Source organism: Arthrobacter sp. SAFR-044, from assembly GCF_059414985.1.
In genome coordinates this window covers 196064-310257 of record NZ_JBPFDN010000005.1, presented here as the reverse complement: position 1 = coordinate 310257, position 114194 = coordinate 196064, and the positions used below count along the sequence as shown (strand labels likewise).

General features: G+C 66.6%; 99 protein-coding genes, 1 tRNA gene and 1 pseudogene (2 of these 101 running past the window's edge). 35 read left to right on the top strand and 66 right to left on the bottom strand.

From position 1 onward, the window contains the following. The 4 genes from ACR65J_RS10590 to ACR65J_RS10575 all read left to right on the top strand — a co-directional run. A protein-coding gene (locus tag ACR65J_RS10590) for a dihydrofolate reductase family protein (RefSeq protein ID WP_440168443.1) crosses the window boundary here: on the top strand, positions 1–253 show its end. It extends 311 nt beyond the left edge of the window; only the last 253 of its 564 coding nucleotides appear in the window; the start codon falls outside the window, past its left edge; it ends in the stop codon at positions 251–253. A gap of 432 nt (positions 254–685) precedes the next feature. Beyond that, complete coding sequence (locus ACR65J_RS10585; RefSeq protein WP_440168441.1) at positions 686–1327, top strand: biotin transporter BioY; 642 nt, start codon at positions 686–688, stop codon at positions 1325–1327. A gap of 6 nt (positions 1328–1333) precedes the next feature. Then, positions 1334–2065, top strand: a complete 732-nt coding sequence (locus ACR65J_RS10580) for an energy-coupling factor ABC transporter ATP-binding protein (RefSeq protein WP_440168439.1) — start codon at positions 1334–1336, stop codon at positions 2063–2065. After that, complete coding sequence (locus ACR65J_RS10575) at positions 2062–2685, top strand: energy-coupling factor transporter transmembrane component T family protein (RefSeq protein WP_440168437.1); 624 nt, start codon at positions 2062–2064, stop codon at positions 2683–2685. The genes ACR65J_RS10580 and ACR65J_RS10575 overlap by 4 nt, the downstream gene beginning before the upstream one ends. Positions 2686–2701: 16 nt before the next feature. Here ACR65J_RS10575 and ACR65J_RS10570 read toward each other — a convergent pair whose 3' ends face one another. Then, a complete protein-coding gene (locus tag ACR65J_RS10570) occupies positions 2702–3880 on the bottom strand; it encodes a thiolase family protein (RefSeq protein ID WP_440168435.1) in 1179 nt (392 codons plus the stop codon). Beyond that, complete coding sequence (locus ACR65J_RS10565; protein WP_440168433.1) at positions 3870–5276, bottom strand: class I adenylate-forming enzyme family protein; 1407 nt, start codon at positions 5274–5276, stop codon at positions 3870–3872. The genes ACR65J_RS10570 and ACR65J_RS10565 overlap by 11 nt, the downstream gene beginning before the upstream one ends. A 57-nt stretch (positions 5277–5333) precedes the next feature. On the opposite strand from ACR65J_RS10565, the gene ypfJ reads away from it, so the two are divergent. Next, positions 5334–6215, top strand: a complete 882-nt coding sequence (gene ypfJ, locus ACR65J_RS10560) for a KPN_02809 family neutral zinc metallopeptidase (protein WP_440168431.1) — start codon at positions 5334–5336, stop codon at positions 6213–6215. A gap of 125 nt (positions 6216–6340) precedes the next feature. Here ypfJ and ACR65J_RS10555 read toward each other — a convergent pair whose 3' ends face one another. The 6 genes from ACR65J_RS10555 to ACR65J_RS10530 form a co-directional block, all read right to left on the bottom strand. Beyond that, positions 6341–6673, bottom strand: a complete 333-nt coding sequence (locus ACR65J_RS10555) for a metal-sulfur cluster assembly factor (RefSeq protein WP_018761278.1) — start codon at positions 6671–6673, stop codon at positions 6341–6343. A 12-nt stretch (positions 6674–6685) separates the two neighbouring features. Beyond that, complete coding sequence (gene sufC, locus ACR65J_RS10550; RefSeq protein WP_440168429.1) at positions 6686–7480, bottom strand: Fe-S cluster assembly ATPase SufC; 795 nt, start codon at positions 7478–7480, stop codon at positions 6686–6688. A gap of 80 nt (positions 7481–7560) precedes the next feature. Further along, positions 7561–7920 (bottom strand): non-heme iron oxygenase ferredoxin subunit, encoded by a 360-nt coding sequence (locus ACR65J_RS10545; RefSeq protein WP_440168427.1) that lies wholly within the window; start codon positions 7918–7920, stop codon positions 7561–7563. 23 nt (positions 7921–7943) lie between these two features. Continuing rightward, positions 7944–9227: a Fe-S cluster assembly protein SufD gene (gene sufD, locus ACR65J_RS10540; RefSeq protein ID WP_440168425.1), complete on the bottom strand. Its 1284-nt coding sequence runs from the start codon at positions 9225–9227 to the stop codon at positions 7944–7946. 2 nt (positions 9228–9229) lie between these two features. Then, positions 9230–10693 (bottom strand): Fe-S cluster assembly protein SufB, encoded by a 1464-nt coding sequence (gene sufB / locus ACR65J_RS10535; RefSeq protein WP_440168423.1) that lies wholly within the window; start codon positions 10691–10693, stop codon positions 9230–9232. Next, positions 10693–11499, bottom strand: coding sequence for a helix-turn-helix transcriptional regulator (locus tag ACR65J_RS10530; protein WP_440168421.1), 807 nt, complete (start codon positions 11497–11499; stop codon positions 10693–10695). The genes sufB and ACR65J_RS10530 overlap by 1 nt, the downstream gene beginning before the upstream one ends. A 169-nt stretch (positions 11500–11668) precedes the next feature. Between ACR65J_RS10530 and ACR65J_RS10525 the strand changes: the two genes are divergently transcribed. From ACR65J_RS10525 to ACR65J_RS10515, 3 genes are read left to right on the top strand one after another with little or no spacing between them, the layout of a single operon-like run. Then, the gene (locus tag ACR65J_RS10525; protein ID WP_440168419.1) at positions 11669–12637 is read left to right on the top strand and encodes an ABC transporter ATP-binding protein; all 969 of its coding nucleotides are present in this window, start codon (positions 11669–11671) and stop codon (positions 12635–12637) included. Next, positions 12634–13401 (top strand): ABC transporter permease, encoded by a 768-nt coding sequence (locus tag ACR65J_RS10520; protein WP_440168417.1) that lies wholly within the window; start codon positions 12634–12636, stop codon positions 13399–13401. The genes ACR65J_RS10525 and ACR65J_RS10520 overlap by 4 nt, the downstream gene beginning before the upstream one ends. Positions 13402–13408: 7 nt before the next feature. Further along, complete coding sequence (locus ACR65J_RS10515) at positions 13409–14353, top strand: COX15/CtaA family protein (RefSeq protein WP_440168415.1); 945 nt, start codon at positions 13409–13411, stop codon at positions 14351–14353. Positions 14354–14447: 94 nt separating this feature from the next. On the opposite strand, the gene ACR65J_RS10510 is transcribed toward ACR65J_RS10515, so the two are convergent. Together ACR65J_RS10510 and ACR65J_RS10505 are read right to left on the bottom strand one after the other, a co-directional pair. Then, on the bottom strand, positions 14448–16685 hold the full coding sequence (locus ACR65J_RS10510; protein ID WP_440168413.1) for a SulP family inorganic anion transporter: 2238 nt from the start codon (positions 16683–16685) through the stop codon (positions 14448–14450). A 227-nt stretch (positions 16686–16912) separates the two neighbouring features. Continuing rightward, positions 16913–17869 carry a heme o synthase gene (locus ACR65J_RS10505; RefSeq protein ID WP_440168411.1) on the bottom strand — a complete coding sequence of 319 codons (957 nt, stop codon included), beginning with the start codon at positions 17867–17869 and terminating at the stop codon, positions 16913–16915. 524 nt (positions 17870–18393) lie between these two features. On the opposite strand from ACR65J_RS10505, the gene tkt reads away from it, so the two are divergent. Genes tkt through pgl form a run of 6 tightly spaced genes read left to right on the top strand, consistent with a single transcriptional unit; the run spans position 18394 to position 26611 of the window. Next, positions 18394–20511, top strand: coding sequence for a transketolase (gene tkt / locus ACR65J_RS10500; RefSeq protein ID WP_440168471.1), 2118 nt, complete (start codon positions 18394–18396; stop codon positions 20509–20511). A 26-nt stretch (positions 20512–20537) separates the two neighbouring features. Continuing rightward, on the top strand, positions 20538–21653 hold the full coding sequence (gene tal, locus ACR65J_RS10495) for a transaldolase (protein WP_440168409.1): 1116 nt from the start codon (positions 20538–20540) through the stop codon (positions 21651–21653). 5 nt (positions 21654–21658) lie between these two features. Further along, the gene (locus ACR65J_RS10490) at positions 21659–23290 is read left to right on the top strand and encodes a phosphoglucose isomerase-related protein (protein WP_440168407.1); all 1632 of its coding nucleotides are present in this window, start codon (positions 21659–21661) and stop codon (positions 23288–23290) included. 15 nt (positions 23291–23305) lie between these two features. Next, complete coding sequence (zwf, locus tag ACR65J_RS10485; RefSeq protein ID WP_440168405.1) at positions 23306–24865, top strand: glucose-6-phosphate dehydrogenase; 1560 nt, start codon at positions 23306–23308, stop codon at positions 24863–24865. Further along, positions 24862–25803: a glucose-6-phosphate dehydrogenase assembly protein OpcA gene (locus ACR65J_RS10480; RefSeq protein WP_440168403.1), complete on the top strand. Its 942-nt coding sequence runs from the start codon at positions 24862–24864 to the stop codon at positions 25801–25803. Before zwf ends, ACR65J_RS10480 begins: the two co-directional genes overlap by 4 nt. Next, the gene (pgl, locus tag ACR65J_RS10475) at positions 25793–26611 is read left to right on the top strand and encodes a 6-phosphogluconolactonase (protein ID WP_440168401.1); all 819 of its coding nucleotides are present in this window, start codon (positions 25793–25795) and stop codon (positions 26609–26611) included. Before ACR65J_RS10480 ends, pgl begins: the two co-directional genes overlap by 11 nt. Here pgl and ACR65J_RS10470 read toward each other — a convergent pair. The 17 genes from ACR65J_RS10470 to ACR65J_RS10390 form a co-directional block, all read right to left on the bottom strand. After that, positions 26564–26959: an RNA polymerase-binding protein RbpA gene (locus ACR65J_RS10470; RefSeq protein WP_440168399.1), complete on the bottom strand. Its 396-nt coding sequence runs from the start codon at positions 26957–26959 to the stop codon at positions 26564–26566. The genes pgl and ACR65J_RS10470 overlap by 48 nt on opposite strands. A 137-nt stretch (positions 26960–27096) precedes the next feature. Further along, positions 27097–27354, bottom strand: coding sequence for a preprotein translocase subunit SecG (secG, locus tag ACR65J_RS10465; RefSeq protein ID WP_440168397.1), 258 nt, complete (start codon positions 27352–27354; stop codon positions 27097–27099). A 47-nt stretch (positions 27355–27401) separates the two neighbouring features. Next, positions 27402–28217, bottom strand: a complete 816-nt coding sequence (gene tpiA / locus ACR65J_RS10460; protein WP_440168395.1) for a triose-phosphate isomerase — start codon at positions 28215–28217, stop codon at positions 27402–27404. 85 nt (positions 28218–28302) lie between these two features. Further along, positions 28303–29529 carry a phosphoglycerate kinase gene (locus tag ACR65J_RS10455; RefSeq protein ID WP_440168393.1) on the bottom strand — a complete coding sequence of 409 codons (1227 nt, stop codon included), beginning with the start codon at positions 29527–29529 and terminating at the stop codon, positions 28303–28305. Positions 29530–29539: 10 nt separating this feature from the next. Beyond that, positions 29540–30550, bottom strand: coding sequence for a type I glyceraldehyde-3-phosphate dehydrogenase (gap, locus tag ACR65J_RS10450; protein ID WP_159632061.1), 1011 nt, complete (start codon positions 30548–30550; stop codon positions 29540–29542). Between the two features lie 259 nt (positions 30551–30809). Then, positions 30810–31436 carry a superoxide dismutase gene (locus tag ACR65J_RS10445; RefSeq protein WP_440168390.1) on the bottom strand — a complete coding sequence of 209 codons (627 nt, stop codon included), beginning with the start codon at positions 31434–31436 and terminating at the stop codon, positions 30810–30812. A 102-nt stretch (positions 31437–31538) separates the two neighbouring features. Next, positions 31539–32519, bottom strand: coding sequence for a DNA-binding protein WhiA (whiA, locus tag ACR65J_RS10440; protein ID WP_015937022.1), 981 nt, complete (start codon positions 32517–32519; stop codon positions 31539–31541). A 9-nt stretch (positions 32520–32528) separates the two neighbouring features. Then, on the bottom strand, positions 32529–33548 hold the full coding sequence (locus ACR65J_RS10435) for a gluconeogenesis factor YvcK family protein (protein ID WP_440168388.1): 1020 nt from the start codon (positions 33546–33548) through the stop codon (positions 32529–32531). Beyond that, positions 33548–34471, bottom strand: a complete 924-nt coding sequence (rapZ, locus tag ACR65J_RS10430) for an RNase adapter RapZ (RefSeq protein ID WP_440168386.1) — start codon at positions 34469–34471, stop codon at positions 33548–33550. Before rapZ ends, ACR65J_RS10435 begins: the two co-directional genes overlap by 1 nt. A gap of 68 nt (positions 34472–34539) precedes the next feature. Then, a complete protein-coding gene (gene uvrC / locus ACR65J_RS10425) occupies positions 34540–36540 on the bottom strand; it encodes an excinuclease ABC subunit UvrC (protein WP_440168384.1) in 2001 nt (666 codons plus the stop codon). Positions 36541–36640: 100 nt separating this feature from the next. After that, positions 36641–37309, bottom strand: a complete 669-nt coding sequence (locus tag ACR65J_RS10420; RefSeq protein ID WP_440168382.1) for a lysophospholipid acyltransferase family protein — start codon at positions 37307–37309, stop codon at positions 36641–36643. Continuing rightward, positions 37296–38012 carry an HAD hydrolase-like protein gene (locus ACR65J_RS10415; RefSeq protein ID WP_440168380.1) on the bottom strand — a complete coding sequence of 239 codons (717 nt, stop codon included), beginning with the start codon at positions 38010–38012 and terminating at the stop codon, positions 37296–37298. Before ACR65J_RS10415 ends, ACR65J_RS10420 begins: the two co-directional genes overlap by 14 nt. A gap of 79 nt (positions 38013–38091) precedes the next feature. Continuing rightward, positions 38092–41016: an excinuclease ABC subunit UvrA gene (gene uvrA, locus ACR65J_RS10410; protein ID WP_440168378.1), complete on the bottom strand. Its 2925-nt coding sequence runs from the start codon at positions 41014–41016 to the stop codon at positions 38092–38094. 47 nt (positions 41017–41063) lie between these two features. Then, on the bottom strand, positions 41064–41441 hold the full coding sequence (locus ACR65J_RS10405) for a GntR family transcriptional regulator (protein ID WP_440168376.1): 378 nt from the start codon (positions 41439–41441) through the stop codon (positions 41064–41066). Continuing rightward, on the bottom strand, positions 41438–43249 hold the full coding sequence (locus tag ACR65J_RS10400; protein WP_440168374.1) for an ABC transporter ATP-binding protein: 1812 nt from the start codon (positions 43247–43249) through the stop codon (positions 41438–41440). The genes ACR65J_RS10405 and ACR65J_RS10400 overlap by 4 nt, the downstream gene beginning before the upstream one ends. Next, positions 43246–44988, bottom strand: coding sequence for an ABC transporter ATP-binding protein (locus ACR65J_RS10395; RefSeq protein WP_440168372.1), 1743 nt, complete (start codon positions 44986–44988; stop codon positions 43246–43248). The genes ACR65J_RS10400 and ACR65J_RS10395 overlap by 4 nt, the downstream gene beginning before the upstream one ends. A gap of 140 nt (positions 44989–45128) precedes the next feature. Continuing rightward, the gene (locus ACR65J_RS10390; RefSeq protein ID WP_440168370.1) at positions 45129–45908 is read right to left on the bottom strand and encodes a trans-aconitate 2-methyltransferase; all 780 of its coding nucleotides are present in this window, start codon (positions 45906–45908) and stop codon (positions 45129–45131) included. Positions 45909–46005: 97 nt separating this feature from the next. On the opposite strand from ACR65J_RS10390, the gene ACR65J_RS10385 reads away from it, so the two are divergent. The 3 genes from ACR65J_RS10385 (at position 46006) to ACR65J_RS10375 (ending at position 50467) form a co-directional block, all read left to right on the top strand. Continuing rightward, complete coding sequence (locus ACR65J_RS10385; protein WP_440168368.1) at positions 46006–48546, top strand: DEAD/DEAH box helicase; 2541 nt, start codon at positions 46006–46008, stop codon at positions 48544–48546. 63 nt (positions 48547–48609) lie between these two features. Next, positions 48610–49125, top strand: a complete 516-nt coding sequence (locus tag ACR65J_RS10380; RefSeq protein ID WP_440168366.1) for a GNAT family N-acetyltransferase — start codon at positions 48610–48612, stop codon at positions 49123–49125. Positions 49126–49189: 64 nt separating this feature from the next. After that, entirely contained in the window at positions 49190–50467 is a 1278-nt protein-coding gene (locus ACR65J_RS10375; protein ID WP_440168469.1) for an alpha/beta fold hydrolase, read from the top strand. Here ACR65J_RS10375 and ACR65J_RS10370 read toward each other — a convergent pair. Both ACR65J_RS10370 and ACR65J_RS10365 read right to left on the bottom strand, forming a co-directional pair. Further along, the gene (locus ACR65J_RS10370; protein ID WP_440168364.1) at positions 50453–51865 is read right to left on the bottom strand and encodes an MFS transporter; all 1413 of its coding nucleotides are present in this window, start codon (positions 51863–51865) and stop codon (positions 50453–50455) included. The two genes, ACR65J_RS10375 and ACR65J_RS10370, sit on opposite strands and share 15 nt — an antisense overlap. 130 nt (positions 51866–51995) lie before the next feature. Further along, complete coding sequence (locus ACR65J_RS10365; RefSeq protein WP_440168362.1) at positions 51996–53024, bottom strand: TerC family protein; 1029 nt, start codon at positions 53022–53024, stop codon at positions 51996–51998. Between the two features lie 310 nt (positions 53025–53334). Between ACR65J_RS10365 and ACR65J_RS10360 the strand changes: the two genes are divergently transcribed. After that, a complete protein-coding gene (locus tag ACR65J_RS10360) occupies positions 53335–54654 on the top strand; it encodes an ABC transporter substrate-binding protein (protein WP_440168360.1) in 1320 nt (439 codons plus the stop codon). Positions 54655–54765: 111 nt separating this feature from the next. Here the strand turns inward: ACR65J_RS10360 and uvrB are convergent, their stop codons facing one another. Together uvrB and coaE are read right to left on the bottom strand one after the other, a co-directional pair. Next, a complete protein-coding gene (gene uvrB, locus ACR65J_RS10355) occupies positions 54766–56880 on the bottom strand; it encodes an excinuclease ABC subunit UvrB (RefSeq protein WP_440168358.1) in 2115 nt (704 codons plus the stop codon). 80 nt (positions 56881–56960) lie between these two features. After that, the gene (coaE, locus tag ACR65J_RS10350; protein ID WP_440168356.1) at positions 56961–58175 is read right to left on the bottom strand and encodes a dephospho-CoA kinase; all 1215 of its coding nucleotides are present in this window, start codon (positions 58173–58175) and stop codon (positions 56961–56963) included. 76 nt (positions 58176–58251) lie between these two features. On the opposite strand from coaE, the gene ACR65J_RS10345 reads away from it, so the two are divergent. Continuing rightward, a complete protein-coding gene (locus tag ACR65J_RS10345) occupies positions 58252–58941 on the top strand; it encodes an IMPACT family protein (RefSeq protein WP_440168354.1) in 690 nt (229 codons plus the stop codon). Beyond that, positions 58925–59428 (top strand): GNAT family N-acetyltransferase, encoded by a 504-nt coding sequence (locus tag ACR65J_RS10340; RefSeq protein ID WP_440168352.1) that lies wholly within the window; start codon positions 58925–58927, stop codon positions 59426–59428. The genes ACR65J_RS10345 and ACR65J_RS10340 overlap by 17 nt, the downstream gene beginning before the upstream one ends. Positions 59429–59509: 81 nt before the next feature. Here the strand turns inward: ACR65J_RS10340 and rpsA are convergent, their stop codons facing one another. From rpsA to polA, 3 genes are all read right to left on the bottom strand, one after another. After that, positions 59510–60985: a 30S ribosomal protein S1 gene (gene rpsA, locus ACR65J_RS10335; RefSeq protein WP_142031173.1), complete on the bottom strand. Its 1476-nt coding sequence runs from the start codon at positions 60983–60985 to the stop codon at positions 59510–59512. Positions 60986–61221: 236 nt separating this feature from the next. Beyond that, complete coding sequence (locus ACR65J_RS10330) at positions 61222–62520, bottom strand: GNAT family N-acetyltransferase (RefSeq protein ID WP_440168349.1); 1299 nt, start codon at positions 62518–62520, stop codon at positions 61222–61224. A 79-nt stretch (positions 62521–62599) separates the two neighbouring features. Then, complete coding sequence (gene polA, locus ACR65J_RS10325; RefSeq protein ID WP_440168467.1) at positions 62600–65242, bottom strand: DNA polymerase I; 2643 nt, start codon at positions 65240–65242, stop codon at positions 62600–62602. A 217-nt stretch (positions 65243–65459) separates the two neighbouring features. On the opposite strand from polA, the gene ACR65J_RS10320 reads away from it, so the two are divergent. Beyond that, positions 65460–65924 carry a hotdog fold thioesterase gene (locus tag ACR65J_RS10320; protein WP_440168347.1) on the top strand — a complete coding sequence of 155 codons (465 nt, stop codon included), beginning with the start codon at positions 65460–65462 and terminating at the stop codon, positions 65922–65924. Between the two features lie 9 nt (positions 65925–65933). Here ACR65J_RS10320 and ACR65J_RS10315 read toward each other — a convergent pair whose 3' ends face one another. The 6 genes and pseudogenes from ACR65J_RS10315 to ACR65J_RS10290 form a co-directional block, all read right to left on the bottom strand. Further along, positions 65934–66494 (bottom strand): dihydrofolate reductase family protein, encoded by a 561-nt coding sequence (locus ACR65J_RS10315; protein WP_440168345.1) that lies wholly within the window; start codon positions 66492–66494, stop codon positions 65934–65936. Between the two features lie 426 nt (positions 66495–66920). Further along, positions 66921–68081 (bottom strand): annotated as a pseudogene (locus tag ACR65J_RS10310) (inorganic phosphate transporter); the annotation flags it as partial. A 152-nt stretch (positions 68082–68233) separates the two neighbouring features. Then, on the bottom strand, positions 68234–68740 hold the full coding sequence (locus ACR65J_RS10305; protein WP_440168343.1) for an HAD domain-containing protein: 507 nt from the start codon (positions 68738–68740) through the stop codon (positions 68234–68236). 18 nt (positions 68741–68758) lie between these two features. Then, complete coding sequence (locus tag ACR65J_RS10300; protein ID WP_440168465.1) at positions 68759–69433, bottom strand: hypothetical protein; 675 nt, start codon at positions 69431–69433, stop codon at positions 68759–68761. A 145-nt stretch (positions 69434–69578) separates the two neighbouring features. Continuing rightward, entirely contained in the window at positions 69579–70010 is a 432-nt protein-coding gene (locus ACR65J_RS10295) for a VOC family protein (protein ID WP_440168341.1), read from the bottom strand. 13 nt (positions 70011–70023) lie between these two features. After that, entirely contained in the window at positions 70024–70170 is a 147-nt protein-coding gene (locus ACR65J_RS10290; RefSeq protein ID WP_440168339.1) for a hypothetical protein, read from the bottom strand. Here ACR65J_RS10290 and ACR65J_RS10285 point away from each other — a divergent pair. Next, positions 70169–70789: an L-threonylcarbamoyladenylate synthase gene (locus ACR65J_RS10285; protein ID WP_141160539.1), complete on the top strand. Its 621-nt coding sequence runs from the start codon at positions 70169–70171 to the stop codon at positions 70787–70789. The two genes, ACR65J_RS10290 and ACR65J_RS10285, sit on opposite strands and share 2 nt — an antisense overlap. A gap of 45 nt (positions 70790–70834) precedes the next feature. Here ACR65J_RS10285 and ligD read toward each other — a convergent pair whose 3' ends face one another. Continuing rightward, positions 70835–71857, bottom strand: coding sequence for a non-homologous end-joining DNA ligase (gene ligD, locus ACR65J_RS10280; RefSeq protein ID WP_440168336.1), 1023 nt, complete (start codon positions 71855–71857; stop codon positions 70835–70837). Between the two features lie 67 nt (positions 71858–71924). Between ligD and ACR65J_RS10275 the strand changes: the two genes are divergently transcribed. Continuing rightward, positions 71925–72602, top strand: a complete 678-nt coding sequence (locus ACR65J_RS10275) for an alpha/beta hydrolase family protein (RefSeq protein WP_440168334.1) — start codon at positions 71925–71927, stop codon at positions 72600–72602. 8 nt (positions 72603–72610) lie between these two features. On the opposite strand, the gene ACR65J_RS10270 is transcribed toward ACR65J_RS10275, so the two are convergent. The 7 genes from ACR65J_RS10270 to ACR65J_RS10240 form a co-directional block, all read right to left on the bottom strand. Further along, complete coding sequence (locus tag ACR65J_RS10270; protein ID WP_440168332.1) at positions 72611–72793, bottom strand: hypothetical protein; 183 nt, start codon at positions 72791–72793, stop codon at positions 72611–72613. A 152-nt stretch (positions 72794–72945) separates the two neighbouring features. After that, the gene (gene hrpB, locus ACR65J_RS10265; RefSeq protein WP_440168330.1) at positions 72946–75555 is read right to left on the bottom strand and encodes an ATP-dependent helicase HrpB; all 2610 of its coding nucleotides are present in this window, start codon (positions 75553–75555) and stop codon (positions 72946–72948) included. A 30-nt stretch (positions 75556–75585) separates the two neighbouring features. Beyond that, positions 75586–76173 carry a hypothetical protein gene (locus ACR65J_RS10260; protein WP_440168328.1) on the bottom strand — a complete coding sequence of 196 codons (588 nt, stop codon included), beginning with the start codon at positions 76171–76173 and terminating at the stop codon, positions 75586–75588. Then, entirely contained in the window at positions 76163–76465 is a 303-nt protein-coding gene (locus tag ACR65J_RS10255; RefSeq protein ID WP_440168326.1) for a hypothetical protein, read from the bottom strand. The genes ACR65J_RS10260 and ACR65J_RS10255 overlap by 11 nt, the downstream gene beginning before the upstream one ends. A gap of 157 nt (positions 76466–76622) precedes the next feature. After that, positions 76623–77138: a flavin reductase family protein gene (locus tag ACR65J_RS10250; RefSeq protein WP_440168324.1), complete on the bottom strand. Its 516-nt coding sequence runs from the start codon at positions 77136–77138 to the stop codon at positions 76623–76625. A gap of 135 nt (positions 77139–77273) precedes the next feature. Continuing rightward, positions 77274–78221: a 5'-3' exonuclease gene (locus ACR65J_RS10245; RefSeq protein ID WP_440168322.1), complete on the bottom strand. Its 948-nt coding sequence runs from the start codon at positions 78219–78221 to the stop codon at positions 77274–77276. Between the two features lie 165 nt (positions 78222–78386). Then, the gene (locus ACR65J_RS10240; RefSeq protein WP_440168320.1) at positions 78387–79022 is read right to left on the bottom strand and encodes a dihydrofolate reductase family protein; all 636 of its coding nucleotides are present in this window, start codon (positions 79020–79022) and stop codon (positions 78387–78389) included. Positions 79023–79170: 148 nt separating this feature from the next. On the opposite strand from ACR65J_RS10240, the gene ACR65J_RS10235 reads away from it, so the two are divergent. Beyond that, positions 79171–81312, top strand: a complete 2142-nt coding sequence (locus ACR65J_RS10235; protein ID WP_440168318.1) for an amylo-alpha-1,6-glucosidase — start codon at positions 79171–79173, stop codon at positions 81310–81312. On the opposite strand, the gene ACR65J_RS10230 is transcribed toward ACR65J_RS10235, so the two are convergent. Next, entirely contained in the window at positions 81309–83312 is a 2004-nt protein-coding gene (locus ACR65J_RS10230; RefSeq protein WP_440168316.1) for a vWA domain-containing protein, read from the bottom strand. The two genes, ACR65J_RS10235 and ACR65J_RS10230, sit on opposite strands and share 4 nt — an antisense overlap. Positions 83313–83326: 14 nt before the next feature. Further along, on the bottom strand, positions 83327–84715 hold the full coding sequence (locus tag ACR65J_RS10225) for a sigma 54-interacting transcriptional regulator (RefSeq protein ID WP_440168314.1): 1389 nt from the start codon (positions 84713–84715) through the stop codon (positions 83327–83329). A gap of 177 nt (positions 84716–84892) precedes the next feature. Here ACR65J_RS10225 and ACR65J_RS10220 point away from each other — a divergent pair, with 177 nt between their 5' ends. Further along, entirely contained in the window at positions 84893–85522 is a 630-nt protein-coding gene (locus ACR65J_RS10220; protein WP_440168312.1) for an MSMEG_4193 family putative phosphomutase, read from the top strand. A gap of 58 nt (positions 85523–85580) precedes the next feature. Next, a complete protein-coding gene (locus tag ACR65J_RS10215; RefSeq protein WP_440168310.1) occupies positions 85581–86282 on the top strand; it encodes an SCO1664 family protein in 702 nt (233 codons plus the stop codon). A 2-nt stretch (positions 86283–86284) separates the two neighbouring features. Here the strand turns inward: ACR65J_RS10215 and ACR65J_RS10210 are convergent, their stop codons facing one another. Further along, on the bottom strand, positions 86285–87034 hold the full coding sequence (locus ACR65J_RS10210; RefSeq protein WP_440168309.1) for an SGNH/GDSL hydrolase family protein: 750 nt from the start codon (positions 87032–87034) through the stop codon (positions 86285–86287). 266 nt (positions 87035–87300) lie between these two features. Between ACR65J_RS10210 and ACR65J_RS10205 the strand changes: the two genes are divergently transcribed. Continuing rightward, entirely contained in the window at positions 87301–88071 is a 771-nt protein-coding gene (locus ACR65J_RS10205) for an MBL fold metallo-hydrolase (RefSeq protein WP_440168308.1), read from the top strand. Here ACR65J_RS10205 and ACR65J_RS10200 read toward each other — a convergent pair. Beyond that, entirely contained in the window at positions 88068–88892 is an 825-nt protein-coding gene (locus ACR65J_RS10200) for a DUF1206 domain-containing protein (protein WP_440168307.1), read from the bottom strand. The two genes, ACR65J_RS10205 and ACR65J_RS10200, sit on opposite strands and share 4 nt — an antisense overlap. A gap of 180 nt (positions 88893–89072) precedes the next feature. Here ACR65J_RS10200 and ACR65J_RS10195 point away from each other — a divergent pair, with 180 nt between their 5' ends. Beyond that, a complete protein-coding gene (locus tag ACR65J_RS10195; protein WP_440168463.1) occupies positions 89073–91649 on the top strand; it encodes an excinuclease ABC subunit UvrA in 2577 nt (858 codons plus the stop codon). A 130-nt stretch (positions 91650–91779) separates the two neighbouring features. Here the strand turns inward: ACR65J_RS10195 and ACR65J_RS10190 are convergent, their stop codons facing one another. The 3 genes from ACR65J_RS10190 to ACR65J_RS10180 are packed head-to-tail and all read right to left on the bottom strand — an operon-like array spanning position 91780 to position 94540. Then, positions 91780–92538: an enoyl-CoA hydratase/isomerase family protein gene (locus tag ACR65J_RS10190; RefSeq protein WP_440168306.1), complete on the bottom strand. Its 759-nt coding sequence runs from the start codon at positions 92536–92538 to the stop codon at positions 91780–91782. 46 nt (positions 92539–92584) lie between these two features. Beyond that, on the bottom strand, positions 92585–93211 hold the full coding sequence (locus ACR65J_RS10185; protein ID WP_440168305.1) for a flavin reductase family protein: 627 nt from the start codon (positions 93209–93211) through the stop codon (positions 92585–92587). Positions 93212–93217: 6 nt separating this feature from the next. Then, complete coding sequence (locus tag ACR65J_RS10180) at positions 93218–94540, bottom strand: MFS transporter (protein WP_440168304.1); 1323 nt, start codon at positions 94538–94540, stop codon at positions 93218–93220. A 378-nt stretch (positions 94541–94918) separates the two neighbouring features. Between ACR65J_RS10180 and ACR65J_RS10175 the strand changes: the two genes are divergently transcribed. Together ACR65J_RS10175 and ACR65J_RS10170 are read left to right on the top strand one after the other, a co-directional pair. After that, entirely contained in the window at positions 94919–96352 is a 1434-nt protein-coding gene (locus ACR65J_RS10175) for an SPFH domain-containing protein (protein WP_440168302.1), read from the top strand. A gap of 26 nt (positions 96353–96378) precedes the next feature. Then, positions 96379–96621, top strand: coding sequence for an NfeD C-terminal domain-containing protein (locus ACR65J_RS10170; protein WP_440168300.1), 243 nt, complete (start codon positions 96379–96381; stop codon positions 96619–96621). Between the two features lie 32 nt (positions 96622–96653). Here the strand turns inward: ACR65J_RS10170 and ACR65J_RS10165 are convergent, their stop codons facing one another. The 4 genes from ACR65J_RS10165 to ACR65J_RS10150 form a co-directional block, all read right to left on the bottom strand. Next, the gene (locus ACR65J_RS10165) at positions 96654–97685 is read right to left on the bottom strand and encodes an aldo/keto reductase (RefSeq protein ID WP_440168299.1); all 1032 of its coding nucleotides are present in this window, start codon (positions 97683–97685) and stop codon (positions 96654–96656) included. A gap of 15 nt (positions 97686–97700) precedes the next feature. Then, positions 97701–98594: an SMP-30/gluconolactonase/LRE family protein gene (locus ACR65J_RS10160; protein ID WP_440168297.1), complete on the bottom strand. Its 894-nt coding sequence runs from the start codon at positions 98592–98594 to the stop codon at positions 97701–97703. Positions 98595–98695: 101 nt separating this feature from the next. Further along, the gene (locus ACR65J_RS10155; protein ID WP_440168295.1) at positions 98696–100873 is read right to left on the bottom strand and encodes a bifunctional polysaccharide deacetylase/glycosyltransferase family 2 protein; all 2178 of its coding nucleotides are present in this window, start codon (positions 100871–100873) and stop codon (positions 98696–98698) included. 1 nt (position 100874) lies between these two features. Further along, a complete protein-coding gene (locus tag ACR65J_RS10150; protein WP_440168293.1) occupies positions 100875–101453 on the bottom strand; it encodes a hypothetical protein in 579 nt (192 codons plus the stop codon). Positions 101454–101627: 174 nt separating this feature from the next. On the opposite strand from ACR65J_RS10150, the gene ACR65J_RS10145 reads away from it, so the two are divergent. The 3 genes from ACR65J_RS10145 (at position 101628) to ACR65J_RS10135 (ending at position 103847) form a co-directional block, all read left to right on the top strand. Continuing rightward, positions 101628–101915: a hypothetical protein gene (locus ACR65J_RS10145; RefSeq protein WP_440168292.1), complete on the top strand. Its 288-nt coding sequence runs from the start codon at positions 101628–101630 to the stop codon at positions 101913–101915. Between the two features lie 81 nt (positions 101916–101996). Beyond that, positions 101997–102575 carry a CPBP family glutamic-type intramembrane protease gene (locus ACR65J_RS10140; protein WP_440168290.1) on the top strand — a complete coding sequence of 193 codons (579 nt, stop codon included), beginning with the start codon at positions 101997–101999 and terminating at the stop codon, positions 102573–102575. Positions 102576–102737: 162 nt separating this feature from the next. After that, the gene (locus ACR65J_RS10135) at positions 102738–103847 is read left to right on the top strand and encodes a cytochrome P450 (RefSeq protein ID WP_440168288.1); all 1110 of its coding nucleotides are present in this window, start codon (positions 102738–102740) and stop codon (positions 103845–103847) included. 43 nt (positions 103848–103890) lie between these two features. On the opposite strand, the gene ACR65J_RS10130 is transcribed toward ACR65J_RS10135, so the two are convergent. Continuing rightward, positions 103891–104643 carry a lytic murein transglycosylase gene (locus ACR65J_RS10130; protein ID WP_440168286.1) on the bottom strand — a complete coding sequence of 251 codons (753 nt, stop codon included), beginning with the start codon at positions 104641–104643 and terminating at the stop codon, positions 103891–103893. A 47-nt stretch (positions 104644–104690) separates the two neighbouring features. Here ACR65J_RS10130 and ACR65J_RS10125 point away from each other — a divergent pair, with 47 nt between their 5' ends. After that, positions 104691–105206, top strand: coding sequence for a DEAD/DEAH box helicase family protein (locus ACR65J_RS10125; protein WP_440168285.1), 516 nt, complete (start codon positions 104691–104693; stop codon positions 105204–105206). Between the two features lie 38 nt (positions 105207–105244). On the opposite strand, the gene selB is transcribed toward ACR65J_RS10125, so the two are convergent. The 3 genes from selB to ACR65J_RS10110 all read right to left on the bottom strand — a co-directional run bounded on the left by selB (position 105245) and on the right by ACR65J_RS10110 (position 108507). After that, positions 105245–107041 carry a selenocysteine-specific translation elongation factor gene (gene selB, locus ACR65J_RS10120; RefSeq protein WP_440168283.1) on the bottom strand — a complete coding sequence of 599 codons (1797 nt, stop codon included), beginning with the start codon at positions 107039–107041 and terminating at the stop codon, positions 105245–105247. Positions 107042–107044: 3 nt separating this feature from the next. Next, entirely contained in the window at positions 107045–108376 is a 1332-nt protein-coding gene (gene selA, locus ACR65J_RS10115) for an L-seryl-tRNA(Sec) selenium transferase (RefSeq protein WP_440168281.1), read from the bottom strand. Positions 108377–108412: 36 nt separating this feature from the next. Further along, positions 108413–108507 (bottom strand) — tRNA-Sec (locus ACR65J_RS10110). Between the two features lie 44 nt (positions 108508–108551). Between ACR65J_RS10110 and selD the strand changes: the two genes are divergently transcribed. Further along, on the top strand, positions 108552–109577 hold the full coding sequence (selD, locus tag ACR65J_RS10105) for a selenide, water dikinase SelD (protein ID WP_440168280.1): 1026 nt from the start codon (positions 108552–108554) through the stop codon (positions 109575–109577). A 14-nt stretch (positions 109578–109591) separates the two neighbouring features. On the opposite strand, the gene nrfD is transcribed toward selD, so the two are convergent. The 3 genes from nrfD to fdh form a co-directional block, all read right to left on the bottom strand. Then, a complete protein-coding gene (gene nrfD / locus ACR65J_RS10100; RefSeq protein ID WP_440168279.1) occupies positions 109592–110683 on the bottom strand; it encodes an NrfD/PsrC family molybdoenzyme membrane anchor subunit in 1092 nt (363 codons plus the stop codon). After that, entirely contained in the window at positions 110680–111690 is a 1011-nt protein-coding gene (locus ACR65J_RS10095) for a 4Fe-4S dicluster domain-containing protein (protein ID WP_440168277.1), read from the bottom strand. The genes nrfD and ACR65J_RS10095 overlap by 4 nt, the downstream gene beginning before the upstream one ends. 98 nt (positions 111691–111788) lie before the next feature. After that, positions 111789–114194, bottom strand: partial view of a formate dehydrogenase gene (gene fdh, locus ACR65J_RS10090; RefSeq protein ID WP_440168275.1) — the 3' portion only. The gene runs 927 nt beyond the window's last position; only the last 2406 of its 3333 coding nucleotides appear in the window; the start codon falls outside the window, past its right edge — the gene reads right to left on this strand; its stop codon occupies positions 111789–111791.

The window sequence follows — 114194 nt, the reverse complement described above, 5'->3', positions numbered from 1 at the left end:
CGACGCGGTTGCGGAGATCACCCGGCTCAAGGCCGACGACGGCGCCCCCATGGACATCGGCGGTGCCACACTGGCCGCGGCGGCCATGCGGGCCGGGCTGATCGACGAGTACCTGATCGTCACCCATCCGGTCCTGGTGGGAGGGGGCACGCCCTTCTTCACAACCCTGGACAACTGGGTGAACCTGAGCCTGGCGGGGACCCGGACGTTTCCCGACGGCGTGCTCCTCACCAGATACGAGACCAAGAGCTGAACGCGTCAGCAGTGAGAGTGCCCGGGCAAGAGCTACTGCGTAATATGCAACAGCGCTACCAAACTGCGCAGAGGCGGTTTAGAACGAAGGCCGCTGCCACAACCAGTCCTATAAGCGCGGAAGGCCAGATATACCGCAGCTAGTCACCGTCCACGCTGAAGAACCGGTCGTTGAAACCTAAGAAGCCATGGGCCTCCACCCGCTGTAACTGCACGGTGATGTACCCCGCCAGACGTATGACCAGCACGGACCCGGCAACGGCAATGACGACAGTGACCGCCGCTCAAAGGCGGGCACCGGATTGTTCCTTTGTGCCCAACCCAACGCACGCGCAACGGGCCTTAGTAGGACCCCTACAAAATGGCCCCTGTTCCGCCCCGGTAGCGTCGGCTGTACATTGGATTCCGCTTGTACAACCCCGACAGGACCATCATGAGCAACACCGAGACCACCACAGAAACCAGCAAACGGACGCAGCGCCGCCGCTGGAACGGAACCGACCTGGGACTGATCGCCGTCTTCGCCGCCCTCGTTGCCGGCGCAGCCCTGGTGCCGGGGCTGGCCCTGAACGGCTTCGGTGTCCCCATCACCTTCCAGACCCTGGCCGTGATGCTCACCGGCCTGGTGCTGGGCCCCGCCCGCGGATTCGCCGCCGTCGGACTTTACACCCTCCTGGGCCTGGCCGGCCTGCCCATCTTCAGCCAGGGCCGCAGCGGCCTGGCCATCCTTGCTGGGCCTTCGGCCGGCTACATCATCGCCTTCCCCATCGCCGCCGCGGTGGTGGGTTGGCTGGCCACTGTGGTCATCCGGCGGACCACGAAGGCCCGCGCCCTATGGTTCTTCCTGGCCGCAACGGCCACGAGCGTTGTCTTCGTGCATACGCTGGGCGTCCTGGGAATTGCCCTCAACTCCAAAGCCACCCTGGAGCAGGCCTTCCTCAGCGACCTGGTCTTCTATCCGGGGGACATCATCAAGAACGTCCTGGCCGCCGCCGTCGCCGTCGCCCTTCACCGGGCCTTCCCCGACGTCCTGGTGCGCCGCGTACGCCACCGCGCCCTGGGCGAAAGCGCTTAGGACGCCATGCCCGCAGTGGCCTTCGACCAGGTAACCGTCGCCGTCGAAACGGAGAATTCCCCGCAGCCCAAGGTCCTCCTTGACGCGGTCAACCTGAGGCTGGACGAAGCACGGGTAGGCGTCATCGGCGCCAACGGATCCGGCAAGTCAACGCTGCTGCGCCTGGTCAACGGGCTTATCCAGCCCACCACCGGCACCGTTACGGTCGACGGCGACGATACAGTGGGTGCCGCCCGGAAGGTCAGGCGCAACGTGGGGTTCGTCTTCACCGATCCCCTGTCCCAGCTGGTGATGCCAACGGGGCGGGAAGATGTGGAATTGTCGCTGCGCCGTTCGGTCCGCAACGGCACCGAGCGGCGGCGCCTGGCAGAAAAGGCCCTCGAACGCCTGGGCCTGCTGCACCTGGCAGACCAAAGCATCTACGAGCTGTCCGGCGGCGAACGGCAGCTGATGGCGCTCGCCGCCGTGCTGGCTGTGGACCCGGCGGTGCTGGTCCTGGACGAGCCCTCCACCCTCCTGGACCTGCGCAACCGCGAACTGCTTCGCAGGACCCTGACGGACCTGGACCAGCAGATCATCATGTCCACCCACGACCTTGACCTGGCCCTGGACATGGACCGGGTCCTGGTCATTGAACAGGGCCGCGTGGCCTTCGACGGCGCCCCGGCGGACGGCGTGGCGGCCTACCGCTCATGGTGCCTGCAGGGGCTCGACGCCACAAGGCGGGACGCGACGTGAGGGGCCACGGGTTCCTCCTGGCCAACTACGTGCCCGGTACCTCCCCGGTGCACCGGGCCCCGCTGGCTCTGAAGTTCCTCCTGGTCCTTGGTTTCGGCTTGCTTTCCTTCGTCATCGTGGACTGGCGTATCTCCGCGGCAGTCCTTGCCGTTCTGGCCGGACTGTGCCTGGTCAGCGGCGCCGGGGTAAAAAGGCTGTGGCGCGCCGTCCGCCCGCTGGCCCCCGTACTCGTTGTCATCGGACTGTTCCAGTGGTGGCAGCTGGGCGGACCCACCGCGGCACGGATCGTGCTGAACATCCTGGTCTGCGTCGTGGCAGCGTCCCTCCTCACGGCCACCACTCCCGTACAGCGGATCCTGGACGGTGTGGTCCACCTGGCACGCCCCTTCAGGAGGTTCGGAGCAGATCCTGAACGCTTCGCCCTGACCATCGGCATCATGCTCCGCAGCATCCCGTTCATCGCCGGCACCTTCGCCGACGTCCGCGACTCCGCCAAGGCCCGTGGCCTGGAGCGCAACCCCCGCGCCCTGGTCCTGCCGGTCTTTATCACGTCGGTGGCCTACGCCCGCCAAACAGGCGAGGCACTGGCCGCCCGCGGCCTGGGCGAAGCGGAAGACTGAGGGCCAGGACCGTCAGCTACAGCCGCCGGTACTCCAGGAGTGCCGCCGTCCCCATGCCACCGGCCATGCTGATCAGGGCCAGCCCCAGGGCGCCCTCGGTGTCCGCCCGCCGTGCCTGGGCCAGCAGCCGGGTCACCAGCACGGCACCCGACGCACCGTAGGCATGCCCCAGCGCCAGCGCCCCGCCGTCGAGGTTCGCCCGGCCGGGATCGATCCCCAGCTGGTCCAGGCACGCGAGTGTCTGCGAAGCGAACGCCTCGTTGAACTCCACCAGGTCCAGCTCGTCGGCTTTCACACCTGCCGCAGCCAGGACACCACTGGCAGCCGGGACAGCGCCCATCCCCAGCACCTGCGGAGCCACGCCGGCGGTACCGGTGCCGCGCACCAGCAGGCCATGGCGCACCCCCCGTTGACGGGCCCGTTCAAGGGACGTTACGACGACGGCGGAAGCGGCGTCCGCGTCGAAGCAGGAGTTTCCGGCGGTGACAGTTCCTCCGGGCACAAAGGCGGCCGGGAACCGCGCCATGACGGCCGGCGTCAGGTTGGCCCGCGGGCCGCCGTCCAAGGAGACGGTCCCCGCGGAGGTTTCCAGCGGCACGAGTTCGTTCGTGAAGCGTCCATCCTGGATGGCAGCGATGGCTTTCCTGTGGCTGGCCAGCGCGAAGGCGTCCTGCCGCTCGCGGGCAACGCCGTATTCTTCGGCCACCGTTTCCGCGGCCACGCCCATATCCGGGTCCCCGAAGCTGTCCGGCACAAACTGGGCGCGCCGGTAGAACTCCGGGCCGCCGTCGTCCTTTATGTGCGCCCGCAGGGGCGCGGTACTGGTGCTCTCCACTCCCCCGGCCAGGTACAGCGGGCTGCCGCCGGCGGCGACCAGTCGGGCGGCAAGGACGATGGCGTCCAGGCCTGAGCCGCACTGCCGGTCCACAGTGATGCCCGGCACCGTGACGGGAAGTCCGGCCTCCAGCAGGGCCAGCCTGGCCACGTTTCCGCCGCCGCCCACGGCGTTGCCGATAACGACGTCAGTGACGGCCGCGGGGTCCAGCGCTACTTCCGCCACAAGCGTCCGGAGGACCGGCGCCAGGAGTTCGTGGGCGCGCAGGCTCCGCAGGGCGCCGTTGACGGGGTACACCGGGGTCCGGCGTGCGGCGATGATGACCGGCTGGCGTTCGGGCGGCAGGAGGTCAGGCGCCAAGGGCACGCACCCTGGGGTCCCGGGTGTTGATCCACTCCAGCAGGAGGTTCCGGCTGACCTTTCCGCGGTCCGTGGTGGGAAGCTCCTGAAGCAGGTAGTACTGCAGGGGCCGCTTGTGCCGGGACAGGATGTCCTCCAGGCCGGCCCGCAGCTGGGTGGCAGTGATTCCGCCATGGGCCGGCACTACACCCGCGACGACGCGCTGGCCGCGCAAATCGTCCGGCATGCCGGCAGCGACGGCTGCCGCAACCCCGGGGACCGCTGCCAGGGCCAGTTCCACCTCGTGCGGGTAGACGTTCCGCCCGGCGGTGAGGATCATGTCGGCGCGCCGACCCAGGATGTGCAGCTCGCCGTCGGCCAAGTAGCCCTGGTCCCCTACCGTGTACCAGGCGCCGAAGGACCGCAGCGCTTCGCCGTCGTCGCCCCAGAGGTAGCCATTGCTCACCATGCCGCTGCGGACGCAGATGTTGCCGTACCCGCCGTCGGGGACAGGGGCGCCGTCGTCATCCAGGATCCGGACGTCGACGCCAGGAAACGGCCGGCCGATTCCGGTTCCACCGGCGGTGGCAGCCTGGCCGGGTGCCAGGCCAAGGCCGGACACGAAGCTCAGTTCGGAGGCGCCGTAGTACTCGTAGATGGTGGCGTTGGGCGCCCAGCGCCTGGCCGCTTCGAGGGTGCGGGCATCGAGCTTGGAACCGGCGCAGATGATAGTGCGGATACCGGACGCATCGACGCATCCGGTCATGCCGCGTTCGCTGAGCATCCGCAGCATGGTGGGCACCAGGACCAGCCGGGTGACGCGGTCGTGGGTGATGGCCGCATGGACGTCCCCGACGTCGAACGTCTCGAGGGTCTGGAACTCCGAACCGGCGTACAGGCACTCAGCCAGGGCGTAGAGGTTCAGGCTGGCGGCCAGCGGGCCCGGCGCAAGGGTCACGTCGTCCTGGCGCAGCCCGAAGAATTCGATCGACGCGTCGAAGGACTGCTGCCAGGACTGCCGGCAGCGGGTGAAGGCCTTGGGTATGGACGTGGTTCCGGAGGTGAGGCCGATCAGGAAGCTGGAGTCCGGCGGACCGTCTGCCAGCTGGTCATCCGGGGACACGGGGGCCGGATCAGCGCATGCTTCCACCCGCCGGGCAATGTCTTCCTGCAGCGGGGCGGCCCACGCCGGATCCAGGACGGCGCATTGCCGGCCGCCCGCCACGGCGGCTGCGAATTTCACGACAAAGTCCACGGAATTAGCCTCACACAGCGCCGTGACCGACTTGGTCCCGGCCATCAGTTCAGCCGCAGCGTCCCGCAGCTGTTCCCAATCGAGGCGGCGTCCGGCGATGACGACGGCGGTGTCGTGCGGCCGCTGCCCGGCCCAGCGCTGGAGCTTGTCGAGGAAAGGCACGGACCAACTTTACCGGCCGCGCGGATTGAGCGCCCGGCCCGCGGGTAATGTGACGTTATGAGTTTCAACGACAATGTGCAGCTTGATCCCTCCCAGGTCCAGGACCGCCGGGGCATGGGTACCGGCGTGAAAGTCGGCGGCGGCATCGGCGGCGGCCTGGTGCTGCTCGTTGCCCTCCTGCTGGGCATCAACCCCAACATGCTCGGCGGCCTGACTGACGGCGGCAATGCCGGTCAGTCCCAGGGCACCGCACCCGCCTGCAGCACCGGCGCGGACGCCGATGCCCGGCTGGACTGCCGGATCACGGGCACCGTGAACAGCCTCAACGCGTTCTGGCCTGGCTACCTTAAGCAGTACAACGTGCAGTACCCGCGGCCGGAGGCAGTGATCTTCAGCGGCGGCACCAACACCGCGTGCGGCGCCGCCACCTCGGAGGTGGGCCCGTTCTACTGCCCCACCGACACCACGGCGTACTTCGATCCCGGGTTCTTCCAGGAGCTCGTGGACCGCTTCGGTTCCTCCGGGGGTCCGCTGGCCCAGGAGTACGTGGTGGCGCACGAGTTTGGCCACCACGTCCAGAACCTGCTCGGCGACCTGAAGCGGGCGCAGCAGGATCCGCAGGGCCCGGAGTCCGGTTCCGTCCGCACCGAACTGCAGGCTGACTGCTACGCAGGGCTGTGGGCCAAGTACGCCTCCACCACGCCCGACCCCAAGACCGGGCAGCCCTACCTGGAGCCGCTCACCCCGCAGGATGTGAATGACGCCCTGTCCGCAGCCGCTTCCGTGGGTGACGACCGGATCCAGAAGGCAGCCACCGGACGGGTCTCCCCCGAAGGCTGGACCCACGGCTCAAGCGAGGAACGCCAGCGCTGGTTCTCCCGGGGTTACCAGACCGGCGACATCAACCAGTGCGACACCTTCAGCGCCGCGACCCTCTAACCCCATCGATTGCTCCGTAATTGTCGTTCTCAGCCCTGAGAACGACAACTACGGAGCAATCGATGTGGGACGACGACGGCGGGCCACCTTTCCTGCGAAAGGTGACCCGCCGTCGTCGTACTTTTTTAGATGTTGAAGCCGAGGGCCCGCATCTGGTCCTTGCCGTCATCGGTGATCCGCTCGGGACCCCATGGCGGCATCCATACCCAGTTCAGGCGCCAGTCGTCCACGACGCCGTCCAGGGCCTGGCCCACCTGCTCCTCGAGCACATCGGTGAGCGGGCAGGCGGCGGTGGTGAGGGTCATGTCGATCAGGAGCGCGCCGTCGTCGTCGGAGTACTTCAGGCCGTACAACAGCCCAAGGTCCACGACGTTCACGCCGAGCTCAGGATCGATGACGTCCTTGAGCGCCTCTTCGACGTCCTCCAGGGCCGTACGGCCCGGCTTGATTTCGGTCATGACAAGTCCTAACTAGGCCTGTACTACGGCTTCAGCGGCAATGGTGGCAGCGCCGGCGCCCTTGGCGTAGCGGTCGTAGCCTTCTTCCTCGAGGCGGTCGGCCAGCTCGGGGCCGCCCTCCTCGACAACCTGTCCGTCCACGAACACGTGGACGAAGTCAGGCTTGATGTAGCGCAGGATGCGGGTGTAGTGGGTGATGAGGAGCGTACCCATGTTGCCCTCGGAGTGCACACGGTTGACGCCCTCGGACACGATCTTCAGTGCGTCAACGTCGAGGCCGGAGTCGGTTTCGTCAAGGACGGCGAATTTGGGCTTGAAGAGCTCCAGCTGCAGGATTTCCACGCGCTTCTTCTCACCGCCGGAGAAGCCTTCGTTGACGTTGCGCTGGGCGAAGTCAGCGTCGATGCGCAGCTGCTCCATGGCAGCCTTGACGTCCTTGGTCCAGGTGCGCAGCTTGGGGGCTTCGCCGTCGATGGCGGTCTTCGCGGTACGCAGGAAGTTGGTCATGCTGACACCGGGGACCTCCACCGGGTACTGCATGGCCAGGAAGACGCCGGCGCGGGCACGCTCGTCCACGCTCATCTCCAGCACGTCCTCGCCGTCCAGGGTGATGGAGCCGCTGGTCACGTTGTAGCGGGGGTGTCCGGCGATGGTGGAGGCCAGAGTCGACTTGCCGGAGCCGTTGGGACCCATGATGGCGTGGTTTTCGCCGGTGCGGATGGTCAGGCTGACGCCCTTCAGGATTTCCTTGGTGCCCTGTTCCGTCTCAATGCTGACGTGCAGGTCCTTGATCTCAAGAGTAGACATATGTCTTGTTCTCCTCTGCGCCGCGCCTGCCGGCTGCGGTGCGCTCTGTGTCTGGAAGTGTGGTTCGTAATTCTGTGGTGCTAGCTGAAGTTAGGAGCTTCGGCGCCGTTAAGGACGTGGGTGACGTCCACGTAGACCTCATCCCCTGCGATCTCGACGGCGAATACCGGGACGGGATCGTAGGCGGGCAGCTGCAGCGGCTGGCCGCTGCGGAGGTCGAACTGCGAGCCATGGCCCCAGCATTCGATGGTGCAGCCCTCGACGTCACCTTCGGACAGTGAAATGTCCGCGTGCGAGCAGGTGTCGCCGATCGCGTGGATCTCCCCCATGGAATCCTTGACGATCGCCACAGGGTAGTCGTCGATCAGGATCCGCAGCGCCTGCTTCACCTGGATTTCGTCCACCTTGCAGACAAGCTCGCCCTTTGGCTGGTCAGTCATCTGAAAACCGTGCTCCGTAGCTTCTAGTTGTCCGTCAGTGCGAGTTCGTGCTCAACAGCCTCGGTCAGCCGCTCCTCGATGGAGGGGACCTTGATCTGCTGGATGATCTCGTTCAGGAAGCCCCGGACCACCAGTCGGCGGGCAACATCCTCGGGGATGCCGCGGGCCATCAGGTAGAACAGGTGCTCGTCATCCATCCGGCCGGTAGCGCTGGCGTGGCCTGCACCCTCGATCAACCCTGTCTCGATTTCGAGGTTGGGCACCGAGTCGGCGCGGGCACCGTCGGTGAGCAGCAGGTTGCGGTTGGCCTCGTAAGTGTCGGTGCCTTCTGCTTCCTTGCGGATCAGGACGTCACCAACCCAGACGGCGTGGGCGTTGCGGCCCTGCAGGGCACCCTTGTAGAGGACGTTGGACTTGCAGTTGGGTACCGCGTGGTCCACGAAGAGACGCTGCTCAAGGTGCTGGCCGGCGTCCGCGAAGTACAGGCCGAACAGTTCGGCCTCGCCACCGGGGGCGGTGAACCGGGCCGACGGCGTGACGCGGACCAAGTCGCCGCCCAGGCTCACCATGACGTGCTTGAGCTTGGCGTCGCGGCCGATCTTTGCCTGCTGGGAGGAGGCGTGGACGGCGTCGTCATTCCATTCCTGGAGCGAGACAACCGTGAGGTTGGCACCGTCTTCGACGATGATTTCCACGTTTTCCGAGACCACGGCGGAGCCCTTGTGGTTCAGGACCACAACAGCCTTGGAGAACTTTTCGGCGACGATCACCAGGTGCTGCGCGGCAGCGTCGAGGGATGTGCCTTCGATGTCGACGGTGATCTCCGTCAAGGCTTCGAACTCCGCTGGGATGGTCACCACCGTGGCCTGGGCGAAGTTCTCCCAGGCGTTGGCGGAGACACGGTCCTCGGGGATGCCGGCGGTACCGATCCGCTGGTCGTCGCGGCCGACGCCCTCGACAACGACGCCCTCCGGGCCCTTGACGATCACGGTGGGAGCCCCGCCGGACAGGACCTCCGAGTGAAGGCCGCGGAGGCGCTTGAGCGGGGTGAAGCGCCAGTCCTCCTCCATGCCGGTGAGCGGCTTGAAGTCAGCGAGCTTGTAGGACGTCAGCCGGCCGGCACGTGAGCTGTCCGGTACGCCGACCCCGCCGCCGTGGGAGTGGCTCTTGGCTGAAGCGCCCGCAAGCGGGGCCTTGCCGTTGGCGTTGATCGGCGAGAGGCTCTCGCCCTCTTCGGTGAAGCCGTCAATGAACGGCTGGGCTGAGGGCGCGCCGATGCGTGCCTTTTCAGTAGTGATTTCAGTCATCGTTATCCGACGGACCCTTCCATCTGCAGTTCAATGAGGCGGTTCAGCTCAAGTGCGTACTCCATGGGGAGCTCGCGGGCAATCGGCTCGATGAAGCCGCGCACGATCATCGCCATGGCTTCGTCTTCGCGCATGCCGCGGGACATCAGGTAGAAGAGCTGCTCTTCGCTGACCCGGGAAACAGTCGCCTCATGGCCCATCACAACGTCGTCCTCACGGATGTCGATGTACGGGTAGGTGTCCGAGCGGCTGATGGTGTCAACGAGCAGCGCGTCACAGCGGACGGTGTTGGCGGAGTGCTTGGCGCCTTCACGGACCTGGACCAGGCCGCGGTATGCTGCGCGTCCGCCGCCGCGGGCCACGGACTTGGAGATGATCGAGCTCTTGGTGTTCGGCGCAATGTGCACCATCTTGGAGCCGGTGTCCTGGTGCTGGCCTTCGCCGGCGAACGCGATGGACAGGGTCTCGCCCTTGGCGTGCTCGCCCACCAGGTACACGGCCGGGTACTTCATGGTGACCTTGGAGCCGATGTTGCCGTCGACCCATTCCATGGTGGCGCCTTCTTCGCAGATGGCACGCTTGGTCACCAGGTTGTACACGTTGTTGGACCAGTTCTGGATGGTGGTGTACCGGACGCGGGCGCCCTTTTTCACGATGATTTCCACCACGGCGGAGTGCAGCGAGTCCGACGTGTAGATCGGCGCGGTGCAGCCTTCGATGTAGTGGACGTAGGAGTCCTCGTCGGCGATGATCAGGGTCCGTTCGAACTGGCCCATGTTCTCGGTGTTGATGCGGAAGTATGCCTGCAGCGGGATGTCAACGTGGACGCCCTTGGGGACGTACACGAAGGAGCCGCCGGACCAGACGGAGGTGTTCAGGGACGCGAACTTGTTGTCGCCCACCGGGATGACGGTGCCGAAGTACTCCTGGAAGATCTCCGGGTGTTCCTTCAGTGCGGTGTCGGTATCCAGGAAGATGACACCCTGCCGCTCAAGGTCCTCGCGCAGCTGGTGGTAGACAACCTCGGACTCATACTGGGCAGCGACACCGGAAACAAGACGCTGCTTTTCGGCCTCGGGGATGCCCAGCTTGTCGTAAGTGTTCTTGATGTCCTCGGGCAGGTCGTCCCAAGTGGCGGCCTGCTTCTCGGTGGAGCGCACGAAGTACTTGATGTTGTCGAAGTCGATGCCGGAGAGGTCCGCGCCCCAGGTGGGCATGGGCTTGCGGTCGAAGTACTTCAGGCCCTTGAGGCGCAGGTCAAGCATCCATTCGGGTTCGCTCTTCTTGGCCGAAATGTCCCGGACTACCTCTTCGTTGAGCCCACGGCGGGCATTGGCGCCGGCGTCGTTCTTATCAGCCCAGCCATACTCGTAGGTGCCGATGCCGTGGAGCTCGGGATTCTTTTCCAGAATCTCCGAGATCACAGTGTTTTCGGCGACTGCTTTCTCTGATAGTTGGTCCGTCATCACGGCCTTTCTTGCTGATGGTTGTTTACTTCATTCAGGCTGGCGGGGGCTGCCTCCGGCGCGAGGGCCGGCCTGGCAGACAGCCTGCCTGTGGGAATGTGGGTGGTGCAGACATGGCCACCACGGGCCAGGGTGGAGAGCCTGCGTACGTCAACTCCCACCAGCCTTGAGAAGACTTCGGTTTCGACGTCGCAGAATACCGGGAAGCGCGTGGCGAGCTGCTGGATGGGGCAGTGGCCCTGGCAGAGCTGCACGCTGGAAAGCGCCGCCGGAAGGGGTGCCTTGGCCTCGATGGAGGCTGCGGACGCCACGAAGTTGTCGCGGCTCAGGGCGGCCGACAGTGCTGTGGCACGGTCCCGGATGTCCGGCCCGGCTTTTTCTATTTCGGGTGCATATCGCCGTTCCATGTCCGCGAACCGCTCCTCAGCGAAGGCACGCACCGCGTCCGGGCCCGCGGCTTTCTGCAACTGCTGCAGTGCAAGCGCGGCAATGTCCAGGTAGTCGTTGCCCAGGCTCGACTGGCCCTGTGAACTAAGGACGTAGCGGCGGGCGGGGCGGCCGGCACCAGCTCCGGGCTTGGCCACCCGCTTGACTTCGATGACGCCGGCACGCGACAGGTGGTCCAGGTGGCGGCGGACTGCGGCAGGGGTGAAACCGAGCATGTCCCCCAGCTCGGCCGCACTGATTGGTCCGTGTTCCAGGACGGCTGCGAGGACCCGGTCCCGGGTTCGCTCGTCGGCATCAGCCACAGGGCTGGATACCGCGGGCGCGGGGCCGGCCACGGGCACAGCAGTATCGTTGGTCATGGAATACACAACACAATCATGTCGTAATTTAGTCCCGGGCTCCAGTAAGGGCAGGCTGACCTTGGGTCCGGCACGAATATGACCGGCGCCCTTCCGGGCCTGCGGCGCCTGACGTCCGGGGCGCTGCCCTGCGGACGGCACTAAATACTACATCCCGTAGAATACTGTGGTGCGATCCCCCCAGTCCCCCGTCCTGTCCATCCATGGGCTCATCAAGGATGTTGGCCCGCTTTCCAGCCTGGACGGAAAGATGCTCAGGGTTGTCAGCGGCGTCTCCCTCGTCGCCGAGCGCGGCCAGGTCACCGCCCTGTTGGGCGCGAATGGCGCCGGAAAGACGACTACCCTCGAGTGTGCCCAAGGACTGCAGAAACGCAGCGGCGGCAGCATCTCCCTGCTGGGCCAGGACCCCGCCACGGCCGGCGCTGACCTTCGCTCCCGCGTGGGCGTGATGCTGCAGGACGGCGGGCTCCCGCCGTCGGCACGGCCCCTGCCGCTGTTGCGGCATATCGCCGGGCTGTATGCCCGCCCCTGGCCGCTGGAAGACCTGGTGGGCCGGCTCGGCATCGATACCTTCAGCCGGACCAGTGTCCGGCGTCTGTCCGGCGGCCAGAAGCAGCGCCTGGCACTCGCCGCCGCCCTGATCGGCAGGCCCGAAGTCCTCTTCCTGGATGAGCCCAGTGCCGGCTTGGATCCGCAGTCCCGGCAGCTGGTGTTCGACCTGATTGCCGAACTGCGTGACGGCGGCATGGGAATCATCCTGACCACGCACCTCATGGACGACGCCCAGCGCCTTGCCGACTATGTGTACATCATCGACGGCGGCCGCAACGTCGCCGAAGGAACCGTCCAGGAGCTGCTGCGGCGCAGCCCGGTGGCAGACCACGCCGGCGAGCACGTCCGGACCCTCGTGTTCGAGGCACCCGCCGGGCTGGACCTGGCTGCCGTGCTGCCGGACGACGTCGACGTCTCTGAAACCCGCGCCGGCAGCTACGCCGTCACCGGCGCCCTCACGCCGCACCACCTCTCCGCGCTTGCGCAGTGGTGGGCAGCGAAAGGCATCATGCCGGCGTCGATGAGCCTCCAGGCGCGTAGCCTTGAAGACGTCTTTTTGGACATATCGGGAAAGGACATCCGATGAGTACCGCAGCGATCCGGGAGGTGCAGCAGCCCGCGTCCCTGCTGCGCCGCGTCCTCCTGCAGGGCAAATACGAGGCACTGACCATGCTGCGGAACGGCGAACAGCTGATCCTTGCGGTGGTGTTGCCGCTGCTGGCCCTTGTGGGCCTGACCGTGACGCCCTTCCTGGACGGCATGGGTTCCAGCCGCATCAACGTGGCCGTTCCGGGGATCCTTGCCCTCTGCGCCATGTCCACCGCTTTCACCGGCCAGGGCATCGCCACCGGTTTCGACCGCCGCTACGGCGTGCTCCGGTTCCTGTCCACGACGCCCCTGGGCCGTGGCGGCCTGATCGCCGGCAAGGTCCTCTCGGTCCTGGCCGTCCTGTGCCTCCAGGTGGTGGTGGTGGGCCTTGTTGCCTTGGCACTGGGGTGGCAGCCGACGGCGGCGGGCTGGCTTCCGGGGCTGGCGCTGCTTGCGCTGGGTGCAGCGGCTTTCACCGCGCTGGGGCTGCTTGTGGCCGGAACCGTCCGGCCGGAAGCGACACTGGCGATCACCAACCTGCTGTGGATCCTCCTCGGGGCCATGGGCGGCATCGTCATCCCGGCCGAACGGCTGCCCGCCGCGGCGCAGGCCGTTGTCCATTTCCTGCCTTCCGGCGCCCTCGGTGAATCGATGCGCGCCGCTTTCCTGGGCGGGGCCGTGAACGGCGGTGCCGCCCTTATCCTGCTGCTCTGGACGGTCATTGCCGGTGCCGCAGCCATCCGTTGGTTCAAGTGGAATTGAGATAATCGTGACCACGGCTTCACGCCTTCCCCAGTTCGCCGGCCGCCTGGCGTCGCGGCTTCCCCGCACGGTGGACGTCCGCATCCGCCGCCTTGCCGTCGCCTCCCTGATCGGCCAGACGCTTTTGGTGGTCACGGGCGGGGCTGTCCGCCTCACCGCCTCGGGCCTCGGCTGCCCCACCTGGCCCCGCTGCACGTCAGACTCCCTGGTGAACACCCCTGCGATGGGTATCCACGGCTTCATCGAGTTCGGCAACCGGCTCCTGACCTTCGCCCTGGCCGCCGTGGCCGTGCTCATGCTGGTCTATTTGTGGAACCTGCGGAAGGAACGCAAGGACCTCTTCCTGTTGGCCCTCGGGCTGCTCGCCAGCATCCCCGCACAGGCTGTCATCGGCGGCGTCACCGTGCTTACCAACCTCAACCCGTGGGTGGTGGGCCTGCACTTCCTGGTGTCGATGGCCCTGGTGGTGTTCGCCACCCTGCTGGTGAACCGCGCCTTCGGCCGGACCGGCCGCTTCCCCGCCGGCCGCCCCGCGGAACTGCCCGCCGTGCTGCGCCCGGTGACGGCCGCCGTCGCCCTTTTCTCCGCAGTGGCAGTCATGCTCGGCGTGGTGGTCACGGGTGCGGGTCCGCACGCGGGTGACGCCGACGCTCCCCGCAATGACCTCGACTGGGACCTGTTCTCCCACATCCACGCGGTGCCGGCGTACCTGGTCACCGCCGGAACCGTGGTGGCGCTGGTGCTGGTCATCCGGCGCCATATCACCGGCCCCTTCCGGACAGCCGTCCTGATGCTCCTGGGCGTCACCATCCTCCAGGCCATCATCGGGTTCACGCAGTACTACAACGGCATCCCCGCGTTGCTGGTGGCAGCGCACATGCTCGGCGCGGCGCTGCTCATGGCAGCATCGACGAATGCCTGGGACATCGCGCGGTCCAGCAGGGTGAAATAGGCCGAGGCCCGCAGGCGCCCCCGTCCCTTCCCGGGACCGGGGCGCCTGGCGCGTTTAAGGCGGCTGGCTAGCGGCCTGCTGCGAGGGCGCTGCCCTAGCGCGCGGGGTCGAACGCAGGATCCAGGGTCTTGATGCCGTCGGCGGAGACCTGGACGACCCGGGCCGTCGCAATGTCGTAGAAGAGTCCAGTGGCCTGCACCCTTCCGCCGGCAAGGGCAGGGCCGGCCACCGGGTGGTCCTGCAGCTTGGCCAACTGCACCGCTACATTAACCAGTGAGAGCTGGTCAAGGGTGCCGTAGCCCGCTGCTGCGGCCTGCCTGCCCACCGGGTGCCCTGCCAGCAGTGCGGCATAGCTGGGCCGTGCATGGTCCAGCCACAGCTTAAATGCCGGGCCCAGGGAACTGTTGTCCCCGCCGTCGGCTTCCGCAAGCAGCGCCTTCATGGCACCGCAGTTGGAGTGTCCGCAAATGACCAGGGAATGCACGCCAAGGCCGGTGACGGCAAATGACAGGGCCGAATCGATCGAGGCGTCCCGCCCGTGGCTGCACACCACGTTGCCGATGTTCCGCAGCGTGAGCAGATCACCGGGACCACTGCTGGTGATCAGATTCGGGTTGACGCGGGAATCGACACAGGCGACGAACAGGCTGTCGGGATTCTGGCCTTCCGTCAAATCATTCCCCAGCGGGCGGACCTGGTGGGCAAACCGGCGGTGGTATTTGTTGATGCCCGCCAGCAGCGGTGCCTTCCGGGGCGGGAGCGGCAGTTCGGCGGCTTCCTCCCGCCTTGGCGCCTGGTGTCCGGCATCCTGGAAAACGGTGTTGCCGTGCTCCTCAATGCTCACGGCGCCGCCGGTGGCCTGGTGCTGGAGTTGCCAGGCGAGCAGGGCTTCGCGGAATGAGTGGTCAACGTAGTCAGCGTTCAGCTCCACCACCACATCCCTGCCGGCCGGTACAACCTGGAGGACGGGGTTGAGCTTTGGCAGCGCGAAGAAGCTGCAGGAACCGGCGACGGTCACACGCCATGGCGACGACGGCGCCGCCGGCGGATGCGCATGGATCTGTGCCCGCAGGACGCGCCAGAGCACGTTGGCGGCGGCGAGGGCGAGGCCGATCATGACGCCCTCGAGCAGGTTCAGGAACACCACGCAGGCCAGGGTTACGGCATAGACCGGCAGGTCCCCGGTCCGCAGGCTGGTGCGGATGTCCGCCACTTTTACCAGCCGGGCACCGATCACCACCAGCAGGCCCGCCAGGACGGCCAGCGGGATCAGCTGGATCAGGCCGCCGAAAAGGGCTGAGAACGCAAGGATCCAAACGCCATGCAGCACCGCGGACATGCGGGTGGCCGCGCCGGCTTCCACATTGGTGGCGCTGCGCACGATCACCCCCGTCACGGGCAGGCCGCCCAGCGAGCCGGAGATGATGTTTGCCGTGCCCTGGCCAATGAGCTCCCTGTTGAGGTCTGTCCGTGGACCGGTTTGCATCTTGTCCACGGCCACCGCGGATAGAAGGGATTCAATGCTGGCAATCAGGGCCATGGTCATGACGGCGAACGCGAAGGCGCGCCAGTTTCCGTCGGGGAGCTGCGGCAGGGCGATGGCGTCGAAGATCGAACCATCGAGGGAGATGCGTTCAACGCCGGGCGCAAAGGCCACGGCAAGGGCGGTTCCTGCCGCGACGGCGGCCAAGGGCCCGGGAATCCGCCGCACAAAGCCGGGCAGGAACTTCCAGCACAGCAGGATCGCCACGACGGCCAGCCCCAGCAGGGCAGCGTGCAGTTCGAGGTTGGTAATAGCCGCCGGCAGTGCGGCGAGGTTCTCGAGGGCGGATCCTGCCGGGCGGGATCCGAGGATCACCTGCAGTTGCTGCAGGATAATGGTGACGCCGATCCCGGCGAGCATGGCCTTGACCACTACCGGCGAAACGGCCAGGGCGGCCCGGCCCACGCGGCTGATGCCCAGCAGGAGCTGGACGACGCCGGCTGCCGCGGTGATGGCACACGTAACCTGCCAGCCAAACTCCTGGACCAGGCCGGCCACGACGACGGTCAGCCCGGCTGCCGGTCCACTCACCTGCAGGGGTGAGCCGCCGAGGCTTCCGGCCACGATGCCGCCAATGGCTGCGGCGATGAGTCCCGCCATGATCGGCGCGCCGGAGGCGGCTGCAATCCCGAGCGAGAGCGGGAGTGCCACCAGGAACACCACCAACGATGCCGGCACGTTGGCGGCCGGGCGGGCGAGGAACCGGGGCCTGCGGAACTTGAAGCGATCGCCGCTCCCACCTGGCGGGCTGTGGCTGGGGGCGGGGACGGCGGTGGGACGGGCTTCCATGGATCTTCCTTTGTTCGGGGGAAGGGTCCGCCCCACCCTAAGCAGGCATTCACGGCAAATGACATCGAAAGTGATAGATATGACAAATATGTCATATCGTTCGCAAGGGCAACAAAATCGAGGGTCGACGGCGCTTTCGGCCAACAAGCCGGGCCCCATTAGCGCCTTTTAACGAGCAATGGCGGCCCCCAGGTGACGTGGGGCCGCCATTGCTTACTCGGACCCGGCTATCCGGTAATGGCCTGTCCAACAAACGGGTCCACCGCGAGGGCGATAAACAGCAGCGTCAGGTAGCTGATGGAACCGTGGAACACCTTCATGGCGCGCTTGTCGGAAATATCCTCGCGGTGGGCGCGGGAGTACAGCGCGTGGGATTCATAGAGGAACCAGGCGCCCGCGACGACCGCCGTCACCGTATACACCCAGCCTGCCCCGCCGGCCGGGATCATGAGCAAGGAGGAGGCCACCATGGCCCAGGCGTACAGCACCACCTGGACAGAGACGACCTTGGCCCCGGCGATGGCCCCGAGCATTGGGACGTTGGCGTTGCGGTAGTCCTCGCCGTAGCGCATGGACAGGGGCCAATAGTGCGGCGGCGTCCAGAGGAAGATCACCATGAACAGGATGACGGCGGGCCACTCCACCGAGTTGGTCACGGCAGCCCACGCGATCAGCACGGGGAAGCAGCCTGCGGCGCCGCCCCACACGATGTTCTGTGCCGTGCGGCGCTTGAGGATCATGGTGTAGATGACCACGTAGAAGAAGATGGCGCCCAGGCCCAGCCAGGCAGAGAGCGGATTGGCTCCGAACCAGAGGATCACGATGGCAGCCGCGCCCAGCAGCCAGGAAAAGACCAGGGCTTCCCGCGGGGTGACTTCCCCGGTGACCAGCGGCCTGTTTTCCGTCCGGTGCATCAGTTTGTCGATGTCCCGGTCGATGTAGCAGTTGAAGGCTCCGGCACTGCCGGCAGCAAAGGCACCGCCCACCAGCGTGGCAAGGATCAGTCCAATGGAAGGAAAGCCCCGCTCGGCGTAGATCATGGTGGGCAACGTGCTTACCAGGAGCAGTTCGATCACGCGCGGCTTGGTGAGGGCGAGATACGCCTTGGCCTTACGGGCAAATCCGGCGCCGGAGGCCCGGGATGCGTTCAGCGGCGTATCTGTTGTGCTCACGGTGGCAGTCACCCGTTCTGTGTGGCAGTTGAGGCTGGCAGGGCAGCTCCGGTCGTGCGGCCCGGACCCGGGCACGGCACTCAAGGAAGAAGGAAACGCTTCAGGTGCGTGCAACAGCCGGGACACCCCGGGCGGCGATGGGGATGCGCACCCGGCGTTGGCCTCCAAATATCATACCGCGCCGCAGGCCCGCTCCCTGCCCTGCAATATGCGCAATTGATTGCTCGCGGGCCTATTCGAGCAGATTAACTCAACCTCTTGAGATGGTGATTCACAATAGGGGAAATTGCGTCCAAAACGTGAGATTTGCGCCGCCCGCAGTATGGATACGGGCTAAGCTGTCACCAGATCAGCACGCAGCAGGAAAGCGGTGGAAAACGCATTCCCGCTTGCTGTCCGTGACTGAATGCAAGGATCAACGTTTCGATGGTGAACGGCTGGTACACACCGCAGCGGGCGCCAAACAGCGCGCCCTTGGCCGGATCCGGTGTACCGCCGCCATCAGCACAGAGAGGGGCCCGGTTTTCGTGCCACATTTGGAAGAGCAAGAACTGTCATGGACCAGCTTGGACCAGAAGGCTGTAGACACCATCCGCATCCTGGCCGCGGACGCCGTGGAGAAGGTGGGCAACGGACACCCGGGAACCGCCATGAGCCTGGCCCCGGCCGCATACCTTCTCTTCCAGAAGCTGATGCGCCACGACCCGCGCGACCCGCAGTGGCTTGGCCGTGACCGGTTCATTTTGTCCCCCGGCCACACCTCCCTGACCCTTTACATCCAGCTGTTCCTGTCCGGTTACGGCCTGGAACTGAAGGACCTGGAGGCGCTGCGCACCTGGGGTTCGCTGACCCCGGGGCACCCTGAGTACAAGCACACCGCCGGCGTGGAAATCACCACCGGCCCGCTTGGGCAGGGCCTGGCGTCCTCAGTGGGCTTTGCCTACTCCCAGCGCCGCCAGCGCGGCCTGTTCGACGCCGATGCTCCCGCCGGCGAATCGCCGTTTGACCACACCATCTGGGTCATCGCCTCCGACGGCGACCTCCAGGAAGGTGTCACGGCCGAGGCTTCCTCCCTTGCCGGGCATCAGGAACTGGGCAACCTCGTGGTCATCTACGACGAGAACCACATCTCCATCGAGGACGACACTGACATCTCGTTCACCGAGGATGTCCTGAAGCGTTACGAGGCCTACGGCTGGCACACCCAGCGTGTGGACTGGACCCGGACCGGCGAATACAAGGAAGACGTCCAGGAGCTCTACAGCGCCCTGCTCGCCGCCAAGGCCGAAACCTCCAAGCCGTCCATCATTTCGCTGCGCACCATCATCGGCTACCCGGCCCCCAAGAAGCAGAACACCGGCAAGATCCACGGTTCCGCCCTCGGCGCCGACGAGGTCGCCGCACTGAAGGAGGTCCTGGGCTTCGACCCCGCCAAGTCCTTCGAGGTGGACCAGGAAGTCCTGGACCACGCACGCGCAGTGGTGGAACGCGGCGCTGCAGAGCACAAGGCATGGGAGGAGTCCTTCAACGCCTGGCGCGAAGCCAACCCCGAGGGCGCCGGGCTCCTCGAGCGCATCGAGGCGCAGGAGCTTCCCGAAGGCATTGACGCCGCCCTTCCCGTCTTCCCGGCCGGCAAGGATGTCTCCACCAGGGCAGCTTCCGGCAAGGTCCTCAACGCCCTGGGCCCGGTCCTGCCCGAGCTTTGGGGCGGCTCCGCCGACCTTGCGGAGTCCAACAACACCACCATCGAAGGTTCCCCGTCGTTCGTGCCTGCCTCCAAGCAGACCGGAGCCTGGTCGGGCAACCCGTACGGCCGGGTGCTGCACTTCGGCATCCGCGAGCACGCCGCAGCGTCGATCGTGAACGGCATCAGCCTGGCGGGCAACACCCGCGCGTTCTCCGGAACCTTCCTGATCTTCAGTGACTACCAGCGCCCTGCCATCCGCCTCGGCGCCCTGATGGGTGTGCCGTCGCTGTACGTCTGGACGCACGACTCCATCGGCCTGGGCGAGGACGGCCCCACCCACCAGCCCGTGGAGCAGCTGGCCTCGCTGCGTGCCATCGTGGGCCTGGACGTGGTTCGCCCCGGCGACGCCAACGAAGTGGCAGCGGCCTGGAAGGCCATGCTGGAGAACCACGCCAACCCTGCAGGCATCGTGCTGACCCGCCAGAACATCCCCACCTGGGAACGCGGTGCGGGTGACGCCGACGGTGACACCTTCGCGTCCACGGCAGGTGTGGCAAAGGGCGGCTACGTCCTGGCTGAGGCTTCGAAGGACGGCGCCACGGTCCCTGCTGACGTGATCCTCATTGCCACCGGCTCCGAGGTCCAGCTGGCCGTCCAGGCCCGCGAGGCCCTCCAGGCCGACGGCATCGCCGCCCGCGTGGTGTCCATGCCCTGCGTCGAGTGGTTCAAGAAACAGGACGCCGCCTACCGCGAGTCCGTCCTGCCCGCCGCCGTCAAGGCGCGTGTGTCGGTTGAAGCCGGACTGGCCCTGGGCTGGCGTGAATTCGTCGGCGACGCCGGCCGGTCCGTCAGCCTTGAGCACTACGGTGCTTCCGCAGACTACAAGCGCCTCTTCCAGGAGTTCGGCATCACGGCAGAAGCAGTTGCCGCCGCCGCCAAGGACTCCCTCTCCAGCCTGCAGGCCTGAAACCTAAACTTTTAGGAGATACAACAATGACTACTCCCACCCAGCAGCTCTCCGACGCCGGAGTCTCCATCTGGCTCGACGACCTCTCCCGCGGACGCCTCCAGACCGGCACCCTCCGCAAGCTCATCGAAGAGAAGAATGTGGTTGGTGTGACCACCAACCCGTCCATCTTCCACGCCGCCATCACATCCGGCACCGACTACGACCACATCATCGCCGGAAAGGCAGCCGAAGGCGCCAGCGTCGAGGACACGATCTTCGAGATCACCACCACCGACGTCGCCGACGCCTGCGACCTGTTCGCCCCGGTCGCTGCCGCTACCAGGGGCGTCGACGGCCGCGTCTCCATCGAGGTCGACCCGCGCCTGGCCTGGGACACCGCAGGAACCATCGCCGAGGCCAAGCACCTCCACCAGCGCGTCAACAAGGACAACGTCCACATCAAGATCCCGGCGACGCTCGAAGGCCTCGAAGCCATCACGGCTACCCTGGCCGAGGGCATCAGCGTCAACGTCACCCTGATCTTCTCCCTTGAGCGCTACCGCGCAGTCATCAACGCCTTCCAGTCCGGCCTGGAGCAGGCCAAGGAAAAGGGCCACGACCTCGCGAAGATCCACTCCGTTGCGTCCTTCTTCGTTTCCCGCGTGGACACCGAGATCGACAAGCGCCTTGACAAGATTGGCACCGACGAAGCCAAAGCCCTCAAGGGCAAGGCCGGCGTGGCCAACGCCCGCCTGGCCTACCAGGTCTACGAGGAACTCTTCGCCACCGAGCGCTGGGCCCTGCTGGCTGACGCCGGCGCACTCCCCCAGCGCCCCCTGTGGGCCTCCACCGGAGTGAAGGACCCGGCGTACCCGGACACCCTGTACGTCACCGAACTCGTGGCCCCCGGCGTCGTGAACACCATGCCGGAAAAGACGCTGGACGCCACCTTCGACCACGGCGTGGTCACCGGTGACACCGTCACCGGCACCTATGATGAGGCGAACGCAACGCTCGACGCCCTGGAAAACCTCGGTGTCTCCTACAACGAGGTCGTCGCGCTCCTTGAAACCGAAGGCCTGGACAAGTTCGTGGCCAGCTGGAAGGAACTGCTGGCCGACGTCGAAGGTGCCCTCGCCTCTGCACGGAAGGCTTCCTAACACCCATGAGCACTCTCAGCTACGACGCCACTGGCGCTGCCCAGCAGGCGCTTGAACAGCACCTTCCCGCCCTCGTCGAAGACCGGATTGCCACCCGGCTCTTCGCCAAGGACCACACCCTGTGGGGTCCGGACGCCGAATCCGAGTCCGCAGTCCGCTTGGGCTGGGTGGAGGCCGCAACGGTCTCGCAGCCCTTGGTCAAGGACATCCTTGAACTCCGTGACTCGCTGCGCGCCGAAGGCGTCAGCAGGATCGTGCTCTGCGGCATGGGCGGATCCTCGCTGGCTCCCGAAGTCATCGCGGGAACGGCCGGCGTCGAGCTGACAGTGCTGGACAGCACGGACCCGGACCAGGTCCGTGCTGCCCTCGCGGACCGCCTGGCCGCCACGGCCATTGTGGTCTCGTCCAAATCAGGCTCAACCCTGGAAACGGACTCCCAGCGGCGAATCTTCGAGCAGGCCTTCACCGAGGCCGGCGTGGATGCAAAGAGCCGGATCATCATCGTGACCGACCCGGGTTCACCGCTGGATAAGGCTTCCCGCGAAGCCGGCTACCGCGCAGTGTTCAACGCAGACCCCAACGTCGGCGGGCGCTACTCGGCCCTGACCGCGTTCGGCTTGGTTCCCTCCGGCCTGGCGGGTGTGGATATCCAGGCGTTCCTGGACGAAGCCGAGGAAGCTGCCGAGATCCTCAACGATGACGCCCCGGAAAACATCGGGCTCGCGCTGGGCGCGGCGCTGGGCGGGACCACCCCGCTGCGGAACAAGATCGTCATCGTCGAGGACGGCTCCGGCATCGTTGGCTTCGCCGACTGGGCTGAACAGCTCATCGCCGAATCCACCGGCAAGCTGGGCACGGGCGTCCTGCCGGTCGTCGCAGGTCCGCAGGCCCCGGAGGTAACATCCGGCGCCCCCGATGTGCTGGTGGTTCGGCTCGTGGCAGCGGATGCCGATGTTGAGCTAGGCGAAAACCAGGTGGCCATCGCAGGCGGCCTTGCCACCCAAATGATGGTGTGGGAGTTCGCCACCGCCGTTGCCGGCCGCCTGCTGGGGATCAACCCCTTCGACCAGCCCGACGTCGAAGCCGCCAAAGTGGCGGCACGCGGACTGCTGGACGCCCAGCCGGAGCCCACGCCGGCGGCATTCGTTGACGGTGCCATCGAGGTGCGCGGCGGCGACTGGCTTGGCGATGCTGCGACCGCTGAGGGCGCGGTCAAGGCGCTGCTGGGTACCTTGGCTTCCGACAGCTACCTGAGCGTCCAGGCATACTTCGACCGGTTGGCCTTTGCCGGCCTCGAGGGGATCCGCGACGAACTGGCCGCTGCCACCGGCCGTCCGGTCACATTCGGCTGGGGTCCCCGCTTCCTCCACTCCACCGGGCAGTTCCACAAGGGCGGCCCCGCCATCGGCGTGTTCCTCCAAGTAACTGCCGCTCCCGCGGAAGACCTCGGCATCCCGGACCGGCCGTTCACCTTTGGTGAGCTCATCGCTGCCCAGGCAGCAGGCGACGCCCAGGTCCTGGGTGAACATGGCCGTCCTGTGCTGCGCCTCCACCTCACCGACCGTGCCGCCGGCGTGGCCCAGCTGCAGGACGTTGTTGCTGCGCTGTCCACCCGCGCATCCGCAACCGAAAGCTAAGGCGCAGAAGCAACCATGCCAGAAACTGAATACGGCAGGAAGGGCGCGGGCCGCGGGCGTAATCCGTTGCGCGACCCGCGTGACCGCCGTTTGAACCGGATCGCCGGTCCGTCGTCGCTTGTGTTGTTCGGGGTCACGGGGGACCTTGCCCGGAAGAAGCTGATGCCGGCGGTGTACGACCTCGCCAACCGTGGCCTGTTGCCGCCCAGTTTCGCCTTGGTCGGGTTTGCCCGCCGGGAGTGGGACAAGGAGGACTTCGCCGCGGAGGTGAAGGCCTCGGTGCAGGCCCACGCCCGGACGCCGTTTGATGAGGCGGTCTGGAACCAGCTGTCCGAGGGCATCCGGTTTGTCCAGGGCGAGTTCGACGACGACGCGGCCTTTGAGCGGCTCGGCGAGACGATCAAGGAACTCGACGATGTCCGGGGCACCCGCGGGAACCACGCGTTCTACCTGTCCATCCCGCCGAAGGCGTTCGAGCAGGTCTGCCGGCAGCTCTCCAAGCATGGCCTGGCCCAGGCGGACGGAGATAAGTGGCGGCGGGTGGTGATCGAGAAGCCGTTCGGTCATGACCTGGAATCGGCCCGGCAGTTGAACAACATTGTCGAGTCGGTGTTCCCGCCGGACGCGGTGTTCAGGATCGACCATTACCTGGGCAAGGAAACGGTACAGAACATCCTGGCGCTGCGCTTCGCGAACCAGTTGTTCGAACCGTTGTGGAACGCGAACTACGTGGACCATGTCCAGATCACTATGGCCGAGGACATCGGCACCGGCGGCCGGGCTGGGTATTACGACGGCGTGGGCGCGGCCCGGGATGTGATCCAGAACCACCTTTTGCAGCTGCTGGCGCTCACGGCGATGGAGGAACCGATCTCGTTCAACGCCGATGACCTGCGGGCGGAGAAGGAAAAGGTCCTGGCCGCGGTCAAGCTCCCGGAGGACCTGTCCACGCATTCGGCGCGGGGGCAGTTCACCGGCGGCTGGCAGGGCGGGGAGCAGGTCCAGGGGTACCTGGAGGAAGAAGGCATCCCTGCCGATTCCACCACGGAAACCTATGCCGCGGTCCGGGTGGACATCCATACCCGCCGCTGGTCAGGGGTTCCGTTCTACCTGCGCGCGGGCAAGCGCCTGGGCCGGCGGGTGACGGAGATCGCGGTGGTATTCAAGCGCGCCCCGAACCTGCTCTTCCGCGACCATGCCGAGGACGACTTCGGGCAGAACGCGGTGGTCATCCGGGTCCAGCCGGACGAGGGAGTGACCATCCGTTTCGGGTCCAAGGTCCCCGGTACCCAGATGGAAGTCCGCGATGTAACGATGGACTTCGGCTACGGGCACTCGTTCACCGAGTCCTCCCCGGAAGCGTATGAGCGGCTGATCCTGGACGTGCTGCTCGGTGAGCCGCCGCTGTTCCCGCGGCACGAGGAAGTGGAACTGTCCTGGAAGATCCTTGATCCGTTCGAGGAATACTGGGCAACCCTGGACGAGCAGCCCGAGCCCTACGCCCCCGGCTCCTGGGGGCCGGCCTCTGCTGATGAGCTGCTGGCCCGTGACGGACGAACCTGGAGAAGGCCATGATCGTTAACCTGCCCGATACCACCACCTCGAAGGTGTCCAAGAAACTCATGTCCCTGCGCGAGCAGGGCGGCGTGATTGCCCTGGGCCGGGTCCTGACCCTTGTGGTGGTGACCAAGTCCGGCCTTGAGGAGGAAGCGATCGAGGCCGCGAACGACGCCTCGCGGGAACACCCCTGCCGGATCATCGTGCTTGCCGACGCGGGGAAGGACGCGCAGGACCGGCTGGACGCGCAGATCCGGGTGGGCGGGGACGCCGGTGCGTCCGAGGTGATTGTGCTGCGCGGCTACGGGCAGCTCGCGCACGAGTCCGAGTCCCTGGTGGCTGCGCTGCTGCTGCCGGACGCCCCGATCGTGGCCTGGTGGCCGCATGGCGCTCCCGAGAACGCGTGCGAAACCTCCATCGGTGCGATCGCGCACCGCCGCATCACGGATTCCGCGAACGAACCCGACCCCCAAGCCGCCCTGGAACGGATCCACCGGACCTATAAGGCCGGTGACACGGACCTCGCCTGGACCCGCCTCACCAACTGGCGGATCCAGCTCGCAGCAGCCCTGGACGAAGTGGACTCCTCGCCCGTGACCGCCGTCGCCGTCGAAGGGGCCTCGGACTCACCCTCGACCATCCTGCTCGCCGCCTGGCTCACCCTGACGCTGGACGCGCCCGTCACCATCGTCGCGGACCCCGCGGGAACCGGCATTCGCCGAGTCCGGCTGACCCGTCCCGGCGGCGACGTCCAGCTCTTCCGGCCGGGTCTCTCCATCGCTGAACTCACCCAACCAGGCCAACCCGCCCAACGGATCTCCCTTCCACGCCGCAGCCTCCGTGACTGCCTCGCCGAAGAACTGCGCCGCCTGGACCCCGACGAAGTATTTGGTGAAGTGATTACTATTGGACTGCCACGTACCAATCTAAGGAGTGTCCGGCCCAGTGAGCGTTGACCCACGAGTAAGCATCCATCCTGATTCGTCCGTCCTCATGGCCGCCATAGCGGCACGCCTGATCACCAAGCTCGTTGATGTCCAGGACAAGTACGGCGAAGCCACCGTGGTGCTCACCGGGGGAACGGTGGGGATCGGCACGCTGAAGGCTGTGGCAGACTCTCCGGCGGCGCCCGCCGTCGACTGGTCCAAGGTCAACTTCTGGTGGGGTGACGAACGCTTTGTTGGTTCCGCTGACCCGGAACGCAACACCAAGCAGGCGTTCGATGCGTTGCTTTCGCATATTGCGGTGGACCCGGAACGGGTCCACTCGCCCGGTTCTTCGGACGAGTTCGGCACGGCCGAAGAAGCGGCTGAGGACTACGCACGCCAGCTGCGGGACGCCGCGGCAGCCGAGCACGCGGCTGACATGTCCGACGACAGGCCGGACGAGCCGTCCTCGCTCCCGCGCCTGGATGTGGTGCTGCTCGGGGTGGGTCCTGACGCACACATTGCTTCCCTGTTCCCCGAGCAGGCCGGTATCCGGGAGAAGGAGCGGACTGTCGTTGGTGTCCGGAACTCCCCCAAGCCGCCCCCGCTTCGGATCTCCCTGACCCTGCCTGCCATCAACACGGCCGCCGAGGTCTGGATGGTTGTGGCAGGCGAAGACAAGGCCGGAGCAGTAGGACTCGCCCTGGCCGGGGCCAATCCGGTGCAGGTACCTGCGTCCGGCCCCCGGGGAACCTCCCGTACCCTGTGGCTGATCGACGAGAATGCAGCGTCACGTGTCCCCGAGCAGCTGGTCCGGAAGGACGCCGCGGGCGCGTAGCTTTTCTAGCGCTCCGGCCAGGACGTCTTCGGCGTCCTGGCCGGAGCGCCGTTCTTTAACGTATTCCAGATGGGTCTTGTAGCCGTCGTCGAACGGGTCATCCGGCGCCGCCGCCTGGCCGTCGCGGGAAGCGGGCGCACCGCACCGCCGGCAGTCCCATGTCTGGGGAATCTGGTCCTCAGGCATCTTCAGGAACACGGGCTGGGTCTCATGGCCCTTGGCACACCAGTAGGACACCCTGATCCGCGGCAGTGGCCGCGACGACGGGTCATTGTCCTGCAGGCTCGACCCTGAGCCCGCGACAACCCCGGCACGGGTGCCCCGAAAGCCTGATGCTGGATGGACCATGACAACTCCTGCCTCGAAGCGGACGCCGTAGCCCTGCAGCTTAAACAAAACTGTGGCTGCCGGGTGAACCGACAGCCACAGTTTAGATGCCCGGGCAGGGCGGCGGGAGTGCCACAGGACCCTATCCGGCGGATCCTTTAGGAGTCGCCGGCACCGCTGAACCGCATGATCAGGCCAAGTGCGATGATCACGACGCCCCAGGTGACGCCCAGGACGATGGTGAAGCGGTTCAGGTTGCGTTCTGCCACGCCTGAGGAGCTGAGCCCTGAGCTCATGCCGCCGCCAAACATGTCGGACAGACCGCCCCCGCGTCCCTTGTGGAGGAGGATCAGCAGCGTCAGCAGGAGGCTGGTGATGCCCAGGAGGATCTGCAGAATGACATGAAGAACGTCCACGACGGCCTTTCGAAGTTGGAAATGCGGGAGTTTGTACCGGTGACGGACTAGTCCGTGACCAGGTGGCTCTCGAACCTGACAATATTAGCAAACTCGGCCGGGTCAAGGCTGGCGCCGCCCACCAGGACGCCGTCCACATCCGGCTCCTGCAGGATGGCCGCGGCATTGTTGGCCTTGACCGAGCCGCCGTACAGCAGGCGGGTTTTGGCTGCCACGTCGGCGCCGAAAAGGTTCTGGAGCTCGGCGCGGATGGCAGCGCACATCTCCTGCGCGTCTTCGGGTCCGGCTACTTCGCCGGTGCCGATGGCCCAGACGGGTTCGTACGCAACAACCAGTTCGGCTGCCTGTTCGTTGGTCAGGCCCGCCACGCCGGCGCGGAGCTGCTGCAGCGTGTGCTCCACATGGGTCCCCGCCTGGCGGATCTCCAGTCCTTCGCCCACGCAGAGGACGGGGGTGACGCCGTGCTTGAAGGCGGCTTTGACCTTGGCGTTGAGGACGTCGTCGGACTCATTGTGGATGGTGCGGCGTTCGCTGTGGCCCACCAGGACGTAGGCGCATCCGAGCTTGTTCAGGAACTGCCCGGAAATGTCACCGGTATAGGCGCCTGAATCGAACTGCGAGAGGTCCTGGCCACCGTAGGCGATGTGCAGGTCATCACCCTGGACCAGGGTCTGCACGCCGCGGAGGTCCGTAAACGGCGGGAAGACGGCAACCTCTACGCGGTTGTAGTCATGCTTGGCGTCGGACAGCGTCCAGGCGAGTTTCTGCAGGAGGGTAATGCCCTGCACGTGGTCCATGTTCATTTTCCAGTTGCCCGCGATGAAGGGCTTGCGGTCGAAAGCGCCGTTCGTTGACGTAGTCACGTAATCTCCAAAAAGTTCTTGATATGTGTTCGGCCGGCAGGTTGCCGCGGGCAACCTGCCGGCCGGAGGACTGCGAGGCCGCGTACTACCGGTCCAGGACGCTAAGTCCGGGAAGTTCCTTGCCCTCGAGGTATTCCAGGCTGGCGCCGCCACCGGTTGAAATGTGGCCGAACTGGTCGTCACTGAAACCGAGCGTGCGCACAGCGGCAGCCGAATCGCCGCCACCCACCACGGTGAACCCATCAGTCTCAGTCAAGGCCTGGGCGATGGCACGGGTGCCTGCAGAGAATGCCTCGAATTCGAAGACTCCCATGGGGCCGTTCCAGAAGACGGTCCGGGCTCCCTTGATGCGCTCCGCAAAGGCAGCAGCGGTATCAGGCCCAATGTCCAGGCCGATGCCCTGGGCACCAAAACTGCTGCCCTCAATGGCGTCAGCCGCAACCGTTTCGTACCCAGCGTCGGCAGCAAACTTCTCTGCCACCACCACATCAGTGGGAACCACGAATTCCGTGCCGGCATCCGCGGCACGCTTCAGGTAGTCCTGGACGACCGGAATCTGGTCCTCTTCAAGGAGGCTCGAGGCAACCTTGTAGCCCTGGGCGGCCAGGAACGTGAAGAGCATGCCGCCGCCCACCAGGATGGTGTCAGCTTTGCCGATCAGGTTGTTGATGACCGCGAGCTTGTCCGAGACCTTGGAACCGCCGAGAACCACCACGTAGGGGCGCTGGGTGTCGGTGGTCAGCTTGCGCAGGACCTCCACCTCGGTGTGCACCAGGTCGCCCTGGTACGACGGCAGCCGGGTGGCGACGTCGTAGACGCTGGCGTGCTTGCGGTGGACGGCACCGAAGGCATCGTCCACGTAGGCGCCGTTGCTGCCAGTGAGCGCCACCAGCTCGTCAGCGAAGGCGCCGCGTTCGGCGTCGTCCTTGCTGGTCTCGCGGGCGTCGAAGCGGACGTTTTCCAGAACCAGGGCTTCACCGTCCTGAAGGGAGGCCGCGGCTGCCTTGGCAGCGTCACCGACGGTATCGGCAGCCAAGGTGACCTTGAAGCCTGCAAGTTCGGCGAGGCGGTCCACTGCGGGGCGAAGGGAGTATTTGTCCTCCGGGGCGCCCTTGGGGCGTCCGAGGTGGGCTGTTACCAGCACGCGGGCACCGGCGTCCGTGAGCTTTGCCAGCACTGGGAGCGAGGCCTTGATGCGGCCGTCGTCAGTGACTGTAGAGCCGTCGAGCGGCACATTCAGGTCACTTCGAACCAGAATGTACCGCCCGCGGACACCTTCAGCGATCAGTTCGTTGAGGGTGTGTGATGTCATGTGTCTAACCCTAGCCCAGCTTGGCTGCCACAAGCTCCGTGAGGTCGACGAGGCGGTTGGAGTAGCCCCATTCGTTGTCATACCAGGAAACAACCTTGACCTGGTTGCCGATCACCTTGGTCAGGCCGGCGTCGAAGATGGACGAAGCGGGGTCGCCGACGATGTCGGAGGACACGATGGGCTCTTCCGTGTAGGTCAGGAAGCCCTGCAGCTCGTCGGACTCAGAGGCACGCTTGAGTGCTGCGTTGACTTCCTCCACGGTGGTTTCGCGGGACACGGTGACGGTGAGGTCGGTGGCAGAGCCGGTGGGCACGGGTACACGGATGGCGTAGCCGTCCAGCTTGCCCTTGAGCTCCGGCAGGACCAGGCCGATGGCCTTGGCGGCACCCGTGGAGGTGGGAACCATGTTGATGGCGGCAGCGCGCGCACGGCGCAGATCCTTGTGCGGGCCGTCCTGGAGGTTCTGGTCGGCAGTGTAGGCGTGGACGGTGGTCATGAGCCCGCGCTCGATGCCGAATTCGTCGTTAACGACCTTTGCCAGCGGGCCCAGGCAGTTGGTGGTGCAGGACGCGTTGGAAATGATGTTGTGCTTGGCGTTGTCGTAGAGGTTGTGGTTGACACCCATCACAATGGTGATGTCCTCATCCGAAGCCGGAGCGGAGATCAGGACCTTCTTGGCGCCGGCATCGATGTGCTTCCTTGCGTCGGCTGCCTTGGTGAAGAAACCGGTGGACTCGATGACAATGTCAACACCCAGTTCGCCCCAGGGGAGGTTGGCGGGATCGCGTTCGGCCAGGACCTTGACCACATTGCCGTTGACGACGATGTTGCCGTCCTTGACCTCGATGGTTTCCTTGAGCCGGCCGCCGACAGAGTCGTACTTGAACAGGTGGGCCAGGGCTTCGGGGCTGGTGAGGTCGTTGACGGCAACGATCTCGAGGTCAGCGCCTTGGGCAAGCGCTGCGCGGAAGTAGTTGCGGCCGATGCGGCCAAAGCCGTTGATACCAATACGGGTCGTCACTTTTACAGTCTCCTTGGTGCTTTGAAAAGCACTACTAGTTGAGCGGGCGTTGAAGCCAACTAACAGATCCCGCACGCCATTGGGCAGAGATGATTTACACGGAGGGCGACCAGCCTCATTGCTGAAGGCTAACCGCCTTCCGTGACCTATCTTACGTTTAACTGGGTCCGCCCCCGCAAGTGCGGGGGCGGACGGTCCACATCCCGGCCGGTTTAAGTCGGAATGTGAAGTTTGTTACAGCGATGTATAACGCCGGTCACTACGGAAGGGTGATCAGTCCCGTGGCGTTGGCGCGGGCTGCTTCGAAGCGCTGGGCGACGTCCGCCCAGTTGACGATGTTCCAGAACGCCTTGACGTAGTCGGCCTTGACGTTGACGTAGTCCAGGTAGAAAGCGTGCTCCCACATGTCCAGCATGAGCAGCGGGGTGGTGCCGAGTGCGACGTTGCCCTGCTGGTCGTAGAGCTGCTCGATGACCAGGTTTCCACCGATGGGTTCGTAAGCCAGGAAACCCCAGCCCGAGCCCTGCAGGCCAAGGGCTGCTGCGGAGAACTGGGCGCGGAACGCATCGAACGAGCCGAAGGCGTCATCGATCGCTGCGGCCAGTTCGCCCTCGGGCTTGTCGCCGCCGTCCGGGGAGAGGTTCTTCCAGAACACGGAGTGGTTGATGTGGCCGCCGGTGTGGAACGCGAGGTCCTTGGAGAGCCGGTTGATGTTGGCGAAGTCGCCCTTTTCGCGGGCCTCCGCCAGCTGGGCCAGGGCGTTGTTGGCGCCAGCCACGTAGGCGGCGTGGTGCTTGCTGTGGTGCAACTCCATGATCCGCGCAGAGATGTGCGGTTCGAGGGCGGCGTAATCGTAGCTGAGTTCCGGCAATACGTACTCGGTCACAAAATCCTCCAATATCGTGGACCAGAAAGGCCCGGTTGGTAACTCTCGGATTGTGCATCCGGGCAGCTGGTGCCCGGAATTATTTCTGATTCTAGGGGGCGCCTACTCGTCCAGCATTTCAGGCGTCACATTGGCGTCCGTTCCGGGAATGCCCAGGTCAAGCGCGCGCTTGTCCGCCATGGCCAGCAGGCGGCGGATCCGGCCCGCGATCGCATCCTTGGTCATCACGGGGTCGGCAAGCCGGCCCAGCTCGTCAAGGCTTGCCTGTTTGTGCGCCACCCGCAGTTCACCTGCATACTTCAGGTGGTCCGGGACATCATCACCCAGGATTTCCAGGGCCCTGTCCACGCGCGCGCCCGCCGCGACGGCTGCCTGGGCGGAGCGGCGCAGGTTGGCATCATCGAAGTTGGCAAGCCGGTTGGCGGTGGCCCTGACCTCTTTGCGCATCCGGCGTTCCTCCCACACCATCAGCGCGTCGTGGGCGCCCATGCGCGTCAGGAGCGCGGCGATCGTGTCGCCGTCGCGGATGACGACCCGGTCCACTCCCCTGACCTCGCGGGCCTTGGCCTGGATATCCAGCCGGCGGGCGGCGCCGACCAGCGCCAGGGCAGATTCGGGTCCCGGGCAAGTGACTTCCAACGACGATGACCGGCCGGGTTCCGTGAGCGAACCGTGCGCCAGGAACGCCCCGCGCCACACGGCTTCGGCGTCTGCTGCCGAACCGTTGACGACGGCGGATGGCAGGCCGCGCACGGGGCGGCCGCGGCCATCCAGGAGGCCGGTTTGGCGGGCCAGCGCCTCGCCGTCGCGGACCACGCGGACCACGTAGCGGCTGGCGCGGCGCAGTCCCCCGGCGGAGACGACGATGATTTCGCTCTGGTGTCCGTACACCTCGGCGATGGCGGCGCGGAGCCTGCGGGCGGTGGAGGCCAGGTCAACCTCCGCCTCGATGACGATCCTGCCGGAAATGATGTGCAGTCCCCCGGCGAACCGGAGCATTGCGGAGACTTCAGCCTTGCGCACTGATGACTTCTTGATGTCCAGACGGGACAGTTCTTCCTTGACCGATGCTGTCAGTGCCATGGCACCTTCCTAACTGTTCCCAAAAATGTCCTGGTACGCCGTGGCCAGCCGGAGCGGCTCGTGGACGGGGCGGCGTCCCGACGCCCCTACTTTACCCAAGACCACCTCCGCGCCGATCATGCCGGCGGCCTTCTCGAACTCCTGCCGGTCCGGTACGGACGCGGGGTCGGCCAGGACCACGTCCACGCTGAACCCAGGCGCATAGCGCCGGAGGACGTGGAGGTGGTCTGCCGCCGTCATACCGCTGGTTTCCTTGGTGTCCGTGGCGAGGTTCATGGTGAGGCAGCGTTTGGCGGAGGTGCTGCACAGCGCCTGCCGCATCTCGGGCAGGAGCAGGTGCGGCAGGACGGACGTGTACCAGGAGCCCGGGCCCAGGACCACCCAGTCCGCCAGTTCAATGGCCGTCAGGGCGTCGGTGCAGGCAGGCGCTGCTTCCGGGAGGAGCCGGACTTCCTCCAGCGAGCCGGCCACGGCGCAGCGTGCCTGGCCGTGGATGGTCTGGAGGGCGGTTCCTCCGTCGGGTGCGGTGACGCGAACGTCGCCTTCGATGGTGAGCGGGACTGTTGACATGGGCAGGACCTGGCCACGGGCGCCAAGCAGCGCACCGGCCCACTTGAGCCCTGCGACGGCGTCGCCCAGCAGCTCCCACAGCGTGACGATCAGCAGGTTGCCCATGGCGTGCTCGTCCAGGGACCCTCCGGGGTGCTTTCCGGCGCGGAACCGGTGCTGCATCACATCGCGCCAGGTGCGTCCCCAGTCGGTGTCGTCGCAGAGTGCCGAAAGGGCCATGCGCAGGTCTCCGGGCGGAAGGACGCCGTACTCTTCGCGCAGGCGCCCGGAAGAGCCGCCGTCGTCCGCCACTGTGACGATGGCTGTCAGCTCTGAGGTGAGCAGGCGCAGCGCCGACAGCGAGGCCGCCAGGCCGTGGCCGCCGCCCAAGGCCACGACGTTGGGGCCCTTGTCCTGCTGGCTCGAGCCCTTACCAGCGGCCGGCGGCACCAGGGGCAGGGCTCCGGTGAACAACGACATTACTCGCGGCCCAGATCCCGGTGCGCGGTGGTCACCGTCACCCGCGGATACTGCGCGAGTTTCTTGGAAAGTTCCACCGCGACCGCTACGGAGCGGTGCTTGCCGCCGGTACAGCCGACAGCGATGGTGGCGTAGTGCTTGTTCTCCCGGCGGTACCCCTCGAGGACGGGTTCCAGGGCCAGGACGTAGCGGTCCACGAAGTTCTTGACGCCCTCAGCCTCCAGCACGTAGTCGCTGACGTCCTTGTCCAGGCCGGTCTGCGGGCGAAGTTGCGGCACCCAGTGGGGGTTTGGGATGAAGCGGACGTCGGCCACATAGTTGGCATCCACCGGCAGCCCGTATTTGAAGCCGAAGCTCATGACGTTGAGGCGCAGGGCCACCGGGCCGGTTTCACTGAACAGTTCCGTGATGGCGGTGGCCAGGCCGTGCACGTTGTAGTTGGAGGTATCAAGGACGACGTCGGAGCTGTCGCGCAGTTCCTGCAGCAGCTCACGTTCGGCAGCGATGCCGTCCAGGATGCGTCCGCCGCCCTGCAGGGGGTGCGGGCGCCGGCCCTGTTCGAACCGCCGGACCAGGACGTTGTCGCTGGCGTCGAGGAACAGGACGCGGAAGGTGACCCCGCTGGCCGCGAGTGCCCCCAGGGCTGCACGGATATCCGCAAAGAGGCCCTTGCTGCGGACGTCAACCACCACTGCCAGCCGGGGAATCGACTGCGGGGCGTGCGAGACCAGCTCCGCGAGCGTGCCCAGCATCTGCGGCGGCAGGTTCTCCACGACATACCAGCCGTGGTCTTCCAGCGCGTCCGCCGCGGTGCTCCGACCGGCACCCGACATTCCGGTGACCACCAGCAGCTCCGCCTCGAGCGGCTTAACGGGCTCCAGCCCATCGTGGCCCGCGCCGGATCCCGCCGTTGTGTCTGCCATGAAGCCTGCCCCGTTTCGTCGTCGTCTCAAGGGCCGCCGCGATGGCGTTGCCCCGTCCTTTACCCTAGCTAAGTTTCAATGATTTCGCCGGTGGTCATGTTGATGGCCGGCACCGCCAGAGGCTCGGATCCCTCTGCGGCGAAGTGGCTAATGATGGCTCCGGCCAAGGCAGGGCCAATGCCTTTCGCCTCTGAGAGCTCCTCCACCGTGGCGGCCTTCACGCCCTTGACCGATCCGAAGTGCGCCAGCAGGGCTTTGCGCTTGGAGGCGCCGAGGCCCGGGACGGCGTCCAGGGCCGACACGGTCATGGCCTTGCCGCGCTTCTGCCGGTGGAAGGTGATGGCGAAGCGGTGGGCCTCGTCGCGGATCCGTTGCAGCAGGTAGAGGCCCTGCGAGGTGCGGGGCAGGATCACCGGGAAGTCGCTGTCAGGAAGCCAGACTTCCTCCAGGCGCTTGGCCAGCCCCACCACGTAAACATCGTCGATCCCCAGGTCCCTGAGTGCACGGGCGGCGGCGTTCACCTGGGGCTGGCCGCCGTCCACCACCACGAGGTTGGGCGGGTACGCGAACTTGGCCTTGGGCGCCGGAGTGGTGGTGTCCAGCACGGCGGCATCCGATGCCCTGTCCTGGCTGTCCCCTTCCAGCACCGATTCGTCCACCTGCGCCGACTTGTCCTGGAGGTAGTGGCGGAACCTGCGGGTCAGGACGTCATGCATGGCGGCAGTATCATCAGCGGCCGCGGGGCCGGTGATGGAGAACTTGCGGTAGTCGGACTTCTTGGGCAGCCCGTCCTCCACCACCACCATGGAGGCCACCACGTTGGTGCCCTGGACGTGGGAAACGTCGAAGCACTCGATCCGGAGCAGGGGGACGGGCAGGTCCAGTGCTTCCTGTAGCTCCTGGAGGGCCTGCGACCGGACGGTGATGTCCCCCGCCCGCCTTGTTTTGTGGAGCTTCAGCGCGTGTTCGGCATTTACGCGGACGGTGGACATCAGGGCCGCCTTGTCCCCGCGCTGCGGCACCCGGATGTCGACTTTGGCGCCCCGGATCCCGCCCAGCCAATTGGCCAGGTCCTCCTGGTTGCTGGGCGCCACCGGTACCAGGACTTCGCGGGGCAGCCGGCCGTGCGTGTCGCCGTCCTCCCCGTAGACCTGCTGCAGCAGGTGCTCCACCAGGTCCGGGGTGGTGAAGTCCTCCACCTTTTCCACCACCCAGCCACGCTGGCCCCGGATCCGGCCGCCGCGGACGTGGAACACCTGGACGGCCGCTTCCAGCTCGTCTTCGTGCAGGGCGAAGACGTCGGCATCGGTGTCCTCGGCCAGCACGACGGCATTGCGCTCGAAAACCTTCCGCAGTGCCGTGATGTCGTCGCGGAGCCGGGCTGCGTGCTCGTAGTCGAGTTTCGCCACGGCGTCCGCCATCTGCTTTTCAAGCTTGTTGATGAAGCGCTTGGCTTCACCGCCCATGAAGGCGCAGAAATCTTCAGCGAGTGCCCGGTGGTCCTCCGGCGAGATCCGCCCGACGCACGGCGCCGAGCACTTGTCGATGTACCCCAGCAGGCAGGGCCGGCCGCTGGCCTCGGCCCGCTTGAAGACGCCGGCGCTGCAGCTCCGGACCGGGAAGACCCGGAGCAGGGTGTCCATGGTTTCCCGGATGGCGCCGGCGGTGTAGGGGCCGAAGTAGCGGGTTCCCTTCCGCTTGTCCCCCCGCATGACCTGCACCCGGGGGTACTTTTCGCTCATGGTCACGGCAAGGTAGGGATAGGTCTTGTCATCCCGGAACACCACGTTGAAGCGCGGCTTGAATTCCTTGATCCAGGTGTATTCCAGCTGCAGCGACTCCAGTTCGCTGCCCACCACGGTCCACTCGACGCTGCTGGCCGCGTGGACCATCGCATAGGTCTTCGGCAGCAGCCCCGCCGGGTTGGCGAAATAGGAGTTCAGCCTTGACCGGAGGCTCTTGGCTTTGCCTACGTAGATGACCCGGCCGTGCGGATCACGGAACCGGTAGACGCCCGGGTTGGTGGGGATTTCACCCGTCTTGGGCCGGTAACTTGCTGGATTTGCCACCCATCAAGTCTACTGAGTCGCGCCGGGTCTCCTCGCCAGCCGGCGAATTTGGACCGGCCCAGGCGCTGCCGGAGGAGGTGCTGCTGGACCGGGGGCTGGACTACTCCGCGGACTTGCTTTGGTTGTAACTGGTGGAACGCTCCTGGCCGCTGAGCACAGCGATTGCGTCCATAATGCGGTCCGTGACCTCGCGGCGGGCCGGCAGCGAGTGGTCCGGCCCGGTCTTGTCGAAGTACAGCGGCTCCCCCACCTTCATGGTGAAGTGCTGTGGCCTGACACCCTTTTCCCCGGCGCGTTGCAGCTTTTCGGTGCCGATCAGGCCTACGGGGATGACGGGCGCGCCGGTGGTGAGCGCCAGCCAGCCGACGCCGGTGCGGCCGCGGTACAGGATGCCGTCACGGGACCGGGTGCCCTCCGGGTAGATGCCGATGCCGCGGCCGGCCTCCAGGATGTCCAGCAGGGTTCTCAGTGCCTGGACGCTGGCGGCCTGCTCACCGCGCTCCACTGGAATGGAGCCCACGGATTCGAAAAAGGCCTTCATGACCTTGCCCTTGACACCGCCGGTGGTGAAGTACTCGGCCTTGGCGAAGAAGGCAACCGGCCGCGGCATCAGGGCCTGGACGATCACGCTGTCGAAGAAGGACAGGTGGTTGGGCGCCACGATAAAGGGACCGTCGGAAGGGACGTTTTCAAGTCCGACGACGGTGGGCCGGCAGGTGCCGCCGATCAGGTTGCGCGTGGTCCAGCGGACGGCATCAAACATTTCCATCGTTGCTCACCCCGCTCATGGCCGCGGTGTGGACCGCCTGGAGCCGTTCGATGACCGCTACCAGCTCCTCGCCGGTGCTGACGACGGCCACGGATCCGGCCTCCTCCAGCTCTCCGTCGGGAGCGAAGCCCCAGACAACGCCGATGCAGTCCAGCCCGTTGGCGATGGCACCGGACACGTCCTGGGCACGGTCGCCCACCATGATCGCGTGCCGGGTATCGAGGTCCCTCAGCGCGGCGGCGATGATCTGGGTCTTGCCGAGCGGAACGCCTTCCACAGCCGCTTCGTCGTCGCCCGAGCCGTGGATGCCATGGAAGAAACCATCGATGCCATGGTGTGCCAGGACCTTGTGGGCAAGCCGCTGGGGTTTCTGGGTTGCTACCGCGACGGGCCGGCCCGCCTCCGCGAAGGATTCCAGGATTCCGCGGATGCCCGGGTACAGCCGGCTTTGGGCGATTCCCTTGGCGACGTAGTGCTCGCGGTAGCGGCGGACCACCTCTTCCAGGCGGTCCGCCGGCACGTTGGCCACGTTGAGCAGGGAATCGCTGAGCTTGGGGCCGATCATCGAATCGAGCAGGTCCTGGCCGGGAACGGGGAGCCCCAGCCCGCGGAGGGCTGAGGCAATCCCCTCAGTTATTCCACCGGCCGGATCGACAAGAGTGCCGTCCAGGTCAAAGATCACGGGCACTGTTGTTGAAGTCACCGGGTTAGTTTCTCACGACAGCAGTAATGCCTGAAACTCGCATTCCAGCTGCGGAATATTTCGGTGCAGTTTCCTCCGGTCAGCCGAGTATTTCGGCGAGGAATTTCCCGGTGTGGCTGGTGCTGGACTTGGCAACCTGCTCCGGTGTTCCTGCCGCAACGATCTGGCCACCGCCTGAACCGCCGTCCGGCCCAAGGTCCACCAGCCAGTCGGCGCTCTTGATGACATCGAGGTTGTGCTCAATGGTGATCACCGTGTTGCCCTTGTCCACCAGGCCCTGCAGGACCATGAGCAGTTTCCGGATGTCTTCGAAGTGCAGGCCCGTGGTGGGTTCGTCCAGGACATAGATGCTGCGGCCGTTGGACCGCTTCTGCAGTTCCGCCGCGAGCTTGACGCGCTGCGCCTCGCCGCCGGAGAGGGTGGTGGCAGGCTGTCCAAGGCGGACGTAGCCCAGTCCCACGTCCACCAGGGTGTTCAGGTGGCGTGCGATGGGTGAGAACGCCGCGAAGAACTCGGCGCCCTCCTCGATGGGCATGTTCAGGACATCGGCGATGGTCTTGCCCTTGTAGTGCACTTCCAGGGTTTCCCGGTTGTAACGCGCCCCGTGGCACACCTCGCACGGGACATACACGTCCGGCAGGAAGTTCATCTCGATCTTCAGCGTGCCGTCACCCGAACACGCCTCGCAGCGGCCGCCCTTGACGTTAAAGGAGAACCGCCCCGGAAGGTAGCCGCGCACCTTGGCCTCGGTGGTCTCGGCAAAGAGCTTGCGGATGTTGTCGAAGACGCCCGTGTACGTGGCAGGGTTGGATCGCGGAGTACGGCCGATGGGGCTTTGGTCCACGTGGACCACCTTGTCCAGGTGCTCCAGGCCCTGGACCGTCTTATGCCGCCCGGCCACCTGCTTGGCGCCGTTGAGCTTATTGGCCAGCACCTTGTAGAGGATCTCGTTGACGAGCGTGGACTTGCCCGAGCCACTCACTCCGGTCACCGCGGTGAAGAGCCCCAGCGGGAAGGCGGCGTCGACGTTCAGGAGGTTGTTCTCCCGTGCGCCCAGCACCTTGATCTCGCGCTTCTTGTCGTACTTGCGGCGCTTCTTCGGTACCTCGATGGCCTTGCGGCCGGACAGGTAGTCGCCGGTCAGCGATTCCCGGTTGTCCAGCAGTTCCTTGTAGGTCCCCGAGTGGACCACCTGGCCGCCGTGTTCGCCGGCGCCGGGTCCGATGTCCACGATCCAGTCGGCCACGTGGATGGTGTCTTCGTCATGCTCAACCACGATGAGGGTGTTCCCCATGTCGCGGAGCCGGGTGAGCGTTTCGATCAGCCGGCGGTTGTCGCGCTGGTGCAGGCCGATGGAGGGTTCATCGAGAACGTAGAGGACCCCCACCAGGCCGGAGCCGATCTGGGTGGCGAGCCTGATGCGCTGTGCTTCGCCGCCGGAGAGGGTGGCGGACGGGCGCTCAAGGTTGAGGTACTCCAGGCCCACGTCCAGCAGGAAGGTCAGGCGGGCCTGGATCTCCTTGAGGACCTGGTGGGCGATCTGGGCTTCTCGTCCGGTCAGCACCAGGTTGTTCAGGAACTCTGCGCAGTCCCGCATGGGCAGCGCGGCCACCTCGGCGATGGACTTGCCGTTGATCAGGACCGACAGGGATGCGGGGTTGAGGCGTGCGCCGTTGCAGGCGGGGCAGGGGACCTGCCGCATGTACTCCTCGTAGCGGTCGCGGGCCCAGTCGGAATCGGTCTCGCCGTGCTTGCGGTGGACGTACTGGATGGCGCCTTCGAACCCGGTGCTGTACTTGCGTTCGCGGCCAAAGCGGTTGCGGTACTGCACCACCACCTTGTGGTCCTTGCCGTGCAGGACGGTCTGGCGCACATCCTTGCCCAGCTTCTCCCACGGCGTGGTCATGGAGAAGCCCACTTCCTTGGCCAGGCCTTCCAGGAGCCGGTTCCAGTACTCAGTGGTGGCCGTCCCCAGCGACCACGGTGCAATGGCGCCCTCCGACAGGGACAGCTCCGGGTTGGGAACGATGAGTTCCTCATCCACCTCCAGGCGGGTACCGATTCCACTGCAGGCCGCGCAGGCGCCGAACGGGTTGTTGAACGAGAAGGAGCGGGGCTCGATCTCGTCGATGGCGAGGGGGTGCTCGTTGGGGCATGCGAGGTTTTCGGAGAACGCCCGGATCCGCCCCGGCGCGTCGGCCTCGAGGTCCACGAATTCAGCAAGGACCCGGCCCTCGGACAGACCCAGGGCTGTTTCGATGGAGTCCGTGAGCCGCTGGCTGATGCCCTCCTTGACCACCAGGCGGTCCACCACCACTTCAATGGTGTGCTTGAACTGCTTGCCCAGCTTGGGGGGATCGCTCAGCTGGACCAGGTTGCCGTCCACCCGTGCCCGGGAGTAACCCTTGGCGGTCAGTTCCTTGAAGAGGTCCACGAACTCGCCCTTGCGTCCGCGCACCACCGGCGCCAGGACCTGGAAGCGGGTGCCCTCGTCGAGTTCAAGGAGCTGGTCGACGATTTGCTGCGGCGTCTGCTTGGACACCGGCTCACCGCACACCGGGCAGTGGGGCCTGCCCACGCGCGCCCACAACAGACGCATGTAGTCATAGATTTCGGTGATGGTTCCCACCGTGGACCGCGGGTTCTTGCTGGTGGATTTCTGGTCGATGGAGACCGCCGGGGAGAGGCCTTCAATGAAGTCGACATCGGGTTTGTCCACCTGGCCAAGGAACTGGCGTGCATAGGCGGACAGCGATTCAACGTAGCGCCGCTGGCCCTCCGCGAAGATGGTGTCGAATGCCAGCGACGACTTGCCGGATCCGGAGAGGCCGGTGAAGACGATCATGGCATCGCGGGGCAGGTCGAGGTCCACGTTGCGCAGGTTGTGCTCCCGCGCGCCCTTCACCACGAGGCGGGAGAGGTCCGGACGCTGCGGGACGGCAGCAGCGGGGACGGCTGGGGAAGCGGAGGGGGCAGGGGTTTCTTCAGCTAAGGCTTTAGGCACCCAATAATGCTAATCGAAAACTTTTTCGAACTTGGACGGTTCCGCCCTCAGGGAACATCGTAGGCGGCCGCCAGGAGCTTCACGGCTTCGGCGAAGCTGGCGCCTTGGGATTTGGCGACGGCGGCGTACGCGGCAGCGGCCTCCGACAGGCCTCCCAGCCTCTCATCCCGGGCCGAGACCACGGTCCCGTTGCGTCCCCGGGTGGCAACGATGCCCGCCGCCTCCAGTTCCTTGTACGCCCTGGCCACGGTGTGCGGGGCAACGTCGAGTTTCTCCGCTAGGGCGCGCACGGCGGGGAGCCTGGTGCCGGCCGCCAGTGCACCGTTGTCCGCGAGGTGGATGACCTGGAGCCGCAGTTGTTCGAACAGCGCCACACTGCTGGCAGGATTGGGCCGCCATGATCCCGGAAACTCTCCTGTGCTCACAGGCCGCCCTCCAGGACCCCGGCCCTGCCGTCCCGTTCAGCGAACTGGGCGTTATACAGGGTTGCGTAGTAGCTGTTGGCTTCAAGCAGGCTCGCGTGCGTACCCTGCTCGACGATGCGTCCATGGTCCATGACGAGAATTAGATCAGCGTTCCGGATAGTGGACAAACGGTGGGCGATCATGAAGCTGGTCCGTCCGTGGCGGAGCCGCTGCATCGCCTGGCGGATGAGCAGTTCCGTCCTGGAATCCACGGAACTGGTTGCTTCGTCCAGGACCAGGACGGTGCGTCCGGCTAGCTGTGCCCTGGCGATGGTGAGGAGCTGCCGCTGGCCCTGGCTGAGGGGTTCGCCGCCATTTTCCAGCACTGTGTCGTACCCGTGCGGCAGGGACCTGATGAAGCGGTCCGCGTGGGTGGCTTCCGCGGCCGCGACAATAGCTGCATCCGGCGCGCCGGGCCGGCCGTAGGCGATGTTTTCGCGAATGCTGCCGTCGAAGAGCCAGGAATCCTGGAGCACCACACCGAACTGCGCCCGCAGCTGGTCCCGGGGAATTGACGCGATGTCCCGGCCCCCCATGGTGATCCGGCCGGATGAGGGTTCCAGGAATCGCATGAGGAGGTTCACCACGGTGCTTTTGCCCGCGCCAGTGTGTCCCACGATGGCCACCGCCTGGCCAGGCTCCACGGTGAAGGTGAGGTCGCGGACAGCGGGCACGGAGCCGGGGTAGCCAAATGTGACGTGGTGGAAGCCTATGCGGCCGCCGGGCAGCGCGCCGGTGCCCTGCCTTTCGGGGTCGGGCGGGTCTTCCCCGGCGTCGAGGAGAACGAAGACCCTGGCGGCTGACGCTGCGCAGGATTGCATGACGTTCAGCAGCCCGCCGATCTGTCCCACCGGCTGCGTGAACAGCCGGCTGAACTGGATGAAGGCCTGGACGCCCCCGATGGTCATTGCGCCGGCGATGACCTGCAGGGCACCAACCACCGCAACCGCGATGTAGTTGAGGTTGGACATCAGCACCATCAGCGGCTGGACCACCCCGGCTGAATACTGTGCCTTCGCGGCCGCCCGGGCCAGGCGGCCATTGCTGCGGGTGAAGACGTCCGCCGCCTGTTCCTGCCGGCCGAACGCCTTGATGACTTCGTGGCCACTGATGAATTCCTCCACATGGCTGTTCAGCTCGCCGGTCTCCTTCCACTGCCGCGCGAAATGCTCTTGGGACCGCCTGGCCACCATGACGGTGATCAACGTGGAGACGGGGACGGTGGCGATGGCGATGGCGGCGAGCAGCGGTGAGATCCACAGCATCATGGCCAGCGAGCCGCAGAGCATCAGGACCGAGACGATGAGCTGGGTCAGGACCTGGTTCAGGGCCTGGGCGATGTTGTCGATGTCATTGGTGGCGCGGCTCAGTACGTCACCGCGGGACCGTGCCCGGAAGTAGGTGGAGGGCAGGTGGTGCAGCTTGTCCTCCACCGATGCGCGAAGGCCGTACATGAGCCCTTGCACGGCCCGGGCGGTCAACGCGCCCTGGACCCAGTTGAACAGGGAAGCGAAAACATACATCATGGCCACCGCAGCCAGCAGGATTCCGAGGCGCTGGTCCAGGCTGCCTTGGAAGACGCCCTCCACCACCTCGTCGGTGGCATCACCGAGGTATTTCGGGGCTGCCACGTTGAGGACGGCAAAGGCGCAGGTGGATCCCACTGCTCCGAGCATCTGCAGGCGGAAGGGACGCAGGAGGCCAAGGAGCCTCGCGGCTGTTGGCCAGAATTTGTAGGCCGTTTCCCCGGGTTCGTCCCCTGCCGTCACAGCGTGCCGCCCAGCGCGAGCTGCGATTCGGCAATTTCGCGGTAGGTGGTGGACGTTTCCAGCAACTCCCGGTGCGTGCCCTGACCGACGAGGTGGCCGTCGTCGAGTACCAGGATGAGGTCTGCGTCCTCCACGGCGGAAATGCGCTCGGCCACAATGATGACCGTTGCGGCGGCGAGTGCCTGCCCCAGTGCATTCCGCAGCCTGGTGTCCGTGTCGTAGTCGAGGGCGGAGAAGCTGTCGTCAAAAATGTAGAGGGGCGCCCTGCGCAACAGTGCGCGGGCGATGCACAGTCGTTGGCGCTGGCCGCCGGAAAGGCTGGCGCCCCCCTGGCCCACGGGGGTGGCAAGCCCAAGCGGGAGGTCATCCATGAACCGCATGGTCTGCGCCGTCTCGAGGGCGGCCCACAGGTCCCCGTCCGTGGCGTCGGGGGCAGCCATCCTCAGGTTGTCGGCGATTGTCCCGGTAAACAGGTGGGAATGCTGGGGCACGATGGCCATGGCAGCGCGGAGTTGGTCCAGGGGCAGGCCGCGGATGTCGTGGCCGGCAAGTGAGATGCGGCCTTCAGTGGGGTCGAGGAAACGTGGGATCAGGTTCAGCAGCGTCGTCTTGCCGCTGCCGGTTGAGCCGACGATTGCGGTGGTGGTACCGGGAGAGGCGGTAAAGCTGATGTCAGCAAGCACGGGCGCTTCGGCTCCGGGATAGGAGAAGCGAACGCCCTGGAAGGCCAGTGTTGCCGGCTGCGTCGGGTCCAGCCGGAACTGCGGCGGCCCTGCGGGACTGTGGACGGACGCTTCGGTGTCCAGCACCGCCTGGATGCGTTCGGCACAGACGGCGGCCCGCGGCGCCGTCATCAGGACGTACATGGACATCATGATTGCCAGCAGGATCTGCATGATGTAGGCGATGAACGCCGTGAGCGCGCCGAGGTTCATCAATCCCGCCTGGATGCGGTGGCCGCCGAACCACACCACGGCAACCGAGCTGGTGTTGACCACCAGCATGATCATTGGCAGCATCCCGGCCACCAGGAGCGCAGATTTGAGGTTATTGGCGGTCAGCCCGGCATTGGTCGCCGCGAACCGCCGTGCTTCGTGGCCCTGGCGGACAAAGGCACGGATCACGTCCACGCCGATGATCTGCTCGCGCAGGATGCTGCCTGACCGGTCCAGCATCTCCTGGCCCTCGCGGTAAAGCGGAATGAGCCGGCGCACGATCAAGTACATGATCAGCAGGAGCAGGGGCACAATGACAATCACCACGACGGACAGTGCCATGTCCTGCTGGACGGCCAGGACGATCCCGCCGATGCCCATGGCCGGGCCGGCGAAGAGCATGGTGAAAACCAGCAGGGCAAACGCCTGGACCTGTTGGACATCGTTCGTGGCGCGGGTGGTCAGGCTTTGCGTTCCGAACAGGGCCACATCCTGCGAGGACAGTGTCTGGATCCGGCCGAAAACTTCCGCGCGCAGGCAGTGCCCGATACTCATGGCCACGACGGCGCCGAGGTAGCCGGCGGCGATGGCGGACACTGCCTGGACCACGGCAATAGCGGCCATGAGCGCGCCAAGCCGGGAGATTACCTGGGGCTGGCCTGCCACGATTCCATCATCGATGATGGCTGCATTCACGGTGGGCAGCAGGAGGTTCGCCGCCGCCTGGACCAGCTGGAGCACAACGATCGCCCACAGTTGCGCGTGCTTGCCCGCAAGCTGCCGCTTTAAGAGTCCGACCAGCAAAATACCCCCTGCAAATGCCTACGGCCGAAGAGGGGGCCGGCGGCTTGACCCCTGAAGCATAGTGGCCATTGTAAGCCACATCACTTTCCGGTGCTGTCACATCCTGTGACTGGCTGGAAAACACGGGAACTGGGCCCCGTTTACTCCGCCTTCTGGCCCACGGCGAAGATCCGCCGGAAGGGGAAGACAGTGCCGTGCGCCCCCCGGGGGTAGGCCTTCCGCAGGGCCGCTGCGTACTCCGTTTCGAAACGCTGGGCGTCATCATCGCCAAGAACGGCCATGACCGGCCGCAGTGCCGTGCCGCGGACCCACTCCAGCACCGGGTCCGGCCCCTGGAGGACCTGCTGGTAGCTGGTTTCCCACGCATCGGCCGCGCAGCCGGCGTCGAACAGGATGCCCAGGTAGTCCTCGGGCTCCCCCACCGACTCCCCGCCCCGCAGCACCCCGCCCAGCTTGCCGGACCAGCGGTCCGACGCCGCGAGCTCCCGCATGAGGGAATGCGAGGGGGCGTTGAAGTTTCCCGGCACCTGCATGGCAAACCAGGCGCCCGGCCGGAGGGCTTCGAGCCATCTGCGCATCAGTTCCTGGTGGCCGGGTACCCACTGCAGGGCTGCGTTGCTTACCACGACGTCTGTCTCCGAACCGGGCATCCAGGCGGCGATGTCGGCCCGTTCAAATGCCAGGCCCGGAACTTCCTCCGCCAGGGGTGCCGCCTTGGCCAGCATCTCCTCGGAGGAATCCAGGCCAACCACCTGGGCGCCGGGCCAGCGCTCAGCCAGGGTGGCTGTCAGGTTCCCCGGCCCGCAGCCAAGGTCGACGACCCGCGCGGGACGGTCAGCATCGACCCGGCCCACCAGGTCGAAGAACGGCCGGCTCCGGTAGTCACCAAACCGGATGTACTTTGCGGGGTCCCATTTCATCAATTTCTCCAGGTCTTAACACGCACACGGGCAAGGCGAAGCCTAACCCGGCCGGGGCGCCGGGTCCGTCCGCAACGTGGCACTAAGGTTTAAGTCAATGAAACTCGTTGACCAGCTGAGCGACCTGTCCGTCCCCAACGCCGCCGCCGTCGACCCCGACGCCCTTTACAGCCGTTTTGTGGAGTGGACGGAAAGCCGGGGCCTTTCGCTGTACCCGGCCCAGGACGAGGCCATCATGGAACTGGCAACGGGCGCCAACGTCATCCTTGCCACGCCCACCGGGTCAGGGAAATCGCTGGTGGCAATCGCCGCGCACTTCCAGGCCATGGCGCAGGGGCGGCGGAGCTACTACACCGCCCCGATCAAAGCCCTGGTGTCGGAAAAGTTCTTCGCGCTGTGCGACATCTTCGGTGCCGGGAACGTGGGCATGATCACCGGCGATTCCGGGGTCAACCAGGATGCGCCCATCATCTGCTGCACCGCGGAGATCCTGGCCAACATCGCCTTGCGGGAGGGCCCGGCGGCCGAGCTCGGTGCGGTGATCATGGATGAATTCCACTTCTACTCCGACCCGCAGCGCGGCTGGGCCTGGCAGGTCCCGCTCCTGGAGCTTCCGCAGGCACAGTTCCTGCTGATGTCCGCCACCCTGGGTGACGTCACCCGGTTCGAGGAGGGGCTGACGGCGCTGACCGGCCGCGCCACCACCACGGTGAGTTCTGCGGAGCGGCCCATTCCGCTGCACTACTACTACCACCAGACCCCGGTCCACGAGACGCTGGAGGAACTGCTCTCCACCCGGCAGGTGCCGGTCTATGTGGTGCATTTCAGCCAGCTTGAGGCGATCGACCGCGCCCAGAACCTGATGAGCATCAACGTGTGCACCCGGGAGGAAAAGGACAAGATCGCGGAGCTGATCGCCAACTTCCGGTTCGCCGCCGGGTTCGGCAAGACGCTGAACCGGTTGGTGCGCCATGGGATCGGCGTGCACCACGCCGGCATGCTGCCCAAGTACCGCCGGCTGGTGGAACAGTTGGCCCAAGCGGGACTCCTGAAGGTGATCTGCGGGACGGACACGCTGGGCGTGGGCATCAATGTGCCCATCCGCACCGTGCTGCTGACCGCCCTCAGCAAGTACGACGGCGTCCGCACCCGCTTGCTCAACTCACGCGAGTTCCACCAGATTGCGGGCCGGGCCGGCAGGGCGGGCTACGACACCGCCGGGACGGTAGTGGTGCAGGCTCCCGAGCACGTGATCGAGAACGTCAAGGCCATGGCGAAGGCCACCGCCAAGTTCGGCGACGACCAAAAGAAGCTGCGTCAAGTGGTCAAGAAGAAACCGCCCGAAGGTTTCGTGTCCTGGGGCGAACCGACGTTCAACCGGCTGGTGGAATCAGTCCCCGATCCGCTGACGTCCAGCTTCACGGTCACGCACGCCATGCTGATGAACCTGATGGAACGGCCCGGTGACCCGTTCGCGGCGGCCCGGCGGCTGCTCACCGAGAACCACGAGTCCCGTTCCAGCCAGTTGCGGCTGATGAAGAAGGCGCTGGGCATCTACCGCGAACTCCTCGCCGCCGAAGTCATTGAGCGGATCCCGCCGGAGGAGCAGGGGCCGGATGGCCGATCGGTCCGGTTGACCGTGCACCTGCAGCCCAACTTCGCCCTGAACCAACCACTCTCCCCCTTCGCGCTTGCCGCGCTGGACCTACTTGACCCGGAGTCGCCGTCTTACGCCCTCGACGTGGTGTCCGTTATCGAGGCGACCCTGGAGAAACCGCGGCAGATCCTGTCCGCGCAGCAGAAGAAGGCCCGCGGCGAGGCGGTGGCCGCCATGAAGGCTGACGGCATCGACTATGACCAGCGGATGGCCATGCTGGACGATGTCACGTACCCCCAGCCGCTCGCCGAAATCCTGGGCGAAGCGTTCGAGGTATACCGGAAGGCCGCGCCGTGGGTGGGCGACTTCGAGCTTGCCCCCAAAGCCGTGGTCCGCGACATGTACGAGCGCGCCATGAACTTCGGCGAATTCGTCCAGTTCTACGGCCTGGCCAGGTCCGAAGGCATCGTGCTGCGTTATCTCGCGGATGCCTTCAAGGCGTTGCGCCAAACTGTTCCGCAGGACATGCTCCGGGAGGACCTCGAAGACCTTGTGGCCTGGCTGGGTGAGCTGGTCCGGCAGGTGGACTCCAGCCTCCTCGACGAATGGGAGGAACTCACCTCCGGTGCGGCACCTACGCCGCACGACGCGCCGCCGCCCCCGCCGCCGTCGCTCACCTCCAACATCCGCGCGTTCCGGGTGATGGTGCGCAACGAGATGTTCCGCCGCGTGGAACTGTTCGCCGACGAGGACGCCACCGCGCTGGGAGAGCTCGACGGCGGGTCCGGCTGGGGTGCCGAACGCTGGGAAGATACGCTGGACGACTACTTCGACGAACACGATGATATCGGGACGGGACCGGATGCGCGGGGGCCGGGCCTGCTCATCATCACCGAAGAACCGGGGACCTGGAAGGTGCGCCAGATCTTTGACGATCCGGCGGACAACCACGACTGGGGCATCTCGGCGGAGGTGGACCTGGCGGACTCGGACGCGACCGGAACAGCCGTGGTGAAGGTAACGGACGTCAACCGGCTCTAACCCGGGTCTGGCCCTTCCGTTGCCCTGCGGCTGCCACGCCCGAGCCGGCGGTAAGCTCGAACAATGAGTGTAATCCGCCCCGCAACCCGGCATGACGTTCCCGCAATCCTCCGGATGATCCACGAACTGGCGCACTACGAGAAGGAACCCGACGCCGTCCGGAACACACCGGAAATGCTGGAGCAGGCACTGTTCGGTGAGAACCCGCGGGTCTTCGCGGCCATCGCGGAAGACGCGGCGGGCACTATGCAGGGCTTTGCGCTGTGGTTCCTGAACTATTCCACATGGGAAGGCGTCCACGGGATCTACCTGGAGGACCTTTACGTCTCCCCGGACGCCCGGGGAGACGGGCACGGCAAGGCCCTGCTGCAGCACCTTGCCGCGATCGCCGTGGAGAACGGCTACGCACGCGTGGAATGGAGCGTGCTGGACTGGAACGAGCCCTCCATCAACTTCTACCGGCGCCTGGGCGCCCGCCCCATGGACGGATGGTCCACTTTCCGGCTCACCGGCGAGGCGCTGGACCAGTTTGGAAACGCGGGCTCCCGCGGCTCCCTTTCCGCTCCTGCCCGTGGCTGACGTGCGCCGGGGAGCGGCCCCGGTCGCCGGGCATGAGGTCAGGGCCAGGCACGAATTCCGTGGGATGCGCACCCTGGAGCACTACTTCGAGGTCCCCCTGGACCACTCCGCGCCGCCCGGCGGTTCCGCGGAGACCATCACGGTTTTCGCCCGCGAGTACGTGTCAGCGGCGCACAGCGAGGAGGCTGCCGCCCAGCTTCCCTGGCTCCTCTTCCTGCAGGGCGGCCCGGGCGGGCGCGGCAACAGATGGGGGTCCCTGGGCGGCTGGAGCAAGGCCGCAGCGCAGGACTTCCGCATCCTGATGCTGGACCAGCGCGGCACCGGGCTCTCAACGCCCCTGGACCGCAGAACCCTGCCCGGCCGCGGGTCCGCTGCGGACCAGGCAGCCTATTTGGAGCACTTCAGGGCCGATTCGATCGTGGCAGATGCGGAACTGATCCGCGGTGCCCTCGAATCACCCGCCTGGACCATCTATGGCCAGAGCTACGGCGGCTTCTGCGCATTGACGTACCTGTCCTTCGCCCCCGAAGGACTGCGCGAAGTCCTCATCACCGGCGGCCTGGCACCTCTGACCGGAAGCGCTGATGACGTGTACCGGGCCACCTATCAGCGCGTGGCGGCACGGAACGACGAATACTTCGGCTGGTATCCGGAGGACCGGGACGCAGTGGAGCGGATTGCCCGCCACCTGCGCTGCACAAGGGAGCTCCTGCCCGACGGCAGTCCCCTGACCGTGGAGCGGTTCCAGATGGCCGGCGCATTCCTGGGCGGCAACACGCGCGTGGACAGCCTGCATTACCTGCTGGAGGACGCGTTCGTGGACACCGCCGGCGGTCCCAGGCTTTCGGACGCCTTCCTGGAACAGTTCCTCCACAGCGTGGTGTCGCGCCGCTCTAATCCGCTGTATGCCCTGATGCATGAATCCATTTACGGCCAGGAGCAGGCAACCAACTGGTCAGCCTGGCGGATGCTCGGCGAAAACCCGTGGTTCAGGCCGGACGCGGAACCGCTGCTGCTGACCGGCGAAATGGTGTACCCGTGGTACTTCGAGCAGGACCCGGCCCTGCAGCCGCTGCGGGAGGTGGCTGACCTGCTGGCAGCCAAGCAGGACTGGAAACCGCTCTACGACCCGGAGGTCCTGGCCGCCAACACCGTCCCCGCGGCCGCTGCGGTCTATTCGGACGATATCTACGTGGACCGCGACCTTTCCCTCCGCACGGCAGCTTCGGTGCGCGGGCTGCAGGTTTGGGAGACTGCGGACTTCCATCATGACGGGATCGCCGACGACGGTGAGAGGATTTTCGCCCGCCTCCTGGGTATGGCGCGCTCAGGCGGCCGCTGAGCGCCGGCGTGACGTGCGGGTGACGACGGCGGCGGCCAGGACGGCCGCCCCGATGGCTCCACCGAGCAGGTTGAGGCCGAGGTAGCCGGCAAAGCCCAGGACCAGCCCGGACACGGCGCCTCCTACGGCGCCTGCGGCACCCATCAGCATGTCGGAGACGCCTTGCACAGCCACGCGGGCGTCCTGGCCCACGCTTTCGGCCAGCAGGGTGGATCCTGAAATCGTGGCCGCGGACCAGCCCATGCCAAGCAGCACCAGTCCTGCGGCCACCGCGCCGGTGGAGGACTGGCCGAACCCGGCAATGGCCACGGCAGCGATCAGCAGCGTGAAGCCGATGATGATCGTCTCTATCCTGCCTGCCCGGTCAGTCAGCCAGCCCATGACCGGGGAGAGTGCGAACATCCCGGCGATATGCAGCGAAATGGTAAAGCCGATGATGACCAGCACGTCCCCCTCCGCGATGTGGCCTGCATGGGGACCGGGTCCTTCCACCAGGTGCTGCAGGTGGAGCGGCGTCATGGACATGACGCCAACCATCACTGCGTGGGCCGCTACGACGCCGGTGACCGCCAGCAGTGCCGTCCGGGAGCCGCGGATGGCCCGCAGCCCACGGTCCAGCGATCCCCGGGAAGCCGCCCCGGTGGCCTGGGTCCTTGCCGGCGCGCCGTTCGGTGGGGCAGTTGCCGGGGTGCTGCCGGCGGGCGCGGTGGCGGTGGGCAGCGCTTCCCGGTCCCGTGGAATCGGCGAGACGTTGTTGGCCGCGGCAAGACTGCGTGCCAGCAGCAGCGGGTCCGGGCGAAGACCGGCGAACAGGAGCACGGCGGCGATGAGGAGCCCGGCCGCGGAGATCACAAACGGGCCCGCGATGGGCGGCAGGCCCAAGGCAGTTCCGACGGCCGTTCCGGGCTGGATCAGGTTGGGCCCGGCCACGGCGCCGACTGTGACCGCCCAGACCACGGTGGATAAGGCGCGCCCGCGGTGTTCGGCGGCAGCGAGGTCCACCGCGGCGAACCTGGCCTGCAGGCTGGCGGCGGTGCCCACGCCGATGCCTGCCGCTCCCAGGACCAGCAGGATGAAGGCACTGGACGTCACCGCCAGCACCATGAGCACGGCACCTGCCAAGGCGGCGGAGAGGCCTGCCACTTGGCCCGCCCGGCGCCCGCGCCGTTCGGCCAGCGATGCCAGCGGCAGTGCGGCGGCCGCTGCCCCGAGGGTCATTACTGTTGCCACGGAGCCAGCCCAGGCTCTGGAACCGGAGAGTTCCACGGCCAGGATGGAACCAATGGAGACGGTCGATCCGGTCCCGAGTCCACCAAACACCTGGGCCACGCTCAAGAGCAGTACGGTACGCCGCTGCACCTGGCGGGCACCCCGATCCATCACAAGCGTGCGGGCCATGATCCGAGCATAGTCCTGCGCGGGCACGACCCACAGGGGTGGGACCCCATGCGTCCCGTGGAGGCTTAAAGGGGTAATCCCGGCCGCCTGAGCGGCCGGGATTACTGGACTGGAACGCGCCGGAGCGCGCTTACTCGGCGTCGCTGTGGCTCTTCCGGGCGTCTTCCTCGAGGCGCGGATCCACCTTGGCAGCCTGGGCCTTGGAGCTGAGCAGGCTGGCGACGACGGCCACGATGATGGTGCCCACAATCACGGCGAGCGACACGAAGGTGGGGATTTCGGGGGCCCACTCGATGTGGTGTCCGCCGTTGATGAAGGGCAGTTCGTTGACGTGCATGGCGTGCAGGACAAGCTTGACGCCGATGAACGCCAGAATGAAGGACAGCGCGTGCTTCAGGTAGATCAGCCGGTTCATCAGGCCACCCAGCAGGAAGTACAGCTGGCGCAGGCCCATCAGCGCGAACAGGTTGGCGGTGAAGACAATGAAAGGACTCTGGGTCAGGCCGAAGATCGCGGGGATGGAGTCCACTGCAAACAACAGGTCCGTGAGCCCGATGGTAACGAAGACGATCACCATGGGGGTGAAGACCTTCTTGCCGTTGACCACGGTGCGCAACTTGCCGCCGTCGAACTTCTCAGACATCGGGATGACCTTGCGGATCTTCGCAATCAGCGGGTTCTCGCGGTCTTCTTCCTCTTCGCCCTCGTCCTGGGCCTGCTTCCAGGCCGTCCACAGCAGGAACGCGCCGAAGATGTAGAACACCCAGCTGAACTGTTCGATGACGATTGCGCCCAGCATGATGAAGATGCCCCGCAGGATGAGCGCGATGATGATGCCCACCATCAACACTTCCTGCTGGTATTTCCGGGGCACGGAGAACCTGGCCATGATGATGATGAAGACGAAGAGGTTGTCTATGCTGAGGCTGTACTCAGTCACCCAGCCCGCGACAAACTGGCTGCCGAATTCCGGCCCGGTGAAGGCAAACATAGCGCCGGCGAAGGCCAGGGCAAGGGTGACGTAGAAAGCCACCCACAGACCGGCTTCCTTCATGGACGGCTCGTGCGGGCGCCGCACCACCAGGAGGAGATCGATCAGGAGAATCAGGCCGAGGACGGCAAATGAGCCAACCTCGAACCATACGGGCAAATCGAGCACAGGGCGGCCTTTCGCAGGGTACACAAAAATGGTGTAAGTCTCTCCGGCCTGCCTGTGCACTTGGTGCTGATGTGGCGGCCCGCTACGCCCGGCGGGGCAACTGTGCCCTGCGTGTTGACGATCGTAGCGCTTGGGATACTCCCCTACGTGCCTATAACTCTACCCCAGGCAGCCGGGGGACCGCTTCCGCGCCCGCGGGATAACGTTTTCCGATTTCCATTGACGCTCGGCGTTGGCCCTTGCAATAATCGCTCGCAGCGAGAAAGCGGTTTCTCGTCCAACCTGGGTCACTTTCAGAAAGTCAGGGTCAATGAAGACTTCCCTTTGCTCCGGCATCGTGCTCAAAACGCTCGCCGCGGCCGCCACGGTCGCCATGCTCGCCGCTGGCTGTACTCCCGCATCGTCGACCGACAGCGGCGGAAACGTCACGGTCCGCTTCACCTGGTGGGGCAACGACCTGCGGAACAAACAGACGCAGCAAGTGATCGACGCCTTCCAAGCCTCGCATCCCAACATCAAGATCCAGGCTGAACCCGGCGTGTGGAGCAGTTACTGGGACAAACTGGCCACCACCACGGCCGCGAACGACTCTCCGGACGTGATCCAGATGGACCAGGCCTACATCGCTGAGTACGGCGGCCGGGGTGCACTCCTGGACCTGTCCAGGCAAAGCAACATCGACACGTCGAAGATCGACCAGGATGCTTTGAAGTCCGGGCAGGTGGGCGGCAAGCAGTACGGCCTGAGCACCGGGCAGAACGCCAAGGCCGTGATGATCAACACCAAAATGTTCCAGGATTACGGGGTGCCCGTCCCGGACGACAAGACCTGGACCTGGGATGACTACGCAAAGACTGCCTCCGCTGTGGCCGCTGCGGCAACCAAGGCGGGCCAGACCAACTACGGCAGTTCATACTCGCTGACGGACTCCGACCTGAACACCTGGGCCATGCAGCACGGCGAGTCGCTTTACTCGGCCGATGGCGGACTTGGCTTCAAGGAGGCCACGGCCACGTCCTTCTTCCAGAACGTGCTGAACCTGCGCAACAAGGGAGCTGCCCCTCCGGCCAACATCGCCACGGAGGACATCAGTGCGCCCGTGGAACAGACCCTGTTCGCCACCGGCAAGACGGCAATGTCCTGGTGGTGGACGAACCAGGTCAACGCCCTTCAGTCTGCACTGAAGACCGACGTGAAGATCCTCCGCGCCCCCAGCTCCGCCGGCAGCGCCAAAGAGAACGGCATGTCCTACAAGCCCTCAATGTTCTGGTCCGTTTCCTCGAGGAGCAAGCACCCTAAGGAGGCTTCAGAAGTTGTCAACTACATGCTCAACAACCTGGATTCGGCGAAAACGATCCTGACCGAGCGCGGCTTTCCCACGAACACGGATGTCCAGGCGGCCATCGATCCACAGCTGACGCCAGCGGATAAGGCCGCTGCGGCATTCCTGAAGGACATCAAGCCGGATCTCAGGAGCGGCCCTCCTGTCCCTCCCACCGGTTCTTCCGGGGTCCAGGCGTTGATCCAGCGCTACAGCACCGACGTCCTCTTCGACCGCAAGTCCCCCGCCGACGCTGCCAACGGCCTGATGCAGGAAGCAAAGGCCATGATCGACTCGGCCAGGAAGTAAGTCAGGAAGCACATCGCCAACAAGAACGGCGGACACCCCACCAGCAGGGTGTCCGCCGTTCCTGGCTCCCAGGCCAGCGCGCTGCCGGCACAGGGTGCCCGGACCTCCGTGCTAGGCGTGGCCTGCCGCCTGCATCTGGCGCAGCTCCTTCTTCAGTTCGCTGACCTCATCGCGGATCCTTGCCGCCACCTCGAACTGCAGTTCAGCCGCGGCTCCATGCATTTGTTCCGTAAGTTGCTGGATCAGGCCCACCAGGTCCTCGGCCGGCGCGGCCGCCAGGCCATCGGTACGGACCTTCGCCGCGCCCTTCTTAGCCCCGGCTTTGTTTGCCCCCGTGATGCCTCGCTTGCCCTTGCCGTAGTCGAAGCTGCCCAGCAGTGCATCCGTATCGGCGTCTTCCTTGGCCAGTTGGTCGGTGATGTCGGCGATCTTTTTCCGCAGCGGCTGCGGGTCAACGCCGTGCTCGGTGTTGTACGCCACCTGGATGGCCCGGCGCCGGTTGGTTTCGTCAATGGCGTGCGCCATGGAGTCGGTGATCCGGTCCGCATACATGTGCACCTGGCCGGAGACGTTGCGGGCGGCACGTCCGATGGTCTGGATCAATGAGGTGGAGGACCGCAGGAAGCCTTCCTTGTCTGCGTCAAGGATGCTGACAAGGGACACTTCGGGCAGGTCCAGGCCCTCACGGAGCAGGTTGATGCCAACCAGGACGTCGAACTTGCCCATCCGAAGTTCGCGGAGGAGCTCGACGCGCCGCAGGGTGTCAACATCCGAGTGCAGGTACTCCACCTTGATGCCGTGGCCCATCAGGTAGTCGGTGAGGTCCTCCGCCATCCTCTTGGTCAGGGTGGTGACCAGGACGCGCTCGTCCTTCGCTGTACGGGTCTTGATTTCCCCCAGCAGGTCATCGATCTGGCCCTTGGTGGGTTTGACCACCACCTCGGGATCGATGAGGCCGGTGGGACGGATGATCTGCTGCACGAATCCGTCGGCCTTGCCGAGTTCATACTTGCCCGGCGTGGCGGACAGGTAGACGGTCTGGCCGATGCGTTGGAGGAATTCGTCCCATTTCAGCGGCCTGTTGTCCATCGCCGAGGGGAGTCGGAAACCGAAGTCCACCAGGTTCCGCTTCCGGGACATGTCACCTTCATACATGGCGCCGATCTGCGGGATGGTCACGTGGGATTCATCCACCACCAGCAGGAAGTCGTCGGGGAAATAGTCCAGGAGGCAGTGCGGCGCTGTTCCGGGTGCACGGCCATCAATATGCGAAGAGTAGTTCTCGATGCCGTTGCAGAAGCCCATCTGCTGCATCATTTCGAGGTCATAGGTGGTCCGCATCCGCAGCCGCTGTGCTTCCACCAGTTTGTTCTGGCTTTCCAGCACCTTAAGCCGGTCGGCGAGCTCGTCCTCGATCCGCTTGATGGCCCTTGCCATACGTTCGGGGCCGGCCACGTAGTGTGAAGCCGGGAAAACATACATTTCCTCTTCATCCCGGATTACCTCACCGGTCAGTGGGTGAAGCGTGTGGATGTTCTCGATCTCATCGCCGAAGAATTCGATCCGGATGGCCAGTTCCTCGTACATCGGGATGATCTCCACGGTGTCGCCCCGGACCCGGAACGTTCCGCGGTGGAAGTCCATGTCATTGCGCGCATACTGCATGGAAACGAACTTGCGCAGGAGGTCGTCCCGGTTCATCTCCGCCCCCTTCCGCAGCGTGACCATCCCGGCGATGTATTCTTCGGGCGTACCCAGGCCGTAGATGCAGGACACGGTGGCCACCACGATCACATCGCGGCGCGTCAGCAGCGCGTTGGTGGCGGAGTGGCGGAGCCGTTCCACTTCCTCGTTGATGGAGGAATCCTTCTCGATGAAGGTGTCCGTCTGCGCCACGTATGCTTCGGGCTGGTAGTAGTCGTAGTAGGAAACGAAGTACTCCACCGCGTTGTTGGGCAGCAGTTCGCGGAACTCGTTGGCGAGCTGGGCGGCGAGGGTCTTGTTCTGCACCATCACCAGGGTGGGGCGCTGCACCTGTTCGATGAGCCATGCGGTGGTGGCGCTCTTACCGGTACCGGTGGCACCGAGGAGCACCACGTCCTTTTCACCGTTGTTGATGCGCTCGGTCAGCTCCGCAATGGCGGCGGGCTGGTCCCCCGCGGGCTTGAATTCGCTGATGACTTCGAAGGGCGCTACAACACGGTTGACTTCCTGCGCAAGGCTCATGGATCTAATTTACAGCCGGGCACCGACACTGGACGGCCCCTTCCGTTACCGGCGAACATCGGCCGGTGCCCGGGCCGGTGTCAGGAAGCGTACGACGGCGGTTCCCACCCGGTTGCCTCAGCCCACGCGGCCATCTGGGGCCATGCGACGTCCGTGAACCACGGTTCCTTCGCCTCCGCGTAGAAGCTGGTGGTGCCCGAATCGGCGTGCCGGGCGGCGAGGCCCGCCTTGTGCGCTGCGTACAGCCGGAGCGCGGAGGGATCGTTACGCAGCCAGTCGCGGAACATGAGCGCATACCGCCAACCCGCCGATCCAGCCGCCCGGACATGCACGTTCACGGCGCGGCACGGGTCCGCGTTGGCGTGGAAGCGCTTCAACCATGCGGCCGGGTCCGGAGCATTGGGCTTTGGAGTATCCGATTCGACGTCCCGTACCGCCGGAAAGCCTGCTGCGGCCAGGAGAGGTGCAATTGTGGCCGCAACCTCAAGGTCCGGCACCGTCACCTGCAGGTCAATGACGTCCTTCGCCGGCAGGCCGGGAACAGATGTGGAGCCAATGTGGTCCACGGCCAGGATGAGGTCGGGTGCGGCCGCCACCAGCCGGGCCGCAATCCTGGCCGCCTGCTGCGCCCACTCGTCGCGGTGTGGTTCCAGCACCGGTCCCCCGTTCCGTTTTGCGCGTTCCCCGGCCGCAATGTTGCCGGCGTATGGCACCAGGCGGGCGTCCCACAGCCTGTCCACCTGGTCCAGCAGGTTCTGTACGCTGCCCGAGTTGTCCAGGACGACGTCGGCCGCGGCCAGCCGGTCGCTCCGCGACGCCTGCGCAGCAATTCGCGCCCGCGCGGCGTCAGCGGTCATGCCGCGAAGTTCCACCATGCGCTGCAACCGCACGTCGTCCGGCGCATCCACCACCACCACCAAGTGGAAAGCGGACCCCTGGCCGGTCTCCACCAGGAGGGGAATGTCCTGGACCACCACGGCGTCACCGGGCGCCGCGGCCGTCATGGCTGCGGCGCGGGCGCGCACCAGCGGATGGACGATGCCGTTCAATGCGGCGAGGCGCTCTGGATTGCCGAAGACCGCCGCGCCGAGCCGGGCGCGGTCAAGCCGCCCGCCGTCGTCGAGCATTCCTGCCCCGAACTCCTCCGCGATGCGCTGCAGCCCTTCGGTCCCGGGTTCCACAACTTCCCGGGCCAGCGCGTCCGCGTCTACCAGCACGGCGCCGCGTTCCTTCAGGAGCGCGGCCACCACCGACTTCCCCGAGGCGATCCCGCCTGTCAACCCGATTTTCAGCACACCCCCACCCTACTGAACCGGCCGGGCCTTCTGAACGCGCCGGGCCACGCCCCATGGCGGCGTTAGACTGGGCCGGATGCAAGAGCAAGAGAGCCGGGCCACCTCCTACACCACGCTGGCAGCCGGGCCTGATTTCCGCCACGAGATCGAGATCAGGCGCTCGAGGTTCATTACCGTCCTGCGCCGCGTCGAAACCGAAGAAGCCGCCCGTGACCTGGTGGCCGGCCTGCGCCGCGAATTCCACGATGCACGGCACCACTGCTCCGCCTTCATCATCGGTCCGGACCGGGACATCCAGCGTTCCAATGACGACGGCGAACCGTCCGGAACAGCAGGCATCCCCATGCTCGAGGCGCTTGCCAAGAGGGAAACGGCACCCGGGGTGGCCGATCTCAGCGACGTCAGTGCCGTCGTCGTGCGGTATTTCGGCGGTGTCCTGCTGGGGGCCGGCGGATTGGTGCGCGCCTACTCGGAATCGGTCTCCACCGCCCTGTCCCTGGCGCCGATGGTGCGCCGGAGCAGGCTGCGCATCTGTGCCGCCGAAGTGCCGCATGCTGCTGCCGGCCGGCTGGAGAACGACCTGCGGTCCGCAGGATTCGTGATGGCAGAAACAAGCTACACCGCCCGGCACACCGTCCTGCGGGTGGCCGTACCGGATGAGGCTGCCTCCCTTGAGGCAGCCGCCGAACGCGTGCAGCTGCTCACAGCCGGGAGTGCCGCCCTGACCGCGGAGGGAACGGAGTGGGTGGATGTCCCGCTTGCCTGAGGTGTCCCTGGTGGACGTGGACGAAGAAGTGATGGACCAGCTCCTGGACCTCGCCAAGCGGGATGCGTCCCCGGATGAGGTTGCTCCCCCGCTCGGCGGGCCCGGCTGGAACCTTGAACGCACGGCCTGGTTTTACGGCTACCACCGCGCCGCCGCGGAAGGCCTTGAGGGGGCGGCCGGCGAGAAGTCCTGGGGAATCCTTGCCGATGGCGCCCTTGCCGGATCCATCCGGCTGAAGCGTGTCGGATCCGGCGACGGCCGGGAGTCGGCCGAGACCGGCATCTGGCTTGGCCGGAGCTTCCGTTCCCAGGGGATCGGCGGTGGCGCCCTGGACCTCGTCCTGGCGGAGGCCCGCCGGGCGGGCCTGACGCGCGTCACCGCGCGTACCCTGTCCGGGAACCTCAGCGCCCAGCGGCTGCTCGCCGCAGCCGGCGCGGCACTGACGCACGACGACGACGGGACGGTCCTCGCCGTCGTCGACCTTTAATCACAACGGGTTAAAGCACAACGGGCCCCCGCTTTCGCGGGGGCCCACTGTGTCAGCCCGGGAAGTCCAGGCCGGTGGCAATTAGTTGCCGGTCAGCTTCTCACGCAGGGCAGCAAGTGCCTCGTCCGAAGCCAGGGTGCCGGCACCGGTGTCGGTGGCAGCAGGCTCGGAAGAGTAGCTGGTGGTGCCGGAGTCGCTGTCACCGGACGTTGCAGCTGCAGCGTCGTCGGCAGCGTGCTGGGCAACCTGCTTCTTGTGTGCTTCCCAACGGGTCTGGGCGTCAGCGTACTGCTGCTCCCAGGCTGCGCGCTGGTTCTCGTAGCCCTCGAGCCATTCGTTGGACTCGGGGTCGAAGCCCTCGGGGTACTTGTAGTTGCCCTCTTCGTCGTACTCTGCGGCCATGCCGTACAGAGCGGGATCGAATTCGGTGCTGTCGGCGTCGACGCCCTCGTTGGCCTGCTTGAGGGACAGCGAGATGCGGCGGCGCTCGAGGTCGATGTCGATGACCTTGACGAACAGTTCGTCGCCAACGGAGACAACCTGCTCAGCCAGCTCAACGTGGCGCACGGCGAGCTCGGAGATGTGGACCAGGCCTTCGATGCCGTCTTCGACGCGGACGAACGCACCGAACGGAACCAGCTTGGTGACCTTACCCGGAACAACCTGGCCGAGGGCGTGGGTGCGGGCGAAGGTCTGCCACGGATCTTCCTGCGTAGCCTTGAGCGACAGGGAGACGCGCTCGCGGTCCAGGTCGACCTCGAGAACCTCGACGGTGACTTCCTGGCCAACTTCGACAACCTCGGACGGGTGGTCGATGTGCTTCCAGGACAGCTCGGAAACGTGAACCAGGCCGTCTACGCCGCCCAGGTCCACGAAGGCACCGAAGTTGACGATGGAGGAAACGACGCCGGGACGGACCTGGCCCTTTTCCAGCTTGTTGAGGAACGTGGAGCGGACCTCGGACTGGGTCTGCTCGAGCCATGCACGGCGGGACAGGACCACGTTGTTGCGGTTCTTGTCCAGCTCGATGATCTTGGCTTCGATCTGCTGGCCGATGTACGGAGCAAGGTCGCGCACACGGCGCATCTCGACGAGGGATGCGGGCAGGAAGCCGCGCAGGCCGATGTCGAGGATAAGACCACCCTTGACAACCTCGATGACGGTACCGGTGACGACACCGTCTTCTTCCTTGACCTTCTCGATGTCGCCCCAGGCACGCTCGTACTGAGCACGCTTCTTGGAGAGGATCAGACGGCCTTCTTTGTCTTCCTTGGTGAGCACCAGGGCTTCGACCTGATCGCCGACGGAGACAACGTCCCCGGGATCAACGTCGTGCTTGATGGACAGCTCGCGGGAGGGGATGACACCTTCGGTCTTGTAACCGATGTCGAGCAGGACTTCATCGCGGTCGACCTTGACGACGGTACCTTCGACGAGATCTCCGTCGTTGAAGTACTTGATGGTGGCGTCGACAGCTGCGAGGAAGTCCTCAGCGGTACCGATGTCGTTAATGGCGACTACGGGGGTACCGGGCTTCTCGGTGGAGGTGATGGTCATGTAGTAGGGGCTCCGTTGTGGATAGTTAGTCGGTCAGGCAAACCGGCGCGCCCGCGTCATGGAACGCAGGCGCGATTCGCGGAGAATCCGACGGATTCTCCGGGTCATCCTGATTTGTGGATTGCTTTCAATGCAGTCTTTAGGGGACCGCAAGCGCGTGCACGTGGTACACGCCCGTTTATTCTAGTCGTTGCCGGCAACAGGGGTCAAAGCGGCGGCGCAGGAGGCGTGCGGTTTCAGAAGTGGGTCAGGCAGTGCGTTGCCCGTTCAACAGCGAACATCTGTCCGGCCCTGAATGCGGCACCTTTGGTGTGTTCGGAAATCCTTCCCGCAGCCGCAAGGATTACCGGGCAGACGCCACCAAGGTACATGGAGGACAACGCCGAGACATCCATGGCCAGGTCCGGTTCCTCCCCCGGGCCGAGGCGTTCGACGGCGGCCTGGCCGCCTTTGACTTCCAGCGCAAAGGTTCCTGCGGTGAGGCCCAGCGGGTCCCCCACCTCCAGGACAAGCCTTCCGTCCGAGGGGAAGTGCCGGGCCTCCAGGGCCTTCCGGACGTCGAGGATCCGGAGCCAGAGCATGTCTCTGCTGTCTGACGCTTCGATGCAGCGCGGATCCGCAAGGGCCCACGCCAGGGGATCGTCCACCGGGGCCTCGTTCCAGGAGACGCGGTCCACGAGGTCGATGGCGGCCAGGTACTGCCAGAGTTCAAGGTAGGCGTGGTCGGTGGCGGCCACGAGATCCACCACCTCCACGGTGACCGGCTCGGCCTCCCAGCCGAGGAACTTGTAGGAGACGTAGCCGTCGATGGCGCCGTCCGGACCATAATGCAGCGCGGCTTTGATGGCCGGGTCCTCCTTGCCCTCCCGGCTGAGCGACCCCGACGCGAGCTGCCAGTACCAGTGCTGGCGCCCCAGGGAGCCAGGGGTGTGGCGGTGAACGCGGTCGAAGACCTTCGGGGCAACCTCGAGCAGGACTTTGGGATCCGCCACTTCCACGCTCCCCGCGGCCTGGTGGCGCAGTTCGAACCGGGCGGTGGTGTCCACCTTGACAGACCGCTCCATGCTGGCAACGCCATACCCGAAACGCCCGTAAATGCTTCCCTCGGAGGCGGTAAGGGCGGCAACGGCGATGCCGTCCTCCTTGGCTGCCTGCAGGTCCTCGCCCATCATGCGGCGGAGCAGGCCGCGCCGCCGGTGCGAGGTGCGGACGGTAACAGCGGTGACCATCTGGGTTTCGAGCATCCGGCCAAAGCCGACGTTGAGGGTTTTCCGGAACGTCCCGAAGGTGGCAACGGGCACCTCGGCCGGCAGCGAGGACTGCGCTACCGTGCCTGACTGGTAGGCGCCGGTGAAGATCCTGCCGTCCGCCTGGTACGTGGCCATGGAGCGCGCCACATGTTCCGGGGTGCGGGTGGAGTCATGGAAGCCGAAGGCAACCGCCCTGGCCCAGGCCTCTGCTTCCGCGTAGCCGGCACTGCCTTTAGTCACGGCAGGGAAGCGCCGGATCTCATAGTTTCCGCTCAGATCGCCCATTCACCCGAGCCTAGTTATGAATCCGGCGCCTGACCAGCGCAAACATTCCCCGTTGCGCCGCTTCAGTGCCCGCCCGGTCCTAGTGGCCGGCGTCGTACCAGCTGGGCCCGACGCCGATCTGGACTTCCAGCGGCACGCTGAGGTCGGCAGCGGCGGCCATTTGTTCGGTGACGAGCTTCTCGACGGCGGCGCGTTCGCCCGCGGCGACCTCGAGGACCAGTTCGTCATGGACCTGGAGCAGCATCCGGGATTTCAGGCCCTGCCCCTGCAACTCAGCGTGGACGCCCAGCATGGCGCGCTTGATGATGTCCGCGGCTGAGCCCTGGATGGGGCTGTTGAGCGCAATGCGCTCGGCGTTCTCGCGCAGCTGCCGGTCGGTGCTGGTGAGGTCCGGCAGGTAGCGGCGGCGGCCCTCGATGGTGGCGGTGTAGCCATCCACCCTGGCCTGGTCCACCACTCCGCGAAGGTAGTCGCGGACGGCGCCGAAGCGGTCGAAGTAGTCCTTCATGAGGGTGCGGGCTTCGTCGACGGAAATCTCGAGCTGCTTGGACAGGCCAAAGGAGGTCAGGCCGTAGGCGAGGCCGTAGGACATGGCCTTGACCTTTGACCGCATGGCGCTGGTGACCTGGTCCGTGGGGACGTGGAAGATGTTGGAGCCGACGAACCGGTGCAGGTCCTCGCCGTCCTTGTACGCCTGGATCAGGCCGGCGTCGCCGGAGAGGTGCGCCATGATGCGCATCTCGATCTGGGAGTAGTCCGCGGACAGCAGGCACTCGTACCCGTCGCTGACCACGAAGATGCCGCGGACGCGCCGGCCTTCCTCGCTGCGGATGGGGATGTTCTGCAGATTGGGGTTGTTCGACGAGATCCGGCCGGTGGCCGCGACGTTCTGGGCGTACGTGGTGTGGATGCGTCCGTCGTCGGCCACGGACTTCTTCAGCGACTCGATCATCTGGCGCAGCTTGGCGGCCTCCCGGTGCGCCATGAGCTGCACCAGGAACTCGTGCCCGGTCTTCTCCAGCAGGTTCTTCAGGGACGCGGCGTCCGTGGTGTAGCCCGACTTGATCTTCTTTGTTTTGGGGAGCTGCAGTTCGTCGAACAGGACGGCCTGCAGCTGCTTGGGCGAGCCAAGGTTGACCTCGTGGCCGATCGCGGCGAATGCCTGTTCCTGCGCCTGGTCGATGACCCGGGCAAGGTCGGCAAGCTGGTCATCCATCTTGTCCATATCGATTGCAATGCCCGCCAGTTCCATGTCCGCCAGGACGCGGCTGACCGGCAGCTCAAGGGTGGACAGCAGTTCTTCGGCCCGGCGGTCCTTGAGCTCGTCCTCGAAGTAGCGGCTCAGTGCCAGGACAACGGCGCCGGCCTGGACCAGGGCGTCGGCGGCTGCAGTGTCGTCGCCGTCGAAGGACAGCTCCAGCTGCCCCGCCTTGGCCGTGGCGGCCGGGATGCCCACGTTGAGGTGGTGCTGGGCGAGCTCGGCGAGTTCGTAGGTGCGGCGGTCCGGCTGGATGAGGTAGCCCGAGATGGAGGTGTCGTCCACCACGCCCTCCAGCTCCAGGCCGCGGGCCGTCAGCGCCTTGAGCGCGGCCTTGAAGCCGTGCATCACCTTGGGTGATTCAGGATCGCGCAGCCATGCGGCCAGCACGTTTTCGGTCTCCGCGTCCTGGCCACCAAGCTCGACGTAGACTGCGGCGTCGCCCCGGACGATGGCCAGCGCGGCGGCATCCTCGCCGATCCGGCCCGGGACGAGGTCGACGGCGAGGGCGGACCGCTGCCCGGCGCCGGCAGCCAGGAAGGCGGCCAGTTCGGCGGCGCCGGCGGGGCTGGTGTAGTCCGGGGTTTCGATGCTTTCCCGTTCAGCGGCCGGGGTGTCTGCGTCGCCGTAGAGTGCGAACAAGCGGCCCCGGATGGCCTTGAACTCGAGCTGGTCGAAGAGGTCCTCGATGGCTGCCTGGTCCGGGCGCGGCTGGTACAGGTCATCCAGGGTGACGGGTAGCGCGAGGTCGGTGTGGAGCTGGTTCAGCCGGCGGTTGCGCTTAACGGCGTCAACGTTCTCCCGGAGGGCATCGCCCACCTTGCCGCCGATGGAATCAAGGTGTTCCAGGACGCCTTCGAGGCCGCCGTACTGGTTGATCCACTTGGCCGCCGTCTTGGGTCCGACGCCGGGCACGCCAGGCAGGTTGTCAGCCGTCTCCCCCACCAGCGCGGCGAGGTCGGAGTAACGGGAGGGGCTGACGAAGTACTTCGCTTCGATGGCGGCGGCATCCATCCGCGGGATGTCGCTGACGCCCTTGCGCGGATACAGCACGAAGACGTTGTCGGTGATGAGCTGGAAGGCATCCCGGTCACCGGAGACGAGCAGGACCTCGAACCCTGCCTTTTCACCCATCGCGGCAAGGGTTGCCAGGATGTCGTCAGCCTCGTACCCGGGCATCTTGATGGTCTTGATGCCCCAGGCCTCCATGACCTGGCCAATGAGGTCGATCTGGCCACTCATCTCGCGGGGGGTTTCGTTCCTGCCGCCCTTGTACTCGCTGTACTCGGTCTTGCGGTGGGTGGATTCGTCAGAGACGTCGAACGCAACCGCGATGTGGGTGGGCTGCTGCTCCTTGATGAGGTTGATCAGCATGGAGGTGAAGCCGTGGATGGCGTTGGTGTGCTGGCCGTTGGAAGTGGAGAACTTGTCCGCCGGCAGGGCGAAGAAGGCGCGGAACGCCATGGAATGGCCATCCAGGACCAGCAGCCGGGGCTGGTCGGTGATGGGAATGACCGGCGCTTCAGTAGCTGAAACAGAGCCACCGGCGGCGGGGGCAGCGGACTTCGCAGCAGGCCTGCGGGCGGAAGACGAAGGCTGCACGGGAGCCCCCTCGTCGAGCGCCGGGGACGGGAAAGGGGCCGGTTTGGTTGTTTCACTCACAGGTGCCAGCCTAGTTGCCATGACAGACAATTTCACGCCGGGTGCTTTCGCCGAAGAGCTGGCAGCCGCCGGTATTCCCGACCATATGCATGACTGGCTGGGCGCATTCGGCGTTGGCGCCCTGGTGGTCAAGATGGGAATCCATTTCCTGGAAATGAGCCCCGAACGCACAGTCGCCACCATGCCGGTCAAGGGCAATACGCAGGTGGCAGGAATCCTGCATGGCGGTGCTCATGTGGTGTTGGCGGAGACCTTGGGGTCGTTTGCCGCCGGCATGCATGCAGGCCCGGGGCGCCACGCCGTCGGCATTGAGGTCAACGCCACGCACCACCGGTCCATCCGGAAAGGCCTGGTGACGGGTACCTGCACCGCGATCCACCTGGGCAGGACCCTGGCCACTCACGAGATTGTCATGACGGACGCCCAGGGGCGCCGCCTTTCAACCGCACGGATCACCAACATGCTGCGGGACAACGCCGGCTGAGGCAACGCGTCAGGACTGCGGATCCGTTCCGGCATGCAGCAGGTACCGCAACTCCACGATCCCCCGCCCCAAGGTGCGCGAGGCAGTCAACTCAAGCGGCGGCGTCGGCCCCTTCATCGGCAGCAGCCGTTTCCCCTCACCCAGCACCACGGGGATGACGGAGAGGATGATCTCGTCCAGCAGGCCGGCGTCGGCGAACTGGGCCGCCAGGTTGCCGCCGCCCACCACCCAGGTGTTCCGGTCCCGGGCGGCCTGCCGGAAGTCTGCGACGAATTCGCGCACGTCCCCGCGCACAAACGTGACGTCCGCGCCGTCCGGCGCCCGGTGTTCGTGGTGCGCGAAGACGAAGCAGGGCGTCCCGGAATACGGCCACGCGCCGGGCTCATGCTCCATCAGCCAGGCATAGGTCTCCCCGCCCATGACGATGCAGCCCACGCGTTCGATGAAGTCGTTGTAACTGTCCGCTCCGCCCTCGAAGCCGTCGAACTGCAGCAGCCAGCCGAGGTCGTCCGTGGACGTTGCGATGAAGCCGTCCAGGGACGCGGCGACAAAGTATTGGATGCTCGGCATTGCCCCAGCCTAGCCAGCAGCCCGGACCCAGCCAACCCCGCCCGGCCAAGGCACTCCGGCTGCCCGGAGGCCTCGGCAGAAAGGCGCCTACTTGGAGAAGTAAGGGATGATCAGGTACAGCCCCAGGAGGACCGCCAGGCCACAAAGGCCAAAGCACATGTAGGCAAGAGACCGCTTGACGCGGGGGGACGTCTGCTGGGCGTCGGCGGCAATGGCTGTAAACCGGACGCCGAGCGAATAGAGGGTGACCACGATTGCCGCGGATACGAGGGTGGTACCTGCAACGGTCAGGAGTTCCAACCACTTCATCGCTGATTCTCCTTGGAATTCCTGGCCTTGGCGTCGGCCTGCGCTTTGGCTTTTGCTTCGGCCCTGGCGCGGGCCATGGCCTTCTTCTTGGCGAACCGGACGGCCTGGCCGGCTTCCTCGCTTGGCGAACCGGACGGCCTGGCCGGCTTCCTCGACCTCGACGGCGTTCTGGTGGCTCACGGAGGACTTGCGTGAGTAGAAGAACATGAACAGGACCGCGGCGCTGCCGGCGATGGCGGCAATGAGGACACCCACGACGCCGGTCTTCACCAGCAGGGCGGTCAGGGCACCGACGATGCCGGCGGCCGGCAGGGTGAAGAGCCAGCCCAGCGCGATCTTGCCCACCATGTTCCAGCGGACGGTGGTGCCACGGCGTCCCATTCCGGAGCCAATGACGGAACCGGAGGCTACCTGTGTGGTGGAAAGGGCAAAGCCGAGGTGCGAGGAGGCCAGGATGGCTGATGCGGTGCTGGTCTCGGCCGCGAAGCCCTGGGCAGGCTTCACCTCGGTCAGCCCCGAACCCATGGTGCGGATGATGCGCCAGCCGCCGGCATAGGTGCCGATGGCGATGGCCAGGGCGCAGGCGGTAATCACCCAGAGTTGGGGACCGGAACCGGGCGCCTGGCTGCCCGCAGCAATCAGGACCAGCGTGATGATGCCCATGGTCTTCTGGGCGTCATTGGTTCCGTGCGCCAGGGCCACCAGGCTTGACGTGAAGATCTGGCCGGTGCGGAAGCCGCCGCGCTTCTGGGTGAGCTTGGTCCCTGTTTCGGGATCGTGGCGGGCCGTGAGGGCATAGGCCAGGCGGGTGCAGACGTAGGCGGCAAGGCCGGCTATCACAGGAGCGAAGACGGCCGGAAGGATGACCTTCTGGAGCAGGCTCTCGAAGTTGACAGAGCTGAATCCTGCCCCGACAACGGCGGCGCCGATCAGGCCGCCAAAGAGGGCGTGGGAGGAGCTGGACGGCAGGCCTTTCAGCCAGGTGACCATGTTCCACAGGACCGCACCCATCAAGCCGGCAAAGATGATCTCCGGCGTGATCTGTACTCCGCCGGAGCCTTCGCGGATGATGCCGCCGGACACTGTCTTGGCCACCTCGGTGGACAGGAAGGCGCCCACCAGGTTCAGGACGGCCGCCAGGGCCACCGCTGTCCGGGGCTTGATGGCACCCGTTGCGATAGGCGTTGCCATGGCGTTCGCGGTGTCGTGGAAGCCGTTCGTGAAGTCGAAAAATAGTGCCAGTCCGATGACCAGCGCCACCATGAAGGTGATATCCACCTGTTGCCCAATCTGCAGAGTCGACGTTCAGCAGTTTCTCCTACCAGGCTGCCTTGGACAGCATAGTTCACCAGCTGTTTGCGTGGAATGATTTGCGGTGTTGGCAGAACCGGCGGGAAACCTTATCGATCGTACGCGTCCCCCGCATGAGGTCAAAACACGGGTTGGGCCAGGAAGGCATAGATCCTGGCCAGTTCGGCGGGCGTGATTCCGCGCCGGGGATGGGGCGAGACGGTAAGGATCCGCCTGCCCAGGAACCGTGCCCACCGCTGCGCTTCCGCCTCGAACGCCAGTTGGTCGTCCACCCAGGCAACAGCGTCGGGCCCGGTGTTTTCGACGTCATCCTGGATGGCCCGGAGTTTCCACCAGCCGGTCCCGCCGGCCGCCCCGTCCGCGCTCAGGTACGGCCATCCGCTGCCCTTGAGCCCGACGGCGGGACACAGGTACAGGGGCGCCAGTTCCTCCCAGCTGGTGAGCCAGACACAACGCACCCCAGGCGTCAGGGCCAGGGAGTTCAGCCCCGCCACGAGTTCCGCGGCGAACGCGACGGGCAACAGTCCCGCGTCGGCTTGCTGCCAGGCGGAACCCCAGCCGGTGGTTCCTTCGGGGCCGAACGGGCAGACCACGCCGTCGACGTCCAGGTAAAGCGTGCAACCCATGCGGCAACCCGGGCAGCTTCAGCCCTGGTGGGACTGTGCCGGACGGGGACCCGTACCCAGTTCCGGGGCGATCTTTCCCTCAAGGGCCGCCAGGGTGACGTCCGGGAGGACGATAAGGCCGTCCAGCTCATGCCGGGCCCGCTTGTAGGCTGCCTGCCGTTCGGCCGGAGTTGCGGCCTGGTTCTCCGCGAGCATGAGCAGTTGGCGGGCCGTGGCCAGCCGTTCACGCTCGGGGCCGCTGAACTTGCTGTCCCTGATGCGCCGGGCTTCCCGCTCGGCCAGGTCGAGGGCCACCGCAAAGTTGTTGACCGCCTGCCGGTAGGCCGCCAGGCCGGACACGGACCGGAGGTCCCCGGCGGACACTGGGCGCTGGCCGTCGGCATCCCGCTTGGCGCGAAGAAAGGCCACAGTGAGGGGTTCACGGACGTCCGTCATGAGGGGGAAGTCGATGAGCTTGCCCACGTCGAGCTCATACTCGAGCCACCGGCGGTTGGTGGCGTCATGGGTGGCCATCAGGGCCAGCACCTCGGCCTCGGACGCCTTCTCAGGCTCCGCCGCCTGGTTATTGGGCCCGTCCAGTCCAGCCCGGTGCCGGTACCGTCGTTCTCCGGCGCGCCGCCAGCCGCTTGCCCAGCGGCCGGCGAACGCCATCAGTGGAAACACCATCCACCACTTATCGGACAGGAACTCCATGAAGGACCTCACCCGTTAATCCTCGCAGCCCGGGGCCCTGTCCTCAAGAAGTGGGTCCTGTCCTCAAGAAGTGGATCCGGCCTCAAGAAGTGGGGCAGGTCCGGCGGGGGCCAGGCGGTCCGGACGCCGGCCCCCGCCCGGTGGGTCAGGGAGCGGCCGTCGCCTGGGCTGCGTTGACGTTGACCAGCCAGGCGACACCAAACCGGTCCGTGCACATGCCAAAAACGTCACCCCAGGGTGCCTTCTCCATGGGAACAGTCACCGCTCCCCCGTCGCCGCTCAGCTTCTCGTAGTAGCCGCGGAGCTCCACCTCGTCGTCGCCGCTGAGCGAGATGGAAATGGAGGATCCAGGGTGGTACTCCATGCTGTTCGGAGTATCAGCGCCCATGAGCACCAGACCCTGCGTTGTGGTCAGCATGCCGTGCATGATCTTTTCCGCTTCCGAAGGGTCTTCGCTGGCCTGGAAGTCGGCGAACGTGCTGAGCGTCAGTTCGCCGCCGAACACGGACTGGTAAAAGTTCATGGCGTCGCGGGCATTGTCGCGGAAGCTGATGTAAGGGTTGAGAACTGTGGGCATGGCAGGATCTCCTTCACAAGGGGCCGGGAATTGCTTCGGCCAGCACTTTGGCACTCATCATCCTGCCCCATCCAGCGGCGGCCGGGTAGGGGAAGATTCCCCCGTCCACCCCTCGGTTCATGGTGCGGCGCGGCCCACGGGAACGTAGGCTCGGGGGCATGGCCAGATTCTTTGATGTTCATCCCCACGACCCCCAGCCCCGCGCCATTGCCCAGGCGGTGAAGATCATCCGCGACGGCGGCCTGATCGCCTACCCCACGGACTCCTGCTACGCGTTGGGGGCACAGATGGGAAACCGGGAGGCCCTGGACCGGATCAGGAGCATCCGGCACCTGGATGACAAGCATCACTTCACGCTGGTCTGCCGCGATTTCGCGCAGCTGGGACAGTTCGTGAACATCGGCAACGACGTTTTCCGCAGCATCAAGGCCGTCACCCCCGGAAGCTACACCTTTATCCTGCCGGCCACCAAGGAGGTTCCCAAGCGCCTGCTCCACCCAAAGAAGAAGACGGTCGGCGTGCGCATTCCGGATAACAGGGTGGTGCAGGCGCTGTTGGCCGAACTGGGCGAGCCGCTGCTGTCGAGCACGCTGCTGCTGCCGGACGAGGAGGAACCGCTGACGGTGGGCTGGGAGATTAAGGAACGGCTGGACCACCAGGTGGATGCCGTGATCGACGCCGGGGACTGCGGCGCCGAGCCCACCACCGTTGTTGATTTCTCAAGCGGGGTGGCCGAAGTTGTGCGCCGTGGCATGGGCGATCCGTCCCGGTTCGAGTAGCCCCCCACCGCCCCGTGGAACTGCCTGCCGCCCGGGGCGCTTTAGTCAGTCCTGCTTGCGTGCCCTGCTGGGCTGCACCCGCGGGGGTTCTCCCGGCATCTTGGGGTAGTCGGGCGGGAAGGGCAGCTCTCCCAGGCCGGCTTTGCAGTCGCGGTCCCACCACTCCAGCAGGGTGTCGATGGTTCCGGGGTTGGCCTTGAAATCCGCCCAGGGGTCTCCGACGGTCTTCAGCCGCCCGGGCACCGTGAGGATGGTGAAGTTCTTTGGATCCGCCTTTTCCAGTTCATCCCAGGTGATGGGGCAGGAAACCGGCGCGTGCGGGAGGGCCCGCGGACTGTAGGCGCCGGCGATGGTCCGGTCGCGGTTGGCCTGGTTGAAGTCCAGGAACACCCTCTGGCCCCGTTCTTCCTTCCACCAGGCCGTGGTTACCTTGTCCGGGATGCGCCGCTCCACTTCCCGGGCGGCAGCAATGACGGCGTGGCGGACGTCCAGGAACTCGCGGGTGGGCTCGATCGGGGCGTAAACGTGCAGGCCCCGGTTCCCGGAGGTCTTGATGAAGCAGGTGAGCCCAGCCTCGGCCAGCACTTCCTTCAGCACCAGGGCAGCGGGGACTGCATCGTCGAAATCGGTGCCTGGCTGCGGGTCGAGGTCGATCCGCAGCTGGTCCGGATTGTCGGTGTTTTCCGCGCGGGACGGCCAGGGGTGGAACACCACGGTGTTCATCTGCACGGCCCAGACGGCGGCTGCGGGCTCGTCGAACACCAACTGCGGGTGGGACCGCGCGCTCGGGTACACCACCTTGACGGACCGGATGAAGTCCGGCGTGCCTTTGGGCGGGTTCTTGGAGAAGAACATCTCGCCGTCAATGTTGCCCGAATACCGCTGGAGTGACACGGGGCGGTCCCCGTTGGCGGCCATGAACGCCTCCCCCACATCGCAGATGTAGTTCACCAAATCGAGTTTGGTGAGTCCCAGGTCCGGCCAGAGTACGCGGCTGGGACTGGAAATGCGCATGTCGCGCGGCCCGTTGGGTCCTTGCACAGTGATGGTGGTCTGTTCACTCGCCATGGGGACAACGTACACCCCGCCACCGGCAGGGATGGGTACATCCGCCGCCCTCCGGCATGATGGTCCCATGCCAGCATCCGATGACCAGCTCACCGTGGCCGTGGGCGACGCTTCTTTTTCCGCCGTCTACGCCCGCCCGGAAGACCCCACCGCCACTGTGGTGGTGGCGCACGGCGCAGGCGCCGGCATGGAACACCCGTTCCTTCGCGGCTTCACCGATGCCCTGAACAACCTGGGACTGGCCACCGTTCGCTTCAATTTCCCCTACCGGGAGGCGGGACGGAAGTTCCCTGACCGCCCTCCCATGGCCATCGCCGCCTGGCGGGCCGCCATGGCCGCCGCCCACGCGCAGGCCGGGGCCCACGGTGACCGCGGCCCGCTCTGGGCGGCGGGCAAGTCGTTCGGGGGAAGGATGGCGTCCATGGCCGTTGCCGATGGCATGGACGCGGCCGGGCTGGTCTACCTGGGCTATCCCCTGCACGCTCCCGGGAAGCCGGAGAAGCTGCGGGATGAGCACCTGTACGGGCTGGCCACACCGATGCTGTTCCTGCAGGGCACCCGGGACACGTTTGCCACCCCGAAAATCCTTGAGGGCGTCGTCTCCCGGATCGGGCCCACCGCGGTGCTCCAGTGGGTGGAGGGTGGCGACCACTCGTTCGCGGTGGCGGGAAAGAAGCGGCCCGCCGACGAAGTGGGTGCGTCCCTGGCAGCCCCCGTGGCCGTGTTTATCGCTGCGCACAGCTGAGGAGGCAGCTAGGCAGCGTCCTCGTGCCACCACCCTTCCCACGCGGCCGAGGTGAGCCGGCCGGCGGGAAACTCACCGTGCACCGCGCCACTGGAGGGCCCGCCGTCATTACGCCGTGCATCGTCGCCGCTGCCGCCATCGAGCAACAGGTTCCGGCCGTTCAAGAGGTTCAGGCTGTGCAAGAGAAACATGGTTCCGTCCTTCCTGGGGGTGTATGGACACCGCCGTCCACGTAGGAAGGAGCGTACCCAGTGCATGTTTCACCGGGGCGACGGGACGTTTCGGCCGTGTATCGGGTATCTCACCTACCCCTCTCCCTAGTGCCAGGGGCGCCGGGGCACGGCTACCTGCGCTGCTTGGTGCGTGCGGTGGCCGGGGCTGACCAGGGGTCCTCCGGCCACGGGTGCTTGGGGTAGCGGCCGCGCATTTCGCCACGGACCTGGGTGTACGGGCCGGACCAGAAAGACGTCAGGTCATCCGTCACCGCGAGGGGCCGCCGGGCCGGGGAGAGCAGATGGAACAGGACCGGGACACGGCCGTCCACCAGCCGCGGGGATTGGGCCAGCCCAAAACACTCCTGCAGTTTCACGGCGACGACGGGGGGTGCACCCTCGTCGCCGGGTTCCGGGTAATCGATCCGGACCCGGGAGCCGCTGGGGACCTCAAGGTTTTCGGGGGCGAGCTCACCCAGCCGGGCAGCTTCCGGCCAGGGCAGCAGGCGGCGCAAGGGGTCCGCCAGGTCAACGGAGCCGACCGGCTTCCCGGCGGCAAGGGCCTCGAGCTCGGGTCCCAGCCACTCGTCCAGCCGGTCCAGCAGCGCCCTGTCCGACACATCGGGCCAAGGCTCCCCCAGCTCGCGGTGCAGGAAGGCAAGCCTGCGCCGGAAGGAGGCCGCCGCCGTCGACCATGACAGGGCAGCCAGCCCGCCGGTCTGCAACGCGGCCGCCACAGCCTGCTTTCCCTGTCCGGCGGTGGGACGCACCGGTGTTTCGGAGAGCACTATGGAACCTAGCCGCCGTGTCCTGCGGGCGCTCAGCCGGCCCCCGGTGAATTCCGCTTCCACGGTGTCGGCCAACAGGTGCGACGCTGCTGTTTCGGCCATGGCGGGGGTCAAGGCTGCGGCGGAACGGATGACGGCGCCGGTCCCGGCCGCGTCCCGGCCGCCGGCGCGGGACACTTCGGCTACGGCCAGCCACTCGTGGCCGGACAAGGTGCTGCCTGCGGGCGGGCCTGCCCTGGTGCCGGAAGCCAGCAGGTACTGCCCGGCACCCCCGCTGCCCGGCACACGGTGGGCTACGCGGTCGGGAAAGGCCAGGGCGACGACTGCGCCGACAGCCTCGGAGCCGCCGGCGGAACTGGCCGGAACCGACGCGGCATCTGCGTCCTGCCGCCGCGCCAAGGCAGCGAGCCGCCTGGACTCGTCCGCCCAGCGCTTTCCCGCCGGGCTTTTGTCAGTACGGAGCTGGGCCAGCAGCCGGGGCAGGTCACCGCCGGGTGCCCGCTGGTCTCCGGAGACCGCGGCCACCACCTCGGCGGCGAGCTGCCGGCCGGCGGAGGCGCCGCCGTCGAGCAGCGCCCGGGCCAGCCGGGGATCGGCGGGGATGGCCGCAAGGGACCGGCCGGCGGGGGTTACCTGCCCGTCGTCCGATACCGCGCCGAGCTCCCGGAGCACCTCGACGGCTTCGTCCATGGCCAGGCGGGGCGGCTCATCCGGGAGCGCGAGGCCCTTGCCGCCCGGCGCTCCCCAGCACGCGAGGGTGAGGGCTGCGCCGGTCAGGTCCGCCACGTTGATTTCCGGGGTGACGTGGGCAGGAGCCGCGCCATAGGCCTGCTGCGAGTAGCAGCGGACCACCCGCCCGGGGCCTTGCCGTGCGGCGCGGCCGGCCCTCTGGTCTGAGGACGCCCGGGAGCAGGAGACAGTGACCAGCCCGCTCATGCCGCGCCCTGAGTCCCGTCGCGGTTCCCGGGTCAGCCCCGAGTCGACCACCAGCCGGACGCCGGGCACCGTCAGGGAGGATTCGGCGAGATCGGTGGAGACAATGATCCGCGGGGGATCCCCGGGACTCCGCCCCGACACGGCCCGGTCCTGATCCGCTGCGGGCACCTGGCCGTGAAGTTCCAGGACATCCACGCGGCGGCCCAACCGGCCACGGAGCGCCGCGGCCACGTGGGAGACTTCCCTGGCGCCGGGCAGGAACACGAGTGCATCGACCGCGTTGTCTCCAGCGAGGGCCCGGGCGTGGGCATCTGCCGCAACCGCGGCAACATGGTCCAGGAAGGCGGGCGCCACGCCCCTGGTGTCCAGCCGTGCCGCCGGAGCCGGGAGCCACTGTGCTTCAAGCGGGTAATTCACCGAAGGACAGCCGACGACGGGAGCCGGCCCCCCGCCGTCGCGATCCCCCAGCAGCGCTGCGAACCGTGGTGCGTCCAGCGTTGCGGACATGGCGACGACGGCGAGGTCGCCGCGCAGCGCGCGGACCTCCGCGATCATGCCGACCAGGAGGTCCGTTTCCAGGCCGCGCTCGTGCACTTCGTCCAGGACGACGGCGGCCGTCCCGTCCAGCCCCGGGTCTGCCAGCAGGCGGCGCAACAGGATCCCCGGCGTGACAAACTCAACCCGCGTATCCGGTCCTGCCTGGCGTTCCCCCCGGACGGTATAGCCCACGCGGCCGGCAACTCCGCTGCCGTCAAGGGCGGAAAGGCGGCGGGCGGCGGCACGGGCGGCAACACGCCGGGGCTGGGTGACGATGATGCGCCCGGAGCGGCCATAAAGATTGGCGAGCAGCGGCGGAACGAGTGTGGTTTTACCGGTTCCCGGTGGCGCCTGCACAACAGCCGCCCCGCATTCCAGTGCCTGCTGCAGTGCGGGCAGGGAGGCTTCGAAGGCGAGGCCGGCACCGATGGCCGCGAGGTTGAAGGCGTCGGCGGCAGGGTTGCCGTCAGGAGGAATCATGCGTCCATTTTGCCCTGACGGGGAAGCGGGTCAGGGTTTGCCTTGGCTCTTGCCCTTGCCCTTGGCTTCTTTTGCGGTGTCAGAACGCTGCGAGCCGGGCGCTTCCGGGGCGGGGGCAGGTGCCGGGGCGACGGCTGGAACAACGGGTTCCGCAGGGCTGGGGCCGTCCTGGGCGGTGTCTGCCAAAGCAGGGGCCGCGGCGCCGGCCTCCGGCGCGGCGGCAGGGGGCTCCGCCGCGGAGGCTGCGGCCACCTGTGTAGCGATATCTGCCCGGACGGCCGAGAGCGCATTTTCGATTCCGCGGTACCGGGCAGCTGACACGCGGCCTGCCGCGGCGGCTTCGCCCAGGTCCTTTTCGAGCGCCTGCAGGGCGGCCAGTGCCCCATCCATCCTGTTCTCCGATGCAGCCTGGCTGATGCTCAGGACGCGGATTTGGAAACCGCGCAGCACATTGGCGTCCGTGTCGGCCGGGTGGACGGCTGCCGCTCCCGCTACCAGGGCGGCTGCCAGCACGGCGCCGCACAGGACCATTAGGGCACGGACGCCCCGACGGCGGGTCACGGGGGCGGACGCGCCGGCCGCTTCCGGTCCGGCCGGCTTCTGCACCTCAGGCGGCATGCCTGCCCCGCAACGGGACGGTGGAGGCTGACCGGACGGGCAGGACCGTCACCGGAGTGGCCTCAACTACGGGTGCCCGCACGGCAGCCTTGTGCGCGGGAGAGGCGGCCCGCGCCAGCAGGATGCGGCCGCCCGTCCGCAGGGCCGTGGCGATCAACAAGCCGATGCCCACTCCGAGGAGCACGTGGCCGGCCAGGTAGTGCTGGGCCGTTCCCGGGCCACCCGCCGCAGCCACCGCCGCACCGCCTGCGGTCAGCATCAGTGACAGGGCCGTACCGAATATTGCGCCCATGGCTCCTGCTCCCATCCCATTTAATCAGCAAGCTTACTAGTAATGCTCAGCAAGCTTACTACTACGCGGGCCTGAAGCAAGAGTGCGGAAGGCTGCCACCGGGCAAAAATGGTCAGCAGCCCGCCTGGCTGGAGCCGGAGCTGGACCGGGAGCCGGGTCAGCCGGCGGCTTCGAGCAGGTGCCCGGCCGGCGCGAGGCCGGCGTACCTGCCCTTGAAGAACAGCAGGGGCTCGGCGTCGCCCCGCGCCTGGAGGTGCCGCACGGCGGCCACCACAATGGTGTGGTCGCCGCCGTCGTACTCTGCGCGGAGGTCGCAGTCGATCCAGGCGAGCGCACCGTCCAGCACGGGGTTGCCCAGCGGCGAGGACGTGTGGCCAACTCCCGCGAACTTGTCCGTCCCTGTGCGGGCAAACTGCCCGGCGAGGTGCTGGTGTTCCGCGGGGAGGATGTTGACGGTGAATGAACCGGCCTTCCGCAGCACGGGCCAGGTGGTTGAGGTCCGGGCCGGGCTGAAGGTCACGAGCGCCGGGTCCAGCGACAGTGAGGCAAAGGACTGGCAGGTGAAGCCGGCCGGGCCCTCAGGGGTGGAACCGGTGACAACGGTCAACCCGCTGGCAAACGTTCCGAAAATGTCCCGAAGGCGGCGGGGGGCAAGATCTGAAGTGACTGTCATTGAGTGGCCTCTCGTCTGGATCGTTACCTCACCAAACCACCAGCCAACCGGCCCGCTCAAGCCGCCCGAAACACGCGGACCCGCACCGCAACGAAAGGTCACGCCGGTACATCCGGCGTCATCGGTTCCCGGCCGTTATGCCGGCTGCGGCCGCTGGTCCAGCGCGGCGAGCAGCCGGCGGACCGAGCCGCCCAGGTTCCAGTCGATGGTCAGCTGCTCAAGTTCGGCCCGCCGGCCACCGGTGACCGGCTGCAGCAGGGCGCCCGCCTGCTCAAGGGTGGGCAGCTCGAGGTCGCGCACCAGGCGGACGACGGCGGGGGCTGCTTCGAGGTACGCGGCAGCGGCGGAGAGTTTGGCCCGGACGGGACCGGACACGCCGCCGTCGTCGTCTTCCGCCGCTGCCAGCAGCCGTTCCAAGGTGCCGTACTTGAGCAGGAGCGATGCGGCGGTCTTCTCGCCGATCCCGGCCACGCCGGGCAAGCCGTCGGAAGCGTCGCCGCGCAGCGTGGCGTAATCGGCGTACTGCTGCGGGAGGACCTTGTACTTGGCCACGACGGTTTCCTCGGTGATGACTTCCAGGTTCTTCATGCCGCGGGCTGTGTAGATCACCCGGACCTTCCGGTCGTCGTCGCAGACCTGGAAAAGATCCCGGTCGCCCGTGACGACGTCCACCGGGAGGACTGCCTGGCTGGCGTAGGTACCCACAACGTCGTCAGCCTCGTGTTCGGCTTTGCCGACGATGGCGATGCCGGCCAGCTCCAGCACGCGGCGGATCATGGGCAGCTGCGCCTCCAGGCCCTCAGGCACCACTTCCACGTCCGTGCCGCCGGGGACTGCCTGGGCCACCCGGTGGGCTTTGTAGGTGGGGATCAGGTCCACGCGCCACTGCGGCCGCCAGTCGTCATCCCAGCAGGCCACCAGGTGCGAAGCCTGGTAGTCAGTGCTGAGCCGGGCAATCATGTCCAGCAGTCCGCGGACGGCATTGACCGGCGTGCCGTCCGGGCGGCGGATGGTGTCCGGCAGGCCGTAGAAGGCGCGGAAGTACAAGGAGGCAGTGTCGAGCAGCATGAGGCGCTGGGGCATACCTCGATCCTCACACGGAATTGACCGGGAGGGCAGCAGCCGGGGTGTCCGCCGTGGCGCCTGGAAGGACTGCGACGTGAATCCCAGGCGCAGCAAGCCGCGCCCTGCCTGCTCGAACCGGAAATGGCCTAGGGTACAGCCGGACGTTGGGGTGCTAAAGGCCGGTCACGGCTGCCCGGTGCCGGGCGGGCCGGTGAGTACCGTGGGAACGTACTCCAGCAGCTGGAGCCTGCCGTCGAACGTCCTGCTCTGCACCATGTCCAGCCGGACGTCGGGATATCCGTCGAAGATCCGCTCCCTCCCGGTGGCGCCGGTGATGACGGGGAAGACCACCAGCCGGAACCGGTCCACGAGGCCCGCCACCAGCAACGACCGTGCCAGGCTGATACTGCCCAAGGTACTCAGGGGCCCCGTCCCTTTACGCTTCAGCTCGCGGACCGCGTCAACCGCGTCCCCGGTTACCAGGGTCGAGTTCGGCCAGTCCAGGGGAGACTGCAGCGAGGAAGAGAACACGATTTTCGGTACGGCGGAAAGCCCCGTGAGGCTGGCGCCCTCCTCCTCCGAAAAACCAGACCGGTTCGCCGCGGCCTGAGCAGACATGCCGTACATCAGCCGGTACGTATTCGCGCCCAGGAGGAAGGTGTAGTTCTTCGCCGATTCCTGGTCCAGCCAGGCAAGGTATTCGGGACCCTCCAGTCCCCACCACCCCGGCCAGCCCTCTGCGGAGGCGCAACCGTCCAGCGAAATGATCAGGTCCACCATCAGGGGTGCTTGGGACGGTTCGGCAGGTGTGGCGCCCATGGCCGGCTCCTTGGACTGATCGGCGTTGATCTGGCGGCAATGCTATGCCCGCCAGGGCGAAGGTACAAGGGTCCGGCCCTTTCATCAGCCCTGCCGCAGGCGTAGCGTCTATTCCGCTGGAACCGTCGTAGCCGTCTAAGGAGCGGACATGGCTGGATGGAATGCAGACACAGCGGCGGGGCCTGTGGGGGCAGGGACCGTAACCCTGGTCGAGGGCTCATGTTTTTGTATCTCCGCAGCCAATGGAGATATCCACCCGGAACTGCCCCACGGCGTCTTTCATGAGGACACCCGCATCCTTTCTGGGTGGAGCATGACGGTGAACGGCCAGGCCCTTGAGCCGTTGACGGCGGAGACGAAGGAACCCTACCGGGCACTGTTCATCGGCCGCGTTCCCCGGGCAGACGGATACGCGGACAGCCCCTTAATCGTGGAGCGGCTGCGGGAAGTGGCGGCCGGAGTGGTTGAGGAGATCACGATCCGCAACTATTCCGGCAACCCCGTTGAATGCAGCATCTCCGTGGGCGTCGATTCCGACTTCGCCGATCTGTTCGAGGTGAAGGAGGCGAGGGTCCAGCGGCGGTGGGACGTCACCCGCGGAGCCGACGGCGACTCCCTGATTATCAGCGCGGCCTGGCAGGACCTGCGGAAAGCTGTCCTGGTCAGGGGACGCGGCGCCGTCGCCTCCGCCGGCGCACTCTCATACCACGCCGTGGTTCCCGGATACGGCCAGTGGACCACGCGGTTGAGCGTGGCACCGGCAGGGCAGCACAACGTTACGCACCCCGCCGGGCACGGGGTGTCACCGAGTGACCGGCGGCACCAGGAATGGGTCGCCAAAATCCCCAGGCTGCAGATGGCGAACCGGTCCATTGAACGCACGCTGCGGCGCAGCTATGACGACCTCGGCGCGCTCCGGATCGAGGACCCTGAGCATCCGGAACGAATAGTGGTGGCGGCGGGCGCACCATGGTTCATGACCCTGTTCGGGCGTGACTCGCTGTGGGCTTCGGAGATGGCCCTGCCGGTGGATCCGTCCCTGGCCTTGGGCACCCTGCAGACGCTGGCGGACCGGCAGGGCAAGGTGGTGGACCCGATGAGCGAGGAGGAACCCGGGAAGATCCTGCACGAAGTCCGTTTGGGCGTGTCCTCCGGGCTGGCGCTTGGCGGCAAGTCCGTCTACTACGGCAGCGTGGACGCAACCCCGCAGTTTGTGATGACCCTGGCATCGGTCAGCCGCTGGGGGTTCGGAAAGGACGCCATAGCCGCCCTCCTGCCCAACGCCGACCGGGCCCTGGACTGGGTCCGGACCTACGGCGACAAGGACGGCGACGGGTTCGTTGAGTACCAGCGCCTCAACGACCAGGGCCTTATCAACCAGGGGTGGAAAGACTCCTGGGACGGGATCAATTTCGCGGACGGAACCATTGCCGAACCGCCCATCGCGCTTTGCGAGGTGCAGGCCCTGGTCTACTCAGCGTTGCTGTCCCGGGCATGGATGGCGTACGACGCCGGGGACGCGCCGTTGGCTGCCCGGCTCACCGCCGAGGCGGCGCAGTTGAAGAAAAGGTTCAACGAGGAATTCTGGCTGCCGGACCGCGGCTACTTCGCCGTTGCCCTGGACGGCCGCAAGCGGCCGGTTGATGCCTGCGCCTCGAATATGGGGCAGTGCCTGTGGCACGGCATCGTTGACGATGACAAGGTGCCGCTGGTGGCTGAACGGCTAATGTCGCCGGAGATGTTCAGTGGCTGGGGTGTCAGGACCCTGGCCTCAAATATGGGGGCCTACAACCCGGCCAGTTACCACAACGGTTCTGTATGGCCGCATGACAATGCCATTATTGCGGCCGGACTCATGCGGTACGGATTCGTCGAGGAGGCGCAGCGCATCGCCACCGCCCTGCTCGAAGCCGCGGATTTTTCCGGCGGCCGGCTGCCGGAGCTGTTCTGCGGCTTCAGCAGGGAGCAGGTGGCCGAGCCGGTGCCCTACCCCACGGCCTGCTCCCCGCAGGCCTGGGCGGCCACCGCGCCGATCATGCTGATCACCTGCCTGATGCGGTACGACGCCCATGTCTCCCGCGGAGGCTTCTGGATGGATCCGGCGCTGCCGCAGTCCTACGGGAACCTGCACATCACCAACGCTCCCCTGGCCGGTGGCCGGATCACCATCGACATCAGGGACGGCGAACCTGCGGTGCAGGGCTTGCCGGAGGGCTTGACGTTCCACCGCGAACACCGGCCATGGCTGACCGAGCTCATCTCGCAGGCCGGATTGGACGCCAAGGGCTAAACCTCCCAGTCGCCGTCAGCGTAGGCGCTGCGGACGTGGGCGCGCAGGTACTCCCCCACCACGGCAGCTCCAAGGCCGCCCACTTCGGGCGCCACAACGCGGCCGTCCACGCGCTGGGCCATCCGCTGGATGAACCGCTCCAGGCCGGGGTCGTTGCCCAGGCGGAAGAAGGTGGCCTGGACGCCGGCGCGCCCAAGGCGGTCCAGTTCGGCAACCGTGGCGCGGATGGTCTCTGCGTCCGGCGGCCAGTTGAACCAGGAGTCCCCGTCGGGCAGCAGGTGCGCCGTGGGTTCGCCATCTGTGACCACCAGCAGGACGGGCTGCATGGAGGGGTGCCGGCGGAAGAAGCGGCCGGCCAGCAGCAGGCCGTGGTGCAGGTTGGTTCCCTGTTCGCGGAAGGCAGGCAGGGCCGTGAGTTCTCCGATGTCCATGGACTGCGCGTACCGGCCAAAGGTGATGAGCTCGAGGCGGTCGCCGCGGAAGCGCGTGGACACCAGGTGGTGTAATGCGAGCGCTGTCCGCTTCATCGGAACCCACCGCCCTTCTGCGGCCATGGAAAAGGACACGTCCACCAGCAGGGCCACCGCGGCCTGGGTGCGGGCCTCCGTCTCCGACACTTCGATATCGCCGACGGCGAGGCGCAGGCCGCGGGCCGGGTCGCCGCCGTCGGCCATGGTCCGCCGGATGGCGTTGGTCATGGTCCGGGTGACGTCCCAGGGCTCGCCGTCCCCGAACTCCCATTGCCGGCTTGAGCCTGTCTGTTCTCCGGCGGCCCCGGCCATCCTGGTGTCCCGGCTTCCCTGCCGGCCGGACAGCTGCCTGGCAGCGTCGCGGAGGAGTGACTTCCCCAGCCGCCGCATGGCCTGCGGGGACAACCTTAGGTCGCCGTCCGTGCCGCGCCGCAGGTAGCCGCCGTCCTGCATGGCACGCTCGATCTCCGCGAGGGTGCGGGCGCTCACGGCGGCGCTTTCACCGAGCTGGCGGGCGATCGCGTCCAGGTCCAGGTCATCGAGCCTGGAGCCGTTGTAGGACTGGGAGAGCTGTTCGGACAGTTGGTCCAGTTCGGCGATGTCCTGCAGCACCCCCGTGCCGTCGCCCAGCCCCAGGCCCTCCTGCCCTTCGAAGCGTTCCGATCCCGTCCAGTCCTCTCCGGGGCGCAGTGCCCGGAGGGCGGCGTCAAGTTCGCTGAGCTGGGCCATCAGTTCGGGCGAGCCGAAGGCCTGGGCGGAGAGCCGCATCAGCTCATCGCGCTGCTCAGGTGACATCGACTGCAGGAGCCGTTGGGCGGCGGCGGCGCGCTGGGCCAGGGCGTCCACCAGTTCCTCCACCGACTGCGGATTCTCCGGGAAAAACTGGCCGTGTTTGGCCATGAACTCCTGGAAGTCGGCGTCGGTGTCCTCCCCGCGCCGGTGTTCGCCCAGCAGTTCGTTGAGGTCCCGGAGCATGGCGTTCACCGCCTGGCGGTCCTCATCGGTGGCACTCTCCAGCGCCTGCTTCATGCCGGCGAACCGCTGCTCGAGGACCTCGCGGCCCAGCAGGTCCTTGATGTGTTCGTAGGCCTCACGTGCTGCGCTGGATTGCCAGTCGTAGGACGCCAGCTCATTCACCGCCGCAGCCGTGGAGGGTGGGAGGTTCTGCAGCTGCATCTCCCGGAAGGCGCGCTCGGTGTTGTCCATCATGGCGTCCCGGGCCAGTTGCTTGCGCTCCTCCAGCACCGCGGTGTCCAGGAGCTTCTTTACTTCGTCCAGGGTGCCGTCCAGCCGGTGCCGGCTGAGCAGGTCGCGGCGCCGCTGCTGGACGCGCCGGGCAAGGTCATCCAGGCCGTCCCGGTTCCGGCCTCCGCGCCGCAGGAATTCCTGCAGGGCGTGGCGGGGCGAGTAGCCGGCCATCACGTCTTCGGCGACAGCGTCAAGTGCCTCGGCCAAGTCGACTGGCGGGGCGAGCGGGTCCGGGCCGCCAGTGTACCGGCCGTATCTGGCGGACCGCTTGTGGATGGCCATGCTGCCTCCCGGGCTTAGCCGTAGATGGTTTCCTCGTCGTCGGACTCCTTGGAGATCCGCCGGCCGAGGTATAGGCCCTCCAGTGCCAGTTCGACGGCGGCGGCCAGTTGTCCGTCATTCACCGCACCAAGGCGCCGCCCGATTTCGTCGTAGAGGCCCGAGCCGTTCAGCGACGGCAGGTTGCCCAGGAACTCCTGCGCCGTGACCTGCTCCCCGGTGGTGACGGTGCGGTGCCCGTCCAGGGCAGCCACGAGCGGGCCCATGTCCAGGCCCTGGAAGTGCGCCCTGACAGCTTCCGCGGTTGCGGTACGCAGGAGGTGGTCGAGGACGCCCTGTTCCCGCCCTTCCTCGCCGGATTCAAACTCGATCTTGCCCGTCAGGACCTCCACTGCAGGCTCCAGGTCGATGATCCGTGCCACCGCCTGGTCCTCCCCCCGCAGGCTGGCCCGGCGCAATGCCGCAGCAGCCACCGTCTCTGCCCCCGCAATGGCGAACCGGGCGGAAACGCCGGAGGTTTGGTTGATGGCAGGCGACTGCCGCAGTGCCCGGGTGTAGCGGGCCAGGATTTCCAGGATGAACGGCGGCACGTCCGCAACCAGCCGGCCCTCCTGGCGGATGACCGCCACTTCGTCTTCCAGCTCGACCGGGTAATGGGTCCTGATCTCCGCGCCGAAGCGGTCCTTCAGTGGCGTAATGATCCGGCCGCGGTTGGTGTAGTCCTCCGGGTTGGCGGACGCGACAACCAGGACGTCCAGCGGCAGCCGCAGCACGTAGCCGCGGATCTGGATGTCCCGTTCCTCCATGACGTTGAGCATGGACACCTGGATGCGTTCGGCGAGGTCCGGCAATTCGTTGATGGCGATGATGCCCCGGTTGGAGCGCGGGATGAGCCCATAGTGGATGGTTTCCGGGTCGCCCAGCCTGCGGCCCTCAGCTACGCGCATCGGGTCCACGTCGCCCACAAGGTCGGCCACGGAGGTATCCGGCGTCGCGAGCTTCTCCACGTACCGCTCTGAACGGTGCCGCCATGCGATCCGCAGCCGGTCTCCCTCGGTCAGCGCCCTGGCGCGGGATTGCTCGGTGATCGGCTCAAACGGGTGCTCGTTCAGCTCCGAGTCCTCAATTACCGGCGACCACTCGTCAAGCAACCCGGCCAGGGTACGGAGCACGCGGGTCTTGCCCTGCCCGCGCTCACCCAACAGGACAATGTCATGCCCGGCGAGCAGGGCCCGTTCGAGCTGCGGAATCACGGTCCTGCTGAAGCCGTACAGCCCCGGCCAGGGGTCACGTCCCGCGGCCAGGGCCGCGAGGAGGTTGTCGCGGATTTCGTGCCTCAGGTCCTTGTGGACGCAGCCTGCCGCACGCAGTTCACCAACGGTGTAGATATCGGGGCGATCAGTCACTCCTCTACGGTAATCCCCACCCTGCGGCTAATCGAGAGATTCCTCCACATTCCCGGCCCGCTTGCCGCTCCCCGCGCCTCGCAAGCTCGGCACGGGGCCCCCTCGCGGCTACCGCTTGCCGCTCCCCGCGCCTCGCAAGCTCGGCACGGGGCCCCCTCGCGGCTACGCTTAGTCCCAATGACACAGAGCACATTGATCCTCCTGGTGCGGCACGGCCAGACACCCACCACCGGTACCGTCCTGCCGGGCCGGGCCCCGGGCCTCCACCTTTCCGAGCGCGGCCGTGCACAGGCTGATGCTGTTGCCGACCGCCTTGACGGCCTGCCTGTCGAGGCGGTGTACTCGTCACCCCTGGAGCGGGCACGGGAGACTGCCGAGCCCACGGCCGCCCGCACCGGCCGGACGGTCAAAGAAGAAGCCGGGCTTTTGGAATGCGATTTCGGTGACTGGACCGGCGCGGCGCTCGCCGGGCTTGCGGGCCTGCCGGAGTGGCAGACCGTCCAGCACAACCCATCGGCGTTCCGCTTTCCCAATGGCGAGGGCTTTTCCGGAATGCAGGCGCGGATGGTTGGGACACTGGAGGATCTCCGGGCCGCCCATCGTGGCGGCGTCGTGGTCTGCTTCTCCCATGCCGATCCCATTAAGGCGGCCGTGGCCCATGCGCTGGGCACCCACCTTGACCTTTTCCAGCGCATCATGATCAGCCCGGCGTCGGTCTCGGTGATCTCCTACACGGACGGGCAGGCGCCGGCGGTGCTCACGGTGAATTCGATGTCGGAGCCCTTAAGCGGGCTGATGTCATCGTGATCCTTTCCGGACAGGAACGGAACGACTGGCCGCCGGTTGCGGCAGCACGGGGCATGCGGTGTCCGGGCGGGAGCTGACCCTCCTCACCGAGGGCCGCGTGGAGCTGCTGGGCCGCATCATGAGCGGCAGCAATGCCACGTTCCTCGCGGAGCTTTCCTGCGGTGACGATTCCGCCTGGGCCGTCTACAAGCCGGAGGCAGGAGAGCGGCCGCTGGTGGATTTCGACGCCGGCCTGTACCGCCGTGAGTGCGCCGCATTCCAGCTGAGCGAAGCACTGGGGTGGGGAATGGTGCCGCCTACAGTGGTCCGCACGGACGCGCCGCTTGGCGTCGGGTCGTTGCAGTGGTTCATCGAAGGCGACCACCAGGAACATTACTTCACCCTGTACGCAGACTCGCCGGAGACACACAGCGAGCTGGCGCGGATGGCGCTGTTCGACTACGTGGCAAACAATACTGACCGGAAAAGCGGGCACGTCCTGCGTGGTACTGACGGCCGGATCTGGGGCATCGACCACGGTCTGTGCTTTTCCGCTGCCTTCAAGCTCCGCACGGTCATCTGGGACTTCGCAGGCGACCCCATCCCGGACCAGCTGCTCGAGGACATCAGCCCCCTGGCGGCCACCGTCCCGGCAGATGTGGCGGAACTGCTCCACCCCGCCGAAGTGGCTGCCCTGCAGCGCCGCGTCCAGCGCATACTGCAGGAGAAGGTGCTTCCCGTTGACCGCACGGGGATGCGTTATCCGTGGCCCCTGGTCTAGGCCTATGACGTCCAGTCTGCGGGCCTGCGCGGGTCCGGGCGCTCTTCCAGCGCCGCTGCAGCCGCCGGGGCCGCCTGCTCAAGGTACGCGCCGATGTGCTCCAGCAGGTAATGCTGCCCCAGCACAGTGGGGTGGTCGCCGTCCGGGCCGATCAGGTCATCGAAGTCGTCGCTGATCCAGCCCTGGGCGATCGGATCAACAAACTCACCGCCCGCCCGCGCAGTGGCGGTCCTGAGTTGGTCGCTGATATCCACGAGCCCGGGGTCAGGGTCCGTGGTGTACGACGGCGGCCCCACCACAATGATCCTGGCCTCGGGGGCAAGTGCCTCTGCCTTGTCCATGGCGGCCAGGGCCGCGTCGCCGACGTCTGCGGAGGCGTAGCCAAGGTCGTTTTCCGAGCCGAAAAAGACCACGATCCCGGTGTCCGGGGTGACGAAGTCATCCACCTGCGTGCCGAAGGTCCCGTTGTAGTCGCCCAGGCTGAGGTAGCCGCTTCCGTCCTCGGCCGCGTTGACCACTTCCAGGCCCGTTACCGCCGGGTCCGTCCGCATCAGCGCGGGCCACGCCTCCTGCGGCGACGTGCCGTGACCGGTGCTCAGCGAGTCCCCCACTACCACCACGCGGACCGGCGGCGCCGAGGCCGGGGGCTGCGTCCGGGCAGCGCTTCCCGACGTCACGGCCAGGAGGAGGACCGCCACACCGGCGGTCACGAGCCGGCCGGGATGACCGTGCAGCGGGGCGCTGTCGTGCATGGTCCCTCCTCCTGCCTGCAATTACCGGCCGGCGGGCTGCTGCCCGCCGGCCGTTTATCTTCTAGTCCGTGTCCCATCGTAGGCAATTGTGGGAATACTTTAGGGCCAAGGTGACCAGGATCAACAGGATGCACAGCGACTGCACAGGAACCTTTAGGGCATTAGGTACCCTGGTGGCTGCCGTTCGGGGTCCAAGCCGTCCGGCGTCGAGCAGGCTGCGCTGTAATCGACGGGCTGCACTGTAGTCGGCGGGCTACGCTGGATCCGTGCAGCGGCAGGCAACCGGGTGGAATCCCGCAACCAAAGTTTCCGAGCAGGCGCCCGGCGTCTACTTCGCCGAAGGGCCAGCCTCCAACTGGATCGTGGCGCGGGACCCTTCCGGGTTCATCCTCATTGACAGCGGCTACCCCGGTGACCGCAGCAACGTCCTTGCCTCGATCCGCCACCTGGGCCTGGAACCGGCCAACGCCCTTGCACTGCTGGTCACGCACGGACACGTGGACCACACGGGCAGTGCCGCCTTCTTCTCCGAAACATTCGGAACCCCGGTCCTGTGCGCCCCCGGGGAGCTGGCCCACGTCCAGGGAAAGGAGAAGCACCAGGTCACCTTCGGCCAGGTCATCGGCCGGGCCTGGAAGCCGCGCATCTTCCGCTGGATGGTGCACGTCATCAGGGCGGGTGCCCTGGGTGCCAAGCCAGTGCCGGCGGCGGAAGCGTGGGACGCTGACAGGCTCCGGGCCCTGCCTGGCCGGCCCGTTGCCGTACCAGTGCCCGGCCATACGCCCGGCAATGCCGCCATCCACCTGTCCGGGGCGGGTGCCATTGCCGTGGGCGACTGCTTCGTCAGCGGCCACCCAATCAGCCGGACTTCCGGACCGCAGATGCTGCACCCGATGTACCACGCAGATCCGGCCGCCGCGCAGGCCGCCCTGCAGAACCTGGCCGGGTTGGAATCCCCGGTCGTCCTTCCCGGCCACGGACCCGCCCTGCGCGCCCCGCTGGCGGAAGCGCTGGCGGTTCTCGGGAACCGCGGTTAGAACTTGCCGTACCGTGCCCGCGCCATGGAATAGACGCCGTAGCAGATTAGCCCGGCCGCGATGGCGGCGAGGAGGAAGACGCCGTACGGTTGGGCGCCCAGGGTTTTCAGTCCGCCGTCGAGGCCGGAGGATTTGGATGGGTCGGCGGTTGCTGCCGCCACGATGATCAGGACACCGACGACGGCGAGCACCACACCCTTGGCTGCGTAACCGATGGTGCCGAGCCACTCCACGGCTGTCCGCGCGTTGCCCGGGTCCTGCAGGTCCTTCATGAACTTCCGGGAGACGCCCCGGTAGGCATAGAAGACGCCCGCTCCGATGATCGCCAGCCCCAGCACCACCAGAAGCACCACCCCGGCGGGCGCGCCCATCAGCTTTGCGGTGAAATCGGTGGCCGACTGGCTGGAGTTCTTGCTGCCCCCGGCGGCAAAAACGGCGAAGGTGAAGGCAAGGAAGCCGAAAACCACAGCTTTCCCCGCAGCGCCGGCAGCTTTCTTCAATTTCTTCTTGGAGTCGGACTCGGTTCGCGCCCCAAATACGGCTTCGCTTAGCATCCAGAGCGCAAGCGCGGCACAGGCGACAGCTCCGGCCCAGAGCAGGATCCCCCCGCCCGGCTTGGACGCCAGGGCTCCGATCGCCCCGGACTGGTCAGCTTCTCCACCCTGGCCCCTGGTCAACTGCAAGGCGATGGCGCCGACCAGGATATGGACCAGGCCGATGAAGACATATCCGGCCCGGGCCAGAACGCGGACTGCCGGGCTGCGGCTCGCCGACGCCGCCTCGGATACTGCCCTGTTAGCTCCCTGCGACGCGTTGCCCATGGCCGGCCCTTCCCAAATATGTAGTTGATCTTCCAATCCCGGGCCGGTTCCCCCCGCCTGCGTCGCGGAATGCTTCAGTGTAAATCCGTCCGCGCCGTCCCGACAGGCCCGGAAAGTTCCGGCCACGCACGGAGGGCTACTACAGTCGAATCGGTGCAAGCCAAACAGAACGTTGATGAACTGACCGAGCTGAACATCTCCGGGCCCGCGGCGGAGCACGCCGAAGACGGCTTCGTCCGCGTGCTCGGAGCCCGCGAAAACAACCTGCGGAACGTCAGCGTGGATGTGCCGCGGGATGCGATCGTGGCGTTCACCGGGGTCTCCGGCTCCGGCAAGTCGTCCCTGGCCTTCGGCACCATCTACGCGGAAGCGCAGCGCCGGTTCTTCGAATCCGTGGCGCCCTATGCCCGCCGCCTCATCCAGCAGGGCCACAACCCCAAGGTGGACCGGATCACCGGGCTGCCGCCCGCCGTCGCAGTCCAACAGCGCCGGGGGACGGCAACCTCCAGGTCCACGGTCGGGACCGTCACCACGCTGTCCAATTCACTGCGCATGCTGTTCTCCCGCGCCGGCAGCTACCCCGAGGGCGCAGCGCCGCTGGACTCGGACGCCTTCTCCCCCAACACCGCGGCGGGCGCCTGCCCGGAATGCCACGGCCTGGGCACCGCCCACACCGTCAGTGAGGCATCCCTGGTTCCGGACCCGTCCCTGAGCATCCGCGACGGGGCGATCGCCGCATGGCCCGGCGCCTGGCAGGGCAAAAACCTGCGCGACATCCTGACCCACCTCGGCTACGACGTCGATATCCCCTGGCGGCAGCTGCCCCGGAAACAGCGGGACTGGATCCTGTTTACCGAAGAACAGCCCGTGGTGGAAGTGACACCGCAACGGGACCGCGTCGCCAAGCCGTACAAGGGCCGGTTCTGGAGCGCCAAGAGCTACGTCATGCACACGCTGCTCGATTCCAAAAGCCCTGCCATGCGGGAAAAAGTCCTGCGCTTCATGGAAACCGGGCCCTGCCCGCGGTGCGGCGGAACAGGGCTCCGGCCCGAGGCCCTTGCCGTGACCTTCGCAGGACACACCATCGCCGGGCTCAATGCGGCGCCCATGACCGAACTGGCCGGCATCATCCGCCCCACCACCAAGCTGGCCAGTGCAGGGACCGCGTCCCGCAAGCAGTCTTCCGAGTCCAACGAAGTGGCTGTGGCCATCACCCGCGACCTGCTCCAGCGCATCAACGTGCTGCTGGAACTGGGCCTGGGGTACCTGGCCCTTGGGCGGGCCACCCCTACGCTCTCGCCGGGGGAAATGCAGCGGCTCCGGATCGCCACCCAGCTCCGCTCAGGGCTCTTCGGCGTGATCTACGTCCTTGACGAACCATCGGCGGGCCTGCACCCGGCGGACGCCGAACCCCTCCTCGCCGTCCTGGACCAGCTCAAGGCATCCGGCAACTCCGTATTCGTCGTGGAGCACAACATGGACATGGTCCGCCGGGCGGATTGGCTGGTGGACGTGGGGCCCCGGGCCGGCGAGGACGGCGGCGAGGTGCTGTACAGCGGACCCGTGCAGGGCCTGGATGCGGTGGCGGAGTCCGTGACGCGGCCGTTCCTGTTCCCCGACGGTACAGCGACGGCAGAGGACGACGGCGGTGCCGGGGCCGGCAAAGGTGCCCCGCACGAAGCCGCCGGGTGGCTGGAACTGCGGGGCGTCAGCCGCCACAACCTGCGGAACCTGGACGCCTCCTTCCCACTCGGTGTCCTGACAGCCGTCACCGGCGTCTCGGGTTCCGGAAAGTCCACGCTGGTCAGCCGGGTCCTCGCCGATATTGCCCGTGCCGCACTGCATGGTGGTGCAGAAACCGGGGCCGGGACATCACCCGACGAGCCGGACGAGGACCTCGAAGACCAGGGCGGACCGGCGACCGTGGGGCACGTATCCGGCCTGGACCGGATCGACCGCCTGGTGAAGGTGGACCAGAAACCGATCGGGCGCACACCCCGGTCCAACTTGGCCACCTACACGGGGCTCTTCGATGCCGTCCGCAAGGAATTCGCCGCCACCGATGCCGCCAGGAGCCGCGGATTTGGCCCTGGACGCTTTTCCTTCAACGTGGCCGGCGGCCGCTGCGAGACCTGCCAGGGCGAAGGTTTCGTGGCCGTGGAACTGCTGTTCCTGCCGGGCAGTTACGGCCCGTGCCCGGAATGCGGCGGCACACGCTACAACCCCGGGACCCTGGAGGTCACGTACAAGGGCAGGAACATTGCGGAAGTACTGGGCATGACGGTCAACGCCGCCGCCCACTTCCTGTCCGGGGTTCCCGCGGCCGCAAGGTCCCTGCAGACCCTCCAGGAAGTGGGCCTGGGCTACCTCAGGCTGGGCCAGCCCGCCACCGAACTTTCCGGCGGTGAGGCGCAGCGGATCAAGCTGGCCACCGAACTGCAGCGGGCCCGGCGCGGGCACACCCTGTACCTCCTGGATGAGCCCACCACGGGTCTGCACCCGGCCGACGTCCAGCTCCTGATGGCGCAGCTGAACCGCCTGGTGGACGCCGGAAACACAGTCGTCGTGGTGGAACACGCCATGGACGTGGTCGCCGCCGCCGACTGGGTGATGGATCTGGGACCTGCCGGCGGCGATGCCGGCGGCACGATCGTCGCCGCCGGTGACCCGGCCGCCGTCGCGCGTTCCCGCAGCAGCCGCACGGCCCCTTACCTTGCGGAAGCGCTGCGGGCAGCTTCCGGCGGCAAAGACGAGTAGGTCCTGCTCTCCTGCCCTCGTCCTTGCAGGAGCGTAGGACAGAGGGATGCGTACCGAAGGGGCGGCGTTGCCCATGACATCCTCCCGCTTGAGGCGGCACGGCCCATCGTGGACCTCGTAACCTCAGATGCTATGGCGTGCCCCGATGGCGGTGGAGAAACCGGGTGACGCGGCTCCGGAACTCGCCGGGATCCACCGCCGGGCCCTTTGGCGCGCGGCGGCCGGCTTCCGTCAGGAGGTGCAGGCCCTCGTCCACCGCTGCCTTCGATGCCCTCAAGGAAGCTGCCGAGACCCCGTTCCAGGGGGTGAGGAGGGCAGCGAGAGCCGCGTCAGCATCGTCGTCGGGAGCAAGGGTGGTGACCAGCCCCATGTCCCACGCCTCGCGGGCAGTCAGCATACGGCCCGTGTAGAGGAGGTCCTTTGCCCTTGACGGACCTATCCGCAGCGCCAGACGCGTGGCGAAGGTGGCCGGAACCAGCAAGCCGAGGCGTGCCACAGGCATCCCGATCCGCGCTGTCGGGGTCAGCAGTTGCAGGTCGCAGGCAAGGGCAAGCTGGCAGCCCCCGCCGGCCGCAACCCCCTCGACCACGGCCAGGGTGGGGACAGGCAAGTCCTCGAGCGCCTGCAGGGCGGCTTCAAGCACGTCAAAGGTGCGGCCAACTTCCGCATCCGACGTCCCGTCCCATTCGCGTATGTCCGAGCCGGCGCAAAACACTCCACCCCTGCCGCGAACCACGACGGCGCGCAGGGAAGGGAAGGATGCCAGGCCGTGCACTGCACGCTGCAAATCCTCCCAGCCGCCCAGCCCCAGGGCATTGAGCCGTTGGCCGCTGCCGAAGGACAGCACGGCAATGGACCCCGTTTCGTCAACACTGACCGTGGCCGTCACGTGCCTGCTTCCCCCGCATCCTGTTTGCTTCCGGCGCCGGACTTCGTCATGTGGCCTCCCGCGGTGTGAAGGAACCAGGCCATTGCGATGCGCGGATCCGCGCCAGATGGCGGACGGGGCCCAGCGTGCCCCACTCGTCCCCGCCCAGCCGTGACAGCGGATCAAGCCCTGTCACCTCCGGGTGCTCGCCGCTGAGCACCTGGGAAGAGACAGCTGCGTGCACAACCAGGCCGAACACCAGGACGCAGTCACCCATGCGGAGGGTCTGGTGAAGCGAACATTCCAGGACCGCCGGGGATTCCTTGACCCGGGGCGGCCGGACCGCGGCACTGGGCTCACGGGCCAGGTGGGCGGCGTCGAATTCGCTGATGTCGGCACTGAAATTCGTCCCGGTGGCGTTAACCTCCTGGATCAGCGCTGCCGGGGCGAGGTTGACCACGAACTCCCCCGTCGCTTCGATGTTCCGCAGCGAATCCTTCTCGCCCACGGAGGTGAACATGATGATCGGAGGGTCCACCGAAGCAACCGTGAAGAACGAGTGCGGCGCAAGGTTGTCCACCCCTGCCGGGGAAGTACTGGATACCCACGCGATGGGCCGCGGAACCACTACTGAGGTGAGGAATTTGTAGAAGGCCCGGGGACCCAGTTGTTCAGGTTCAAAGTCCGTCCGCATCCTGTCCTACAGGTTTCTTGGCGTCGCGGTGGCGGCAGCGTCCTTGGCCAGCGCCCCCTTGGCCCTGGGAAGGAGGATCAGGGCTGCCATGGCAATCACGCAACAGAGGATGATGTACAGCGAAATCGACGTCGAGTTGCCGTAGGTGGCCAGCAAGGCGGCTGCGATGAGCGGCGCCGGGCCACCCGCAATCACGCTGGCCAATTGGTAACCCAGCCCGGCGCCCGTGTAGCGGATGTCGGTGTCAAAGCTTTCGGCGATCAGGGCGGCCTGCGGACCGTATTGGATGTCGTGGAGGATCAGGCTGACCACCACGGCAACGCCAACCCAAAGGGAGTCGCGGGTGTTCAGCAGCCCAAAGTAGGGGAATGCGAACAGCGCGGTGAGCACGATGCCGGTTCCGTAAACACGCCGCCGCCCGAAACGGTCTGACAGGCGCCCAAACAGGGGAACGCTGATGAGCCCCAGCGCGGCCGCGATCAGCGTGTCATCCAGGATCGAGTTGCTGTCCAGCTTCAACTGCTTGGTGGCGTAGGTAATCACGAAAGTGATGAAGAGGTAGAAAGGCGCCTGCTCCGAGGTGCGCACCAGGGCGGAAAGGAGGATCTCCTTGGGCTGCCGCTTGATGACCTCGATAATGGGGGCACGCACCACCTTGTTGGACTTCCGGACTTCGTCGAACTCCGGGCTTTCGATGACGCGCAGCCGGACGAACAGGCCCACGCCGATCAGGATGATGCTCAGGATGAACGGGATCCGCCAGCCGTAGGCAGCAAATCCATCAGTGCCCGTTGCGGCAGTAGTGATCCTGACGACGCCGGTGGACAGGACCAGCCCCAGCGGCACCCCGATCTGGGGCCAGGAAGCGGACAGGCCGCGGCGGTTTTGGTCGCCCCATTCCATGCTCAGCAGGACCGAACCGCCCCACTCGCCTCCCACGCCGATTCCCTGGATTATCCGGAGCAGGACCAGCAGGACCGGCGCGGCGACGCCGATGCTTTGGTACGTGGGCAGGCAGCCGATCAGTACCGTGCCGAAGGCCATCAGGAACAGCGTGGCCATGAGTGTTGTCTTGCGGCCGATCCGGTCACCGAAATGGCCGAAGATGGCCGCGCCGATTGGCCTGGCCACAAAGCCGACAAACTGGGTACCGAAAGCCGCCAGCACGCCGGCGAAGGCAACCTGGCCCGGGAAGAACAACTGGGGAAACACCAGGGCGGCGGCAGTCCCGTACAGGAAGAAGTCGTACCACTCGATGGTGGTACCCACCACGCTCGCCACCGTAGCGCGCCGTACGGCCTGTTCCCGGGTCACTCCTTGAATACTCATCATCACTCCGTTGGTCAGATGCAGTAGAACGCCCGGCCTTATGGCAATAACAAGGGAAGAAAATGTCAATGCCTGGCGCTGGACCCGCATTGCGGTTCCATTTCCATCGTGCGAGCACTTGGTTGCCCGTGTCAACGGTTTCCCCCGCTGCCGGGCCCCTCCCGCGTACTGCGTGGCCCGCCGTCGTCCGTCTTTTATGGTTGCTGCAGGCAAATATCGGTGCGGCTATGGACTCTTGGGCGGGGCCCAACCAGACTGTCTACAACAGCTTGCCAAGTGAAACGGAATTGACCGCACTTTCATTCTTCGGATAAATGGACGGCTGCATTTATTGGGGCTTTACCGTGATGCCGTTCGCGGCATTGAAAGGATCTGGTTATGCCGGACTTCGCACCGTTCTTCCCGCTTATCGCCATTATTTTGGGGGTGCTTTTTGCCGTCGGCTTTATCTGGGTTGCCACGAAGCTGATGTGGAAAGTGGCTGAACCCAACGAGGCCCTGATCATTTCCGGCTTAACCCGTGGAACCCTTGAAACCCGGGAAGGAATGGATTTCAAAATTGTCACCGGAAAGGGCGCCTTGGTCCTTCCCGGCCTCCAGACGGTGCGGCCCCTGTCACTGACATTGAATGAAACCGAACTCAAAGTCTCCTGCGTTACCTCACAGGGCATCCAGGTGATAGTGGAGGGCGTCGTCATTTACAAGATTGGCGACGCACCGCCCTTTATCGCCAATGCCGCCCGCCGTTTCCTGGGCCAGCAGCCAAAGATGGAAAGCCAGGTGTACAACGTCTTTGAGGGCCACCTGCGCTCCATCATTGGCAGCATGACGATGGAGGAAATCATCCGCGAGCGGGACAAACTTGCCTCGCAGGTCCGCAGCGCCAGCGGTGTAGAGATGGAGAAGCTGGGCCTGGTGGTGGACTCGCTGCAGATCAAGGACCTGCAGGATCCCACCGGCTACATCCAGAACATCGCGAAGCCTCATATTGCCCAGGTGAAGATGGAGGCCCGGATCGCCGAGGCCACCCGAAACCGGGAGGCGGCGGAAAAGGAAGCGGAAGCGGCAGCCCTGATCGCGGATGCGCAGAGCGTGTCCGCGATCCGCCAGTCGGTGGCTCAGGCCAATGCCGAACGCGCCCGGGCCAATGCCGCCCAGGCCGGGCCGCTGGCTGAGGCCACGGCGCGGCAGCAGGTGGTGGTCCAGGAAACCGAGGTTGCCAAGCTTGAGGCGGACCGGGAAGAGCAGAAGCTGCAGACGAGTATCCGGAAACCTGCCGACGCGAAGGCCTACGCCAAGCGCACGGATGCAGAAGGCCAGAAAGCTGCGGACATCAGTGCCGCCGAGGCACTGGCCCGCCGCACCGAGCTTGAGGCCCAGGCCAACGCCCGCCGGACCGAAGTGACGGCCCAGGCCAACGCCACGGCAGCGGCGGCAGCGGCCGGAGCCACCAAAGTTACGGGCGAAGCCGAAGCGGCCGCCACCAAGGCGAAGGGGGACGCTGCCGCCTCCGCGATCAAAGCCAAGGCCCTGGCCGAGGCGGACGGCATCAAGGCGCGTGCCGAGGCGCTTGGTACCAACCAGGACGCGGTCATCTCCCAGCAGCTTGCCGAGAACATGCCGGCCATCATCGCCGCAGCGGCCGAGCCGTTCTCCCACGTGGGCCAGATGACCGTCCTCAACGGCGGTGAGGGTGTCAACAAGATGCTGGGCGGAATCCTAGCCCAGGCGGGCGACTACCTGCCGGCCCTCGCGTCGGCCCTCCGAAAGGGCGAGGACGCCAAGCGCCAGCCCAAGGCGCCGGGTGCCTAGGAATACCGGACGCGTGGGAATGCCTGATGCGCAGGAACGTTGACCGGAGCCTGACCGGCAAGATCGGCCGGGTGACCGGGCGGGTCGGCCCGGGCACCATCGGCGAAGTGATGCTGCCCTACCTGGGCGGCACTATGGCGTTCCACGCCCATCCCTTCGACAAGACCAGTAGTTTCCCGGTGGGGGCTGAGGTCCTGGTGATCTATTTCGACCCGCCTCAGACGGTGTACGTGGAGGAACTGCCGGACGTGTTGAAGCACGTCCAGTGAGGGCGCGGCGTCGTCCCCCTTCCCCGATGGGGCTACCGTCCGCCCTCCATTTTGCGGCTGCGCTGCTCCTGCGCCATTGGCCCGTACGGATAAATCCCTGCCCCGGGCTGGCTGGCCTGGGTGAGCCGGGTCACCTCGTCCGCACTGAGTTCCAGGCCGGCGGCCGCCAGGTTGTCGGCGAGCTGCTCTTTGGACCGGGTTCCCAGGATCACCGAGGTCACCCCAGGGCGGTCAGCCAGCCAGGCGAGGGCTACCTGGGAGGGGCTCACACCGTGGTCGGAGGCAATGCCTTCTACAGCATCAATCACCGTCCACGTGCGCGGATTGTCGTTGCGTGCCTTCCAGGCTTCCATGCCGCGTTCCGGGTTCTCCCCCAGGCGGGTTGCCCCTGAGGGGCGCTGGTCACGCCGGTACTTGCCGGACAGCCACCCGCCGCCCAAGGGAGACCACGGCAGCAGGCCGATTCCGGCATCAAGGGCGGCCGGCACGATCTCAAACTCGATGTCCCTGACCAGCAGGCTGTACTGGGGCTGCAGGCTGACGGGCGGGTTCCATCCCTGGCTGCGTGCAACGTGGACGGCCTTGGTGAGCTGCCAGCCCAGGAAATTCGAGAAGCCGTAGTAGGCGATCTTGCCGCGGCTTACGGCGTCTTCCAGGAACCGAAGGGTCTCCTCCAGGGGGGTAATGGGATCCCACGCGTGCATCTGGTACAGGTCGATCTGCTCCACGCCCAGGCGGCGGAGCGAATCATCCAGGGCGCGGGTCAAGTGCCGGCGGGATGTTCCGACGTCGTTCGGTGCCGTCCCCATGGGAAAACGCCCCTTGGTCGCGATCACCGCCTGGTCCCGCAGGCCCGGCCGCCCGGCGAGCCAGCGCCCGATGATCTCTTCGGAGACACCGGAGCTGTAGACGTCGGCGGTATCGATGAAGTTGCCGCCCGCTTCGAAGTAGCTGTCCAGGATGCCGTGGGAGGTTTCCTCGGTCGCTTCTGCACCGAATGTCATGGTGCCCAGCGCGAAGCTGGTAACGATGGCGCCGGTGTGGCCAAGTGTTCGGTGCTGCACGGTGTGTCCTCGCGTTCAGTTGTGGTTTGGGGGGAAATCGCGGGCCGCCGCGTCCGTGGTGGTGGTGCGGATCCGGTACAGGCTGGTGGTTGCGGTGAGGTAGAGGTCCTGCCCGTCGGGGCCACCAAAACACAGGTTGGAGACGGTTTCGGGCACGGGGATGGTGCCCAGGAGTTCGAAGGACGGTGAATAGATCCGGACGGACGGGCCGGCCGACGTCCAGATCCTTCCGTCGACGTCCACCCGCAGCCCGTCCGCCGCGTGGCCGTCTTCCAATTCGAGCGTGCTGGTCCTGGGGCCGCAGCGGCCGTCGCGCACGGGGTAGGTGGCGATCCGCAGGGGGACGCCGTAGCCTGGCCCGGCCGTGTCCGCGACATAAAGGACTGATTCGTCAGGCGAAAAGGCCAGCCCGTTGGGGTGCACCAGGTCGGTGACAACGGGGGCCAGAACCCCGGTGGCCGGTTCCAAGCGGAACACATGGCAGCCTCCGTATTCCTGATCGCCCTCATGCCCTTCCCGTGTTCCCGGAAGGATTCCGTAGGGCGGGTCCGTGAACCAGATGCTGGCGTCGCGGGCAACCACGACGTCGTTGGGCGAATTCAGCCGGCGGCCCTCGAAGGAATCGACCAGGCCGGTGACCGTCCCCGCACGGTCGCGTTCCACCCGCCGCCGGCCGTGGCTGCACTGCACCACGCTGCCGTCGGCGTCCAGGGTGCGGCCATTGGTGAATTCCACGCCGGTTGCGTATTCCTGTGTCACCCCCGTGGCCGGGTCGAACTCAAGAATGCGGTCATTGGGGATATCGCTCCACCGCACAGCCTGGGACGACGGCACCCATAGGGGCCCCTCCGCCCATACTGAGCCGGTGGCCAGGCACTCCAATGCGCCCGTCGTCAGTCCGTCACCCATGAGAAAGCTCCTTCGCGCTCCGGTACCGGGGCGCCATGACCCGGCGGGATGGGCGGCATCCCGGACCCGGGCGTCATGGAACCCATGGGCCTGAACTTACCCTAGGCCTGGCCCTGGGTCTGCGGGACGCGCAGGCTGCCGTACCTTTCCATCCGGTGCCAGCGAAGATGGACTCCGGCAACCGCCGTGACAACGGCCTGGATAACCACGAGGTACATGAGCTGCCGGTAGACGAACTGCTGCAAGGGAAGTGTCCAAAGCGGCCCGAGCCGTTCCTTGTCCAGCCGGAACGCGTAGGCGGCCATGAGGAATTGAACCGCCAGAAAGACCAGCCAGAGCGCCGCGATCCGCAGCGGGTCGAGGAAGATCAGGCCATAGAGGGCAAAGACATCGACGATGGGCGCGAAGAGGGGAAGCAGCACCTGGAGGACCAGCAGGTAGCCCAGTCCGCGCCGGCCGAGCTTGCCGGCCGCCCCTCCCTGCACCACGGCGCCCCGGTGCTTCCACATTGCCTGGAGGGTGCCGTAGCACCACCGGTACCGCTGCTTCCAGAGAGCGCCAAGGGTTGCGGGCGCTTCCGTCCAGGCCCTGGCGTCCTCCTGGTACACCACGCGCCAGCCGTCGCGGCACAAGGCCATGGTCAGGTCGGTGTCCTCGGCGAGGGTGTCATCGCTGACGCCGCCAACGTTGACGAGTGCGTTGAGGCGGAAGGCACCAATCGCCCCCGGAACGGTGGGCATGCATTCGGCGACGTCGAACAGCCTGCGGTCAAGGTTGAAGCCCACCACGTACTCGATGTGCTGCCACGCCCCCAGGATGCCTCCCCGGTTCGCCACTTTCGTGTTGCCGGAAATAGCTCCCACCAGGGGATCCGCAAACGGCTGGATGAGGGCACGGACAGTGTCGGGCTCGAAGACTGTGTCACCGTCCACCATGACAACGATGTCGTGGCTTGCCGCCTGGATCCCGGCGTTCAGGGCGGACGGTTTGCCGCCGTTCTCCTTCCGGATGACGGTGACTCCGGGCAGGGCGAGGGCCTCCACGATGTCCGCCGTCCCATCGGTGGAACCGTCATCCACCACGATGACCTCGACCGGATGGGTGGAGGCAAGGATGGACAGGACTGCAGCTTCAATTCCGGCGGACTCGTTATAGGCGGGGACAATCACCGTCGCTGGTTCAGTCACCACTGGCCCCACCATGACGTCGACGCGGCGCCGGCCCCGCCCGTCCCCGGGCAGACGGCGTGCGGCGCGGCTGTGGCGTGCTGCGAAGAACATCACCAGGACTGCACGGAGGAACGTCACGACCCCGGCGGCAACGAGCCCCAAGGAGATCGCCCAGACGACGAAATCGCTGAGGCGGAGGCCCCATACCAAGGCGGAGCCGCGCAGCTCTTCGACGCTGGAAGCAGGACGCATACTGTCCACGCCCACGGCATTCCCGACCGTTGTGACGCGGTACCCCTGCTCGGCGAAACGGGACAGGGCGGAGTCCAGCGCGGCGACGGTCTGCTCCCTGTCGCCGCCGCCGTCGTGCATGAGGACTATCTGCCCCTGCGGCCCGGACGGGGTCAGGTTGGCTTCGATTGCTTTGGTGCCCGGGGTTTGCCAGTCCTCGCTGTCCAGGCTGCTCAGCACGGTCAGGTATCCCTCGTCCGCCATTCCGTGCAACGCGGACCACATGCCGTTAGTGATTGCCCCGTTGCCGGCGGTATAGGGAGGCCGGAGCAGGGAGACTGCCTGGCCTGTGACCCCCACAATCGCATCCTGTCCGCCTTGCACCTCAAGTTCGCGGCGCCATTCAGGGGCCGTGCCGAGATCGGTATGGGTCAGCGTGTGGACGCCAACCTCGTGGCCTTCGGCCACGATGCGGCGGAGCAGCTCCGGGTTGTCCGCTGCCGCCGACCCGACGACGAAGAAGGTGGCGTGGACGTGGTGTTCCCGCAGCACGTCCAGGATGCGGGGCGTCCACACAGGGTCCGGCCCGTCGTCGAACGTCAGGGCGATGGTCCGGTCCGGTGGACTGACGGTGGTTACGGCCGCGCCACGCGAATCCACCACGGGTCCGCCGTGCGAGACCGTCGCAGGGACGGCGTCCGCAGCGGTGTTGGCCGGCGGTGAGTCCCGGGCGATACCACCCAGGTGATGGATGTACCCCTGCACCGCCAGGGCGAGGCCCAACGCGATCAGGGTGGCCAGGAGGACAAACCAATGCGCCCTGACATTGGCGGGAACATTCCTGGTGGCGGGCCGGGCACCCTTATTCAGGCGGGGCATGCTACTGGTGCGCGGGAGCGGTGGGCCGTGTGGCCTGGCCCGGGGCCGAGCCGCTCGCACCGGGGGCGATCGCGCTGGAGCCCGGCGCTGTTCCGCTGGAACCCGGGGCGGTGGCGCCGGAGCCGGTGACGGTTCCGGACGTTCCGGGGGCTGCTGGGGCGGCGGGCGGCGCCGGGGCAGGAGCAGCGGCGGGGGCGGCAGGCGCAGCGGGCACGACGGCGGTGGCCGCCGCCGGAGGTACGGCAGTCACAGCGGAAACGGGCACCGGGACGGCCGCCGGCGACTGCTCAACGACCGGAACGGCGGGCCCGGTCAAGCCGGCCCGGGGATCGACAGAGGGCCGGCTTGTAGGAGTTTCGTGGGGGCCTGCCGCGGCCGGCACAGGCAGGAATGGCGCCGAGACCCCCGAACCGCCGATGAACGCGGCCAGCACCAGGACGACGTAGCCGGCGACAAGTCCGAGCACGCCCAGGCCGATCAGCTGGACCCGCCGGAGCCGTCGGCCTGACGCATCAACAAATACGGGTCCGCGCGTGGAGATGGCGGGCAGCTGATCGGAAGTCTTCTCAGGGGCTTTCATCGAGCAACAACCCTAGAGGACCCGGAATCGCTACCACAAAAACCGGTCCTGGTGTCCTGTGGCGCGTCCGCCCGAACCTTGGAGGGTTCAGTCGGGCCATTGGCCCCTACGGTCCGCCATCGGCCGGGTGAAGACTTGAGCCATGAACCGGGCAGGTATGTGGAGTGGGGAGCCATGTCGGGAACGAACTTGAGTGGAACGGCCCAGCTCCTGCCAAGGTACGCGTGGCCGGTATTCCTCGTCGGCGCCATCCTGCTGCTCGCGGTGGGAAACCCCACGGTGTACGGCATCGGCGTCCCGCTCGCCGCCTTGGTTTTGGCCCTTGTCGTGCCCATGTCCCGTCCCCGCTGGACTGGGCATCCGGACTGGCGCGACGTGGGGGCCGTTGCAGCACTGTATGTGGGTGTCGTGGCACTCTTCTGGCTGGCTTTCAGGGTCTTTACCCAGGGGAACACCCTCTGACTGTTCCTTTGCTTCGCGGCCGGGATGCTCCTCGGGGTCCTGGGTCCGGTCGCTTACACCACCTGGATACGCCGCAGGGGCTTGGCGGAGTTAGGCATCGGCCGGGCCAACCTGGGCAGCGCGTTCACTTTGGGGCTGGCCCTCGCAGCCGTGCAGTTCGTCATCACCTTGTGGGGATACCCGCTTCCGCGTCCGGTCGACTGGGTGCCCCTGGCAGCCTTGGCGATCACCGTGGGATTCTTTGAGGCGGTATTCTTCAGGGGCTTCATCCAGTCACGCCTGGAAGCGAGCTTCGGCCCAATCGCCGGTGTTGCGGGGGCGGCGGCCCTGTATGCGGCCTACCATGTCGGCTATGGCATGGACGCGCAGGAGATGCTTTTCCTTTTCGGCCTCGGCGTGGTTTACGCGGTGGCCTTCAGCGTTACCCGGAACCTGATCGTCCTGTGGCCCCTGTTGCTTCCCCTCGGATCCTTTTACAGCAACCTGCGGGGCGGTTCGATCCAGATGCCGTGGGAGGCCATCCTGGGTTTCGTGGACGTGCTGGGAGTCATGGTGGCCGCCATCTGGTTCGCCGCGCGGCGCGAACGCCGGAGGCTGGCTGGCGCACTACGGGGCCGGGAGCCCACAAGGAAGCGCCGGAATTTACGACGCCGGGCGTGATGACGCGGGCGCACGCTTTGGCTAGGATCGAGGTTCTTCGGTCAGTCAATTAAGGGCTTGGCGCTTTTCGTGCCCGCAGGGCGCCAGGTGAGCAGAGAGGCCACCATGGATGACACCCAGCCAGCCCAATTCCCGCTGGACCCCTTTCCGCAATATGAACGCATGCGCGCATCGGCACCTGTTTTCCGGGATGACCAATCGGGAAGCTGGCACGTGTTCCGGTACGACGACGTTCAGCGGGTGTTGTCCGAGCACGCAACATTCTCGTCCCGCATGGGTGGCGATAATCCGTCCGGTACCGGCCAATTGTTCGCGTCCAGCCTGATCACCGCCGATCCCCCGAGGCACCGCCAGTTACGCTCGCTGGTCACACAGGCGTTCACGCCCAAGGCCGTTGACGCCCTGGCTCCCCGTATTGCCGGACTCACTGACGAGCTTCTGGAGGCGATCGCGGCCGGCGGAAGCGCAGACCTGATCAAGGACCTTGCCTACCCGTTGCCGGTCATCGTGATCTCCGAGCTGATGGGCATCCCCGCAGAGGACCGTGAGCGCTTCAAGCACTGGTCCGATGTCATTGTCAGCCAGACGCGGACCGGTCCGGCCACTGAAGCCCAGGATTCCACCACCTCGGAGATGGTCGAGTACTTCCTGGCCCTGATCGACCGGCGCAGGAACCATCCCGCTACGGACCTCATCAGCAGCCTGCTGTCCGCGGAGATCGACGGCCAAAAACTGACGGTTCCCGAACTGCTCGGGTTCTGTGCCCTGCTGCTGGTAGCCGGCAATGAGACCACCACCAATCTGATCGGCAACGCCGTTTTGTGCCTGGCGGAGTCGCCCGGCACCCTCGAACGGCTCCTCAGCGAGCCGGCCTTGGTTCCCCAGGCCCTCGAGGAAGTGCTCCGCTTTCGGTCGCCGGTCCAGTCCATGTACCGCGTGACAGTTGCGGAGGCCGTTGTGGGCGGCCAACTGATTCCCGCCGGCGCACCTATCGTGGCCTGGATCGGCTCCGCAAACCGCGATGAGCAGCAGTTCCAGCGCGCCGCTGACTTCGACATCGACCGCAGCCCCAACCGCCATCTGGCGTTCGGCCATGGGATCCACTTTTGCCTCGGAGCGCCGCTGGCGCGCCTCGAAGCCAGGATTGCGCTGGAAGCGTTGCTGTCCCGCCTGCCGGGACTCACCGTGGCTCCGGGGGCGCAACTGGAGCGAATGGACAGCAGCATCGTTTACGGGCTGAAGGAACTTCCCGTCACGTGGCAGCCTGGCTGACGCGCCCGGAGGCCGGGTTAGCGGGGAGGCCGCAGGATGCGGGTCAACCGGTGGTGCCTGTTTTCGCGGCGTACTCGGTGGCCTGGGAGCGCACCCGGCGGATGTAGGCATCGGACTGGTTGTAGGCGTAGATGGCATCTGCCCACCCCTGCGCGGTGGTGAGGTCGCGGCCGTGGCCGCACAGGTAGGTGGCCGCGCTGAGGGCGGCGTCGTCGATGTTGAACGGGTCTGCTGCCCCATCTCCGTTCCCGTCCGTGCCTGCGAGCCGCCACGTGGAGGGAATGAACTGCATGGGCCCCACCGCGTGGTCCCAGGTGGCGTCGCCGTCCAGGGCACCGCCGTCGGTGTCAGCGATGGCGGCAAAGCCGGCGCCATCGAGGCTGGGGCCCACAATCGGGCCGCTGGCCTGGCCAGCGGCGCTCAAGCTGCCGCCGCCGTAGGTGCCATGGGCTGATTCGACGAACCCTACGGCGGCCAGTGTGTTCCAGCCGATTCCACAATTCGGCGCGGACTCGTTCGCCGTGACCGCCGAAGTAACGTAAGCGCGCAGGGCCCGGGCGGGAATTCCGGTTTCGGCGGCAGCCCTGCCCAGCCACTCGGCGTCCGGGCTCGGCGTCACGTTCACGGCTGTGGTGAGCGCTGCCGGACCCGTTTGAAGCTTGACCCCAGCACGCGGCGGCGGAGAAGCGGCCGCACGCGCGCCGGCACCCGGCTGAGCCATCAGCCAGAACGAGAAGGCTGCGCTGGCGCAGAGCACGAACAGGCTGAAGACCACAAAGCGTTTTACACGGAGCACTGACCAATCAAACCACCGCGCCCTCTTCCGCGTGGGTACCATCAGGCATGGGCAGGAAGAATTACCTGGTCGAAGGCGGTTCAGGCACGGGCAAGACCGCCGTCTGCAACGAATTGCGGCGGCGCGGCTACCACGCCATCAACGGCGACCGGGAACTTGCCTACCAAGGTGATCCGGTAACCGGCAAACCCGTAGCGGGCGTCACAGGGGTCGCGGTGCACCGGTACCACCTCTGGAGGGTTGCCGACGTCCGGGCGATAGCGGCAGACCAGCGGGAAGCGGTGACGTTCTTCTGCGGCGGATCGAGAAACCTCGCCACGTTCATCGATCTCTTTGACGGCGTCTTCGTCCTCGAGGTGGACCTGGAGACCTTGAACCGGCGGCTTGACCGGCGCCCGCCGGACGAGTGGGGAGGACAGAAGGCGGAACGGCAACTGATCGAACACCTGCACAAAACACGGGAGGAAATCCCACCGGGCGGAATCGCGATCGACGCCACCGGACCGCTCCCCCGCGTCGTGGACGATATCCTGCACCATGTCCAGGCATCCGGACCTGCCTAGCCTTCCTTGGAGACACGCTTCTTTGCCCGACCGGCGGGTCAGCGCACCACCGTGCGGTGACCGGCATCCAGTCTCCTGGTCCAGCCCCGTGAATCGAGATGTTCCAGCAGCGGAACCGCGATCCGGCGCGTTGTGCCGAGTGCCTGGCGGGCCTGGCTCGTGGTGAAGGGCTGGTCCAAACCGGCGAGGGTGCGCATCGCAAGCGCCGGGGCCGTAGGCAGCAGCACCACCCCGTCGCGCAGCCGCAGCAAGCGCCCCGTGCGTTCTGCGGCAGCCAGCTCGCGGGCGCCGAGTCCCAGTGCAGCCAGCTCATCGGCTTCGGGGGCATGGAACGCGTCCGCGCTGAGCCTGCCCTCCAGCGTGGCGATGGCCGGTTCGATAGGACCAAGGTTGCGTTGGCTGCCGGGCAGCCGGACGTGTCCGCCGTCCTGTTCCAGGCCGGCCACGCGGATGATGTGGGACAGGAGCTTCTCGTCGGGCAGCGAGAGCAGGTCCCGCGCCGCACCCATGGAAAGGCCAGGGGCCAGGGCATCCCGTTCCTGCAGCGCCTTGACTGCGCTGCGGAGCTGATGCTGCCAGGCCTCAAGGACAGGAGCGTGTACCCACCAATCATCGATCACCTGCACGCCGGACGGCGCCTCCGCCTCCTGCCCGGAAACAAGCCCGAGCCGGCGCAAATGCTCCGCCTGTACAGCCCTGCGGGCGGCTACCTCTCCCAGCACGTCCCCGCTCGGGTCCATGCCTGCAAGCCGGTCCGCCCAGTGGGCGCCGTCGCCGCGGCGCCGCAAGGCCGGAGGGTCGGCGTCGAGGATCCGCGCGCCGCCGAGCACCGAGCGGCTTCCGGGGTCGCGCAGCACCAGCCGGTCTCCCAGGACGAGGGGCAGGTGCCTGTCCAGCACCAGCCGGCCATGGTCAGCCCCGAAGGGACGCAGCCGGGCCGGCACGGACGCCGTTCCCACATGGACCATGAGCTGCTCCGGTACCTCCGTATAGGCCACACCGGTGGTGCGCTGGATGCCTACGACTGCGGTGGTGGGCCATGCATCCGGAGTGACCAGCGCATCACCGCGCCGGATCTCCAAGGCCGTGACGTCGCGCAGGTTCAGCGCCACCCGGCTGACCGGCTCCACCGAGGCGTAGGAGGTGTCGCGGCTTTGCAGGCCCCGGACCACCACCGGTCGGGTATTGACGTGGCCGAGCAGTTCCAGCCGGTCACCCTGGGCGAGTGTTCCTGCTGCCAGGGTTCCGGTCACCACCGTTCCGGAACCGGTGATGGTGAACGAGCGGTCCACCCACAACCGGACCCGCCCGGTGGTGACCGGAGCAGGCACAGCGGCAAGGACGCCGTCGAGCGCTGCACGCAAGTCACCGAGCCCCGTCCCATCGATGGCGGATACCACTACCGCGGGAGCATCACGCAGGCCGGTGCCGGCCAGCTCCGTGCGGGCCCGCGAGAGCACCTCTGCAACCCGCTGTCCCGACGCCCGGTCCGCGCGGCTCAGCACTACGACGCCGTGTTCGATCCCCAGCGCAGCCACGGCGTCCCGGTGGTCGCTTGATTGCGCCTGCCAGCCTTCATCCGCGGCTACGACGAAGCAGACCACCGGGGCCGGTCCGATGCCGGCCAGCATGTTGCCCAGGAAACGCTCGTGGCCGGGGACGTCAACGAACGCAACATCCTGGCCCGAGGGCAGCGTGGTCCACGCGTAGCCCAGGTCGATTGTCAGCCCGCGGCGGCGTTCTTCCTCCCAACGGTCCGGCTCCATGCCGGTCAGGGCACGGACCAGGGTGCTTTTACCGGAATCGACGTGCCCGGCAGTGGCAATGACGTGCACTGCTCAGCCCGCCCTGCCTGCATCCGCATGCTCTAGATTGGCCAGTGCACGCCGTACCGCGTGGAGAATCCGGTCATCGTCCCCGGCGGGCACGCACCGCAGGTCGATCAGGCAAGAGCCGTCGTGGACGCGCGGCAGCACGGCCGGGTCGCCGGTCCGCAGGAGCTTCGCCAGTCGCTCGGGGAGCCGGAGCGCCCAGCCTGGCAGGGGAAAACCGGGGGCACCCCCGCCGCCTACCCGGCCGTCATGCGGCACCACAGGCACGCCGAGATCCCCGGCCAGCCGCTCCGTGCGGCGCCGCAATTGCCCGACGTCGGCATGCAGCGCCTGCACGACGGGCGGCACTCCGCCCGCAACGGTAGCCTCCAGGGCCGCGAGGGCAAGTTTGTCGGCCCGGACGGCGCGGGCCAGTGGGTGGCGGGCCAACCGTGTGATGACGTCCTTGCGGCCCAGCAGCAGGCCTGCCTGGGGTCCGCCCAGCAGTTTGTCGCCGCTGGCGATGACGACGTCGGCCCCGCCCGCCAAGGCAGAGGCAACATCAGGTTCATCAGGGAGGTGCGGGTCGGGTGCCAGCAGTCCACTGCCAAGGTCGGCCACGAGCGGAATCCCGTGGGCCGCGGTCAGACGGCCCAGTTCGTGCACGGGAACAGCGGATGTGAAGCCGTCAACCCGGAAGTTGCTTGGATGGACTTTGAGGACGCAACCCGTATCGGGTCCGAGTGCGCCGGCGTAATCGTGAAGATGCGTCCGGTTGGTGGTGCCCACCTCGCGGAGCCTGGCGCCCGTGGACTCCATCAGGTCGGTGAGCCTGAACCCGGCTCCGATTTCAACGAGTTCCCCGCGGCTCACCACCACCTCGCGGCCGGCGGCCAGGGCTGTTGTGGCCAGGACCAGCGCCGCTGCCCCGTTGTTGACCACCAGTGCGTCTTCGGCGGCGGGACAGGCGGCGAGCAGCGCCGCCCGTGCACCGGCGCCGCGGCGTGAGCGGTTTCCGTCAGCGAGGTCGAGTTCCACATCAACGTAACCGCTGGCTGCGATAACAGCTTCGAGCGCAGCCGCGGAAAGGGGTGCCCGCCCCAGGTTGGTGTGGACAATGACGCCGGTGGCGTTCAGCACCGGGCGCAGCGTTGTTGCCTTGCGGTCAGCGATGGCGGCCAGCAGGACCGGCTCCACCTGGCCGGGAGGGAGGTCACCGCGCCGGGCCTGTTCCTGGATGTCCCGGACGAGTTCGCGGATCACACGCTCATTCAGCCGTGTCCCGGCTTCGCGGACGGGGGGCAGTGCCAGCAGGTCGTTCGTGCGGGGAATCAGGCGCCGGGGATCGACGTGGTCCACAGCCCTCCTCATATCGCGGCATTCACTGCCGAAAGTTGGCGGTGGCGGACGGGAATCGAACCCGCCAGGCCGAGATGCTCAGCCTCACCGGTTTTGAAGACCGGGGGGCCCACCAGGACCCGGACGCCACCGCGCCTCAATATAGCAGGGTTGCCCCGGAGGGTACGCTAGGCGGGTGAATGAGGCCCAGACGTCAGTCCAGCAACTCGATGAAGCTGCCGCCGGCGCGCTCCGGCTCACCGACTACGCCCACGGCGGGGGGTGCGCCTGCAAGATTCCTCCCGGCGAGCTCGAGGACGCCGTCCGTGGCCTCATTGGCCAACCCGGCGCAGAGGTGCTGGTGGGCCTTGACAGCGGGGACGACGCCGCCGCCGTGCTGGTGCGCGACGACCTGGCAGTCCTTACCACCGCCGACTTCTTCACCCCGGTGGTCAACGACGCCTTTGACTGGGGCCGCATTGCCGCGGCCAACGCCCTGTCGGACATCTACGCCATGGGCGGCCGGCCGGTCACGGCCATCAACCTCGTCGGTTGGCCGCGCGGTGTCCTGCCGATGGAATTGATGACCGAAGTCCTCCGTGGTGGGCTGAGTGTGGCATCCCAGGCCGGGTGCCCGGTGCTTGGCGGGCACTCCATTGACGATCCGGAGCCCAAGTACGGCATGGCGGTCACCGGCGTCGCCCATCCCGACCGTTTGCTGCGCAACGACGCAGCCCGGCCCGGGCTGCCCATTACGCTCACCAAGCCGATCGGCGTCGGACTTCTCAACAACCGGCACAAGCAGACCGGTGAGGTGTTTGCTGAAGCTGTGGAGACGATGGCCGGGCTGAACCGCGATGCTGCCGACGCCGCTGTGGCCGCCGGAGTCCGGGCGGCAACGGACGTGACGGGATTCGGCCTGCTGGGACACCTTTACAAGATGGTCCGCGCGTCCGAAGTGGGCGCGGTGATCGATTTGAAGGCCGTACCGCTGCTCGACGGGGCCCGCGAGGCGCTCCGGGACGGCTTCGTTTCCGGCGGAACCAGGCGCAACCTGGACTGGGTACGGCCACACCTGGATTCCGCCGCCGGCGTCACTGAGGACGACCTGCTTCTGCTGGCCGACGCGCAGACCTCAGGCGGCATGCTGGTGGTGGGCGAGTTGCCGGGCTACCCCGTCATCGGCCACACCACGGCCGGCCGGGGCATCGGGATCCGCTGAGCCTTTCCGCCCGCTCAGCTGCCGGTGGTTATCGCGTCGCCGGTGACGCCGGCGGCGCGGCGGGCCGCGAGCCGGTTCTTCTGCGGTTCGATGGTGTACCGCGGATCCCTGGCAGAGGCGAGACCCGCCTCAAACACGCCAAACCGGGTCAGGGCCGAAGCGGAAAGCAGCGCAAGTCCCGAAGCCGCAGCGACCATCCGGTTTCGTCCGCCCAGCAGTGTGCCCAGGCCGCCGGCTATCGCCAGCCGCTCGCTCCATTTGAGCATGGCCCCTGCCTTGCCCTGGTGCAGCGGCTCTGCGACGACGGGGTCCATCCGGTGCTCCATCACCTTCATGGCCACCACGTCGCCCAGGACGCCGAGTACGGCGAGTTTCCGGGCCGGACCTGTCTCGCGCACCGGCGTGGTCACCATGGCGAGTCCGGCTGAGGCGAGGCAGGCCGAGCTCACGAAGACGAACGGCAGTTCCTCGTGGGCGGCGTTCCACGTGGGCGTGGCGGTGTCGCCAAGCAGCACGGCCGTGTAGGCCGCCAGTGGACCGGCGAACACGGCAGCTTCGACGCCGGCAGGCCCTTCGACAGCCTGCAGCACCTTGCGCAGGGGACCAAGCGGCAGCCGGTTTCCGCTCATCCGGTCGATTTCCGCCACGGCCGACACCCCGGCGCCGGCGCTGAACGCGCTGAGGATCCACGAGCCCACACTCATCGGGGAGGTGACCTTGAAGGTCCGCAGCATATGCAGGAAACGCTCCGGCCGGCCCAGGTCCTTCACCAGGGCAACGGCGCCGGCGCTCACTGCTGCCAGCGCACCCAGCCGGGCATTGCGACGCAGCACCGGCCGCCCGGTCAGTTGGCCGCCCACCCCGAGGAGGGCCGATCCTGCTGCCACACCGCCCAGGAAGAGATAGATCGCCACATCATCGCCCCATGGAGCCGGCTTGACTACCGGACGGCCGTAGTAGGAGGTGAATTCCGGCTCCGGAACCATCGGCATTTCCCGGGAGCCGTCGCCGTTGTCGCGGCGGCGGCCTATGCCGCGTTTGCCGCCCTCCCGGCGACGCCGGGCAGGCTCTGCCGGCCGGAAACTGTCGAACTCGGAAAGTGTCACGCGCGTCCTCCCAGGAAAGCCAGCGCAGCCGCCGCGGCCATTCCCGCTACGGCCATGCCGGCCCGCCGGTACATCTTTGGCAGATCAGCTGTGGGCACCCGCGGGTCCGGCGGGAGTCCGTAAACCTCCGGTTCGTCCAGCAGCAGGAAGACGGATCCGGTTCCGCCGACGCCGTCGTTTTCGTTCGCACCGTACAGCCTCGCCTCAGTGAGGCCCTGGGCGTGCAGGTCGGCGACCCGTTCCCGGGCCGTCTCCACCATGTCGTCGTGGTCGCCGAACTTGATGGACGTCGTCGGGCATGCCTTGGCGCAGGCGGGCGTCTCGTCCGCCACCAGCCGGTCGTAGCAGAGCGTGCACTTTTGGGCGATGCCTGCGTTGGGGACGTCGGGATGCCCGGCGTGCTGGTCTTCCCTGCTGGTGGCAACCTTGACCGTGCCGTTGCTGCGGCGCTCGATCACGCCGAAGGGGCAGCCGGCCACGCAGGTTCCGCAGCCGTTGCAGACGTCGTCCTGGACCACCACGGTTCCGAACTCGGTACGGAACAGCGCTCCGGTGGGGCAGACGTCAAGGCAGCCGGCGTGCGTGCAGTGCTTGCAGACGTCAGAGGACATCAGCCACCGGAAATCCGCCGTGTCCGGCGGCGCGGTGTCCGCCTCCGCGAGGTCCGTTGAGGCGGGTGCCGGCGGGGTGGGAGGACCGATGCGCGGCATGCCCAGGCTGACCAGGGCCCGTCCTGATTCCCTCGCCTCGACAATGCGGTCCTGGGCCTGCTCGATGAAGGCTACGTGCCGCCAGGTGCTCGCGCCCAGGGATCCGGTGTTGTCATAGGAGGATCCGAGCAGTTCGAGGTTTCCGTCCTGCGGGTTGTGGTTCCATTCCTTGCAGGCGACTTCGCAGGCCTTGCAGCCGATACAGATCGAGGTGTCGGTGAAGAACCCTTTGCGCGGATGGTTGTGATCCCAGTGGGCATCGGCGGTGGGGTCGGTCGGTCCGGACAGCTGGCCCATTTAGTTCTCCAACGTCGGGTCGATACCCGGAATGCTGCCTGTGGACAGCCTTCCGGGCGGGGCGGTGTGTGCTTTGGCCGGGCCGGCGGTGACGTCCATCATCGCTGCCCACCATCGGCGTCGTCATTTTCACCCGGGGGCTCCATGCCTTCCGCCGCGGGGTCGGTGACGGCCTGGTTGCCGGTTTCGATGGTCACTCCGGCCCTCGCCTGGTATTCGGCAACCAAGGCCAGCAGTTCCTGACCGCGCGGCCGGCGCCCCGGACGGATGTCGCAGGAGGCCACCTTGGATTCCTGGATCTGGACGTTGGGATCCAGCGTTACACCCAACAGATCGTTGGCCGCATCGCCGCTGACCACGGCGTTGCTGCCGACTCCCCAGTGGTAGGGCAGCCCGATCTGGTGCACGGTGTGGCCGCCGACGGCCAGCGGCCTCATGCGGTCGGTGACAAGCACCTTTGCCTCGATGGCGGAACGCGGCGAAATGATGGTAGCCCATCCATAGGGTTCAAGGCCCCGCTCTGCTGCCAGTTCAGGCGACACCTCACAGAACATCTCCGGCTGCAGCTCCGACAGGTACGGGAGCCACCGGCTCATCCCGCCGGCCGTGTGGTGCTCCGTGAGCCGGTAGGTGGTGAAGACGAACGGGTACACGTCCGCGCCACGTGTACCGGCGCTTGGCGCGCTGAGGTTGTCGGCGCGGGGGAACACCAGCCTTGCCGGGTTCTGCTGTTGCGGGTACAGCGCGTTGGCAACCGGCGATTCCTGCGCCTCGTAGTGGGTGGGAAGAGGCCCGTCCATCAGGCCCTTCGGCGCAAACAACCAGCCCTTGCCGTCGGCCTGCATGATGAAGGGGTCGTCACCGCTAAGTGCGGCCGGACCGCCGACGGACGGATCGGGTTTGCTGTCCGGCGCCAGGTCAACCGGGAAGTCGGGCACGTCGTCGCCCACCCATTTACCCTGCTCCTGGTCCCACCAGATGTACTTCTTCCGCTCGCTCCAGGGTTTACCTGCAGGGTCGGCCGAGGCCCGGTTGTACAGGATGCGCCGGTTCGCGGGCCATGCCCAACCCCATTCGGAAGCCGCTGGCCCCTGCTCCCGGCCCGGCTTGCGGTTGGCGGCATGGTTGAAACCGTCGGCATAGACGCCGGTGTAAATCCAGCAGCCGGCAGCCGTGGAACCATCGGCACGCAGTTCCGTGTACGCAGACAGCGGCTTGCCGGCGTCCGGACCAGCCATGTGCCGACCGTTGATCTCGGCCAGCACCGCCTCAGCGTCCGGGTCGCCGTGCTCGTCCGTGGGATAGTCCCACGTCAAGTCCAGCAGCGGGCGGTCGCGTTCGTCCGTGGAATCGGCCAGCTTCTCCCGGATCCGCTTGCCCAGTTCGAAGAAGAACTGCAGTTCGCTCTGGCACTCCCCTGGCGGAGCCACCGCCTGGTGCCGCCACTGAAGCAGCCGCTGGGTCTGGGTAAACGAACCTGCCTTCTCCACGTGCGTTGCTGCCGGCAGGAAGAACACCTCGGTCTCGATGTCTTCGGTGCGCAGCTCGCCGGACTCGATCTCCGGGCCGTCCTTCCACCAGGTGGCGGATTCGATGAGGTTCAGGTCCCGCACCACCAGCCACTTCAGGTGCGACATGCCCAGCCGCTGCATCCGGCCGTGCGCCGAGCCCACGGCGGGATTTTGTCCCAGCAGGAAGTAGCCCTCCACCTGGTCCTCGAGCATGCCCATCACGGTCTCATAGGTCCCGTGGGCGCCGGTGAGCCTTGGAAGGTAGTCGTAGGCCCAGTCGTTCTCTGCCGTTGCTGCCTCGCCCCACCAGGCCTTCAGCAGGCTGATGGTGTAGGCGTCCGCGTCAGCCCAGAAGCCTTTTTGCTGCTTGGATCCCACAACGGACAGATACTCTTCCAGGCTGTCGTGGCGGCCCGCGCTGGGCATCGGCAGGTATCCCGGCAGCAGGTTGAACAGGGTTGGGATGTCCGTGGAGCCCTGGATGCTGGCGTGGCCGCGCAAGGCCATGATTCCACTGCCCGGCCGTCCCACGTTCCCGAGCAGGAGCTGCAGGATGGCTGCCGCGCGGATGAACTGTGTTCCCAGGGAATGCTGGGTCCATCCCACGGCGTAGGCGAAGCAGGTGGTCCGGTCGCGTCCTGAGTTTTCAGTGATGGTGCGCGCCAGGTACTCGAAGTCCGCAACGCTGATGCCGCACATGTCCTGCACCATTTCCGCCGTGTAACGGGCGTAGTGCCGCTTCACGATCTGGAAGACGGTCCGGGGGTCCTCGAGGGTGTCGTCACGCTGAACTTCGGCGTGCTCCAGGGGCGGACCACCGCTGCCGAACGTATCGCCGTGGGCGCGGGCCGTGGCGTCGGCGCCGTGTTCCGATCCGGAACCGGGGTCCTCGATTGCACCGTCCTCTTTTTCCGCATAGGCCCAGGACGACGTGTCGTAGGCACCCTTCTCCGGGTCGAAGCCGGAGAACAGCCCGCCCAGGTCCTCGGCGTC

What these genes read in the sequence shown, in the direction of transcription:
- rapZ (WP_440168386.1), bottom strand. Translation starts at nt 34,471, where the DNA reads ATGGCAGACACAACGGCGGGATCCGGCGCGGGCCACGATGGGCTGGAG.
- ACR65J_RS10300 (WP_440168465.1), bottom strand. Translation starts at nt 69,433, where the DNA reads ATGGAGTTCCTGTCCGATAAGTGGTGGATGGTGTTTCCACTGATGGCG.
- tal (WP_440168409.1), top strand. Translation starts at nt 20,538, where the DNA reads ATGACTACTCCCACCCAGCAGCTCTCCGACGCCGGAGTCTCCATCTGG.
- ACR65J_RS10320 (WP_440168347.1), top strand. Translation starts at nt 65,460, where the DNA reads ATGACAGACAATTTCACGCCGGGTGCTTTCGCCGAAGAGCTGGCAGCC.
- ACR65J_RS10170 (WP_440168300.1), top strand. Translation starts at nt 96,379, where the DNA reads ATGCGCAGGAACGTTGACCGGAGCCTGACCGGCAAGATCGGCCGGGTG.
- uvrB (WP_440168358.1), bottom strand. Translation starts at nt 56,880, where the DNA reads ATGAGCCTTGCGCAGGAAGTCAACCGTGTTGTAGCGCCCTTCGAAGTC.
- ACR65J_RS10580 (WP_440168439.1), top strand. Translation starts at nt 1,334, where the DNA reads ATGCCCGCAGTGGCCTTCGACCAGGTAACCGTCGCCGTCGAAACGGAG.
- ACR65J_RS10295 (WP_440168341.1), bottom strand. Translation starts at nt 70,010, where the DNA reads ATGCCCACAGTTCTCAACCCTTACATCAGCTTCCGCGACAATGCCCGC.
- ACR65J_RS10150 (WP_440168293.1), bottom strand. Translation starts at nt 101,453, where the DNA reads ATGAAAGCCCCTGAGAAGACTTCCGATCAGCTGCCCGCCATCTCCACG.
- ACR65J_RS10250 (WP_440168324.1), bottom strand. Translation starts at nt 77,138, where the DNA reads ATGACAGTCACTTCAGATCTTGCCCCCCGCCGCCTTCGGGACATTTTC.
- zwf (WP_440168405.1), top strand. Translation starts at nt 23,306, where the DNA reads ATGCCAGAAACTGAATACGGCAGGAAGGGCGCGGGCCGCGGGCGTAAT.
- ACR65J_RS10275 (WP_440168334.1), top strand. Translation starts at nt 71,925, where the DNA reads ATGCCAGCATCCGATGACCAGCTCACCGTGGCCGTGGGCGACGCTTCT.
- ACR65J_RS10255 (WP_440168326.1), bottom strand. Translation starts at nt 76,465, where the DNA reads ATGGGCGCAATATTCGGTACGGCCCTGTCACTGATGCTGACCGCAGGC.
- ACR65J_RS10555 (WP_018761278.1), bottom strand. Translation starts at nt 6,673, where the DNA reads ATGACCGAAATCAAGCCGGGCCGTACGGCCCTGGAGGACGTCGAAGAG.
- ACR65J_RS10290 (WP_440168339.1), bottom strand. Translation starts at nt 70,170, where the DNA reads ATGCCCCCGAGCCTACGTTCCCGTGGGCCGCGCCGCACCATGAACCGA.
- ACR65J_RS10305 (WP_440168343.1), bottom strand. Translation starts at nt 68,740, where the DNA reads ATGGGTTGCACGCTTTACCTGGACGTCGACGGCGTGGTCTGCCCGTTC.
- ACR65J_RS10245 (WP_440168322.1), bottom strand. Translation starts at nt 78,221, where the DNA reads ATGCCCCAGCGCCTCATGCTGCTCGACACTGCCTCCTTGTACTTCCGC.
- ACR65J_RS10135 (WP_440168288.1), top strand. Translation starts at nt 102,738, where the DNA reads ATGCGCGCATCGGCACCTGTTTTCCGGGATGACCAATCGGGAAGCTGG.
- ACR65J_RS10315 (WP_440168345.1), bottom strand. Translation starts at nt 66,494, where the DNA reads ATGCCGAGCATCCAATACTTTGTCGCCGCGTCCCTGGACGGCTTCATC.
- ACR65J_RS10125 (WP_440168285.1), top strand. Translation starts at nt 104,691, where the DNA reads ATGGGCAGGAAGAATTACCTGGTCGAAGGCGGTTCAGGCACGGGCAAG.
- ACR65J_RS10510 (WP_440168413.1), bottom strand. Translation starts at nt 16,685, where the DNA reads ATGGAAGCCCGTCCCACCGCCGTCCCCGCCCCCAGCCACAGCCCGCCA.
- rpsA (WP_142031173.1), bottom strand. Translation starts at nt 60,985, where the DNA reads ATGACCATCACCTCCACCGAGAAGCCCGGTACCCCCGTAGTCGCCATT.
- ACR65J_RS10455 (WP_440168393.1), bottom strand. Translation starts at nt 29,529, where the DNA reads ATGACATCACACACCCTCAACGAACTGATCGCTGAAGGTGTCCGCGGG.
- ACR65J_RS10530 (WP_440168421.1), bottom strand. Translation starts at nt 11,499, where the DNA reads ATGACCAACGATACTGCTGTGCCCGTGGCCGGCCCCGCGCCCGCGGTA.
- ACR65J_RS10385 (WP_440168368.1), top strand. Translation starts at nt 46,006, where the DNA reads ATGAAACTCGTTGACCAGCTGAGCGACCTGTCCGTCCCCAACGCCGCC.
- ACR65J_RS10210 (WP_440168309.1), bottom strand. Translation starts at nt 87,034, where the DNA reads ATGCACGACAGCGCCCCGCTGCACGGTCATCCCGGCCGGCTCGTGACC.
- ACR65J_RS10200 (WP_440168307.1), bottom strand. Translation starts at nt 88,892, where the DNA reads ATGGGCAACGCGTCGCAGGGAGCTAACAGGGCAGTATCCGAGGCGGCG.
- ACR65J_RS10470 (WP_440168399.1), bottom strand. Translation starts at nt 26,959, where the DNA reads ATGGTCCATCCAGCATCAGGCTTTCGGGGCACCCGTGCCGGGGTTGTC.
- ACR65J_RS10370 (WP_440168364.1), bottom strand. Translation starts at nt 51,865, where the DNA reads ATGGCCCGCACGCTTGTGATGGATCGGGGTGCCCGCCAGGTGCAGCGG.
- ACR65J_RS10230 (WP_440168316.1), bottom strand. Translation starts at nt 83,312, where the DNA reads ATGGCCATCCACAAGCGGTCCGCCAGATACGGCCGGTACACTGGCGGC.
- ACR65J_RS10375 (WP_440168469.1), top strand. Translation starts at nt 49,190, where the DNA reads ATGCGCACCCTGGAGCACTACTTCGAGGTCCCCCTGGACCACTCCGCG.
- polA (WP_440168467.1), bottom strand. Translation starts at nt 65,242, where the DNA reads ATGGCGTTCCGCGCCTTCTTCGCCCTGCCGGCGGACAAGTTCTCCACT.
- ACR65J_RS10155 (WP_440168295.1), bottom strand. Translation starts at nt 100,873, where the DNA reads ATGCCCCGCCTGAATAAGGGTGCCCGGCCCGCCACCAGGAATGTTCCC.
- ligD (WP_440168336.1), bottom strand. Translation starts at nt 71,857, where the DNA reads ATGGCGAGTGAACAGACCACCATCACTGTGCAAGGACCCAACGGGCCG.
- ACR65J_RS10160 (WP_440168297.1), bottom strand. Translation starts at nt 98,594, where the DNA reads ATGGGTGACGGACTGACGACGGGCGCATTGGAGTGCCTGGCCACCGGC.
- ACR65J_RS10390 (WP_440168370.1), bottom strand. Translation starts at nt 45,908, where the DNA reads ATGAAATGGGACCCCGCAAAGTACATCCGGTTTGGTGACTACCGGAGC.
- ACR65J_RS10330 (WP_440168349.1), bottom strand. Translation starts at nt 62,520, where the DNA reads ATGGGCGATCTGAGCGGAAACTATGAGATCCGGCGCTTCCCTGCCGTG.
- whiA (WP_015937022.1), bottom strand. Translation starts at nt 32,519, where the DNA reads ATGGCACTGACAGCATCGGTCAAGGAAGAACTGTCCCGTCTGGACATC.
- ACR65J_RS10285 (WP_141160539.1), top strand. Translation starts at nt 70,169, where the DNA reads ATGGCCAGATTCTTTGATGTTCATCCCCACGACCCCCAGCCCCGCGCC.
- ACR65J_RS10095 (WP_440168277.1), bottom strand. Translation starts at nt 111,690, where the DNA reads ATGGGCCAGCTGTCCGGACCGACCGACCCCACCGCCGATGCCCACTGG.
- ACR65J_RS10380 (WP_440168366.1), top strand. Translation starts at nt 48,610, where the DNA reads ATGAGTGTAATCCGCCCCGCAACCCGGCATGACGTTCCCGCAATCCTC.
- hrpB (WP_440168330.1), bottom strand. Translation starts at nt 75,555, where the DNA reads ATGATTCCTCCTGACGGCAACCCTGCCGCCGACGCCTTCAACCTCGCG.
- ACR65J_RS10340 (WP_440168352.1), top strand. Translation starts at nt 58,925, where the DNA reads ATGTCCCGCTTGCCTGAGGTGTCCCTGGTGGACGTGGACGAAGAAGTG.
- ACR65J_RS10420 (WP_440168382.1), bottom strand. Translation starts at nt 37,309, where the DNA reads ATGGAAATGTTTGATGCCGTCCGCTGGACCACGCGCAACCTGATCGGC.
- ACR65J_RS10240 (WP_440168320.1), bottom strand. Translation starts at nt 79,022, where the DNA reads ATGGGCGCCACACCTGCCGAACCGTCCCAAGCACCCCTGATGGTGGAC.
- ACR65J_RS10480 (WP_440168403.1), top strand. Translation starts at nt 24,862, where the DNA reads ATGATCGTTAACCTGCCCGATACCACCACCTCGAAGGTGTCCAAGAAA.
- sufC (WP_440168429.1), bottom strand. Translation starts at nt 7,480, where the DNA reads ATGTCTACTCTTGAGATCAAGGACCTGCACGTCAGCATTGAGACGGAA.
- ACR65J_RS10220 (WP_440168312.1), top strand. Translation starts at nt 84,893, where the DNA reads ATGACACAGAGCACATTGATCCTCCTGGTGCGGCACGGCCAGACACCC.
- sufB (WP_440168423.1), bottom strand. Translation starts at nt 10,693, where the DNA reads ATGACGGACCAACTATCAGAGAAAGCAGTCGCCGAAAACACTGTGATC.
- ACR65J_RS10145 (WP_440168292.1), top strand. Translation starts at nt 101,628, where the DNA reads ATGTCGGGAACGAACTTGAGTGGAACGGCCCAGCTCCTGCCAAGGTAC.
- ACR65J_RS10175 (WP_440168302.1), top strand. Translation starts at nt 94,919, where the DNA reads ATGCCGGACTTCGCACCGTTCTTCCCGCTTATCGCCATTATTTTGGGG.
- ACR65J_RS10520 (WP_440168417.1), top strand. Translation starts at nt 12,634, where the DNA reads ATGAGTACCGCAGCGATCCGGGAGGTGCAGCAGCCCGCGTCCCTGCTG.
- ACR65J_RS10435 (WP_440168388.1), bottom strand. Translation starts at nt 33,548, where the DNA reads ATGTCGTTGTTCACCGGAGCCCTGCCCCTGGTGCCGCCGGCCGCTGGT.
- ACR65J_RS10545 (WP_440168427.1), bottom strand. Translation starts at nt 7,920, where the DNA reads ATGACTGACCAGCCAAAGGGCGAGCTTGTCTGCAAGGTGGACGAAATC.
- ACR65J_RS10360 (WP_440168360.1), top strand. Translation starts at nt 53,335, where the DNA reads ATGAAGACTTCCCTTTGCTCCGGCATCGTGCTCAAAACGCTCGCCGCG.
- ACR65J_RS10490 (WP_440168407.1), top strand. Translation starts at nt 21,659, where the DNA reads ATGAGCACTCTCAGCTACGACGCCACTGGCGCTGCCCAGCAGGCGCTT.
- ypfJ (WP_440168431.1), top strand. Translation starts at nt 5,334, where the DNA reads ATGAGTTTCAACGACAATGTGCAGCTTGATCCCTCCCAGGTCCAGGAC.
- ACR65J_RS10185 (WP_440168305.1), bottom strand. Translation starts at nt 93,211, where the DNA reads ATGCGGACGGACTTTGAACCTGAACAACTGGGTCCCCGGGCCTTCTAC.
- ACR65J_RS10180 (WP_440168304.1), bottom strand. Translation starts at nt 94,540, where the DNA reads ATGAGTATTCAAGGAGTGACCCGGGAACAGGCCGTACGGCGCGCTACG.
- sufD (WP_440168425.1), bottom strand. Translation starts at nt 9,227, where the DNA reads ATGACTGAAATCACTACTGAAAAGGCACGCATCGGCGCGCCCTCAGCC.
- ACR65J_RS10345 (WP_440168354.1), top strand. Translation starts at nt 58,252, where the DNA reads ATGCAAGAGCAAGAGAGCCGGGCCACCTCCTACACCACGCTGGCAGCC.
- ACR65J_RS10260 (WP_440168328.1), bottom strand. Translation starts at nt 76,173, where the DNA reads ATGCCGCCTGAGGTGCAGAAGCCGGCCGGACCGGAAGCGGCCGGCGCG.
- ACR65J_RS10235 (WP_440168318.1), top strand. Translation starts at nt 79,171, where the DNA reads ATGGCTGGATGGAATGCAGACACAGCGGCGGGGCCTGTGGGGGCAGGG.
- ACR65J_RS10585 (WP_440168441.1), top strand. Translation starts at nt 686, where the DNA reads ATGAGCAACACCGAGACCACCACAGAAACCAGCAAACGGACGCAGCGC.
- ACR65J_RS10270 (WP_440168332.1), bottom strand. Translation starts at nt 72,793, where the DNA reads ATGTTTCTCTTGCACAGCCTGAACCTCTTGAACGGCCGGAACCTGTTG.